Here is a 115,343-nt window from a genome sequence, read left to right on the forward strand (position 1 = left end):
CCTTCCGTTACGCGCACGTTGACGCGAACGGTGTCACCTGGGGAAAATTCTGGAAGCTTGCGCTTCGCTTCGATCTTGGCAGCCTGTTCGGCTTCCAGCTGTTCGATAATGTTGGTCATATTAACCTCTGAGTTCTTCTGAAACAGCCAGAGCGCTCAACTATCATCCCTTGAAACCTGTGTCTCGGGACTATGCCTTGCGGCAGGAGCGGGTTCACCATTCTTTGCTTGCGGTTAAAGGGGCAAACCCCAGTTCCACGCGGGCCATTACAGCAAGACGACGCATTTGTCATCCCTCTTGTGACATTATTTTGTCGGTCGCGGCCTGATTGTCGGCAAGCCAACCAACGGATATGGAGGATAAAAGCGCCGCAAGACGCACCGGGAGGGGTCATGTCTTTGTTCATCATTCTGCTGCTGCTGGCCAGCGGTTTTCTGTCCGGTGCGGTCAATGCCATCGCAGGCGGCGGCACATTTCTGACCTTCGGGGCCATGACGATTGCCGGTATCGCGCCGATTTCGGCCAACGCCACCTCCTCCATCGTGCAATTTCCCGGCTATGTCACCTCTGTCATCGCCTACTGGCCGGAAATTCGTGCCCACTGGAAAGGCGCTGTTTTCCTCGCCGTCCTCTCCATTGCCGGATCGACCGCCGGTGCGCTCCTGCTTCTGTCGCTGGACAATCCCGCCTTCCGCCAGCTCGTGCCCTGGCTGCTGCTGGCCGCCACGCTTCTCTTTGCCGTGGGACCATGGCTGCGTCCGCGCTCGAATGCACAGCGCTCGCCCGGCAATGCCGCAAGCCTCATCGGTCAGTTCTTCACGTCGATTTATGGCGGGTTCTTCGGTGCTGGCATGGGCATCATGATGCTGGCCGTACTGGGCCTGACGGCTGGCGGCAGCTACCACCACCTCAATGCGCTGAAAAACCTGCTGGCCGTCGTCATCGCGGCGGTCGCCATCGTCGTCTTCGTCGGCGGTGGCGTGGTGGCTTGGCCTGCCGCGCTGATCATGATCCCTGCGTCGGCCATTGGCGGCTATAGCGGCGTTTATATCGCGCGGCGCGTGCCGCAATGGATCATCCGCGCCCTGGTGATCTCGGTCGGACTGCTGCTATCGGTCTACTACTTCGTCTCGACCTGAGGCGCTTTTCCCAGAAGATCGGGACGGCGCTCTTTGGTCAGCGCCAGCGCCTGCTCGTGGCGCCACTTTTCGATGGCCTTGTGGTTGCCGGAGGTCAGCACGGCTGGAATATCGCGCTCTTCCCACACTTGCGGGCGGGTATAATGCGGATGTTCCAGCAGCCCACCCTCGAAGCTCTCATGCACGCCGGAGAGGTCGTTGCCCATCACGCCCGGCAGAATGCGGACCACCGCATCCAGCAGCGTCAGCGCCGCCGGTTCGCCGCCGGAAAGAATATAGTCGCCGATGCAGACCTCTTCGAGATCACGCGCATTGATCACCCGCTGGTCGACACCCTCGAAGCGACCACAGATGATGATGACACCATCGCCAGCGGCAATCTCGCGAACGCGGTCCTGCGTCAAAGGCTTCCCGCGCGGGCTCATCAGCAGTCGCGGGCGCATATCGTCTGTGGATACCGCGTCGATGGCGGCCGCCAGCACATCCGGCTTCAGCACCATGCCTGCGCCACCGCCAGCAGGTGTATCGTCCACGCTGCGGTGCTTGTCGGTGGCGAAGTCGCGGATCTGCACCGGCTCGATCTGCCACTGCCCACGCTCCAACGCCTTGCCTGCCAGCGAATGACCGAGATGCCCCGGAAACATGTCCGGGTAGAGCGTCAGCACGGTTGCCTTGAATGTCATGTTATTTTTTCTTGCCGAAAATCGGATGATCCGGGTCATCCTTGCCGTCGTCAGGATTGTCGATCAGCCCGGCAGCGAGCGGATCGATCAGGATTTTCCCGCCTTCGAGGTCGATTTCCAGAACCGCAGCCTCGGAAAACGGAATGAGTGTCGGGCGACGGCCAGCGCCTTTCAGCTCCAGCAGATCGCCCGCGCCGAAATCATGGACAGCGGCGACCGAGCCATAGCTCTTGCCCTCGGCATCGACGGCCTCCAGACCTTCCAGATCGGTATAGTAGAATTCGTCTTCGTCCAGATCATCATCCGGTAGATTGTCACGCTCGATGAACAGTTCCAGCCCGTTCAGAGCTTCCGCCGCATTGCGGTCGTTGACACCGCGAAAGCGCACGATGACGACTGTTTTGGCTTCGCGTATCTCGAGAATTTCGAACACTCGGCCATCGCCAGCGATCAGGTTGCCGTAATCGCCCAGCGCCGTTGGATCATCCGTAAACGAGCTGACCCGCACTTCGCCGCGCAAGCCCTGCGCCGCGCCAATCTTGGCCATGAGAATGGGGTTTTCCAGCTTTGCCATCGGTTGTCCGTTTCGGTGTTCGTCTTTGAAAATCTATGTACGGCATGTTGCCATCAAAATAAACACAAACGGGTGGCGCGGAAATCCGCACCACCCGTTCAAATCGTGCAAACCGGACTTATTCGGCTGCAGTTGCTTCTGCGGCAGCAGCAGCGGCGTCATCGGCCTTCTGCTTCTTCTCGGCAATGCGCTCGACGGCCTTCTTGCCTGGCTTTGCCTTTTCAGGGTTGCTGCGGGCGTCGCGTGTTGCAATGCCAGCTTCTGCGAGGAAGCGCAAAACGCGGTCCGTTGGCTGAGCGCCCTTGGCAATCCATTCCTTGACGAGGTCAGCGTTGATCTGGATGCGATCAGCGTTGTCCTTGGCCAGCATTGGGTTCCAGGAACCGACCTTCTCGAGGAAACGACCGTCGCGTGGCGAACGGGCGTCAGCAACGACGATCTGGTAGTACGGGCGCTTCTTGGAACCACCGCGTGCGAGACGAATTTTCAGTGCCATGTTGTTTCTCCTTAAGAATGGCTTGCCCGCCGGTCAGGCGGTCTTGTCGGTGCCGTTGTGTTCAGCGGCAATTGCTTCATGATGCCGGATGACTTCCTTGATGATGAAGTTCAAGAACTTCTCGGCGAAATCCGGGTCCAGATCGGCGTCCTTTGCTAAGCGGCGCAGGCGTTCGATCTGGTATTCCTCGCGCGCCGGGTCTGCCGGCGGCAATTCGTGGGTTGCTTTCAAAACGCCAACCGCCTTGGTGCGTTGGAACCGTTCTGCCAGCATATGCACCAGTGCCGCATCGATATTGTCGATGGACTGGCGGTATTGCGAAAGTTGAGCTTTTACATCTGCGTCGGTCATCACAGTCTCACTTCTTCTTGCCAAAACCGGGTAGGCCGGGAAGACCGCCCAGCCCCGGAAGCTTGGGTCCACCGAGACCCGGAAGACCGGGCATGCCGCCCATGCCACCAAGACCCGGAGGCATCGCGCCCGGCTTGCCGAGACCGGCAGCTTCAGCCTGCTTTTGAAGCGCTTCCAGCTGCTTGGGGTCCATATTGGCCAGATCAGGCATGCCGCCCATTCCACCGCCAAGGCCCATCTTGCCCGCAAGGCCACCCATCATCTGTTTCATGATGCCGCCCTTGCCCTTGCCGCCCATGGCTTTCATCATGTCGGCCATGCCGCGGTGCATTTTCAGCAGCTTGTTGATTTCGGCGGCATCCGTGCCGGAACCGGCAGCGATGCGCTTCTTGCGGCTGTGCTTGAGCATGTCGGGATTGGCACGCTCGGCCTTGGTCATCGAAGAGATGATGGCGATCTGGCGGTCGAACATCTTGTCGTTCAGACCCGATGCGGCCATCTTGTCCTTCATGCCGGACATGCCGGGCATCAGACCCATAATGCCGCCCATGCCGCCCATTTTCTTCATCTGGCCCAGCTGGTCGGCCAGATCGTTCAGATCGAACTTGCCCGACTGCATCTTCTTGGCCATCGCGGCGGCTTTTTCCGCATCGATGTTTTCGGCAGCCTTTTCGACCAGCGAAACAATATCGCCCATGCCAAGGATACGGTCGGCAATACGGCGCGGGTGGAACTCGTCCAGCTCGCCCATGCGCTCGCCGGTACCGATCAGCTTGATCGGCTTGCCGGTCACGGCACGCATCGAAAGCGCAGCACCGCCACGGCCATCGCCGTCCATACGGGTCAGCACGAGGCCGGTAATGCCGACACGCTCATCGAAGTTGCGCGCCAGATTGACGGCGTCCTGACCAGTCAGGCTATCGGCTACCAGCAGGATTTCATGCGGCTTGGCGTTTTTCTTGATCTCCGCCATTTCCATCATCAACGGCTCGTCGATGTGGGTACGACCGGCAGTATCGAGGATCACGACATCATGGCCACCGAGCTTGGCCGCCTGTACGGCGCGCGAAGCGATATCGGTCGGCGATTGTCCAGCGATGATGGGCAGCGTATCGACACCGGTCTGTACGCCCAGCTGGCGCAACTGCTCCTGGGCTGCCGGACGACGCGTGTCGAGAGATGCCATCAGCACCTTCTTCTTGTCGCGGTCGGTCAGGCGCTTGGCGATCTTGCCGGTGGTCGTCGTCTTACCGGAACCCTGCAGACCCACCATCATGATGACGACGGGGGCAGCGGCATGAAGATCGATTGCCACGCCCTCGGAGCCCAGCATCTCGACCAGCTCGTCATGGACGATCTTGACGACCATCTGGCCGGGCTTGATGGCTTTGAGAACAGAAGCGCCAACGGCCTTTTCACGCACCTTGTCGGTAAAGGACCGCACGACTTCCAGCGCCACGTCCGCTTCCAAAAGCGCACGGCGAACCTCGCGCAGGGCCGCCGTCACATCGGCTTCCGAAAGCGCGCCACGGCCCGTCAGTCCATTCAAAATGGAGCCAAGTCGGTCCTGGAGGTTCTCAAACATCGCGTCATCCTTCTTCGTTTCGGGGTACCCGAAACGTCGGTTCTTTTGCTGTCAAAAACAAGACGCCCGATAAAGGGCATAGCCAAAAAGCACCCGAGGGCGCATCGCGCTGTCGGATGTTTGCCTCCGGGATCATCTATACCTTGCGGGTCCCGGTCGGCGGCTGCGGTCATGAAACTGCCAGCTGATGGGCGCGGGTTAACAGCAAATGCGCGAGAGAGTCAAGGCAACGCGCCATTTTTCACGGAAGCGTAACGGCTGACGTCTTCGTGAAAACAGCTCGACCCTGCATCTGGCCGCTTGAAGAGGCTGCGGCGCACTCCTATAGATTCGTCATGAAAAGACGCAGCCTCTTCAAACTCTCGTTCCTCGGTGCCCTCATAGCAGGAGGCGGCCTTTACGCGCGCCAGTCCAGCGCCAGCGCCTATTATAAAGGCCCGATGTCGGATCATTTCGACGGTACGCGCTTCTTCAATCCCGGCGGCGAAGCGCCCAACGGCTTCCTCGACCTGATGAAGTGGCGGTTCGATGGCGACAAGGCGACCTGGCCGGACGCCTATCCCAGCCCCTTTCCTTTCGTCAAACCGGACGAGCGCGTCAACGGCACCGATCTGCGCGTCACCTTCGTCGGCCACGCCTCCTTTCTCATCCAGACGGCTGGCTTGAATATTCTGGTCGATCCCGTCTGGTCGGAGCGCACCAGCCCCTTCAGCTTCGCCGGTCCCAAGCGCGTCAACCCGCCCGGCATCCAGTTCAAGGACTTGCCGCCTATCGATCTCGTGCTGGTCACGCACAATCACTATGATCATCTTGATACGGAAACGCTGCACCAGCTCCACATCCACCACAAACCGCATTTCATCACGCCACTGGGTAATGACGCCGTCATTCGCACCCGTGTCGAAGCTGCCAATATTTCCGTGGGTGATTGGGGCGACGTGCTGACGGTCGCGCCCGACGTGAAAATCCATTTCGAGCCCTGCCATCACTGGTCGGCACGCGGCCTCAATGATCGCCGGATGGCGCTGTGGGCCGCCTTCGTCATCGAAACGCCAGGCGGCAAGATCTACCACATCGGCGATACCGGCTTCCACAGCGGCCTCAACTACCACGCCGCCCGCAAAAAACACGGCAGCTTCCGTCTCGCCAACCTGCCGTTTGGCGCTTACGAACCCCGGTGGTTCATGAAAGGCCAGCACCAGAACCCGTCCGAAGCCGTGGAAGGCATGAAGATCTGCGGCGCAGCCTATGCCTGCGGCCACCACTGGGGCACGGTGCAACTCACCGACGAAGCCATCGATGCGCCCATCATCGCGCTGAAGGCAGCACTGAGCGAACACGGCGTCCCAGAATACCGCTTCCGCCCGATGCGCCCCAGTGAGGTTTTCGACGTACCGATGGTCTGAGTTTGGCGGGTGGGGCGGCGGCTTGCATTTTCTAGCACTTAGCTAAGGCTAAGATGCTGGAATTGCGTTTTCGATCAATGACAGAGCCAGCCGCTCACCCCCCTCTGCCTTGCGAGGCATCTCCCCCTCAAGGGGGGAGATCGGCAAGAGGCACGATCATCGCTCCAATCGCAGCCGTCAGGAGGTTGGCCGGCAATACACGTCGTACCCAGTGCAGCAGCGCAACGCTCAAGATGACCGGCAAGCGAGCCCGCAGCCAATCTCCCCCCCTTGAGGGGGAGATGTCCGGCAGGGCAGAGCGACTGTCTTGGCAGTCAAGCGTTTTGCCATGGTTTATTCTCCCGGATGATGGCGTTGAGGATGGTGAGTAGCTTGCGCATGGTGGCCACGATGGCGACGATCTTGGGCTTGCCGGATGCCACGAGACGATCGCGGAATTCCTTGAGCAACGGGTTGTGGCGAGATGCGACCAGTGCTGCCATGAACAGCACCGCCCGCACCTTGGAGCGCCCGCCACCGATGAAGCTCTTGCCTTTCCACTTGCCCGATTGCCGCGTCCATGGTGCCAGTCCCGCAAGGGATGCGATCTGTCGGCGGTTGAGGCTGCCAAGTTCCGGCATTTCGGCCAGAAGCGTGCGTGCCGTGGCCCGCCCGACACCTGGAACCGAGGTCAGCAGTGCTTCGCGCACACGCCACAAGGGGGACTTGCGGATATGCTCATCCATATCCGTGTCAATGCTGTCCTTCTCGCGGTTGAGCGCAGCCAACAACCGTTTGATGCTTTTGTGGGTGGTCTTGTCCAACGCCATCCGCAACCGGTTCTCTTCGGCCACGATCATCTGAACGATCTGCCGTCTGCGATCGACAAGGGCCGATAACGCCTGGGTTTGCGCATCGGGCAGCGACCGGATCTGCGGTTTCGTCGCCACGACGAAAGCGGCAATCAGGGCTGCATCGATCGCATCGGTCTTGGCACGCCGACCGATGGCGTTGGCATAGGCCCGGACCTGCGCCGGGTTGACGACGATCACGCAGATGTCGCACGCCGCAAGCTTTGCCACCGCCAGCGTTTCGAAGCCGCCCGTCGCCTCCACGGCCACGAGATCAACCTTTTCCGCCTTGAGGCGCTTCACCAGCTCTTCGATGCCGTCATGGTCGTTCCCGACGAAAAAGCTTGTACCTGAGGGTGAAACCGCAACGTCGAGGCTATCCTTGGAGACATCTATACCAACGATTATATCCATCTTATCCCATCCTTGCCTAAGCGGGCTTTGCGTGCGCAAGCGGCCCTGGCGACTGTTCGGGTTCGATGGAACGGCGGATGCACGACCGGGCTCTGCCACGGGCTTAGTGTCCCTAAGGGGCTTCGGTCTCACATCCGCCACCGCACCGGGCAGTACACACCCAAATGACGGTGAAGGGAAGTTACAAGGGGGTAGGCCAAGCCCACCACCATCCAATGCGCTCGTGCCCTCACACTTCAAACTATGTCATTTTACCGCAAGACCAGAGTGCGGGTGACGGTAGTAGAGGAATTGCCAGCTAGGGTTTGAAGTCTCACTTCGCCTGCGTCAGGAAAATCTTGACGGCGAATAGGGAGAAGACACCGGCGATGGTGTAATCAAGCCCGCGCAGGACCTTGCGATTGCGCTGGAGCCAGCCGGAAAGGCCATCTGCCGCAAACACGATGCCGATGCCGATGGGCAGGGCGACGATGATGGACCAGAGGCCGAGGAAGATCAGTTTGCCGGTGACGTGCGGGTCCGAGGCGCTGACGAATTGCGGCAGGAAGGTCATGAAGAAAATGATGACTTTCGGGTTCAGAAGATTGACCCAGATGCCGTTCAGAAGAGCGGACATCAAAGACGCCTGTGGCTTTTGATCCTTCGGACGCTCCATGACGAAATTCGAGCCCTTTCTGATAGCCTGAATGGCCAGCCAAACGAGATAGGCGGCGCCGCCTGTTTTGAGCACCAGAAAGGCTGTGGGGGACGCGACGATGAGGGCCGCCACGCCGAAGGCGACAAGCATGGTGTGGACGGTGATGCCCAGATTGGTGCCCACCAGCGTCATGAAACCCGCGGTACGGCCTTCACGCAGCGAGCGGCTGATCCAGAGCGTCATATCCGGGCCGGGCGTGACCGCCAGAAGCAGAATGGCGATGGTGAAGGCAATCAGGGTCGGCAGGCTCGGTATGAATTCCACGGCGGCACCACACTTGCAAAGGGTTGATGCCTGTTCATAACGCCGTTTCGAGAAGCTGCCAACTGCCCGACAAAAGAATGCCGCGCCCGCAGGCGCCGCAGGCAAGTCAGCTGTTCAGGAAAGACTTGAAATCATCGCTGTAATCTTCGTGCCAACGTGACAAGGGCGGGCGGTTTTGCACGAGATCGTTGGCGGCCCAGAGGATACGTTTCTCATCCGTTTTGCGGTTCACTTCACCATCAGGGCAAAGAATGTAGAAGTCGCCATTGCCGATGCCGTCGATCATGAAATCGACCGTCTGTTCCGGCGTCCATGCGCCGGATGGTTTTTCCGTCCGGCCATTGGCGGTGAGGCCGGTAAAGACGAAGCCGGGAATGAGAAGATGGGCCGAGATATTGCCGTTCGGTGCGTTTCTCAGCTCATATTCCAAGGCCTCGGTAAAGGCCTTTACGCCCGCCTTGGACACATTGTAGGCCGGGTCGCCCGGCGGTGTGGTGATGCCCTGCTTGGAGCCGGTGTTGATGATGAGACCCGCCTCTCCATGGGCCAGCATGCCCGAACCGAAGACGCGGCTTCCATTGACCACGCCCATCAGATTGACGCTGAAAACCTTATCCCAGTTCGCCTGTGGTCCGAAGATGGCGCTGCCGGGCTGTACGCCCGCATTGTTCATCAGCACATGAACGCGCCCGAAGCGCTGGATGACGGCGCGTTCCAGCGCTTCCAGTTCATCGAGTTTGGAAACATCGGTTGGAATGGAAACGATCTGCTCGTCGCCATTTTCGGCAAGCGCAGCGATTTCGCTTTGGGCAGCGGCGAGCTTTTCACCGTCGAGGTCAACAAGCACGACACTCATGCCGAAACCGGCGAATTTGCGGGCGGCTGCAAGGCCGATACCGGATGCAGCACCGGTGACGACGGCGACATTGTCTGGTGCGAATGCGTTGTGAAGGATCGTCATTGGTTTCTCCTTTTCGCTACCGCTTCAAATCTCCGGCAGCGATGTCCCATGGAACCATGCGTTCTACTGACGCGCTGTACAGTCTAGTCTTTTCGGCCCTTCAAGTCACATGAAGATGAAAGCGTTCCATCCGCGTGCCGTTTTGCATTTTTGTTGCACGCGCCGATAAACTCGCTAAAAGTGCCGAAATCCCAAGGAAATGGCGATATCCTGATGTCGCCGATACGCAAATGGATTTCACCAATGGCCCTTCCCAAAGACGTTAAGAAAGTCGTTCTCGCCTATTCAGGCGGGCTTGATACCTCGATTATTCTGAAATGGTTGCAGACCGAGCTGAACGCGGACGTCGTGACTTTCACCGCCGATCTCGGCCAGGGCGAAGAGCTGGAGCCTGCGCGCAAGAAGGCCGAGATGCTGGGCATCAAGGAAATCTTCGTGGAAGATGTGCGCGAAGAATTCGTGCGCGATTTCGTCTTCCCGATGTTCCGCGCCAATGCCGTCTATGAAGGCGTCTATCTGCTGGGCACCTCGATTGCCCGGCCGCTGATTTCCAAGCATCTGATCGACATCGCCAAGAAGACCGGCGCCGATGCCATCGCCCACGGCGCGACCGGCAAGGGCAACGACCAGGTTCGTTTCGAGCTTTCGGCCTATGCGCTGAACCCCGACATCAAGATCATCGCGCCATGGCGCGACTGGACGTTCAAGAGCCGGACCGATCTCCTGAACTTCGCCGAACAGCATCAGATACCGGTTGCCAAGGACAAGAAGGGCGAAGCGCCGTTCTCCGTCGATGCCAACCTTCTGCACTCCTCATCCGAGGGCAAGGTTCTGGAAGACCCGGCAGTCGAGGCTCCGGAATACGTGCATATGCGCACCATTTCCCCGGAAGCAGCCCCTGACAAGGCGACCATCATCAAGGTGGGTTTCCGCAACGGTGATGCCTGCTCCATCAACGGCGTCGAAATGTCGCCTGCGACGCTTCTGGCAGCGCTCAACGATTACGGTCGTGACAACGGCATCGGTCGCCTCGATCTGGTCGAAAACCGTTATGTCGGTATGAAGTCTCGTGGCGTGTACGAAACGCCCGGCGGTACCATTCTGCTGGCGGCTCACCGCGCCATCGAGAGCATTACGCTCGACCGGGGTGCAGCCCACCTCAAGGACGAGATCATGCCGCGCTACGCCGAGCTGATCTACTACGGCTTCTGGTTCTCGCCAGAGCGCGAAATGCTGCAGGCGCTGATCGACAAGAGCCAGGAGCATGTGGAAGGTGAAGTGACGCTGAAGCTCTACAAGGGCAACGTCATGGTTACCGGTCGCGAATCGGCCAAGTCGCTCTATTCCGACAAGCTGGTGACCTTCGAGGACGACCAGGGCGCTTACGACCAGAAGGATGCAGCGGGCTTCATCAAGCTCAACGCCCTGCGCCTGCGCACACTCGCCAAGCGCAACCTCGGCAAGTAAGCTTTGATATGACATGACTCTAAAAGCCTCGGTTCTCCGGGGCTTTTTTATGCCCGCCTGCGCGATAGCAAGGCAAAGACGACATAGCTCGCCACGGCGCTCAACTCCATCAGCGGGATGATGGTGCCGAAACTCGTGAGTGGCGAGCCGAGCAGGGCGGCGATGACACCGGCTGAAAAACCCGCGCTCATCTGGATGAACCCCATCATCGCCGACGCAGAGCCTGCGATGTGCGGAAAGGGTGCCATGCCCATCGTGATGACATGCGGCGTGAGCAGCGCCAGCCCGAAGGTCGCAACCGCCACGGGCCCCATGATCGACAGAAAGGAGGGCGGGATAAGATGCACCGACAAAAAGATCAGCACACCACCCGTCGCCGACAGGCACAGCCCCATGACCGCAGACCGACGGTCGCCAATTCTGCGGGCGAGGAAGCGCAGGGCAATCGACCCGAGAAAATAAGCGCCGGATTGCATCAGCATGCCCACGCCGAATGCCGTGGGCGACAGACCGACGTCGTTGATCAGCACGAAAGGCAGCATGGTCGATTGTGCGTAGAGCGCACCGACCGTACCGCCCAGCACCAGCGCCGATAGCAGAAAGCGTGGCGACGCCAGAAGCTCACCATAGGCGCTGAGCAGACGGGATGGGCGAAGACGGCTGCGGTCCGGAACCGTCGTTTCGCGCAGGCAGAAAACGATGGCCGTGATCGAAATCAGCCCGAAGCCGAGCATCAGCACGAAAACCGACTGCCAGCCGAAGGCCAGCAGCGACAACCCGCCGATCGTCGGCCCCGCCGCCGGGCCGACCGCCAGCATGATGCCAATAAGGTTGAGAATGCCGATGGCCTGATGGCCACTGAACTGATCGCGCACCACCGCCCGCGCCACGGTGACACCAACCGACGCCCCGATGCCCTGAATGAGACGGGCCGCCAGTAACACCTCGACACTGGGTGCGAAAGCGGCAAGCGCTCCGCCCGCCAGATAGATCAGCAGGAATAGAATGGTAGCCTTGCGACGGCCAAACGCATCCGACATGGCACCGGACACGAGCTGGGCGATGGCAAAACCGCCAAAATAGAGCGTCAGGCTCATCTTAATCGCCGATTCCGTCGTTGAAAAGGCGCGGACGAGTTCCGGCATCGCAGGCGTATAAATCGCCATCGACACCGGCCCAAGCGAGGTCAGCATTGCGCCCAGAATAGCCGTGCGCCGCACCGTCATCGGCGTTGTCAAACTGCTCACGTCGGGGCCTGCTTGCTCTTGTCGCTCACTGCCATCTGAAGGTTTTTCTGGACGGTCGCCAGGAGATCATGAAATTTGGACAGATCGCTCTCGCTGAAACCCTCCGTCGCCTGACCGATCAGGCTATCGACCTCGAGGCGCACGGCAACCAGCAACAGCTCTGACGTCTGCGTCAGATAAATGCATTTGGAACGGCGATCATCCGGGTTGGGACGCCGCTCCACCAGATCGAGCGATTGCAACCTGTCGAGATAGGTGCACACCGTCATGGGCTCGAGACCGATACGGCTGGCAATATCGGCCTGCTTGCTGCCGTCGATGGCCGCAACCGTCAAAAGGGCACGCGCCTCACCTGGTGTCAGCCCAAGGCCCGCCTCACTGATGCGTCGCTCGAAGGCGCTGTTGAGAAAACGCGCACTGCTGTTGAGCAGGAAGGCCAGTGATTCTTTTTCAAGGGAAGTGTTCATGGCGCGCCTGTTTGGTAAGCCTTCCTTATAAAAAACTTCGCGGCCCAAAGGCAAGGCGCGCTCTTTGTCTAGAGCCCTGTCCCAGAGAATAGTTTTCCTCGGCACCCGAAGCCACATATTGAAACGCAGCCTCAGCCATGCCCATATGCATACAAATCGCATCTGCATGAGGACGAACCGATGACTTCCACCGCCGCACACTATCCCGCCTTGACCGAATGGAACGGGAAAAACGGTTTGCCTCGGTTCGATGCGGTCAAAGACGAGGACTTTGCCGGCGCTTTCGATGCCGCACTCACCGCTCATGATGCCGAGATCGACGACATCGCAAACAATGCGGACGCGCCGAGCTTCGCCAACACCATCATCGCCCTAGAAACCGCAGGCGACGCGCTGTCGCGCGTTTCCGCCCTGTTCTGGAACAAGGCGGGCGCCCACACCAATTCGGCAATTCAGGCGCTGGAGCGCGAGATTGCGCCGAAAATGTCGCGGCATTACTCGAAGATCAGCATGAACGAGGCGCTGTTTGCGCGGGTCGATACGCTGTGGGAACAGCGCGAAATGCTCGGCCTGACCGGCGAAGAACTGCGCGTGCTGGAACGCCACTGGAAAGGTTTTGTCCGCTCCGGGGCGAAGCTGGCAAAGGATCATCAGGAACGCCTCGCCGCCATCAACGAAGAACTCGCGGGTTTGGGCGCAAAATTCGGCCAGAATGTTCTGGCCGATGAGAAAAGCTGGAAGCTGCTTCTGTCTTCGGACGAAGAACTCGCAGGCCTTCCCGGCTTTTTGCGCGATTCCATGGAAAGTGCGGCGCGCGAGCACGGCGAAGACGGCAAGTTCGCCGTCACCCTATCCCGCTCGATCATCGAGCCGTTCCTGACCTTTTCCGAGCGGCGCGATCTGCGCGAGCAGGCGTTCAAGGCCTGGGTCGCCCGTGGCGAAAACGGTGGTGAGAGCGACAATCGCGACACCGTCAAACGCACGCTGGAACTGCGCGACGAAAAGGCAAAGCTGCTCGGCTACGACAATTTCGCCGCCTACAAGCTCGACAACACCATGGCCAAGACACCTGATGCGGTGAACACGCTGCTGATGCAGGTGTGGGACAAGGCCGTTGCCCGCGCGGGCGAGGAAGAGGCGGAGCTGGCCGAGGTCATCGCTGACGAAGGCAAGAACCACGAGGTGATGCCGTGGGACTGGCGCCACTACGCCGAAAAACTGCGGTCCAAAAAATTCAGCTTCTCGGAAACGGAGCTCAAGCCCTATCTTCAACTGGAAAAAATCGTCGAAGCCTGCTTCGACGTTGCGCACAGACTGTTCGGCATCAAAGCCATCGAACTGAAAGACGCAACCGCCTATCACCCTGACGTGCGGACCTTCGAAATTCGCAATGACAAGGGCGACCTCGTTGCCATGTTCCTCGCCGATTTCTTTGCCCGGCCTTCTAAACGCTCCGGCGCATGGATGAGTTCGTTTCAGTCGCAGCACAAGCTGCCCCTGAAGAACGGCACGACGGGCGAATTGCCAATCATCTACAATGTCTGCAATTTCGCCAAGCCATCGGCTGGAAAACCGGCCCTTCTGTCTTTGGATGATGCCCGCACGCTGTTCCACGAATTCGGCCACGCGCTGCACGGCATGCTTTCCAACGTCACCTGCCCCTCGGTATCCGGCACCGGCGTCTCGCGCGATTTCGTGGAGCTGCCCTCCCAGCTTTACGAACACTGGCTGACCGTGCCGGAAATCCTCGAAAAATACGCCCTTCACTACGAGACGGGCGCACCGATGCCCAAGTCACTGCTGGACAAAGTGCTGGCCGCCCAGACCTTCAATGCCGGTTTCAACACGGTGGAATTCACCTCCTCTGCCCTCGTGGACATGGCATTTCACACGCAAGGCGCAGTCAGCGACCCCATGGCGGTGCAGAGCGAGGTTCTGGGCAAACTCAACATGCCCAAATCCATCGTCATGCGCCACGCCACCCCACACTTCCAGCACGTGTTCTCCGGCGATGGCTATTCGGCGGGCTACTATTCCTACATGTGGTCGGAAGTTCTGGACGCCGATGCCTTCGAAGCGTTCGAAGAAACCGGCAACGCCTTCGACCCCGAAACGGCACGCAAGCTGAAAGACAACATCTATTCGGTTGGCGGTTCCATCGACGCGGAGGAAACCTACAAGGCGTTCCGCGGCAAGATGCCAAGCCCCGATGCGATGCTGAAGAAGCGCGGGCTGGTTTAAGTTTAGGGTGCCGCCAGACACCCGAAAACTGTCATAAAACTCTGATACGGCGTTTCTGCAAGGGGCTTATGTCGTAGCCCCCCCTTTCGCATTTGTAAAAAAAAGGTTATGAGCCCGCCAGACTAAATTGGCGCATCTTTAGTTATGACGCCCCAACCTCAGAGATATTGAACAATGGCACTTCGCAACATCGCGATTATCGCGCACGTTGACCATGGCAAAACGACGCTCGTTGACGAGCTTCTGAAACAGTCCGGTTCGTTCCGCGAAAACCAGCGCGTTGCAGAGCGCGTTATGGATTCGAACGACCTCGAAAAAGAACGCGGCATCACCATTCTCGCCAAGGCGACGTCTGTCGAGTGGAAGGGTGTTCGTATCAACATCGTTGACACCCCCGGCCACGCCGACTTCGGTGGCGAAGTCGAGCGTATCCTGTCGATGGTGGACGGCGCGATCGTTCTGGTCGACTCATCCGAGGGACCAATGCCGCAGACGAAGTTCGTCGTCTCCAAGGCTCTCAAGGTTGGCCTCAAGCCTATCGTTGCGATCAACAAGATCGACCGTCCCGATGGCCGCCACGAAGAAGTCATCAACGAAGTGTTCGACCTTTTCGCGAACCTCGATGCGACCGATGAGCAGCTCGACTTCCCGATCCTTTACGGTTCCGGTCGTGATGGCTGGATGAACGTCAATCCTGAGGGTCCAAAGGACGAAGGTCTTGCACCTTTGCTCGATCTGGTTCTCAAGCACGTTCCTGAGCCTACGGTTGAAGAAGGCCCGTTCCGTCTGATCGGCACGATCCTTGAAGCCAACCCCTTCCTCGGCCGTATCATCACCGGTCGTATCGCTTCCGGTACGCTGAAGTCCAACCAGCCTGTCAAGGTCTTGGGTCAGGACGGAAAGCTGATCGAAACCGGTCGTATTTCCAAGATTCTCGCATTCCGCGGCATCGAGCGCACAGCCATCGATGAAGCCCATGCAGGCGACATCGTTGCTATCGCTGGTCTTTCCAAGGGCACCGTTGCCGACACGTTCTGTGACCCTTCCGTTACCGAAGCGATGACCGCACAGCCAATCGACCCACCAACGGTGACCATGTCCTTCATCGTCAACGACAGCCCGTTGGCTGGCACCGAAGGCGACAAGGTCACATCGCGCGTTATCCGCGATCGCCTGTACAAGGAAGCCGAAGGCAACGTTGCGCTGAAGATCGAAGAAGCCGAAGGCAAGGATTCGTTCTTCGTATCAGGCCGTGGCGAATTGCAGCTTGCAGTTCTGATCGAAACCATGCGTCGCGAAGGCTTCGAGCTTGCCGTTTCGCGCCCTCGCGTCGTCATGCAGAAGGACGAGAACGGCCAGACCATCGAGCCGATCGAAGAAGTCGTCATCGACGTGGATGAAGAGCATTCCGGTATCGTCGTTCAGAAGATGTCCGAACGTAAGGCAGAAATGACCGAGCTTCGTCCATCCGGCGGCAACCGCGTTCGCCTGAAGTTCCTGGCACCGACCCGTGGCCTCATCGGCTACCAGTCCGAACTTCTGACAGACACACGCGGCACCGCGATCATGAACCGTCTGTTCCACTCCTACCAGCCGTTCAAGGGCGCTATCGCTGGTCGCGTCCAGGGTGTTCTGCTGTCGAACGGTTCCGGTGAAGCTGTTGCCTACGCCATGTTCAACCTGGAAGATCGCGGCCCGATGATGATCGAGCCCGGCGAAAAGGTTTATGCTGGCATGATCATCGGCATTCACACACGCGACAACGACCTTGAAGTCAACGTGCTCAAGGGCAAGCAGCTCACCAACATCCGCGCCGCTGGCAAGGATGAAGCCGTGAAGTTGACACCACCCATCCGCATGACGCTTGACCGCGCGCTCTCCTGGATTCAGGACGACGAGCTGATGGAAGTGACGCCAAAGTCCATCCGTCTTCGCAAGATGTTCCTGGATGCCAACGACCGCAAGCGTTTCGACAAGGCAAAGCTTGCCGGCTGATATTCGGCTTCATCTATGAATTTGAAAAACCCGGCCATCGCGTCGGGTTTTTTATTTGTCGCCTGCGTTAACCGTTTGACCGTTTTTAATTGGGGGCTGAGTCGCATGCGGCTTGCCTCAATGGTAAATATAGCGTTAATTTTTACCCTTCATCCACATGAATAGGCTGTGGGTAAGCTTCGAGCCGTTAACCTTTATGGCTGGTAAGTTTTCTCCGCCGGGGTCAGAATCGCGTTATGAAAACGTTATCCATAGATATTCGCCGAGCAGAGCCGGACGATGCGCGCGCCATTTCGGACACGCACAGATCGTCCTGGCAGCAGGCCTATGCGGGTCTTATTCCCCATAAGCCGCTTCGGCAGATGCTGGATCGACGCAATGAAACGTGGTGGCGCAAGGCCACCCGAGGCTCTGCAACCATGCTGGTGGTGGAAATTTCCGGTGTGATTGCAGGCTACGCAACGATGGGCCTCAGCCGCGCACGTGGACTGCCCTATGATGGTGAAATCTACGAGATTTACCTGCTTCCCGAATATCAGGGCATGGGGCTCGGCTCCGTGCTGTTTACCGAGGCACGTCGTCTTCTGAAATCTCTGGGATGCAAGGGCACAGTGGTCTGGTGCCTTGAGGACAGTGACGTTGCCAGCCGCTTTTTCCGCTCCCATGGCGGTGAAGACGTGGCGGAAGGCATGGAAGACTTCGCGGGCACGCAATTGCGCAAGCTGGGCTTTGTCTGGCACTGATGTTTCGGTGAGACGCGTACCGGGTTTGCGCGCTTTGGCCTTCAATTGCCCGCGATTTTGCGCTATTGCGATGGAGAGGGGGCGCTTCTGGCGCCGCCGATAGCAGCATGATTTCGGAGTGAGAGATGGATAAGTTCACCAAGCTGACGGGTGTCGCCGCCCCTATGCCGGTCGTCAATATCGACACCGACATGATCATTCCCAAGGATTATCTCAAAACCATCAAGCGCACCGGCCTTGGCACCGGCCTGTTTGCGGAATCGCGCTATCTGGATGACGGCTCTCTGAACCCGGACTTCGTGCTGAACAAACCAGCCTACCAGAACGCACAAATTCTGGTCGCGGGCGATAATTTCGGCTGCGGTTCGTCCCGCGAACATGCACCATGGGCGCTGCTGGATTTCGGCATTCGCTGCATCATCTCCACCAGCTTCGCCGATATTTTCTACAACAACTGTTTCAAGAACGGCGTTCTCCCGATCATCGTCAGCCCCGAAAATCTGGAAAAGCTGATGGACGATGCCTCGCGCGGGTCCAACGCTGTTTTGAGCATCGATCTGGAGACGCAGGAAATCAGCGGCCCTGACGGTGGCACTATCAGCTTCGAGATCGACGCTTTCAAGCGTCACTGCATGCTGAACGGGCTCGATGACATCGGCCTGACACTGGAGCATGCCGGTGCCATCGAAGGGTTCGAAAAAACCAACGCCTCTGCCCGCCCCTGGGCTTGATCCTTTCTGCGAGACGGTTTGGTGCTGCCGTACCGAATCGTCCCTAGCCTTCCTTGAAATAGGCCACCTCCAGGGTTAAGAAGCCGCAACCCCGCAACGAACGCCGTTGCCGGATGTGGATTTTTGATACGCCCGTCCCTGTGGCCCCCTTGGGTTTTCAGCCGGGCCAAGGAGGGTTTTCATGACAGTGCGCACGCTTTTCCTGCTGCCCGGTGACGGCATCGGCCCTGAGGCCATGGCGGAAGTCCGCAAGCTGATCGATTATCTCAATAGCGAGAAGGCTGCTGGCTTCAAGACGGATGAAGGCCTCGTCGGCGGCAGCGCCTATGATGCGCACGGCGTAGCGATTTCCGATGCGGATATGGAAAAGGCGCTCGCCGCAGACGCCATTCTGTTTGGAGCCGTCGGGGGTCCCAAGTGGGATAGCGTTCCTTACGAGGTGCGGCCCGAATCCGGTCTGTTGCGCCTGCGCAAGGATCTGGAGCTGTTTGCCAATCTGCGTCCGGCCATCTGCTACCCGGCACTGGCTGCCGCATCCTCGCTGAAGCAGGAACTGGTCGAAGGCCTCGATATCCTCATCGTTCGCGAATTGACGGGTGGCGTTTATTTCGGTGAGCCGAAGCAGATCATCGACCTTGGCAACGGCCAGAAGCGCGGCATCGATACCCAGATTTACGATACGTTCGAAATCGAGCGCATCGCCAGCGTCGCCTTCGAGCTTGCCCGCACCCGTGGCAATCGCGTCTGCTCCATGGAAAAGCGCAACGTCATGAAGTCGGGCGTGTTGTGGAACCAGGTCGTGACCGAAACCCATGCGGCGAAGTACAAGGACGTGCAGCTGGAGCATATGCTGGCTGATGCCGGTGGCATGCAGCTGGTGCGCAAGCCCAAGCAGTTCGACGTGATCGTCACTGACAACCTGTTCGGCGATATGCTGTCCGACGTGGCCGCGATGCTGACGGGTTCTCTCGGCATGCTGCCATCCGCTTCGCTGGGCGCACCGGATGCCAAGACGGGCAAGCGCAAGGCGATGTACGAGCCTGTGCATGGCTCGGCCCCTGACATTGCTGGCAAGGGTATTGCCAACCCGATCGCCATGATCGCGTCCTTTGCCATGTGCCTGCGCTATTCCTTCAACATGGTGGATGAAGCCACCAAGCTGGAAACGGCCATCGCCAACGTGCTGGACAAGGGCATCCGCACCGCAGACATTGTCTCGGACGGCAGCCGTCAGGTCAGCACGTCTGAAATGGGCGACGCAGTTCTGGAAGAGTTCAAGGCGCTGTCGGCTTGATCGAAACATTCTGGGCAGGGGGCGTTGCGTCCTGCCCGGCATTGCCTATCGGCAAGAGATGCTCATATCGCTTGTCGGTCAGCGTTTTCAAAAACGCGACAATGGCATCCACCCGCTTGTCATCCAGTGCAGGCGCTGCCGTCAGCTCCGTCATGGCGATATTCTCAGGCACCTCGGGTGCATCCCATGCCTGACCCGTTTCCGGGTTGATCTGACGGCTGGGCTTCTTGCTTTTGTATTTTACGTAAAACAGCACGACCGTGCGCAAATCCTTGAACACGCCATTGTGCATGTAGGGACCGGTCACCGCGACGTTGCGCAGGGTCGGGACCTTGAACTTGCCGCGCTGTGCGGGATCGCCTGCAACAGCGGGGTTCTGCGCCAAACCGAGATCGACGGCATCCGGCTTCGATCCATTCGCCGCCCGGGCTGCCTTGTTGGCGGGAACGCCGATGTTGAAATATTTGTGGTTGGTGAAAAGCCCGTTGGACAGGCCGTTCGGGCCTTTGAGTTCATGACAGGTGTTGCAGTTGGTAAACTGTGTCGAGGACATCAGCACCCGGCCCAGCTCTTCCTGATCGGTCAGCTTCTCTTCGCCCCGCAGGAAGCGGTCATATTTGGAATCGAATGTCGAGAAGGTGTCCGTCCGCTCGAAAGCGGCAAGCGCCTTCGTCATAGCGGCGAAGGCGGCGTCATCAGTCTTGAACACATCGCCGCCGAACTGGGTGCCGAAGGCGGCAGCGTAATCCGGGTTTTCCTGCAGCCGCTTGGCGATGGTCGTTTTGTCCGGCATGCCCATTTCGATGGGGTTCAAAGGCGGGCCAGCGGCCTGATCTTCCAGAGACGATGCGCGGCCATCCCAGAACTGCCCGCCGACATATTCGCCCAGCGCGTTCTTGCCGAACGGCGGTGAAAAGCTAGCATAGGCGGCGCTGGGCGTGTTTCGATCACCCAGCGACGTGCCGTCATCTCCCAGCGAGACATCGTGCCCAATCGGGCCACCAGTATCACGTCCATCGGTAAAGCCCGCCCCCGGCATGTGACAGGTGGAGCAGGACATGGTGCGGTTCATGGAGAGATTGGGATCATCGAACAGGGCAGCGCCGAGCTTTTCCAGCGTGGCATAATCCTCGCCGCCATGGGCAAGCGTTCCCGTGCCAAGCCCAGCGGGCACGAAGGCGAACACACATGCAGAGATAACGCAGATGAGATGTCTGATCATGGCAGAACGCCGGAATAGATGAACTGGCGTGCTCTATAGCACCTCAAAACAACTAAGCACAGAAACTTTCTGTGCCCGCTCCACTTTGCCGCAGCAGATGTTTTAGTCGATCTGGAAGTAATTCTCGAAGGATTCCGGGAAATTCTGCCGTGCCACCCGCTCATCGATAACAAGCATGGACTGATACGACAATGGATCGAAATCCTTGTCGGCAGGCAGCACCTCACGCCCGAACAGAAGGCTCAAGCGGGCCGCATCGAGGTTACCGCGCTCGAACGGCTCGTTGCCGAACTGGTGCCACAGCGCATGCATGAAAGCGGCATCCACCTTGTGTTCCGCCGAATCATTACGCGCACGGCGCGGAATGTGTTTGACGGGCGTGACGCCGCGCGGATTGGCGCGGCGTATGGTGAACTGAATGCCCGTGCTTGGCATGCCGGATGGAAAGCCGCGGTGTTTCGTCATTTCAGGCAGCTTTGCCATGGTGTTTCCTTATGCTTTGCCGATCTTGTCCTGTGTCTTCGTATCGAAGTCGGACGCATCGTGGCGTTCGTGTAACTGTTCCGACGGGTCGCCATTGACCTTGTTGACCATGCGACCGCGTTTGACCGCAGGGCGCTCTGCAATCTCGTTTGCCCAGCGCTGAAGGTGCTTATAGCCCTTCACATCCAGAAAGACATCGGCCTTTGCATAGGACTGGCCCCGCGCCAGATTGCCATACCATGGCCAGACGGCAATATCCGCAATCGAATAGTCCGAACCGGCCAGATACTGGTTCTCTGCCAGATGACGGTCCAGCACGTCAAGCTGACGCTTGGCCTCCATGGCAAAACGGTCGACCGCATATTTGATGTGAATGGGCGCATAGGCATAAAAATGACCGAAACCACCACCCAGATAGGGCGCAGATGCCATTTGCCAGAACAGCCAGTTCATGGCTTCCGTGCGTGCCTTGTGCTCCCCAGGAAGAAACGCGCCAAACTTTTCCGCCAGATAAAGCAGGATAGAGCCGCTTTCGAAAACGCGGGTCGGCTCCGGGGTGGAATGGTCGACCAATGCCGGAATTTTCGAATTCGGATTGGCCTTGACGAAGTCCGAGCCGAACTGGTCGCCATCACCGATCTTGATCAGCCATGCATCATATTCGGCACCCGTGTGGCCTGCGGCCAAAAGCTCTTCCAGCATGATACCGACCTTCTGGCCGTTGGGCGTCGCCAGCGAGTAAAGCTGAAGCGGATGTTTGCCGACCGGCAATTCCTTGTCGTGGGTCGCGCCTGCAATCGGGCGATTGATGTTGGCGAACTGACCACCATTGCCCTTTTCCCACTCCCAGACGTCGGCTGGTTCGTAACCGGCGGGAAAGTTATTTTCGGGGGATTTCTCGGTCATGAAAATCTGTCCTTGTTCAACGGATCAAGCGCCAGCGTTCAGCACTCCAAAGCAATATAGGGATCAACAAAGATTTCCTCCACCACATCATCGATGAGAAAAATTCAACCTTTGGCGATGGCGTGAAAAAACGTGCCCGTGACATGCCCGCGCCTGCCACCGGATGCTCCGAGCGGTTTTCCCTGCCCATCGGCAATCTGCGCAAAGGCTTCGTCGTGACCTTGATCGATCACCCGCGCATAGTGGAACTCATGGCCACGCAGCACATCGCCAGCGCACCCGATGGGGCTATCGGCTGATATCGTCGCCTGCCGATAGCCGAGGTTCATCTTGCGTTTGGCAAAGCTGGTGGCATGCGACAACAGCCCCGTCATCTGGTGGGTCACGCCATCCGCATCCTCGATTGCGGCACCCAGCACCATGTAGCCCCCGCATTCGCCATGGACAGGCTTCGCTTCCGCAAAGCGTGCCAGACCCGACCTGAAAGTATCAGCAGCGGCAAGTTGCCCCGCAAAAAGCTCGGGATATCCCCCAGGCAGCCAGCAGACATCGCAGGAAAGGTCCGGGCCCTCATCGGCCAGCGGCGAAAAGGGCAGGATCTCGGCACCGGCTTCGCGCCAGTGACGGGCCAGATGCGGATAGAGGAACGTGAAGGCGGCATCCTGCGCCAGCGCAATCCGCTGGCCCGGTGGGGCAATGGCTGAAACGGTCGAGCCATGCGGCACGGTGACGGGTTGCGCCAAAGATAGAAGCGCATCGAGATCGATAGCCGCCTCCATGGCATCTGCCAGACGGTCAATATGCGCATCGATTTCCGGGTGCTCGCTGGCCTGCACCAGTCCCAGATGCCGTTCCGGCAGCACCAGCGACGGATCGCGCATGACGCAGCCCGCGACGGGCAAGCCGATCTTTTCGATGGCTTGCGAGCAAAGCGTGCGGTGCCGTTCACTGCCTGCGCGGTTTAGCACCACGGCGGACATCTTCACCGCAGGATCGTAATGGGCAAAGCCATGGGCGACGGCAGCGGCGGTTTGCGACTGGCCGGAAACATCCAGCACCAGAAGTACGGGGATGCCGAACAGGCGCGCCAGATCGGCGGCAGAGCCTGTTCTGTTATCCGGCACGACGATACCATCGAACAGGCCCATGGCGCTTTCGATCAACACCAGTTCCGCATCCCCTGCCTGCTGGGCAAACAGATGCCGCAGCAGATCGGGCTGCATGGCCCAGCTATCGAGATTGAGCCCCGGCGTTTTTGCCGCAAAGGCATGAAAACCCGGATCGATATAGTCAGGCCCGGTCTTGATGCCGCGCACTTTGACGCCACGCCGTGCAAAGGCCCGCAACAGCCCGATGGTGACGCTGGTCTTGCCGGAGCCGGAGCGCGGCGCACCGATGATGAGTGCGCGTGCCGTCATACCCGTCTTCCCTCATTCCTGTGCTCGTCACAGGAATCCCGCCAGCCCAAGTCCTTGGGCTGAAAAGATTCTTTCCGCCGCGCAGACGCGCGACTACTGGATTCCTGTGACAGGCACAGGAATGAGGGTGGTGGAGCGTTTCTAACGGTCTTCAAAATAAGGGCCTTAACATTTTGTCGCTGTTGTTTCCCGATGACGGCCCAACCCGTAACCGCTATAGAAACACGATGGAAACGGATGGAAAAAATCTGCGTCGCGGCTGGACGACCGGCGCTTGCGCGACGGCTGCGGCGAAAGCCGCCTGCACCGCGTTGCTGACCGGAGAGTTTCCATACCTTGTCGAGATCGAACTTCCAAGCGGCAAGCGTGTCGGCTTTTCGCTAGCCAACAGCCATCGCGGCGATGGCTTTGCCCGCGCAGGCGTCATCAAAGATGCAGGCGACGACCCTGACGTGACCCATGGCGCGCTGTTGGAAAGCACCGTGCGGCCCGGCAGACCGGGCACGGGCATTACCTTCAAGGCGGGCACGGGTGTAGGCACGGTGACCCGGCCCGGCCTTCCGCTGGCAGTCGGCGAGCCTGCCATCAACCCGGTGCCGCGCAAGATGATCGAAAAGGCCATCCACGAGGTCGCCGGAGACAATGCCGATTTCGAGGTGGAGATATCGGTGGAGGATGGCGAGAAGATCGCAGAGAAGACGCTAAATGGCAGATTGGGCATTCTCGGTGGCATTTCGATCCTCGGCACCACCGGCATCGTCATTCCCTTTTCCTGTTCCGCCTGGATTCACTCCATCTGGCGCGGCATAGACGTGGCCCGCGCCGAAAGCCTGACCCATATTCTCGGTGCCACCGGCAATGCCTCTGAAAAGGCAGGACAGGCCCTGCATGGCCTACCGGAAACGGCGCTGATCGACATGGGCGATTTCATCGGCGGCATGCTGAAATATCTGCGAACTCATCCGGTCGAAAAACTGACCATTGCCGGTGGTGTGGCCAAGATGACCAAGCTTGCCCAGGGTATGCTGGATGTTCACTCCAAGCGGGGCTTGGCGGATTTGGATGCGCTGGCGAAACTTGCGACGGAAGCGGGTGGCGATGAGGCTTTGGCCGACATCATTCGGCACGCCAACACGGTGGCGCATGCCTTCACCATGGCAGGCAGCGCAGGCATAGACCTCGGCAGCGTTGTAGCCGAGAAGGCGTGGGAAACAGCTGCCGACGCGCTCAACACGCCCGAAACGTCACTCGAAATTCTGGTCTTCGACCGGGATGGCGTGCTGAAGGGCCGCTCAGGCTTTGCGCCATCCCATCACGTCTCGGCTTTTCCTTCCGGCGAACGAAACCGCCGGACGTAATCCGTGCTGTAAAGCGCGCTTTCGCGGAAATCCTCTGAAGCCAAGCCTTTGCCGACGAAAATCAGCGCCGTGCGTTCCACAGGCTCTTCCGCGAGCTTGGCCTCGATATCGCCAAGCGTGCCGGTGATCACGCGCTCTTCCGGCCATGAGGCACGGACGACGATGACGACAGGGCAGTCAGCGCCATAAAGCGGCGTCAGTTCTTCGACCACCTGCGCAATGGCATGAATGGCAAGGTGGATGGCAAGCGTGGCGCCGGTGGCACCGAAAGCTCTCAAATTTTCACCCTCGGGCATTTTTGATGCTCGACCGGAAATACGGGTTAGGATGAGGCTTTGCGCCACTTCAGGCACCGTCAGTTCTTTTCTCAAACTGGCGGCGGCGGCGGCGAAGGAGGGAACGCCGGGGGTGACAGTGTAGTCGAGCCCGAGCCGCTCCAGTCTGCGGATTTGCTCACCCATAGCGCTCCATACAGAAAGATCGCCGGAATGCAGCCGCGCCACATCCTTGCCTTCACGCGCAGCAGCGACGAATTCAGCCTCGATCTCATCCAGCGAAAGGGCTGCGGTATCGATGATGCGTGCACCGGGTGGGCAATAGTCGATCAGGGCTTTCGGCACCAGAGAGCCCGCATAGAGGCAGACGGGGCAGGCGGCGATGAGATCGCGCCCGCGCACGGTGATCAGGTCTGCGGCACCGGGGCCAGCACCGATAAAATGAACCGTCATGGTTGGTCTCCTGACACGGCAATCGCAATGGTAATATCGCCCAGCACCGAACGCGGCGCGATGAGCTTTGAATTCGGGCCACAGGCGGCAAGCGCCGACGCTTCGCTGAGACTTGGGGAGCCGGAATGCTTCAGGCTGGTTTCAGAGCGCGTGACCGTGCGTTCGCCCGCAGCTTCGAAATCCGCCTGCGCTACCACGACGAAGGCCATGCCCAAACGTGTCGCTGCCTCCAGCAAACCCGGTTCATCGTCCTTGATCGGCGCTGTCGCGATGAAGTCGATCTTCACGTGATGGGCGAGGGCGACCTCGTGCAACGCGGCCATGATGGCATCTGCGCCAACGCCCTTGCGACATCCGATACCGGCAACGATCATGGCTTGACCCACGACCATTGCGTCACCGGCATCGATGGCCGCCAGCCCTGCATGGTGCCAACAGGCGACGCACGCGCCACCTCGAGCCGGATCAACGAACCACCAAGCCGGGCTTGTGCGGCAAGCAGAACCGCTTCCATTTCGAGCGTCACCGCATTTGCGACCAGCCGGCCACCGGATTTGAGCGCGGCAATGGCACCGTCCAGCACGCCGTCTTCACTGCCCCCACCACCGATGAAAATCGCATCCGGTGCTGGCAGGCCTTCGAAAGCATCCGGCGCTGTCCCGATCACCACCTCGAGACCCGGCACGCCGAAGGTCTCGGCGTTGCGACTGGCCCGTTCGGCACGCTCCGGGTGTTGCTCGATGGCGATGGCGCGGAGGGAAGGGTGCGCCAGCATCCATTCGATGCCGATCGAACCCGACCCGGCACCGATATCCCACAGCAATTCGCCATGACGTGGCGACAGGGATGAGAGCGTAACCGCGCGGATTTCCCGCTTGGTGATCTGGCCGTCATGTTCGAAAAGCGCGTCGTCCAGCCCCTGCGCATAGCTGAGCACGCGTGATGTCTCGTCGGCGATGACCTCGATGGCCAAAACATTGAGCGGGTCGATATCTTCGAAGGAAAAACGCTTTGCCTCTGCGCTGCGCACCCGCTGATGCGGTCCACCCAAGGCTTCTAGCAGCGTGAAACAGGAGCGCCCAAAACCTGCCTCCGACACGAGCGCTGCCAGCAGGGCAGGGGCGCTTTCATCCGACGTCAGCGCGATGAGCTTTGCGCCGGGGTGAAGATGCGGGCGAATGAGATCGATGGAGCGGCCATGCAACGACACGCAGGTCACATCCTGCAAGGCCCAGCCCAGCCGCGATGCGGCGAGCGAAAAGGCAGACGGGGCCGGGTAGGAGATAGTCTCCTCCGCTGCAATATGCCTCAACAGCGTTACACCGACGCCGTAATGGAAGGGATCGCCGGAGGCGAGCACGCAGACCTTGCGTCCCCGCAGCGCCACGACGTCGGTCATTGCGCTATCGAAGGGCGCAGGCCATGGCCGCGCGTCTCCACGAATAGCGTCTTTTGCCAGCGCCATATGCCGCTTGCCGCCGAAGACGAACTCGGCATTCTCGATGGCTGCGCGCGCAGCACTGCCCAGCCCCGATAGTCCGTCTTCGCCGATACCGACGATAGAAAGCCAGGGCGTTACCGTCTTTTCGGTGGATGAAGCGGGCAATCCCGCATATTCAGAGACCATGACACGCTCCATACTCATTCTTGGCGGCACGGCGGATGCCCGTATCCTGGCTGGCAAACTGGCTGATGAATCCGGCTACCGTATTTTGCTGTCCATGGCGGGCCGCACCCGTGATCCCGTGGCTCAGCCGGTGCCGATGCGCAGCGGTGGCTTTGGTGGCGCGAGGGGGCTGGCGCGTTTCATCGAGGACAATGCCTTCGATATGCTGGTCGATGCCACTCATCCATATGCCGCGCGCATTTCCGCCAATGCGGTCAAAGCCGCAGGTATGGCCAGGGTGCCGCTGGTTGCATTGGAGCGTCCGGCGTGGGTGAGGATGGCGGGAGACGATTGGCGCGAGGTGCCCGATGTCGACAGTGCCGTGACCGCTCTCGGACAGAAAAGGTGCAAGGCGTTTCTGGCCCTTGGTCGTCAGGAACTTCTGCCTTTCGAGGCGGCACCACAGCACCACTATCTCATTCGCAGCGTCGATCCCGTCGAGCCGCCGCTTATCGTGCCCGATGCGCGTTACATCACGGCCCGTGGCCCCTTTGCTCTCATTGATGAAATCGCCATGTTGCGCGACAATGGCATTGAGGCGGTGGTTTGCAAGAACTCCGGCGGGGCGGCGGCGTACGGCAAGATCGAGGCGGCACGGCAGTTGGGCATTCCCGTCATCATGATCGCACGTCCCGCGCATCCGTATGGTGATACGGTCGCCGATATCGACACTGCGCTCAGCGCCATCCGTCATCAGCTTTCCCTTTTGGACGAGCGTGGCGAATAGACGATCGGTGCTTGGCCATCGCGCTCGATCAACCGTGTCTCCACAGAACCGACGATGATACAGGTCGCCATATCGGCCATATCGCTCGCGGCTTGTCCCAGCGGCACCACGCGCATGCGCTCGTCGGCACGGCCTGCTGCGCGCCCGAAAATAACGGGCACGGTTTCAGGCAGATGGGCGCGCAGCACATCAAACGCCGTCGCCAGTTGGTGAGGCCGAGCCTTGCTGACGGGATTGTAGAAGGCCATGACAAATCCGGCCTCAGCCGCAGCAATCAATCTTTTTTCGATTAGGGACCATGGCTTGAGATTGTCAGACAGAGAAATAGCGCAGAAATCATGCCCCAGAGGCGCACCCGCACGTGCCGCCACCGCCAGCATGGCCGTGACGCCGGGAACGACGTGGAAGTCGATATCGCGCCATTCGACGGGGCCGTTCTCGATGGCCTCGCAGACGGCAGCGGCCATGGCGAACACACCGGGATCACCGCCAGAGACGACGCAGACCTTGCCACCGGAAGCCGCGATGGTCAGCGCAGCCTGCGCGCGGGAAAGCTCTTCGCGGTTGTCCGAGGCGTGACGGCGTTGATGGGCCCCAAGCGCCAGACGGTCGAGATAGGGAATATAGCCGAAGAAATCTTCCGCCTCACGCACTGCGGCGTGTGCTTCCGGCGTGATCTGGTCCGGGCTACCCGGCCCAAGCCCGACAACCGTCAACCGCCCGCTCATGCCGTTTCACCGACGGGTCGATCTTTCCAGCCGGGAACGAGGACCAGCGAGAAATAGGGCGCGGGCGATGCATCGCGTTCAATGAGCCTGATGGCATGGCCGTTTTCCATCGTACCGCGTTCGACGTAAAGCGCACTGTGCAACTTGCCCGCTCTTTCCAGAGCCCGGCAAATTTTCGGCAGGTTCCGCCCGACCTTCATGATGACGGCGCCATCGGTGCCGGACAGACGTTCGGTCAATGTTTCCTCGCCCAGCGTCCCCGGCAATACACTCAAGATGTCGTCGCCCTGCACGAGCGGCAGACCCGCCATGGACCAGCAACCGGACATGGCGGTGATACCGGCGACAACTTCTGCAGGGTAGGCAGGGGCCAGCCGCAGATGGAGGTGCATATAGGAGCCGTAAAACAGCGGATCCCCCTCCGATAGCACCGCGACGCTGCGCCCGGCATCCAGATGGACGGCGATATCACGAGCCGATTGATCAAAGAAGGCGGCGATGGCGCCTCTGTAATCGTCTCCATTCTTGTCGCTTTCGACGGTAACGGGGTAGACCAGCGGCATTTCCAGCGTGCCGGGGCGGATGAAGCTTTCGACGATGCCGCGCCCGTTGCCCTTGCTGCCCTTCTTGCAAAAGAAGGCAACGACATCAGCATTTTCAATGGCGCGCACCGCTTTCAGCGTGAGAAGCTCAGGATCGCCGGGACCTGTGCCGACGCCGATCAGCTTGCCCTTCAGCACCGGCTGCGCTGCTGGATCGAACAAGGCCGCACTCATAGTCCGGCCCTCGCAATGGCATTGATGGCAGCCGCAGTCATGGCAGAACCACCCAGGCGGCCCTTGACGATGGCATAGGGAATGCCGAGCGGACTTTCCTCCAGCGCATCCTTGGATTCCGCCGCGCCGACGAAACCAACCGGCATGCCGATAATGGCGGCGGGGCGGGGAGCGCCTCGCTCCAGCATTTCCAAGAGATAAAACAGCGCTGTCGGCGCATTGCCGATGGCAACGAGCGCGCCGTCCATCTGATCGACCCAGAGATCGAGTGCAGCGGCAGACCGGGTATTGCCGATCTGCTTTGCAAGGTCCGGCGTGCGCAGATCGCGCAGCGTGCAGATCACCGGATTGCCAGCGGGCAACCGCGCATGCGTGACCCCATGCGCCACCATATTGGCATCGCACAGGATCGGCTTGCCAGCCAGAAGCGCGCCACGTGCGGCATCCACGAAGTCAGGCGAAAAGCGGAAGTGCTGCGCGGCTTCCACCTGTCCACAGGCATGGATCATCCTGATAGCGATATCGGCCTGATCCGGCGTGAAAGCCGACAGGTCCGCCTCTTCGCGGATCATCGCAAAGGAGCGCTCATAGATCGCGTTGCCATCGCGGATATAGTCGTATTCAGTCATCTCGTATCCTGTCGGAGCGCCGCGACGATCCGCTCCTTGCCGAGACGGGCAAGCAGGGTGCGGGCATTTTCTCCGGGCTTATGTTCTTTTTCATATAATCGGGCAAGCCGCGAAAGCACCGCCTTGCGGTCGGCAAGCGGCAAAACCGCCTGCGGTGTGTCGGAAACGCGACCTGAATGGGTAAAGGCCAGCCCTTCAGACGAGCCCGCAAAGGCCAGCGTGGCAGGCGATGGATGCGCACAGCCCTTGCAGCAGCCTGAAAGATGCAGCGTGAACGAGCCATCCAGCAAGGACGCACAGTCTGTCGCTGCATGTTCCGCCAGGTCTCGCGTGGAGATAAACCCCGAAGCGCAGGCCGGTTTTCCAGCGCAGACGGCGATGGAAGAGCGCGGATCGTCGGCACCGGTCACAAAACCGGCGTCACGCGCATGATCGAGAAGAGCCCGGCATGCATCATCACTGCCGGTGAAAAACAGGGCATGTGCTGGCCCGGGCCGCAAACGCTGTAGTCCCAATATCGAAGCATGGCGGCAAAGGGCAGAGAGCACGTCTGCGCCGATTTGCCCGAAGGCGGGCGCAAGAACTGCTGCAAACACATCGTCCGAGAGGCGCATCAAACCATAGGGACGTGCGTCGTTATGAACGGTGGGGGTGCGGTTTTCCGCCTTCTCCCCGCCGGGGAGAAGGTCGCGGCAGCGGGATGAGGGGGCGAGGGTAAATGGATACGGAGAGTCGAGCAATCTACCCGCACACACGGCCCGTACCTGTTCAATATCCAGGTCACGACCGCGCGTACCAGAACCCCTTTCAGCAAGGCGCATCAGAAGATCGATCACACTATCAGCAGCATCTTCGGTCCGCAGCAACCCCGCCCGCAACGCCTTGTCTTCGGAACCACCCAACATGAGTTGCCAAAACACGTCATCGCCGACACGAGTGGCCTTCAACCGGATATCCGCAAGCAGATCACCCATGTCCACAAGACCACCGCCATCGACAATGACGGACATCTTTGCAGCCAACTTCTCATGCAGCTGAAGCGCATCCGCTCGCCCGCATATCCGGCTGACGATGTCGCGTGTATCGGCAAGTTCCGTTTGGTCGATCCCTGTCAGCGGCGATGTTTCCACCGTCAGCCCTTGCCGCAACGGCAGATGAAGAGCGAGAACATCGCGTTCCAGAGCCTTTGCACTTTCAGCCGTCAGGCCGCGAAATTGGAGCCCGCCGCGCGCGGTGATGTCGATCAGCCCGTTGCCGTACTCAATTGCGAGGGCGCACAGCGCCTCCAGATCAGAGGGCGAGATAGGATTCGTGAAGGCGATGCGCGATAAAAGCCCGTCACCCGTCTGCATCGGAGCCGACAGGGCAGGGCAAACGCCGCGGCGCGTGAAAGGCTGGACATCCACAGGGCCGAAAGCACTCATGCCTCTACCCTCGCGGATTTCGGCGCAATGAGCATTTCCAGCTCTGCATCCACGGCATTGCGGCGGCTGTGCCAGAGGCCGCGGCGGCGGGCAGAGAGAAAACGCTGCGCCATCACCTCTGCTGCCTGCGGGTTTTCTCGCAGAATGAAATCGCGGACGTTTTCATCGCCGAAATAGGCATCATACAGTGCTTCGATCAGGGAGGACGATACGGCGTGTGTGGTCTCTGCAAAGCCAATCAGCCTGTCCACCGTCTCGGCAAATTCCGCAGCGCCGCGCGGCCCATGCCGCATCTGCCCGGCAATGAAGCGCGGATTGATGGCGCGGGCGCGCACCACGCGGTTAACGGCCTGTGCAATGGAACGGGCGCGGGGACGCGCGGGATCTGTCGTATCGAGCGCCACGACATCGGCGGATTGCCCAAGGGCTGCCTTGGCTGCCGCAAAGCCGCCGATAAAGGCGACGTCTGACGAGCCGTCCAGCAGGTCGCGCCCGGGATCGTCCCCCGTGTGAACCAGAAGATCGGCCTTTTCCACCTGGCCTGAAAAGCTGGCATCAGCGGAAACACCAAGCCCATCCGCCCCGCCAAAAGCATGGCTTGCGGCATCCAGATAGATCTGGCCCAGCTCTTCGCGCTCATCCCAGCGCCCGTTCGCCAGCTTTTCCTCGATGCCAGCGCCATAGGTGCCGGGTGCCGAACCGAAAATGCGGGCGGGGATATGGCCGAGGCAGGCAGCCTCTTCGCCCAAGGGGTTATCGCCCGGTGATTCTTCACGGCGCGCAATGGCTTTTGCGGCAGCGTCGAGCAGAGCAATCAGCGCCGGAAACATATCGCGGAACAGGCCGGAAATGCGGAATGTCACATCCACGCGGGGCCGTCCCAAAGCCGCAGGCGGCAGCACTTCGATGCCGGTTACGCGGCCCGTGCCTTGATCATAGATCGGGCGAGCGCCCATCAAATGCAGCGCCTGGCCGACATCTTCGCCGCCATTGCGCAAAGATGCCGAACCCCAGAGGTCGAACACAATATTCTTCGGCCAATCGCCGTGGCTTTGCAGATGGTGCCGTAGGACTTCTTCACCCGCCATGCGGCCCAGCTCGAAAGCGGTCGGGGTCGGCATGGTGCGCGGGTCGGCAGCGTAAAGATTACGCCCCGTCGGCAACACGTCCAGCCGCCCGCGCGCTGGCGCACCAGATGGGCCGGGCGAAATATGCTGCCCATTGAGAGCAGCCAGCAAAGACGCTTTTTCCGCTAGCGCGCTGTCGCGCCTGAGGACATCAGGCTCATCGTCAGCGCAGCGGCCAAACACATGCTGGCCATCCTTGATCGCGAAATCCTTGAGATCGCAGAGAAACGCATCGATGCGTGACAGCGCCGTATCGGCATCGTCCTGCGTGTCGATACCGGCATCGGCTGCTAATCCCGTTTCCTGTGCCTTTTCGACGATCAGTTTGGCCAGACGGTCGCGGCGGCGACGGTCCAGCCCATCGGCCTGCGCATATTCATCGACAAGCTGTTCCAGCGCCATCTGCTCTGGCGAAAGCCCGGCATCGACCAACACAGGCGGAATGTGCCCGATGGTCACAGCCGCGATGCGCCGCTTCGCAACTGCGGCCTCCCCGGGATTGGAGACGATGAAGGGATAGATCACGGGCAGTGAGCCGGTGACGATTTCGGGGAAACAGGCTTGCGACAGCGCAACCGTCTTGCCGGGCAGCCATTCCAGCGTGCCATGAGCGCCGACGTGGATGATGGCATGCGCCCCGAGGCTCTGCCGCATCCAGGCCCCGAACGCGACCAGCGCATGCCGAGGCGGCAAGGCCGGGTCGTGATAATCCACCCGCCGATCTTCGTTCCGACCACGATCCGGCGCAAGAGCGACTGTTACGGAACCGAATCGAGCGGCGCGGAAATGGAAGACGCCCCCTGTCACAGCATCATCTGCCTCGGCATCACCCCATGTTTCACCCAAAGCCAGATTGGCGGCTTGGGGCAGGGCGCTGCGAAACGCTGAATACTCCGCCAGCCCGAAAGCAGCCGTCTCGCTTTCAACGCGGTCGAGCAAAGCCCGAGGCGTTTCGGGAATATCGCCCACCGCATAACCGGCATCGCGCAGATCGTGCAGCATCTCCAGAACACTCTGCGGCACATCGAGACCCACCGCATAACCGGTGCGACCCGGTGCGGCGCCCGGATAATCCGGCATAAGAATAACAAGCTGCCGCTCAGATGGATCTGCGTTTTTCAGCCGCAGAAAAGCAGAGATGCGTTCAGCGACCTGTTCGACGCGATCAGGTTCCGGACAATGCACCAGCCCGCGCCCACCTTCAGGGTCAGGCTGTTTGAAGGAGATCGCCCCGGCGAGAATACGACCGTCCAGCTCCGGCAACACCACATGCATGGCAAGATCGGACGGGTTGAGGCCGCGCATATTGTCCGCCCAGCCATCGCGGCGGGTGGTGGCCATGATCACCTGAAAGGTCGCGACACCCAACCGGTCGAACAGGCTCTTGCCATCGTCGTCCGAATGGCTGGCAAAGGCCGTGGCTGCAATCATCGCGGCTGGCTTCAAAGTGACAAGCGTGTCTTCCAGAAACCGGATAGCGTCTGCGTCTTTCAAACCGCTGACGAAGATCGGCAGCGGCGAAAATCCGCGTAAGTGCAAGGCGTCGTAAAGCGCATCGATGGGGGCGACGTCAGCCGCCATCATCATGGAACGGTAAAACAGTATAGGAACAAAGGGCATGCAGCCTTCACGGCCATCCAGCGCTGCCGGAAGGTCAACAACGCCTTCGCCAGGCTGATAAAACCCGCATTTGGGCAAAGGTTCAGCGACGACATCCGGCCAGGCGTCTTCCCGCGCAAACGCAGCAAGCAATCTCGCAACCCGCTCCATATTCTCCGGCCCGCCTTCGCGGAAGAAAGAGAGAATCGTGGACTGTGTCGGCAGATCGACAGTGGACGCGATTTCTAATTTTTCATCGCGTTCGCTGCATTCGCCGGGCAGAAGCACGAGCTTGATACCACGCCGACGCGCCATTCTCGACAACTCGTCCACGCCATAACGCCAACGATCGGCGCCGCCGAGAATCCGGATAAGGATCAGCTTGGCGTATTCCGCCGTCTTTTCGATCCACAGATCGACCGACATGGGATGGCGAAGTTCGGAGAGGTTGGCGGACACAAAGGACACTGAACCATCCGTGCTGCGTTGCCATCCGCGCTCCAGCCCGCCCAGATCGCTGGCCGAAAAAGACAGCACTACCACATCCGCCTGACCCTGATTGAGATCAACCGGCTCGATCAGGTCGTCCAGAGACGAGGATGTGGTGGCGAGGATGTGCATGGATCAGGCAGCCAGCATCCGCTCGATTTTCGCGCGGTCGAGACCTTTCTCACCGATAACGACCAAACGGCTGCGGCGCACCTCGCCTGCGGCCCAGGGACGGTCGAAGTAATGATTGACGCGCGAGCCGACCGCCTGCACCTGCAATCGCATCGGCTTCGCCGACACTTCGACAAAACCCTTGATGCGGAGCACGTTTTCCGACGCTGCCGTTTCCGAGATACGCGCGGCCAAGGCCTCGGCATCGGTGACGGCGTCCAGTTCCACCACGAAGCTATCGAACTCGTCGTGATCGTGATCTTCTTCTTCATCATGATGGGTGTGGCGGTTTTCAATATCCTCTTCCACCGCAAGGCCAAGACCGATCAGCACGGCAGGATCGACCACGCCATTGGACGCCACGACAATCTTGGCCGCCTTCGGCAGATGCGCATTGATATGCGCCTTGGCGCGCTCAAGACCCGCCGCATCCAGCAAATCGCCCTTGGTCAGAACGATGAGGTCTGCGCAGGCAATCTGGTCTTCAAAGACCTCTTCGACCGGATCATCGTGATCAAGCGCCTCGTCGTTTTGGCGCTGAGCGGCCAGCGCTTCCAGATCATGCGACACCATGCCTTCGGCAAGCGCGACACCATCGGCCACGGCCACCACCGCATCCACCGTCACCCGGCTTTTGATTGCGGGCCACTGGAAGGCCTGTACGAGTGGCTTCGGCAGAGCGAGACCCGAGGTCTCGATCAGAATATGCTCGACGCGTGGCTCGCGGCTCAGAATCTGCTCGATGGCGGGCTGGAAATCATCCGCCACCGTGCAGCAGATGCAGCCATTGGCTAGTTCAACGATGTTTTCTTCCGGGCAGCTTTCAATGCCGCAACCTTTGAGGATATCGCCATCAATGCCGACATCGCCAAACTCGTTGACGATGATGGCCAGCCGCTTGCCCTCGAGCTTTTCCAGAAGGCCGCGCAGAAGCGTGGTTTTGCCCGCGCCCAGAAAGCCGGTGATGATGGTGCAGGGAACGCGGTTGAGCGTGGTCATTATGTCTCCTCGGTAAAATTCAAAGGGGGAATGCGGGCAACAAGGCCACGCTTTAAACTGTCGGGCCGTCCGCGCCATGGCATCAGGCCATCGGGTGCTGAAGACAACAGGCGCGCGCCGACCAGCAAGTCGGCAGCGTCGTCTTCGCTCAACGATCCGAACATGTAGGACCAGCCATCGGCGCTGCGCACCGCGGCACTCAAGCCACGCTTGCAATTGGCAAGGCAGTTGACGCTGCGTACATCGACACCTTCAGCCTGACCGAGTGCAACAGCAGCCTGCGCAAGGGTCGCACCGGGGCGAGGGTCCGCGTTCGGATCGGCTTCCGACCGGCAACTGCGGCAAACGTAAACCACGACGCCGGGCGCGGTGTCACGGTCCGTCTTTTCATTCAGGCTTGATGATGTCGATGTCATATCCAAGGGTATGGTTTCCGCGCCTTTGCAATGGTCTCGGGGTGCGGATATCGAAAACGGCATGCGGATCAACGCAACGCCATCGTTCGAACAACCGACTGACCGGAGCACCCCGCCCGGCAGACGTTTTTCCTGAAACGGCAGGTCTCCTGGCTTGCGGCTTCGACACCCTTGCGCCGCCTTCCCGGACTCATTCGTCCAGTGGCTTTCGGCGCGGGCTCACCGCTTACAGTTGCGGGGGCAGCCACGGGTTGGTTCGCACACGCGAATGGCACCGTGTTCCCTCTTAGCTTTTCCCGTTGCCGGAAAAAGACCGTCAGTCCTTAACCCTTATGCCCTGCGGTGCTTTTGTGTCAATGCCGCCGTGTCATTGCCGTGGAACACGTTTTGGCTATAGTCGCCGCTTTGAAAAAGCATGACACCCGGAAGGATGAGCCACAATGACCCGTGACATCAGCGACAGCGAGGCCGAGCGTCACCGCGCCAAAATGGTCAACCGCAAGGCGGTGCAGGATGCCGAAGTCTCGGAAAAGACCATCGAAAAAGGTCTGCTGATGATCAACACCGGCCCGGGCAAGGGTAAATCCACCGCAGCTTTCGGTCTGGCCCTGCGCATGCTCGGCACCGGCAGACGCGTCGGCATCGTCCAGTTTATCAAGGGCGCATGGTCCACCGGCGAGCAGGGGGCGTTGGCCCTGTTCGGAGATCGCGTCGAATGGCGTACCATGGGCGAAGGTTTCACGTGGGACACTCAGGATCTGAAACGCGATGTCGCTGCTGCGACCAAGGCGTGGGAAGAGGCAAAGACGCTGATGGCCGATGAAACCATTGGTCTTGTAGTGCTGGATGAGCTCAACATCGCACTGCGTTATGATTATTTGCCGCTGGAAGAGGTGGTCGAAACCCTGCAGAACCGCCGCGATGGCTTGCACGTCATCGTCACCGGTCGCAACGCCAAACAGCTGCTGATCGACGCCGCCGATATGGTGACGGAGATGACGCTTGTGAAACACCACTTCAAGGCGGGCGTCAAAGCGCAGTCCGGCATCGAGTATTAATCCATGACAGCGCGCGTTTTGATGTTTCAAGGCACCGGCTCCGATGTCGGCAAGTCGCTGATGGTGGCGGGGATGGCGCGCGCTTTTGTTCGTCGCGGTCTGTCCGTCATGCCGTTCAAGCCACAAAACATGTCCAACAATGCCGCCGTCACCGCCGATGGTGGTGAGATCGGCAGGGCGCAAGCGTTGCAAGCGCGGGCGGCGGGCGTACCGCTTTCCGTCCACATGAACCCGGTGTTGCTCAAACCCCAGAGCGAAACGGGCGCGCAGGTGGTGGTGCAGGGCAAGGTCATCGGCAATGCCAAAGCCGCTGATTACCAGCACATGAAAGCCGGGCTGATGCCACGCGTGCTGGAAAGCTTCGAGCATCTGAAAACCATGGCCAATCTCGTTCTGGTGGAGGGCGCGGGCAGTGCTTCAGAAGTCAATCTCCGTGCCAATGACATCGCGAATATGGGCTTTGCCCGCGCAGCCAATGCGCCTGTGATCCTGATCGGCGATATCGACCGGGGCGGCGTGATCGCCAGCCTTGTCGGCACGAAGACGGTTCTGGATACGTACGATGCGGCGATGATCGAAGGCTTCATCGTCAATCGCTTCAGAGGCGATCCAAACCTGTTCGATGACGGCATGCGGATTATTTCGGACAAGACTGGCTGGAACCCGATTGGCCTCTTGCCGCATTTTGCCGATGCAAGCCGCCTGCCGGCTGAGGATGCTTTAGGGTTGAGTGGAGCTGGCGAAAGAAAGCGCGACGCGAAAATTCGGATCGCTGTACCGATCCTGCCGCATATCTCCAACTTCGATGATCTCGACCCGTTGGATGCCGAGCCGGATGTCGAGCTTATCCGCGTGCGCCAGGGAGACGTCATCCCGGCAGATTGTGCGCTGGTGCTGCTGTGCGGTTCCAAGTCCACCATTGCTGATCTGACGGCGCTCAAAAATGCCGGGCTCGACGTGGATATCAAAGCACATGTGCGGCGTGGAGGCTATGTGCTTGGCCTGTGCGGCGGCTATCAGATGCTCGGGAAAAGCGTGGCTGATCCGGACGGCATCGAAGGTGCTCCCACCGCGATTGAAGGGCTTGGCTTGCTCGACGTGGATACCGTGCTGACGGGTGACAAACGGCTCGTCTCCGTGACCGGGCAGAGCTTTGATCAAATCCCCTTCTCCGGCTATGAAATGCATGTGGGCGTCACTTGTGGACTGGATGATAAGCGACCGTTTTCCACAATCGGCAACCACACAGAAGGCGCGATGTCACCGAATGGCCGCGTGTTTGGCACTTATATCCATGGCTTGTTTGCCGATGACCACCAACGCAGCGGATGGCTAAAACGGCTGGGTGGGGAAAACTCGACACTCAATTACGAGGAACAGGTGGATGCGGTTCTCGACCGCCTGGCCGACCATATGGAGCGCCATCTCGATCTCGATGCCCTCTTGGCTATAGCGCGATAGCTAAGGCCAATATGCCGAACAGTGCAATCAACATGGCATCTGCAATGCGTGCGAGCTTCAGTGCCCGGTGAATATCGGCAGCGGTCAAATCCCGACGTCCGCCTTCACCCATGAACCGTGCTTCGATCATCTGCCCGCCATAGGAGCGTGGACCGGCCAGCGCAAAACCCAGCGCACCCGCCATCGCCGCTTCCGGCCACCCGGCATTGGGCGAACGGTGATGGCGCGCATCGCGGAAAATCGCCTGCAAGCCCTGACGAGGCGAGGCACCTTTTACAAAAAACGCAGCCAGAACGAACAAGAGGGCGGTGAGACGGGAGGCGGGAAGATTGACCAGATCATCTAGCCTTGCGGAGGCCCAGCCGAAGGCTTCATGGCGAGGAGAACGATGGCCGATCATGCTGTCCGCCGTGTTGATCGCCTTGTAACCGGCACCACCGGGCAGCCCAAGAAGCCCGAGCCAAAGCGAGGGTGCGACAATGCCATCGGAGAAATTTTCTGCCAGACTTTCAATCGCCGCCCGACAGACAGCGGCTTCATCCAGCGTTTCGGGATCACGGCCGACGATCATCGACACCGCCTTTCGACCACCCTCAATACCGTCACGTTTCAAAGCCTCCGCCACCGCCTGGACATGCTGCTCTAGGCTTTTCTGCGCTGGAAGCGATGCGCCAAGCACTGCAACTATCAGCAATCCGAGAGGAAGCCATAAAAGTGACGACTGCAATACAAAGGCAATCAACACCGTCAAGCCCAGAAAAACGGACAGAGCCGACACACCCAGGCCCTTGCGACGCGAAAATGAGTCGCCCTCCCGGTTCCATTTTCTGTCCAAGAGCGCGATAAGCGAACCCATCCAGGTTACGGGGTGGCCGATGCGTTTGAACAGCCAGTCGGGATAGCCAACAAGGCGTTCGATCAGCAGGGACAGGAAAGCGAGAGCGAAGAACATGGGCGAGAGGGTACCAGACAAAGCGCAACCGGCGATCCGCCATGGTGGCAATCTGGGACGGGCGCGCCAGCTTTTTCCTAGGGCACCCGAACCGTGGATCGACCTTTCCACCGGGATCAACCCGCACTCCTACCCGCATTCGCCCATTCCCGCCAGCGCCTTTGCCCGTTTGCCGGAACCGGGTGCCTTGGAAACGCTGAAAGAGGTCGCAGCAGCAGCTTTCGGCGCACCTTCGGAGGCGCACATCGTGGCGGCGCCGGGAACGCAAATGCTGATGCCGCTGCTTGCGGAGATTGCTGTCAGGCGAGGCGTCACAAGCTGCGGCGTTCTCTCCCCTGCCTATGCCGAACACGCCCGCACCGCCCGCATGGCAGGGCTTCCCGTAACGGAGGTATCACATATCGAGGCCTTAACCGTTTTCGATTATGCCGTCGTCATCAACCCCAATAATCCCGATGGACAGGTGCTGGAACGCTTGGAACTGCTGGCCTCAGCTGATGCCATGCGCAAAAAAGGCGGGCTGCTTGTGGTGGATGAGGCCTTCATCGAAACGGGCGATGCGGAAAGCATTGCCGACGCGACGACCTCACACAACCTTGTTGTCCTGCGCTCCTTCGGCAAGTTCTATGGCATGGCAGGCGTGCGCCTCGGCTTCGCCGTGGCCCATCCCGATACCGCCGGAGACCTCGAATCAAGGCTGGGACCGTGGGCGGTCTCGGGTCCTGCGCTGCATATCGCAACCGAAGCGCTGACAGATACGGCCTGGAGCGTGGCGATGCGACTCCGGCTAAAAGAAGATTCAAGGCGGCTGAATGATCTCTTGGGCGCAGCCGGTCTTTCGATTGTCGGGGGAACGTCCCTGTTCACTTTGGTCAGAGATGAACGAGTGCCGACCTTATTCACCCATTTAATGGACAACGGCATTCTCACGCGCAGTTTCGATGAAAGGCCAGCCGATCTCCGCTTTGGCCTGCCGGGCAACGAAGCGGAGTGGACAAGATTGGAAGCGGCCTTAGCTAGCTTTTAAGACCCGATCACCACCCTCTCCGTCATGCTCGGGCCTGTCCCAAGCATCTACGAACGTCTCATCCGCAGGAGCGTGATGAGATCCTTGGGTCAAGCCCAAGGATGACGGTTTGGAGGCGACTGGTTCGCGAGCATCTCACCCCTTGAACGTATAGGCCTCGATAGACTCCGGATTCATTTCAATCGAGAAACCCGGCATGGTCGGCGGCATATAGGCGGCATCCCTGATGTCGCAGGGCTCGATGAAGTGCTCATGCAGGTGATCGACGTATTCGATCACGCGGCCTTCCTTTGTGCCAGAAACCACCAGATAATCGATCATCGACAGGTGCTGCACATATTCGCACAGCCCGACGCCACCCGCATGCGGCCAGACTGGCAGGTCGTATTTCGCCGCGATGAGCAGCACGGCCAAAACTTCGTTCAATCCACCCATGCGGCAGCTATCGATCTGCACGACATCAATGGCGCCTTCCGCGATGAACTGTTTGAACATGATGCGGTTCTGGCACATTTCGCCGGTGGCCACCTTCACCGAACCGATGGCCTCGCGGATTTTGCGGTGGCCTGCGATATCGTCGGGGCTCGTCGGCTCTTCGATGAAGAAGGGTTTGGCGAAAGCGAGCTTGTTGACCCATTCGACTGCCTGATCGACCTCCCAGACCTGGTTGGCATCGATCATTAGATAGCGATCGGGGCCGATGACCTCGCGGGCAATGGTCAGGCGGCGGATGTCGTCTTCCAGATCGCGCCCCACCTTCATCTTCACGTGATTGAAACCCGCATCAATCGCTTCCTGGCAGAGACGACGCAGCTTCTCGTCACTGTAACCCAGCCAACCGGCTGACGTCGTATAGCAGGCGTAGCCTTCGCTCTTGAGGATCTCGATCCGTTCCGCCTTGCCGCTCTCAGCCTTTTTCAGGATTGCAAGCGCATCATCGCGGGTCAGCACATCGGTCAGGTATCGGTAATCGACGATATCGGCGATCTGCTCCGGGCTCATATCGGCCACCAGTTGCCAGACCGGTTTGCCCGCCTTTTTGGCCAGCAAATCCCACACGGCATTAACGACGGCACCGGTTGCCAGATGCATGGCGCCTTTATCCGGGCCAATCCAGCGCAACTGGCTGTCGCTGGTGAGGTGACGCCAGTATTTGCCGGGATTTTCCAGCACTGTCGAAAGCTCGGTACCAACAACAAGATGGCGCATGGCCTTGATGGCCATGCAGCAAATGTCGTTGCCGCGCCCAATGGTGAAGGTCAGGCCGTGTCCCTTGAGATCGTCATCATCCGTATCCAGAATGACGTAGGCTGCCGAATAATCCGGGTCCGGGTTCATCGCATCGGAGCCATCGAGACTCTGGGAGGTGGGAAAACGCAGATCGAAAACGCGCAGGTCGGTAATTTTTGTCATGGCCGGTACTCGTGGTCAGAGATCATGGAAATGGGTGACAGGCAGGGTCAGGCAATCTCGACCATGCCTTTGATGACACCCGCTTTCGGGTTGGTCAGGTCTGCAAAACGCGAGGGCACTTCGGCAAGCGTCATGCGGTGGGTGATCAGCGCCTCCGGCACCCGCCCGGCGCGCTGCGCCTCCAGAACTGCCTCAAAATCCTCAAGGGTCGCGTTGCGACTGCCCAGAAGTGTGGTCTCGCGCTTGTGAAATTCCGGGTCGTTGAAACTGATGTCGCTGGCGACGATGGAAACCAGCACATAGGTCCCGCCGTGGCCGACGAAGGAAAAGCCACGTTCCATGGCTTTCGGGTTGCCAGTGGCATCAAAGACGGCATCGAAGAAATCGCCATCAGTCAGTTCGCTGAGACGATCCTTATCACCTTCTCCCAGCGGCACGGTGTGGGAGACACCGAGTTCGTTGCGGCAGAAATCGAGACGGTCCTGTCGGCTGTCGATCATGGTGACGATGCCACCGTTGAGAACAGCAAAGACGGCGACGGCCATGCCGATGGGCCCTGCGCCTACGATCAGCACGCTCTGCCCCGCTTCGACGGCAGCGCGTCGGACCGCGTGGGCGCCGATGGCAAGAAACTCGGTCATTGCAGCCTGATCGAGGCTCAGACCTTCCGCCTTCAACACGAATTGCTGTGGAATGCTCAGATACTCCACCATACCGCCATCGCGGTGTACGCCGAGGACGCCGATATTGCGGCAGCAATTGCTCTTGCCTTTCAGGCAGGCGTTGCATTTTCCGCAGGACATATAGGGAATGACGGTGACGATATCGCCCTTGGACAGCGCGCTGCCATCAGGCGCATCTTCTACCGTACCGGAGAGTTCGTGGCCCATGATACGAGGGTAGGAGAGATAGGGCTGGTTGCCGGTGAAAATATGCAGGTCCGTGCCGCACACACCAATGCGACGAATGCGGACCAGGACTTCGCCTTCGGCCCAATGCGGTTTCGGCAGGTCCTTGGCGCTAAGAAGCCCCGGTTTATCGCAGAAAATCGCCAGCATGGTTCACCTGTTTATAAGAGAGTAGAAACGCACGGCATTGTCCCCAAACACCGCATCATGATCGGCGGCGGGCACGATATCGCGGCAGACATCCAGCCATTCCTGATAATCGCCCGCTAGCCGTAAAACCGGCCAGTCGCTGCCGAACAACACACGTTCCGGCCCGAAAAGCTCCAATATGGTCTCGGCATAGGGCCGCACGGCTTGCGGCTTTTGCTCACCGCGTTCGGTCAGCAGACCGGAAAGCTTGCAGTGAAGGTTCGGCAGCGCGGCAAGCTCCGCCATATCGCGTCGCCAGGCGCTGTAACGGCCCGTCGCGATCAACGGCTTGGCACCGTGGTCGATCACGATGGGTAGGGCTGAATGGCGCTTGGCGAAATTCAGGAGATACGGCAGGTTGGGCGGTAAAACCAGCGCATCGAAGACCAACCCCAGTTCGACCAATGTATCGACCGCAGGCGTGAGCGCTGGATCATCGATCCATGCGACATCCTCCATACCTTGCAACATCGGCCTGACGCCCTTGAAACGCGGATGCGCTGCACGGCGTCTTATCTCATCGGGCGCATTGGCTGCCTTCATGTCCACCCAGCCGACGACGCCCTTGATGAAGTCGTTATCATCTGCCAGCCCCAGCATGAAATCGGTATCACCGGCGTTTTCCATGGTCTGGACCAGCACGGTACCGTAAATCCCGGCTTTTTGCAGGAGCGGTATCAGATCATCCGGCAGAAAATCACGGTAGATGGGCTCCAGCGATGGTGGTGGCCAGTCTCCCGCGTGATCTTTCAAAAGCCAGAAATGCTGATGGGCGTCGATCCGCATGATCAGGCCTGAGCCCCCGGCACCGGCACGCCTTCAGCCAGCAGGCCTCGTCGTTCCAGCTCGTGCCAGAACTCGACGGGAATATCCTGCTCGAACCACTCGATGTTGGCTGAGAGCTGTTGTGCATTGCGCGCGCCGGATACCACCGTCACCGATGCCGGATGCGCTAACGGAAACTGCAAGGCTGCGGCCTGCAAGGACACGCCCAACTCCTCACAAACCTCATGCAAAGCACCGACCTTCGCGATGATATCGGCAGGCGCGTCCGCATAATTGAACTTGCGATTGCCAGCCAGAATGCCGGAGTTGAAGGCACCAGCGACGACAATGCCGACGCCGCGTTTCGTGCAATTGTCCATGAAGTCGAGACTGCTCTGTTCCAGAAGCGTGTAGCGTCCGGCCAGCATGGCGATGTCGATATCGAAGACCTCCATCGCGTCACGAACGACTTCCCATTCGTTGACGCCAAGGCCGATGGCTCCGGTAGAGCCTTCGTCGCGCAATCTGGCCAGCGCCTTGAAGCCGCCGCCCTCCGTCAGCTGCTGCCAATAATGCTGATGCTTGTAGCCGTGCGTGACGGAACCAATGTCATGGATGTAGAGAATATCGGGCTTCAGGATACCGAGTCGCTGCTGGCTGGCCTCGAAGGAGCGCAAAATGCCGTCATGGGAGTAATCATAGACCGGACGGAAGGGGAGGGGCGCAATATAGGCGTCCTCTTCCGGCCCTACGGTTTCGTCCGGCACCATGACGCGGCCGACCTTGGTGCTCAGCGTATAGTCCGCCCGCTCATGCTCCGTCACCATCGTGCCAAGCCGCCGCTCGGAGCGGGTGTAACCATAAAACGGTGCGGTATCGAAATAACGTATGCCGTGCTTCCAGGCCGTGTCAAAGGCACCCTTCGATTCCTCGTAAGGCGTGACGCGATAGAGGTTGCCCATCTGGGCACAGCCGAGACCGATCAGGGTTACATCGACGTCGCGACGGGGCAATTTGCGTTTATCGGAGACTTTCATGGCGCAGGCTTTCTCAAATTCACATCTCTCAAGGTCAACGCAGCATCCCCCGTTCAAATTGGTGGAACGGTCGCTTTCCCCTATTCGTCATCCTCGGGCTTGTCCCGAGGATCCAACCACGTTGAACAAAATGCAACGGTGGTAGATGCTCGGGACAAGCCCGAGCATGACGACGGAAGCGTTAGTACAGAACGTTCTTGGCTTCCGGCTTGTCGATATTGTCCTTGGTCACGACAACGACGCCTGTATCGACGAACTTCTCGACCTTTTCCTTGGCGATCAACTTCGAAACCGTCTGAACGCCAAGCTCGCCCATCTGGTAGGAACCCTGAACGACGATACCGGCCAGCGTGCCATCCTTGACGAAGCCCTGAAGGTCCTGATTACCATCGAAGCCGATGGCGACGACCTTGCCTGCCTTGCCGGATTGCGCCAATGCGCGGCCAACGCCGATGGCTGTCGGCTCATTCGCGCCAAAAATGCCCTTCAGATCGGAATTGGCAGCGAGAACGTCGGTCGTCTGGTTCAACGCGGTCGCCATCTGCGACTGCGAGTAATAGGGGCCGACGATCTGAAGCTTGGAATTGGCCTTGATGTAATCGGTGAAACCACCGACGCGGCCAATTTCAGAACCGGCGCCCGCAACGTAGGACATCACGGCAATCTTGCCTTCCTTGCCAACCTTGTCGATCAGCGCCTGAGCCGCAAGCTCACCGGCCTTTTTATTGTCGGTTGCGAGGAAGGACTGGTAATATTGCTCCGCACCCTTGGCCAGCTGCGAGTCCACGATCACCACGGGAATACGGGCTTCCCATGCCTTCTTGACGGCGGGGACCAGCGCGTCCGGGTCGGAAGGCGCCAGAACGATGCCTGAGACCTTACGGTTGACGGCGTTTTCTACCATGTTGACCTGATCGGCGATGGCCGATTCCGAGGCAGGACCCTGGAAGGTCATGGTGTTGCCGGTCGAAGTCTTGATAGCCGCATCAGCGCCCTTCTGCACGTTCTGCCAGAAGGTCGAATTGACGGTCTTGACGATCACGGCGATTTCACCGGCCTGAACCGTGGATACGCTCCACAAGGCGATGACCGAGGTTAAAAGAACAGTGGTCAGTTTCTTCATGTTGTCCTCCATTAGTCCGGCCAAGCGATATCTCCTCGTCGTCTCGCCGGTATCCCGCGGAAAGGGTCCGCACCCCATGTGAACCTGTTTGTTCGATCAGCGGCGGTTGCGCAGCTGGTCGATCCACACCGTGCCCAGAATGACCAGACCGATGATGATTTGCTGGGTAAAGGCAGACACGCCGTTCATGTTGAGACCGTTGCGCAAAATGCCGATGACGAATGCGCCAATCGCGGTGCCGGAGATCGTGCCGACACCACCGATCAGCGACGTGCCGCCGATCACCGCACTGGCAATCGCATCCAGCTCATACATGACGCCTTCATTCGGCTGCGCCGTGACCAGTCGCGACATCAGCACGCAGCCGGTCAGCCCAGCCAATGTGCCGGACAGGATATAGGTGAAATTGGTGACTCTGGAGACGTTGACCCCGGAAAGACGGGCGGCTTCAGCATTGGAGCCCACCGCGTAGATATGCCGCCCAAGAACGGAACGGTTCAGCATGAAGGACACGGCAATCGCGATCACGATCATCAGAATGACCGGGTAAGGGATGCCCGGAAAAACGACATTGGGGAAACCATCATCGCCGATGGTCACGATGCGGAACAAGGCGCCATTGCCAAGCTCGCCGAAGGATTCCCCAAGGCCCGATACGGCGCGGGCGCCGGTGATCTGCAAGGCAACGCCGCGGGCAATCAGCATCATGCCAAGGGTGGCGATGAAGGGCGGAAGCCGGAAGCGCGTGACCAGCAATCCGTTGATGAGGCCGCACAGCGAGCCGGTCAGAATGCCGAAGAACATGCCCACCGGCACCGGCATGCCAAGCTCTTTTACGGCGAGTGCCGCGACCACGCCAGCCAATGCCAGGACGGAACCGACCGAAAGATCGATACCGCCGGTTATGATGACGCAGGTCGCACCGATGCCCAAAAGCGCAATCGAGGTCACCTGAAGCGCAATCGTCATGGCATTGTTGACGGTGAAAAATGCACTGCTGGTGGCCGAAAACACCATGGTCAGCACGACGAGACTGCCGAGTGCTGCGAATTTCTGGATGATGTCCTTCTGCCGGTCGCTGAAGGCGAAGCTCTTGGGTGGCGGTGCACTATCTGACATGTCTATCCCCACTGCTATAGCCGGAGGCATAGCGCATGATTTCTTCCTGGGTGGTCTTGGCCGTCTCGACGATGCCGGTAATCGTGCCCTCATGGAACACGGCGATGCGGTCCGTTAGGCCCAGAACTTCCGGCAGTTCCGAACTGATGAGAATGACGCCGATGCCCTTTGCCGCAAGCTCGTCCATAATCTTGTAGATCGCAAACTTTGCGCCGACATCGATGCCGCGCGTCGGCTCGTCGAAGAACAACACGCGCGACTGCCGAAACAGCCACTTTCCGATGATGATCTTCTGCTGGTTGCCGCCGGACAGAAGCCGAACGGTCTGCTTGATGGACGGCGTGCGGACGTTCAAAAGATCGACATAGCGGCGCGCCACGTCGTCATGCTTCTTGAAATCGATCAGGCCGAAACGGTTGGACACCGCATCCATATTCGCAAGGGACGTATTGGCCGCCACCGACATCTTGATCGCGAGGCCATCGCTTTTGCGATCCTCGGACAGATAGGCGATGCCTTCGGCAATGGCATCCTGGGGTGACTTTATCGATAGTTCTCGGCCCTCGAACGTGATCGTCCCGGCATCGAAAGCGTCAGCCCCGAAGATGGCGCGCGCCACTTCCGTGCGGCCTGCGCCCATGAGCCCGGCAAAGCCGAGTATTTCACCGCGCCGCAGTTCGAAGCTCACATCGTGAAACACGCCGGTCCGCGTCAGCCCCTTGACCGAAAATATCACCTCATCGGTCGGCTTCGATGTTCTCTCGGGAAACTTGTCTTCCAGCGAACGACCGACCATTCGGGTCACGATGTCGTCCACGGTAACATCGGCGAAGTCATCGGTGGAAATATAGCGCCCGTCGCGCAACACCGTCACGCGATCCACGATCTCGGCCATTTCATCAAGCCGGTGCGAGATATAGACAATGCCGACACCCGACGCTTTGAGATCGCGGATGACCTTGAACAGAAGACGCGTCTCCTGCTCCGTCAGCGAAGACGTAGGCTCGTCCATGATAAGAACTTCCGCATCGAGCGAAAGCGCCTTGGCGATTTCCACCATCTGACATTGCGCCACGGATAGCCCGCGCACCAGTTGATCCGGGTTGAGATCGACACCGAGACGGTCGAGGCAGCGCTTTGCATTGCTGCGCAAGGTCTTGCGATCGACGAGAAAGCCCTTTCGCGGCTCGCGCGCCAGATAAATGTTCTCGGCCACGCTGAGATGCGGCACGAGGTTGAGTTCCTGATGGATGATAGCAATACCGGCAGCTTCGGATTCGAGCGGCGAAGCGTATTGAACGGTTCGGCCCTTGTGCAGGATGGTGCCGCTGGTTGGCTGATAGACGCCGCTGACGATTTTCATCAGCGTGGACTTGCCCGCGCCATTCTCACCGCAGACGGCGTGAACTTCGCCGGAACGCAGATCGAATTGCACATCGCTCAGCGCTTTGACGCCGGGAAATTCCTTGCTAATGTGGTCGAGGCGCAGCAAAATGCGACCATGCACGCGTGCCGTTTCACCGGCTGCGGCGGCATTCTCAACAGTCGATGCGCCCTTCGACATCTCGTTCCTCCCGGTAGCGCCCTGACTCCACTCAAGGTGCTGCGATGGGCGGAATGGTTAGGCCGCATTTTTTCTATGGTCAAGCCAATTGTCCGATGAGAGATGAAAAAGAGATTGATGATATACAGATCAGTAATCGGGAAATGTGATATTATCATTAAATTTCAATTTAATAAACAATATCTTGCTTCATGCTCACGATGTCGATACGGTAAGGCCAAAGTTACGAAGCACCGAACGCCGTCAGAAAAATCGCATGAATGGTCAGGCCAAAAACATCGAACCGCGCAGATTGTATCAGCAGATCGCAGACCAGATCCGCGAGCTGATCGAGAATGGCGAGTTTCAAGCGGGCGCGCGCCTGCCTGCCGAGCGTGAACTGGCGCAAAAGCTGGGCGTGTCACGGCCGTCCTTGCGCGAGGCCCTGATCGCGCTCGAAATCGATGGTAGCGTGGAAATCCGCATGGGATCGGGCGTCTATGTGTCTGCCGAGCCCGTCCAGTCGCAAGGTCGTACGAAGTCTTTGGGAGAAAGCCCTTCGGAGCTGATGCAGGCGCGTGCGGCGCTTGAGGGGAGCACAGTGCTGCTGGCAACCAGCCGCATCGATGCGCAGGCTCTCGAAACGCTGCGCGCAACGCTTGATGCGATGCGCATCGAGATCGACGCCGGGCGCAAGCCGCTGGACCAGGACCGTCAGTTCCATGTTCTTATTGCCGAGCAATCGGGTAACAGCGTGCTAGCCCGTCTGGTCGGAGACCTTTTCGATGAGCGACACAGCCCAATTTCGGCGCAGTTTCGCGTAAAATTCGAAGACCGCGACACCTGGGTTTACGCCTTGCAGGAGCATGAGGCCATTTTGGCCGCACTGGAGGCAAAGGACTCATTGCTGGCGCAAGCCACGATGCACAGCCATCTGGACAGCTCCAGACGGCGATGGGTCGAGAACTGATCTCGACAAAAGACAATCGCGAGGAGGAGACCGCGTGACAGACAATAGCGAAGCCACCATTCAGCTGAACGCGCGTGACAACGTCGCCGTCGCGCGGCGATCCATCCAGCCCGGAGGTGCCACCGGTCGCGGCGACCTCAAGGCCGTGGAACTGATCGGGCGTGGGCACAAGGTCGCTCTCAGCACCATCAGAATCGGTGATGAGGTGCTGAAATACGGGCAGGTCATCGGCGTCGCCACGCAGGATATCGAGCCTGGTCGCCATGTTCACCTGCATAACCTCGCCATGGTACCATCGGAACATTCCCATCAGTTCAGCGTGGATATCGAAGAAAAGGGCATGTTGCCGCTCAGCGAGCGACGCACCTTCATGGGCTTTGATCGCGGAGTTGGCGGCGTCGGCACGCGCAACTACATCGGCGTCATCGCATCCGTAAACTGTTCCGCCACGGTCTCACGCTACATCGCGGATTACTTCAATAAGCAGGGTGGTCTCGAGGGCTTCGACAACGTCGATGGCGTCGTCGCGCTGACCCACGGCACCGGCTGCGCGCTGAACACCAAGTCCGAAGGCTATCGCCTGTTGATACGGACGATCCAGGGCTATGCCCGCCATCCCAATTTCGGAGGTATTCTTCTGATCGGGCTGGGCTGCGAAACCAACCAGATCGCGCCCATTCTCGAACATTACAGGATGGAAGAGGGCGAGCGTCTGCGCACCATGACGATCCAGCAGCACGGCGGCACGCGCAAGACGATCGAAGCGGCGATCGCCAACATCAAGGAGATGTTGCCAGGCGTGAATGCCGCAATAAGAACAGAGCAACCGCTATCGGCGCTGAAAGTAGCCTTGGAATGCGGTGGGTCGGACGGCTATTCCGGCATCTCGGCCAATCCTGCGCTGGGCTATGCGTCGGACCTTATCGTGCGCAACGGCGGGACGACGGTTCTTTCGGAAACGCCTGAAATATACGGCGCCGAACATCTGTTGACGCGCAGAGCCGTGACGCCTGCGGTGGCGGAAAAACTATTGCAACGCATCGACTGGTGGCGGGATTACACGGCCCGCAACGGTGATGAGCTGAATAACAATCCGTCCCACGGCAACAAGCTGGGCGGCCTCACGACCATCCTCGAAAAATCACTCGGTGCTGTCGCCAAGGGCGGATCAATGCCGTTGAAAGCCGTCTATGAGTTCGCTGAAACCGTAACAGAACCCGGTTTGGTGTTCATGGACACACCCGGCTACGACCCGGTTGCTGTCACGGGGCAGGTGGCAGGTGGCTGCAACGTTATCTGTTTCACCACAGGGCGAGGCTCGGTCTCCGGCTTCAAGCCATCTCCCTGCATCAAGATTGCCACGAATTCCGAAATGTACGAACACATGAAAGAGGACATGGACATCAACTGCGGCGAGATCGTCACCGGTAACGAGACCATCGAAGAATCCGGCGAACGGATTTTCGAGCACATCATCGCTGTTGCCTCGGGCGACAAGACGGTCAGTGAAATCTACGACTACGGCGACAACGAGTTCGTGCCGTGGCAGGTCGGCGCTGTGACGTGATGGTCTGTCTCACGTGAAACACCGGGCGCACGCCGGGTGTTCAAAAAGGGGTGGCGTGCCGTTTCCGGCTTCGCCACCCTTATTTCATCAATGCTTGAAGTGACGCATGCCTGTGAAGACCATGGCAACGTTATGGGCGTTGGCCGCGTCTATTACATCCTGATCCCGCATGGAGCCACCCGGCTGAATAACTGCGGTGGCACCGGCAGCGATCGCAGCCAGAAGTCCATCTGCGAAGGGATAGAATGCTTCCGAAGCAACCGCTGAGCCCTTTGTCAGGGGTTCCGCAAGGCCCATGGCCTTGGCGGCATCCTCTGCCTTTTGGGCTGCAATGCGTGCAGAATCAATGCGGCTCATCTGGCCCGCACCGATACCAGCGGTCTGGCCGTCCTTGGCATAAATCACAGCATTGGATTTGACATGCTTGGCAATCTTGAAGGCAAATTTCATGTCTTCGAGTTCCTGCGGCGTCGGCGCACGGTTGGTGACGACCTTGAGATCGAGGTCTTCCACCATGCCGTTATCGCGGCTTTGCACGAGAAGGCCACCAGAGACTGTCTTTGCGGTGATACCGGGCGCACGCGCATCCGGCAGGCCACCGGCTGACAGCAGACGCAGGTTTGGCTTGCGGGCAACGATCAGCCTTGCTTCCTCGGTCACATCAGGTGCGATAATGACCTCGGTGAAGAGCTGGATGATCTCTTCAGCCGTCTCTGCATCCAGTGTGCGGTTGAGCGCGATAACGCCGCCGAAGGCCGAGACTGGATCGCATGCCAACGCCCGCTTGTAAGCGTCGAGCAGGGTCTCACCCGTCGCCACGCCGCAGGGATTTGCATGCTTGATGATGGCAACCGCAGGCGCTTTCTCCGGCAGAAACTCTGCAACCAGTTCGTAAGCGGCATCCGTGTCGTTGATGTTGTTGTAGGAAAGCTGTTTGCCCTGCAAAAGGGTCGCTGTTGCAACGCCGGGACGTTTATCGCCTGTCAGGTAGAAACCCGCGCTCTGATGCGGGTTTTCACCGTAACGCATCTTTTCCTTCAGCACGCCGCCGACAGCGCGGTAATGCGGTGTTTCGATGGACAGCGCTTCGGCAAACCAGTTGGAAATGACAGCGTCATAGGCAGCAGTACGTGCGTAGGCCTTTGCTGCAAATTTCTGACGCAGCGCGTAGCTCGTTTCGCCATCATTCGCCTGCAAAGCTTCCAGCAGTTCCGGGTAGTCGCTAGGATCGGTGATGACGGTGACATAAGCGTGGTTCTTGGCCGAAGCTCGGATCATGGCGGGTCCGCCGATGTCGATGTTTTCTACCGTCGTCGGATAATCGCCACCCTTAGCCCTGACCTCTTCAAACGGATAGAGATTGATGATGGCCAAATCGATGGCTTCAATGCCATGCGCACGCATGGCTTCCACATGCTCTTCATCGTCGCGGATGGCCAGCAACCCACCATGGACGTTGGGGTGCAGCGTCTTGACGCGGCCATCCATGATCTCGGGAAACTTGGTCACATCGGACACATCCGTCACCGGCAGTCCGGCATCTGCGATCGCCTTGGACGTTCCGCCTGTCGACAGCAGCTTGACGCCGAGTTTGACCAACGTACCGGCGAGTTCGATAATATCGGTCTTGTCGGACACCGACAGCAGCGCGGTACGGATTTTGACCTTGTCAGGCGCAGGGATTTTCTTGGAAACGACAGCCATGGGACTACTCCGTGGAACATGGAGGAAGGGCCGGAGATCAATCGTTCCGGCGGTTGCCGCCGCGTTAGCACAGCTTTGCGCATTAATAAACACAGCCACGACGTACAGCTTGCGATTCGGCAGGGGTTTTTCTGATGGGGAAGCGCTGCCTAAAGCTTTCTTTCGATCAGCCAGCGCACTTCACTGGTGTCTAATACCTGAAAATGGATTTCCAACTGCTGGGAGGGACGGATGCCGGAGGCATCCGCCATGAAGACATCTTCAGCAATGGCAACCATCTGCCCCGGTGCCGAAAATACCCAGCTTGTGCCATCGCTTGCCCGCATCATCACCGACTCTTCGTCCTGCCTCACCAGTTCGATAGATGGGTGAATGTGGAAGCGGGAGACGGTATCGACCGTCCCTTCAGGTTGTTTTTTATCCTGCTGAGCCAGATAAATGAAATCACGACCTTTGATCTTGCTTCCTGCTGCACTCAGTTCCAGCTCGCGTTGATGGATGTAACCGTAGTCTTTGACATAGCCGTCATGGGAGGCAATCAACACGTCTGCACCCTTTTGATCGGTCTCCCGCTGAACGCTGACCTCGCTGATACCGGCAACCATGATAGGCCCCAGCAGGCGTGACCGTGACAGCCGGCAAGACGAAGTATCGTTGATCGTTACCGTCGAATGCGCCGCTGTTGAGCGGCTCGCGCGTTTGAAATCCGGTGCGGCATAGGAGGGAAAGCCGGAATTGACGATGAAACGGTTGCGAACAGAGGAGAGCTCGAAAGACAGGCAGCCGCAATGGGCACCTCTGGAAAGCTCCATGGACTGCGGAATGCCGGTATCGACGATGATGACCGTATCATCCGCTGAAAGCCGCTGATAGGCCACATCAGGCAAGGCGCGAGATGGTCGCCCGGATGTTTCGTCATAACGCAGCACGGAGGCCAGTTCATTCGCTAGCGTTGCCGTCGAGCCATTGAAAAGCGCAAGGTCACCATCCTGATGGCGAAAAAAGCGAATGGCGGGAAACATGCGGTCGATCGCCGGAACGAGACCGGGCGGCACGTCGTGACCGAGATTGATGTAGCTTTGCCGCAACGGCAGCAGATCCAGCAGCAGCTCCAGCATAACACGTGGATTGCGCGACATGTGGCCGCCGTCGGGCAGAACCTGGCGCTCCAGCTCCCGGTCCAGCTTCATACCGAAGCGCGCAATTTTCGAAGAGCGGTTCGGAAGTGAAATGGACGCCACCGCCAGCGCAATACGGATTTTAAGGCGGGTCTCTCCATCGGGCGCATATCTGGCGATAAGGCTGAGATAGGCGACGTGAAAGCCCAGGCTTTTGAGAAAACGCCGATAGAAGCCCGCATCGGCATTGTGCAGAACGACCGGGGAATGGGACAGCCAGGCGATCAACCGTTGAGCCGCTGTATCAGGCGCCCAGGCAACCCCAACGAAAGTGCGGCCGTGCAGCGCGATCCAGTCAGACACGAGAACACGCGACCGGTGGCAGGCTTCGTCCGACTTACTGGCCCGAACATGGCGCAGCCAGCTGAACGCATGCAGTCTTTCTTCGAAAGCCACCGATGGCATTTCAAGCGAGAAAGGCGACACGCCACCGGTTTCCAGAATGCGCCCGGCAAGCGCGATGCGGCCATAAACGAGTTCTTGAGCCACATAGGGATCGACCGCCCGTAAATCCGTTGGCGCTGCCACCAGCCCGCTGGGAGCGCGTTTTGCCAGCTTGGATAATTTCAGGCGCAGAGGTGCGATGCCAATCATCAGATGGTTTCGGAGCGTGCGTAGAAATAGCCCCGCCGCGCTGAAGCTGCTGTTCAGGGATCTTACCAAACGTGTCTTTCCCGCCTGCGCAACGATAGTGGATGGATCGCAGAATGATGGATGCTGGCTAGCAATGGACAAGTCACTCAATGTTTCATGAAAAACTTCATATTCTGTAAACAATCCACCATGCGGCAAAGAAAGACGCGTGAGCAGCTCCCGGTCAGGAGCGCTCTACAGAAACCGGGTGGTGCGAAAAGAGATGGACACATGGATGGATGGCGCTGCGACCAGTCGTTCATCGCAGCGACATCCAGAAAAGGACAAGCAATGGACTATCGTTTACGCAACACCGCTGCGTAAAAACCATCGACTCCGCCGAACATATCCGGCGTGGTGCGCAGGTCACCATCCGCATTGACAGCATGCTCCATGCCGGGAAAGTCCTGTGCAGATACGGGTACGCGTTCCAGATCAGCCGAGCTAGCCAATACCTTCGCCACCATCTCTTCACCCTCGGAGGGATCGAGCGAGCAATTCGAGAACACGACAATCCCGCCGGGCTTTACGAATGTGGAGGCATGGCGCAGCATCTGCTCCTGAAGACCGGCAAGCTTGGCAATATCACGCTCGTCCTTGGTCCAGCAAACGTCGGGATGCTTGCGCAATGTGCCGGTGGATGAGCATGGTGCGTCCAGAAGCACCGCGTCGAACAGCTCCTCCGGCTGAAACTTCAGCATGTTGCTCTCGATCGTCTCGGCCTCCAGCTTCAGACGCCCGAGATTTTCGCGAAGCCGTTTCAGGCGATTGCCAGACTGATCGAGCGCCGTGACCTGCGCGCCGCTCAAAATCAGCTGTGCCGTCTTGCCGCCGGGAGCCGCACAGGCGTCCACCACACGTTTTCCCGTCAAATCACCCATGAGTCGGACAGGCATGCTGGCGGAGAAGTCCTGGACCCACCACTCGCCCTCATCAAACCCTTCCAGTCCCGAAACCGAGCCTTCGAATGAGCCGAGCCGGACACTGCCATTGGGCATAACCGTGCCAGCGAGCTTCTCGGCCCAATGTTCGGGATTGGACTTTACGGTGATATCGATGACGGATGGTATAAGCTGCGCTTGCGCCATACGTTCGGCAGCATCCGCGCCATAGACTTTCGACAGACGTCTATAAAACCATTCAGGCAAGACGGGTATCGCACTAACAGCCTGTAGAACCTCGTCTTTTTCGCGCCCCAACCGCCGCAGGACGGCATTGACCAGCTTTACGAAACGTCTGTTGCGTGGATCGCGATGCGCTTGCTCGACAGCAAGATCGACAGCCGAGTGATCTGGCACATCCAGATACAACATCTGCGTCGCACCCACGACCAGAACATGATGGAGCGAGCGGGCGCCTTGCGGAAGCGGTCCATCCAGCAACATGCCAAGCGCTGCATCGATACGCGGCAAGTGGCGTAGCGCTGTATTGACGATGGCACGCACCAAGGCTCGGTCTGCAACATTGAGAGCCCGGTAGGTAGGGTTGCCGTTTTCGGCGTCCATCATGCCATCGAGGGATGTCTTCTTTTCGAGAACAGCGGACAAAATCTTGACCGCCGCCATCCGCGAGCCGAGCCCGGGCTTCCAGGCGTCACCCGACGTGGATGCTTCATCGTTTCCACCAGACGGCTTACGTTTGAAATGTTTTACCGGTTTGGCGGAAGAATTCGATGTCAAGACCAAGGCCCTTTGCGCTCATTATTATCGCTTCGACCCGAACCCGTGTTGGGAACGGAACGTGATTTGCGGACCGGCTTAGCACTTGTGGACTGGTAGGTCGATGGCTGCGCAAACTCACCGGACATAGCATGCAGTGCCGCGATGCGATTATCCGTGTTGGGGTGCGTGGAAAACAGATTGTCCATTCGTTCGCCAGAGAGCGGATTGATGATGAACATATGTGCCGTAGCAGGGTTGCGCTCCGCATCATCATTATGAATTTGGCGAGCAGCACCGGAAATCTTCTGCAACGCGGACGCCAGCCAGATCGGGTTACCGCAAATTTCCGCACCACGTCTGTCGGCAGAATATTCACGTGTTCGGCTGATCGCCATCTGCACCAGCATGGCGGCGAAAGGCGCGACAATCATGGCGAACAGAACGCCGATGAAGCCCAGAGGATTGTTGTTTTCGCGGTTGCCTCCCATGAACAGCGCGAAGTTGCCGAGCATAGAGATGGCACCGGCCAAGGTCGCCGTGATGGTCATCGTCAACGTGTCACGGTTTTGAATATGGGCGAGCTCATGCGCCATGACGCCAGCGACCTCCTCGGGCGTCAACTGCTCCATCAATCCGGTGGAGGCGGCCACTGCGGCATTCTGTGGATTGCGACCCGTGGCAAAGGCGTTTGGCTGCGCACTGTCGTACACATAAACTTTTGGCATCGGCAAACCAGCATTGTGAGCCAGATCGCGAATCATAGCAAAGAACTCCGGTGCATTGCGCTCATCCACTTCTTGCGCGTGATAGGCCTTCAGCACCATCTTGTCGGAATTCCAGTAGGAAAACAGGTTCATGCCTGCGGCAACAACGAGCGCGATCATCATGCCGCCGCGACCGCCGAGCATAAAACCGATGCCCATGAACAAAGCGGTCATGAACGCCAACAACATGGCCGTACGCATCATGTTCATCCGATAATCTCCGTAATTGAGTGGAATGGCTTACCAAGCCATCTCGACTTCTATAATCTGGTTACGAAGAAACGCTTTTCAATATCCTGTCATAAGGCCTTGGAACAATGGAAAACGCAGACAACGACAATAGTGGTGAAAACCGCAAGCCGATTTCGCCAGCCGCAGCACGCGCGCTGAAGGAAGCCGAAGAACGCCGCAAGCATGCGGAAGCACTGGAGCTGCCACCGGAAACGGGCGGACGGGGAGGGGTCGAACCCGTCCGATTCGGCGATTACGAAATCAAAGGCCGAGCCATCGATTTTTGATCGACGCCAGTCCTTAAAAATTTCTTATTTAAAAACAATACCTTAAATTACTTCTGCTCTAGCAAACGGCACACGGCTTCCAACTGTTCCAATGAACGGTAGTTGATGCGAATATGACCGCCATTGCCCTTATGGGCGATTTTGACGTCGAGACCGAGTGCATCGGTCAATGTCCGCTCCAAAGCGATAGTGTCGGAATCTTTTTCATTTTCCGGCTTGCGGGAATGACCAGGATCAAGCTGGGCCTTGATATCAGCCTGAGCCATACGCTCGGCATCACGGACAGACAGGCCACGAGATACGATGGCGCGGGCGAAATGAAGTGGATCCGACGTCGTGACAAGCGCGCGCGCGTGGCCAGCCGATAGAGTACCCTCGGCAAGCATATCACGCACGGGATCGGGCAGCTTTAGAAGTCGCAGACTGTTGGCGACGTGACTACGGCTTTTGCCGATAATCTCACCGAGATCATTCTGGGTATAGCCATGTTCGGCAATCAACTGATCGTAACCCAGCGCCTCTTCCAACGGATTGAGATCGGAGCGTTGGACATTCTCGACAATGGCCAGTTCGAGAGCGGTGCGATCATCCACATCGCGAACGATAACGGGAATCTCTGTGAAGCCAGCGAGTTGTGCTGCACGCCACCGACGTTCACCGGCGATGATTTCATAGCGATTCTGCTCGACCGTTCTGACGACGACAGGTTGGACGATACCATGCTGGCGAATGGAGGATGCGAGATCCTGCAATTCATTTTCATCGAAATGGCGACGTGGATTGCGCGGGCTGCGGGCGATGAACTCAATCGGGATCGTGCGATCGGGGCTGACAGCACGTTGAGGCTCGCCAACGGGGAGAGGCTGGTCCATCTCGCCAATCAAGGCTGCAAGTCCGCGACCGAGACGGCGCTTCGATAAATCATCGCTCATAAATCAAACTCCAAAAATCCGAATAGGTCGCGAGTCCTCGCTCGTCATCCCCTCAGTTGACGCAATCACGGCTTAAGCGGCCTTTCGCAGCCGTTCGCGCTGTATGACCTCAGACGCCAACTGCAAATATGCCTGGCTTCCCGCGCATTTCAAATCGTAAAGAATAGCGGGCTTACCATAGGAAGGCGCCTCGGAAACGCGAACGTTTCTCGGTATCAACGTGTGATAGACCTTCTCACCGAGATGCGTTCTGACGTCATTGACAACCTGCTGAGCAAGATTGTTTCGCGAGTCGAACATGGTGAGCACGATGCCCTGAATATCGAGAGCCGGGTTTACCGTTCCGCGAATTTGATTGACCGTATCAAGCAATTGGCTGAGGCCTTCCAACGCAAAAAACTCGCATTGAAGAGGAACTAACACCGAATGCGCTGCCGCCATCGCGTTCATCGTCAAAAGATTAAACGATGGGGGGCAATCAACCAGAATATAGGAGTAAGCTCGTGCATCAGCAGCCTGTAGCGCATTTCTCAGCAAAAATACGCGATTGGAAGCATTGGCCACCTCCATTTCAAATCCCAGGAGATCCATGGTCGACGCGACGATATCAAGGTTTGGTACGGCTGTGGGAACGGCAACCTCGGCAACCGAATTGGCGCCAACCAGAAGATCATAGGATGATAGCTTACGTTCACGGCGGTCGATACCCAGCCCGGTGCTCGCATTACCCTGGGGGTCTAGGTCCACAACCAGCACACGCTCGCCAATTGCGGCGAGAGCCGTGGCAAGGTTGATGGCGGTCGTCGTCTTACCAACGCCACCCTTTTGGTTTGCGATCGTTATAATCCGATTTTTCTCAAACATGATGCCGCACCTGACCTGGTCAATCAGCTTTCCGACGTAGGTGACTGATTTCGAGCACAACAGAGCTCGCTTCTACACTGCTTTGATGTCTTACCAGATCGAAATCCCATCCACCACGCGCTTTATTCACTTCGACTTCATAATCCCGACCTTTGTTGAGATAAGAAGTGAGATTATAGTTTTTATGCGCCCATGGTTCGATATAACCGAACAGTGTATCGAGGTCAGCGAGTGCCCGAGCGGATATCGCGTCGCATTGTTGGACCAAACTTGGTGCCTTCTCAATCCGAACAGGGTGGACAGAACCGCGAGCACCTGTCTCCGTTAGGGCGACACGTAGAAAACCAGCTTTTTTGTTATTACTTTCGACGAAGTCTACCCAGCCGTCGCCGATTTCTGTAAGAAATATAGCGGTAATGATTCCAGGAAAGCCACCGCCACTTCCCAGATCGACCCAGTGTTGGGGTTTTGGCGCAAGCTGGAATATCTGAGCACTATCGGCAACGTGGCGGGACCAAAGGTCCGTAAGCGTTGAAGGCGCTACAAGATTTGTTGTCGCGTTCCACTTTTTGAAAAGTTCGACGAAATGCTCAAGTTTTTCCTGTGTTTCACGTGAAACACTTTGGCCGTTTATATTCATAAGAGACTCGTTATAACTGTGCACGCAACGTCTGACGTCGCGTATAGACGCCTTTCTTGAGCAGAGCAAGAATAAGCGAAATGGCGGCAGGCGTCATGCCATCGACCCGAGAAGCCTGAGCAATGTTCGCGGGGCGCGCCTTTTGAAGCTTTTGCTTCAACTCGTTGGAAAGGCCGGAAAGCGTAGAGAAATCGAAATCGTCAGGAATGGACCTGTCTTCATCTCGCTTTATATCGATGATATCCGCGTTTTGTCGCTGCAAATAAACGGCGTAGCCTGTTTCGATTTCAAGGACTTCAGCGATCTTGGGCGCCAGTGCTAACAGCTCAGGCCAATGGTCTGTGATTGTCGCGAACGTGATGTCTGGATAGGAAAGCAACTCATAGGCAGATCGTCTTTGGCCGTCCTGATTTAATTTGAGACCCTGTTTAGCTGCCTCAGATGGACTAATTGTCAGCTCTTTCAGTTTCGCCCGAGCCACATCCAACGTATCGACAAAGTTGGCAAACCGCTTCGACCGCTCTGTGCCGACAACTCCAGCAGTTGCACCGAACGGCGTGAGCCGCAGATCGGCATTGTCGACACGCAGCGATAGACGGTATTCCGCGCGTGAGGTGAACATTCGATATGGCTCGGTGACACCCTTCGATGTCAGGTCGTCTATCATCACGCCGATATAGGATTCTGTCCGGCTGAAGTGGACTGGAGCGCCACCACTTGCAAAAACTGACGCATTGAGCCCTGCAACAAGCCCCTGTGCCGCCGCCTCTTCATAACCAGTCGTTCCGTTAATCTGACCAGCCAAAAACAAACCTTGAATTTTCTTGCATTCGAGAGATGGCCGCAGCTCTCTTGGATCGACATAGTCGTATTCAATGGCATAACCCGCCTGCAGGATTTTTACCTGCTCAAGGCCAGGGATGGTGTGGATGAAGAGTTCCTGGACCGATAGGGGCAGAGATGTCGAAATGCCGTTTGGATAGATAGTATCATCATCCAGCCCTTCGGGTTCCAAAAATATCTGATGGCCATCGCGTTCACCAAATCGCACAATCTTGTCTTCGATTGAAGGACAATAACGCGGGCCTACACCTTCAATCTGACCCGAATACATGGCAGAGAGATGGATATTATCCTGAATGATCTTGTGGCCAGCAGGCGTCGTTCTCGTGACACCACATTCGATCTGGGGATTGCGAATGTGGTCCGTCATGAAGGAGAAGGGAACGGGATCCGCGTCCGCGCCCTGACGCTCGACTGACGCCCAATCAATGGTCTTGCCATCCAGTCTCGCTGGTGTTCCCGTTTTCAGGCGGCCCATAGAAAGCCCAGCACGAGCCAATGTATCTGAGAGACCAACGGATGGCCTTTCACCAACGCGACCCGCGGGAATCTTTTCGGATCCGATATGAATGAGGCCGCGTAAAAATGTGCCACTCGTCAGAACGATCGATCGGCAAGCGATTTTAGTGCCATCGGCTAGGATGACAGCTGTTATGACGTTGTCTGCAAATTCAATGTCGTACGCATCACCTTCAAGGACAGTGAGATTCGAAATTGCCGAGATTTCCGCCTGCATCGCTTCTCTATAAAGCCGTCTATCCGCCTGCGTGCGTGGACCTCTGACTGCGGGACCTTTCTTGCGGTTGAGCATTCGGAACTGGATTCCGCCCGCATCGGCAACGCGCCCCATCAGTCCATCTAGAGCATCGATCTCCCTGACAAGATGGCCTTTTCCCAGCCCACCGATCGCCGGATTGCAGGACATGACGCCGATGGTGTCTTTATTATGCGTGAGCAGGGCGGTTTTTGCCCCGTGGCGCGCAGCGGCAGCGGCAGCTTCGCTACCGGCATGACCACCACCAATGACAACAACATCGTACTTCATGACGAGACCCGTCCTTTCGGTCTGCCCGCGCCCTATCGGCTCAGTGTTTCACGTGAATCATTTTCCAATGCAGAATTCGGAGAATATCACACCGAGCAACTCTTCTACATCAACCCGACCAGTGATTCGTCCCAACGACGTCGCAGCCAGTCGCAAATATTCTGATCGGACCGCAAGGTCCATGCCTTCAGAATTGAGCGCATCACTAACATAGTTCAACGTCTCTTCAAGTCGTTTCTTATGTCTGGCTCGCACAGGCACCAATGAATGCGTCACGCCAACACGCGTTTCGATATGCGATCTGATCAGGGACTTGAGTTCTACCAAGCCTTCCCCGGTCTTCGCCGAGATGACCAGATCGTAGGGAGCAGTACAACGCTCAGGATAAAGATCAGTTTTCGTAGCGACAGTTACTATCGAGACGTTAGATGCCAAATCAATTTGTTGCGCATCCGAATCGGTCTCGAATAGCGATAGAACGAGGTCAGCTTCCGCTGCGCTCGCACGGGCACGTCTTACACCTTCGCGCTCAACCACGTCGTCGGTGTCTCTCAATCCGGCGGTATCATAGATCGTCACCAGGTATCCGCCGATATCCAAGTCGGTGCTGATCACGTCGCGTGTGGTGCCCGCAATGTCCGTCACGATAGCAATATCACGTCCGCTCATGGCGTTCAGTAGGCTGGATTTACCAACGTTCGGCGAACCGATAAGTGCGACCTTGAACCCGTTGCGAATGATTTCGCTGGAGCCGCCTGCATTTAGATGATCCGATATTTCCGTTTTTAGCCTCGAGACGGTAACCCAGACTTGGTCTGCTACCGAATCGGGAACGTCTTCCTCATCAGAGAAATCAAGCTCCGCTTCAATCAATGCACGGCAACGGGTGAGTTGGTACGCCCAGTCATCGTATAGTGCAGAGAGCTGGCCACATGTCTGCTCAACGGCCAAGCGCCTCTGCATTTCCGTTTCTGCTTTCAAAAGGTCGGCCAAGCCCTCTACTTCCAGCAAATCCATCTTGCCATTGTCATAGGCGCGCTTGGAGAACTCTCCGGCTTCCGCGGGCCGGATGTGATCGATAGCATCCAGTTCTGTGAAAACAGCGTCAACGACGGCCTTGCTGCCGTGCAGATGGATTTCGACGCAATCTTCGCCCGTGAAAGAATGAGGGGCTGGAAATTGAATCACCAAAGCCTGATCGATTGTTTCTTTGTTTCGGTTACGAATCGTTCGGAGTGCGGCAACGCGGGGTGCTGGAAGACGACCCCCTGTCAGCATAGACATCGCGACCATGGCCTGACTTCCGCTCAATCTCAGCACAGCGACTCCCGCAGGCAGAGTGCCGCTGGAAAGGGCGTAGATTGTGTCCGTAGAAGAAACCAAGGTCTTTAACTCCAATGGGTATGCCACGCCTGAACGATACAACGACAAACCGCGCCCTTGTGAGGCGCGGTCAGGCAAACTCTGATTGTAAACCCAGCGATCAGGTGTTCATCGAATCGAAGAAATCACCGTTGGTCTTGGTCTGCTTCAACTTGTCGATCAGGAACTCGATAGCATCGGTCGTGCCCATCGGCGCAAGGATACGACGCAACACGAAGATTTTCTGAAGATCCTGACGGGGTACGAGGAGGTCTTCCTTACGCGTACCGGACTTGAGAATGTCCATGGACGGGAAGATACGCTTATCGGCGACCTTGCGATCCAGAACGATTTCCGAGTTACCAGTGCCCTTGAATTCTTCGAAGATGACTTCGTCCATGCGGCTTCCCGTATCGATCAGGGCGGTCGCGATGATCGTCAGCGATCCACCTTCCTCAATGTTACGGGCTGCACCGAAGAAACGCTTCGGGCGCTGCAAGGCATTGGCGTCCACACCACCGGTTAGAACCTTACCAGAAGAAGGAACAACGGTGTTGTAGGCGCGCCCGAGACGCGTGATCGAATCAAGCAGAATAACGACGTCACGGCCATGTTCGACAAGACGCTTGGCCTTTTCGATCACCATTTCGGCGACCTGAACGTGGCGCACGGCAGGCTCATCGAATGTGGATGAAACGACTTCACCCTTCACCGAACGCTGCATGTCCGTCACTTCCTCAGGACGCTCGTCGATGAGGAGCACGATGAGGTAGCATTCCGGGTGATTGGCGGTAATGGAATGGGCAATGTTCTGCAGGAGAACGGTTTTACCCGTACGCGGCGGCGCAACGATCAATCCGCGCTGGCCTTTGCCGAGCGGCGCGACGAGGTCCATCACACGCGCAGACAAATCCTTGGATGTCGGTATTTCGAGTTCAAGCTTGAAGCGCTCATTCGGATAGAGCGGTGTCAGATTGTCGAAATGAACCTTATGGCGAATCTTCTCAGGGTCATCGAAGTTGATCGTGTTGACCTTCAGCAGCGCGAAGTAGCGCTCGCCTTCCTTTGGTCCACGGATCGGGCCCTCGACGGTATCACCGGTCTTGAGCGAAAAGCGGCGGATTTGCGAAGGCGAGATGTAGATATCATCCGGGCCGGGCAGGTAGTTTGCGTTGGCAGAGCGCAGAAAGCCGAAGCCATCCTGAAGAACTTCAACAACGCCTTCACCGATAATCTCGATGTCCTGACTTGCCAATACCTTGAGGATTGCAAACATGAGCTCCTGCTTGCGCATCGTGCTCGCATTTTCGACTTCCAGGGATTCTGCAAAAGTCAGCAAATCGGTTGGGGATTTGCTCTTAAGTTCCTGAAGCTTCATTTCAGCCATGAAGAGAAAGACCGTCTTTAAAATATGTGTGTGGGGAAAGGCTTGTTCGCGAATCAGGTACTGTGGGTGGCCCGCAGACGTCTGAATAATTCACATGCCATTGAGATGAGTTACCGGAAAATAGCGGTTCAACCTGAAAGCCGCAAGAGGAAAGCACCAATTCCGAGAAAATTATCGTGATGACCCCTCAAGCGAAGGGTTTCACAACCACAAGTATGACTATGAGGATCATCAAAAGGGTTGGGACCTCATTCATCAACCGCCAGTGACGGGCGGTCCGTGTGTTTTCGTCGCGCGCAAACCGGCGCACGCTTCTGCTGAAATAGACGTGGGTGACCGTCATCAGTGTGACAAGCCAGATCTTCGCATGCAGCCAGCCGCCGGAAAAACCATAAACGGACCACGCCAGATAAAGGCCGAGAACCCATGAGATCATCATTGCGGGGTTCATGATCACCTTGAGCAACCGCTGCTCCATGATCTTGAAGGTCTCAGACTTGTCGGAACCGGGCGCTGCGTCGGTGTGATAGATGAAAAGCCGGGGCAGGTAGAACAAGCCAGCCATCCACGAGATGACGGCAATGATGTGCAAAGCCTTGATCCAGAGGTAGGCATCCGTAGGATCGACATGCAGTACCACGGCAACCAACCCGATAAAAACAGCAAGCGCTGCTGCAGCTCGGAAGCGCGCCTTACGGCCTGCTGTGGTTGAAGTCTGCTTTTCCCCGCTCATAGCGCATAGCCATGTGAACGGACGCGGGACACCAATCTGGCGACATTCTCCGGGTCGGCCTGTGGCGTGATCCCGTGCCCGAGATTAAAAATCAGCGGGCCGTTAGCAAGACAGTTCAGGATCGCATCGATCCCGTCTTCCAAAGCCCGGCCACCGGCCACCATCCGCATCGGGTCGAGGTTACCCTGTACCGGTCCATCCTTCTGGAGCTCACGGGCGAAAGACAGCGGCACGCTCCAATCGAGACCAATGGCGTCAGCACCGGTCTTCTGTCGGTAATCCTTCAAAAGGATACCGGCACCCTTCGCGAAGGCTATTATTTTTGCGCCAGGGCGACGTGCCCGAACGGATTCAATGATACGGGCCACGGGCTTCACCGCGAAATCCTCGAATTCTTTTTCGCCGAGAACACCGGCCCAGGAATCGAATATCTGAACGGCATCCGCGCCAGCATCGAGTTGCGCCACGAGATAATCGGCAGAAACTTCAGCGAGAAAAGCAAGAAGCGTTTCCATGGCGTGTGGGTGTTGATAGCCGAACAGACGGGCAGGGGCCTGATCCGGCGTTCCATGCCCCGCAATCATGTAGGTCGCAACCGTCCAGGGTGCACCGCAAAAACCCAGCAGCGTTGTTTCACTGGGCAATTCCTGCCTCAACCGCTTCACCGTTTCGAAAACAGGAGCCAGATGCGGGAGGATGTTGTCACCCCTCAAGGCCGCGATACCAGCGGGATCGATCGGATCCATCGCAGGGCCCTTGCCCTCGGTGAAGGAGACGTTGCGTTTCAGCGCGTCGGGTATCACTAGGATGTCGGAAAACAGGATCGCAGCGTCCAGACCGAAACGTCGGATCGGCTGCAACGTAACCTCTGTGGCAAGTTCAGGATTGTAACAGAGATCAAGGAAACTTCCTGCTGCCTTCCGCGTTTCCCGGTACTCCGGCAGATAACGTCCTGCCTGTCTCATAAGCCAGATCGGAGGAGGGCCCAACGTCTCCCCGTTCAAAACCTTGATAACACGACGCTCTGACATGGGCTCATCTTTTCTAAAAAATAAAATCTAAGAGATCTAAATGATTTTCTATTTCTTAGAGTCTGTGAGTAGCAAGGATTAAAATCTATCAGGCGGAAATGCCGCATCGGGCTGAAACACAGATTTCAGCTTTGATAAAATCCGAGGTTTTGGAAAACTTCGGTCATATCCCAATATCTCCTTAAAGATTCAGAGGCTTGAGATGCATTCGCATTCGCTCCGGCCTGTGGACAACGTGCTGATCGTTTTTAATGGAGTCTATTTCTCCACAGAATTCACAGGGACGTGTTTGCTTGCTACACCGGATCGCCGATTGTGGATAAAACGGCAGTTATGCAGGCCGTGACCCGGTGCCGAACCCGAGTGCGAGGTTTGTGCACCTTTATCAACAGGGAGCCGAAAACAACGTGGAGAACCAAAAAAGCTTCTTCCATCTTCATCTGATTTCTGACTCCACCGGTGAGACTCTGATGTCTGCGGGCAGGGCGGTGTCGGCACAATTTCATGCGGCGATGCCGCTTGAGCACGTCTATCCGATGATCCGAAACCAGAAGCAGCTTCAAAAGGTGATTGACAGCATCGATGAAGAGCCGGGAATCGTCCTCTATACGATCGTTGACGAGCAATTGGCAGAGTTCCTCGATCTGCGATGTCATGCCATGGGCGTTCCCTGCGTCAATGTTCTGGAACCTGTCATCGGCATCTTTCAAACCTATCTCGGCACGGCATCACGACGCCGCGTTGGTGCGCAGCACGCGTTGAACGCAGACTATTTTGCGCGGATCGAAGCGCTGAATTTCGCCATGGACCACGACGACGGGCAGATGCCGGAAAATTACGATGACGCTGACGTCGTCATCATAGGCATCAGCCGCACTTCAAAGACGCCGACGAGCATCTATCTCGCCAACAGGGGAATCAAGACAGCCAATATTCCAGTGGTTCCCGACGTGCTGTTACCGGATAGCCTCTATAGGGCCACGAAGCCGCTGATCGTTGGTCTGGTGGCAACTTCGGATCGGATATCGCAGGTCCGCGAAAATCGTGAACTGGGCGTCACCGGCGGTTTTGACCGCGGACAATATATTGACCGGGCAACGATCATGGAGGAGCTGAAATATGCGCGCTCCCTCTGCGCCCGCAATAACTGGCCCGTGATCGATGTCACCCGTCGCTCGATTGAAGAGACGGCCGCTGCCATTCTTGCTCTTCGCCAAAGGACGCGTTAATTCCTTCGCATTCTTGTTCGGAGACCGTGGTTGATGAGACCAGAGCTGATCCTTGCCTCTTCCAGCGCATCACGCCAGATGCTGATGCGCAATGCTGGGCTGACATTCACGGCAATGCCCGCCGCTGTCGATGAGCGAGCCATCGATGCTCGTCTTGAAGCAGAAGGCGCTACGCCGGACCGGATTGCGGTAGAATTGGCAAAAGCAAAAGCGCTTGCTGTCAGCGCCATCATGCCCGGCGCGATTGTTCTGGGCTGTGATCAGACAATGTCTCTGGGAACGAAGATTTTTCACAAGCCAAAAGACATGGCTGAAGCCCATGCGAACCTTCTGTCTTTGTCGGGAAAGACGCATCGCTTGAACTGCGGCGCTGCACTGGCTCAGAACGGTGAAATCCTCTGGGACGTCGTGACGATTGCCGACATGACAATGCGGCACTTTGATGCAGGATTTGTGGAGCGTCACCTCCAGCGCGTCGGAAAAGGCGTGCTGTCGAGTGTTGGGGCGTACCAGTTGGAAGGCGAGGGAATCCAGTTATTCAGTCAGATAGACGGTGATTATTTCACTATTCTGGGATTGCCGCTGTTGCCTTTATTAACGAAACTTCGCGAACTCGGAATGATCGATGGTTGATTCACGTGAAACATTAACCATCAAAGCGTTTGTTACCGGCTACCCGATCAAGCATTCCCGCTCACCATTGATCCATGGTCACTGGCTGAAGAGTTTCGGAATTGCGGGCTCTTACGAAGCACTGGAAGTGGCGCCTGAAAACTTCGGCACATTCATTGCTGATCTGAAAGCTGGAGAGAATGGTGGTTTCGTCGGTGGAAACGTAACAATTCCTCACAAGGAATCCGCCTATCGGTGGTCCGACCAGCCTGACGATATCGCGCAGGAACTGGGGGCGGCGAACACGATCTGGCTGGAAGATGGCCTGCTCTATGCGACCAACAGTGATGGCTACGGCTTCCTATCGAATCTCGACGTACAGCAGCCGGGATGGGATCAAACCGATAGAGCCGTTGTTTTCGGTGCCGGCGGGGCAAGTCGGGCGATTGTCCAGGCTTTGCGCAATCGTGGCATTTCCGAAATCAATGTCGTCAACAGGACCGTCGGGCGCGCGAAGGAATTGCGCGACAGGTTTGGCGATAAAATTTTCGCCCACCCGATGCCTGCACTCCACGAGGTGATGGAAGGTGCAGGCCTTTTCGTCAACACGACGTCTTTGGGAATGGAGGGGAGCGATACCCCCTACCTCGATTTCTCACCCCTTCAAACCGGCGCCGTCGTCACCGATCTTGTTTATGTACCGCTCAAAACCCCCATTCTTGCGATGGCGGAAGAGCAAGGGTTCGCGACTGTCGATGGGTTGGGCATGTTGCTTCATCAGGCAAAGCCAGGCTTTGAGCGATGGTTCGGTCAATCTCCCTTCGTGAATGACGAACTCAGAGGGCTCATCATAGCCGATATTGGGAAACACGGATGATCATCATGGGGCTGACGGGATCGATCGGTATGGGCAAGTCGACGACAGCAGAGCTGTTCGTTGCTGAGGGCATCGCCGTATGCGATTCAGACGCGGTTGTTCATCAACTTTATCAGAGCGAAGCCGTGCCTTTGATTGAGGATGCCTTCAACGGCACCACGCGCGACGGGACCGTAGACCGTGAAAAGCTCGGTGAAGCGCTTCGGCGGAATCCGGCTAATTTTGCACGTCTCGAAAAAATCGTTCACCCGTTGGTTCGGAGGAAACAGGAAGAGTTTCTGGAACATCAGCGGAGTGAAGGCGCTTCACTCGCTCTCCTCGATATCCCGCTGCTTTTCGAAACGGGGGCGGAAAGCCGTGTTGACACCATTGTTGTCGTAAGTTGCCCTGCTGATATACAAAGGCAGAGAGTGTTAGCCCGACCGGGCATGACGGAAGAGAAATTTCAGATGATCCTTGCGCGGCAGATGCCGGATGAGGAAAAGAGACAGCTGGCAGATTTTGTCATCGACACGAGCCGTGGAATTGCCGATGCACACGAGCAGGTGAAGTCTGTGCTTGCTGCTTTGAGCGCCGAGCGAGAAGGAAAAGACAATGCGTGAGATCATATTCGATACGGAAACAACAGGTCTGGAATCGAAGGTCGATCGCATCATCGAGATCGGTGGCATCGAGCTCTTCAATCATTTTCCGACCGGACGCACTATTCATCTGTTCATCAATCCCGAGGACAGAAAAGTTCACCCTGACGCTTTGGCGGTCCATGGGATCACAGATGACTTTTTGAAAGACAAGCCGAAGTTCGGTGAAGTCGTCCAAGAGATCAGGGATTTCTTCGAGGGCGCTCGCTGGGTCGCACATAACGCGACTTTTGATATGGGTTTCATCAACGCAGAATTCAGCCGTCTTGGAATAGAAGCGGTTCCGCCAGAGTTGGTGACCGATACGCTGTCCATGGCGCGGCGCAAACATCCGATGGGACCGAATTCCCTCGATGCGCTCTGCCGCCGTTATGGGATAGATAATTCCCATCGCACCAAGCATGGAGCATTGCTCGACTCCGAACTTCTGGCCGAAGTCTATATCGAGATGATCGGAGGACGTCAGACCGCGCTTGGTTTTGGTGCCGTCGCGAAAACTCAGGTCAATGAAGTCGTTGATGAAGGGCCGATCGAAGTTGTCGCTCGTCCTCGCGCTCTGCCGCCGCGGCTCGATGCGGATACGGCAGCAGCGCATGGAAAACTCGTCCTCGCCATGGGTGACAAGGCGATCTGGAACAAATACGCGCATTAAAAAACCCGGGCCTTGACCCGGGTTCATATTTCGTCGTCGGTAAAGAACCTTAGTTCGGAACAGCCTGAACTTTCGCGCGGGCCTGTTCTTCAGCAACACGCTGTGCAAACATCTGCGAAAAATCGATCGGGTCGATCATCAGTGGCGGGAAGCCGCCATTGCGGGTCACGTCTGCAATGATCTGCCGTGCAAACGGGAACAGCAGGCGCGGGCACTCGATGAAGAGAACCGGCAGCATATGTTCCTGCGGGAAACCGGTGATGCGGAAAACGCCGCCGTAAACCAGCTCGGCCACGAACAGGACCTTGTCGCCATCCTTGGCTTCTGCATTCAATGTCAGAACCACGTCGAAGTCGGACCCCGAAATCGGGTTCGCATTGACGTTGACGTTGATATTGATGGCAGGCGCGCCATCACGGGCCTGAAGCGAACGCGGTGCGCCAGGATTTTCGAACGACAAATCCTTGGTGTACTGGGTTAGAATGTTAAGGGAAGGGTTTGTTCCTTCCTGCGCACCGTTTTCAGTGGTCATACTATGTCCTCGCGGATTGAATTCTTGGAAGCCCGTCTATCATTTCAAATTATGGCTTACAACCCTTTGATCTCAAGGGAAGGTCAGGGTTTTGGCAGATCGTGACCGTCCTTGCCGGGGGACCATGGCGAGTTCTTTGGACCATCGCGGTGAAAGTCGTCCTCGTCCAGGTCCACCACTTTGGAGGAGCCGTTCGACTGCGGCCCCGGGCGAAAACCTGTGCCCTTGAAAGAGCCAGCGACGACGATACGCGGGCCTATGGCCTTCCATATGAAAGCCCTGAACGCCGGAACCAGCAACAGAAGCCCTATTACGTCAGTGATGAAGCCAGGCACGAATAGCAGGATGCCTGCAATCACCCGCATGCCACCACTTATCATGGCCTTTGCGGGTTCAGCGCCGGTCCGGCTGGCATTTTGCAAATCGCGCACCATGCTCAGACCCCCGGTCCGCAAAATGATCAGGCCCAGGAACGAGGTCAGAAAAATAAGGCCCATCGTCAGCCAGAGGCCAAGCGCCTTTCCGACAATGATAAATCCGGCGATCTCGAGGATCGGCATTGCGAGGACGATGATGGGCAGGAATGAGAAACGCATATTGTTAGCCTTGCGTGGTGTTGAAGCGCTGCACGTCCTTGACGGTGATCGAGACGTATTCACGGACAGAAATCAGATGCTGGACACTAACGCAGAGGCGTTGTTTGGGTTGATCCAAATGCTCAATGACGAAGCATATCGTCAATTTGCCTGCCTTTAGAGACCAGCGATTGCATCTGCCTGTTTGAATGATGAGCAGATGCAGACTATATGATGTGTAGAAAATTAGATTTAAATGGTGGTTTCGGTAAAAGATGGGCTCAAGCGACTTTATAACATTGTTTTTCCTGGTGGCTGCCGTGCTGATTTTTCTTCAGTTGCGAAGCGTGCTTGGCCGCCGTACTGGCAATGAAAAGCCTCCTGTGGACCCCTATAGCCCACGCGATGTGGCTAAAACCCCGGTAGCCGACGATAACAAGGTCGTTACCTTGCCCCGCCGTGGCGACGGTGAAGAAGAAAATCCGTTTGCCGAAATCGATGCCGTTGCGCCTGTGGGTTCCGCGGTCAATGATTCGCTGCGCGAACTGACGAAGAGCGATCCGACTTTCCGTCCGAAGGAGTTTATCAACGGTGCGCGCATGGCCTACGAGATGATCGTCACGGCCTTTGCAGATGGTGATCGCAAGACGCTCAAAAATCTTCTGTCTAAGGACGTTTATGACGGTTTCGATGCGGCGATCACCGAGCGTGAGACGCGTGGTGAGGTCGTCAAGTCGACATTCGTCGGCACGGAGAAGATCGACATCACCCATGCCAGCATTCGCGATTCCGAAGAGCAGATCACGTTGCGCATCATCAGCCAGCTTATTTCCGCGACCTTCGACAAGGATGGCAAGCTGATTGACGGCGACCCGGAGGCCGTGTCGGAAGTTGACGATATCTGGACGTTCTCCCGCGACATCCGCTCGCGCGATCCGAACTGGAAACTGATTGCGACCGAATCCGAGCAATGACCGGCAAGGGCAGGGACTTCGAACTCAAACAGGTGTCGTTTGCGCAACTGCCCGGTTGGCAGGCAGACGACCCGACGCCGTTGTTACCTGCCATGCGGTCCATTCTAACGCATCTTAGACATGGAAAGCCCTATCGCACCGGTGCGCTGGGGCTGAGTGCCGATGAACTTGCGGAGTTTTTGCAAAAGGCGGAAACCGCTGATTTTGCCGACGCCATCACGGCACGCCGGTTTTTCGAAGATCACTGCATTCCGTTTCTGATCGAGCCGTCGACAGGCAAAGGCGGCTTCGTCACGGCTTTCTATGAGCCGGAAATCGCAGTGTCCGATACGCCCGACGAGATCTGGAAATATCCCATTTATCGCCGCCCCGACGATCTCATCGATCTCGATGACAGTAACCGGCCGGAAGAAATCGACCCCTATTATGCCTTTGCGCTGAACCGCGATGGTACGATTACGCACTATCCCGACAGGGGGGAAATCGACCGCGGATATCTGGCCGGGCGCAGGCTAGAAATTTCCTGGGCAAAATCCAAAATCGATCTGTTCTTCGTTCATGTGCAGGGTGCAGCAAGGCTCCGCTATGCCGATGGCGCCATCAAGCGCATCACCTATGCGGCAAAAGCCGGGCATCCGTTTTCACCGATTGGGCGGCTCCTTCTGGACAGAGGAGAGTTGGACCCGGCGACCATATCCATGCAGACAATCCGTGCGTGGCTTGAAGCGCACCCCGATCAGGTTGACGAGGTTCTCTGGCACAACAGGTCCTACATCTTCTTTCGCGAGGCGGATGTGGAGCAACTGGACCTGGGACCGATTGCTGCGGCCAAGGTTCCATTGATTGCGGGCCGCTCGCTCGCGGTCGACAGGCTGATCCATACATTTGGATTTCCGTTCTACATCAGCGCGCCCAGTCTTACGCATCTCGATGACGGCCAGCCCTTTGGCCGGTTGATGCTGGCGCTCGATACCGGATCTGCGATCGTTGGACCTGCAAGGGGTGACATTTTTACCGGCTCTGGGGATGAGGCCGGAGAACGTGCAGGAACCGTGCGCAACGCCGCCGATTTTTATATACTGATACCCCGTGGAGCAGCGGAAAGGTATCGGTGATGAAAGGTGGCCGCAAACTCGGCAGGGACGAGCGGGTTCTCTGGGGAAAGGTCGCCCGAACGACACGCGTGATATCGGGCAAGATCGAGGATCTGGACGATCTGGAAGAGGTCGAGCCGCCGCCCGTGCCTGATGTCAAGACGCCGAAACCACCGCCACCCTTTCCAAGGATGATCATCGAACCCGTTGTCGATACCTTGCTGCCGACGCCGAAAAAGGATCGCATCCACCATCCGCTTGAAAAGCCGGTCAAGCGCAAGCTGACACGGGGACGGCTGGCGCTGGAAGCGCGCATCGACCTTCATGGCATGTTCCAGAGCGAGGCCCACGCTGTGCTTCTGGACTTTCTGATCCGCGCGCATGAGCGGGGTCTGCGCCACGTTCTGGTCATCACCGGCAAGGGACGGTCAATGGGAAGTGAAGGCGCGTTGAAGCGGGCCGTGCCGATGTGGTTTTCCAAACCGGAATATCGGTATCTCATTTCGTCCTACGAAGATGCCTCCATGAACCATGGAGGGGACGGCGCTCTCTACGTGCGTCTGGCGCGTCGTGGTGGAGATCGGTCATGACACCCTTCGCACAGGCGGTGCGGATGCTTCGCGAGAAAAAGGGCGTGACGCAAAAAGAGATGGCGCTGGCAATCGGTGTGTCGCCTGCCTATCTCTCGGCGCTGGAACACGGCAAACGTGGCAAGCCGAGCTTCAATCTTCTTCAGCGCATTGCAGGCTATTTCAACATCATCTGGGATGAGGCGGAGGAATTGTTCTCCCTCGCAGGCGTTTCCGATCCAAGGGTGGTGATCGATACCAGCGGTTTGCCGCAGGAATATACCGCTTTGGCCAATGGTTTGGCGCGGAATATTCGCAAGCTGCCGCCAACTGTGATAGACGAATTGACAGAGGTGCTGCAAAAAAGCCGTTCTTACGATTGAAACCCGCGCTATCCCCCGCTTTATGCAGGGTTTTGACGCTCGTGGACTTTGGATATCGAGGCGGAATTTCTATAGTCACACGTCAGATTTAAAGTGATTCGCTGTCGCGCCGTCCGCAAACAGATGCGCTGCGACAGATACATTTGGAAAGAGTGCTTATGACTGAAACTCCGTCGAGCGAAAACGCCGCCAGTGCAGCCTATGGAGCCGACTCGATCAAGGTCTTGAAGGGCCTTGACGCGGTGCGCAAACGTCCCGGCATGTATATCGGTGACACCGACGATGGTTCCGGTCTGCACCACATGGTCTACGAAGTCGTTGACAACGCCATCGATGAAGCCTTGGCCGGTCATGCCGACCTGGTGACGGTGACGCTGAATGCCGATGGTTCGGTATCGGTGACAGACAATGGTCGCGGCATCCCGACCGATATCCACACCGGTGAAGGCGTCTCGGCTGCCGAAGTTATCATGACGCAGCTGCACGCGGGCGGTAAGTTCGACCAGAACTCCTACAAGGTCTCCGGCGGTCTGCACGGCGTGGGTGTTTCCGTTGTGAACGCTCTGTCTGTCTGGCTGAAGCTGCGCATTCGCCGCAACGGCAAAATCCACGAGATTTCCTTCACGCACGGCGTGGCCGACGGCCCTTTGAAGATCGTGGGCGAGTATGAAGGTCGCTCCGGCACGGAAGTCACCTTCCTCGCCAGCACCGAAACCTTCACCATGACGGAATACACCTACGCGACGCTGGAACACCGGCTGCGCGAACTTGCCTTCCTGAATTCGGGTGTGCGCATTCTTCTGACCGACAAGCGCCACTCCGACATCAAGCAGGAAGAGATGCTCTATGATGGCGGTCTGGCGGCCTTCGTTCGGTACCTTGATCGCTCCAAGAAGCCGCTGGTCGACAAGCCTGTTTACATCATTGGCGAAAAAGACGGAATTACCGTTGAAGTCGCTATGTGGTGGAACGACACCTACCACGAAAACATGCTCTGCTTTACCAACAACATCCCTCAGCGCGATGGCGGCACGCATATGGCCGGTTTCCGTGGTGCGTTGACGCGCCAGGTGACCTCCTATGCCGATAGCTCCGGTATTACCAAGCGCGAAAAGGTTTCCCTTCAGGGCGAAGATTGCCGCGAAGGTCTGACCGCTGTTCTCTCGGTCAAGGTTCCCGACCCGAAATTCTCGTCCCAGACCAAAGACAAGCTGGTGTCGTCCGAAGTGCGGCCCGTTGTCGAAAATCTCGTCAACGAAGCGCTCAGCACCTGGTTCGAAGAACATCCGACCGAAGCCAAAATCCTCGTCGGCAAGGTCGTTGAAGCCGCGATTGCGCGTGAAGCCGCCCGCAAGGCCCGTGAACTGACCCGCCGTAAGGGCGCACTCGATATCTCCTCCTTGCCCGGCAAGCTTGCCGATTGCTCGGAGCGTGATCCGGCCAAATCCGAAGTCTTCCTCGTCGAGGGTGACTCTGCCGGTGGTTCTGCAAAGCAGGGCCGTTCGCGTGAAACGCAGGCCATTTTGCCATTGCGGGGTAAGATCCTGAACGTCGAACGCGCGCGTTTCGACAAGATGCTGTCGAGCCAGGAAATCGGCACGCTGATTACGGCGCTCGGCACTTCCATCGGCAAGGACGAGTTCAACGCCGACAAGCTGCGTTACCACAAGATCATCATCATGACCGACGCTGACGTCGACGGCGCGCATATTCGCACGCTGCTGTTGACGTTCTTCTTCCGCCAGATGCCGGAACTGATCGAGCGCGGCCATCTCTATATCGCCCAGCCACCGCTCTACAAAGTGACGCGCGGCAAGTCCGTTCAGTATCTGAAGGACGAAAAGGCGCTGGAAGATTATCTGATTTCAATGGGCATCGAGGAAGCCTCGCTGACATTGGGTTCCGGCGAAGTCCGTGTCGGCCAGGATTTGCGTGAGGTCATTCTCGATGCGGTACGCATGCGCACGCTGATCGACAATCTGCATTCACGCTACAGCCGCTCGATTGTCGAGCAGGCAGCCATCGCCGGTGCGATGAACCCTGAACTGTCGGCTGATGCCAGCAAGGCTGAAGCCACCGTTGCCGAGGTTGCGCGTCGTCTGGACATGATCGCCGAAGAGACCGAGCGCGGCTGGACCGGCGAAGTTCTTGATGATGGCGGCCTGCGCTTCTGGCGAATGGTGCGCGGCGTGAAAGAAGTCTCCACGCTGGATATGGGCCTGATGGGTTCGGCAGATGCGCGACACATCGACCAGCTGGCCACCCGCATGGGTGACATCTACAAGACGCCGCCGGTGCTGCAACGCAAGGACGGTACGCTGACGATTTCAGGCCCCCGCTCGCTTCTCGATGCCATCTTTGCAGCAGGCCGCAAGGGCTTGTCGATGCAGCGTTACAAGGGCCTTGGTGAAATGAACGCCGAGCAGCTGTGGGAAACCACGCTCGACGCAAACGTGCGCTCGCTGCTTCAGGTGAAAATTCCTGACGCAACCGATGCCGACAGCCTGTTTGCCCGCCTGATGGGCGACGAGGTCGAGCCTCGCCGCGACTTCATCCAGGAAAACGCGCTGAACGTCGCCAATCTCGACATCTGATTTTTAGGTGGATTGTCTGATGAGACGATTCACGTGAAACGCAATCTTAAGAAAAGGCCCGAGGGATATTCTTCCTCGGGCCTTTTGTTTGAGCTCGTGCTGATGAAACAGGGTCTATTCGGCCTTGCCGGTAAATTTGCCTTCGAAGGCGACGTCGGAGAGTGGCAATCTGTCGCTGGGGATTTCCCGCTCTGCAAGCTCTGGCGATAGGGTGGATTTGTCGGCCATTGTTCCGATCGCGACGGCGGCCTCGACGACGAAACCGGCTGGGATGTCCAGTGTCTCGACAATCTTGTCCTTGAAGATGCCCGCCATGCCATGGGCGTGGTAGCCGAGCATATGGGATTGCAAGGCAAGCGACAGCCAGGCAGCACCGGCATCGAAAGAATGGGTCGTTGCAGGCTTCTTCTCGCCGTCGCGGGAAATCGTAAAGTCGCGGGAGATGACGAAAAGCAGCACGGCGGCGTTTTTTGCCCAGACCTGATTGCCTTCCATCAGCAGGCTGACGAACGTATCCCATTGCTCGGTGCCCTTATGGGCAAAGACGAAACGCCATGGCTGCTGGTTGGACGAAGACGGCGCCCAATGCGCAGCGTCGAGGATCGTCAGCAGATGCTCTCTCGGCATTCCTGTCCCGTCAAACGCCCGTGGCGACCAGCGATCCAGAAATATGGGATCGACCGGATACTCGGATTGGCGTGAATTGGCGTAGGTCATATCATCTCCTCGACACTGTTTGACGTCATGATGCAGAGGCGCACCGTGAGGCCCTCAAGAAATGTCATACACCCCGCTGAGAAAAATGCCTCCTACAATCCGAACGGAGACGTTTTTTGAATTTCAGCAGGGGTGACACGGATAAATAGTTCGTTCATATATGCATGAACATGTCGGACAATGGGAGAAATGTCATGAAATTGTTACGCGTCGGCCAACCGGGTCACGAAAAGCCAGCCATCCTCGATGCTGAAGGAAAGGTGCGCGATTTGTCTGCGCATGTGAAAGACATCGGCGGTGATGCCATTTCTCCAGAAGGTCTCAAAAAGATCGCAGCCATCGATCTGGCTTCGCTTCCGGTTCTGAGCGACGACCGTATCGGCGCTTGCGTCTCCGGCACCGGCAAATTCATTTGTATCGGTCTCAATTTCTCCGATCACGCAGCTGAAACAGGCGCCACCGTGCCGCCGGAGCCTGTGATTTTCATGAAGGCCACATCTGCCATCGTCGGTCCCAACGACAATGTCGTTATCCCGCGCGGTTCGGAAAAGACGGACTGGGAAGTCGAACTCGGCGTCGTCATCGGCAAAACGGCGAAATATGTCTCCGAAGCCGATGCTCTGGATTACGTCGCCGGTTACTGTGTTTCGCATGATGTGTCGGAGCGCGCCTTCCAGTCCGAGCGCCAGGGGCAGTGGACCAAGGGCAAGTCCTGCGATACCTTCGGCCCGGTTGGCCCGTGGCTTGTGACTAAGGACGAAGTCGCCGATCCGCAAAACCTCGGCATGTGGCTGAAGGTCAATGGCGAGACGATGCAGAACGGCTCCAGCAAGACCATGGTCTATGGCGTTGCCCATGTCGTCTCATACCTCAGCCAGTTCATGTCCCTGCATCCCGGCGACATCATCTCCACCGGCACCCCTCCCGGCGTCGGTCTCGGCATGAAGCCGCAACGCTTCCTTAAAGCTGGCGACGTGGTCGAGCTCGGCATCGAAGGTCTCGGCACGCAGAAGCAGACATTCGTGGCCGACGTCTGAGTCTGTTATTGAACAGTGCGGAATGAAAAAGGGCAGGCCTTGGCTTGCCCTTTCGCGTCTGCGTGTGACAAGCTGCTACCTTGCTGCGGGAGTAGTCGTGAGAACAATAAAGATAGTATTGGCAGTCCTCTGCATCGCAGGCGCTTGTATCATCTTAGGGTATTGGCTGGCTTTTCAGGCAGGTTTAAACGGCCTTTATAAATGCGAGGACGTCGCTTGTCCTTGGATTGTGCTCCTCATCACGGGCCCGATGTTTTCTTTAGCTTTGGCAATGATCGCTTCCTTGATCTTCATCGGGCTCAGAATCCGTAAATCCTTTAAAACTAAGCGTCGAGACAGCGGCCAACTCCCAAAATAACGGCCCGATTTTGTGCATGTGCGAAAAGATGCTATCATGACGAAAAGAAGTAGATAAACGACGGGAGGCGTTCATCCATGTTCTATCAGTTTTATGAAATGAACCACGCGGCCATGATGCCGCTGCGGGCCAGCGCCGATATGATGCGGCAGGCCTTCAACAATCCTGTCAATCCCCTCTCCAATACGGCATTTGGACGAAGCCTCGACGCTGGTTTTGAAGTGTTTGAACGTCTGACACGTCGCTACGGCAAGCCGCAATTCGAGCTCTCGGAGACAGTAATCGACGGACGATCCGTTGGTGTCAGCGAAGAGATTGTCTGGTCGCTGCCGTTCTGCAATCTCATCCATTTCAAACGCGATCTCCCTGTCGGCCAAACACCAGATCCAAAAGTCTTGCTGGTCGCGCCCATGTCCGGCCACTACGCGACCTTGCTGCGCGGCACGGTCGAGGCGCTTCTGCCGTCTGCCGATCTCTACATCACGGATTGGCTGGATGCGCGCACCGTGGCGCTGACGGATGGCCGTTTCGATCTCGATGATTACATCGATTACCTCATCGATATGATCCACCACATTGGTGAGGGCGTCCATGTCGTGGCCGTTTGTCAGCCATCCGTGCCGGTGCTGGCTGCCGTTTCGCTGATGGAGGCCGACGATGACACGTGCGCACCGGCCTCCATGACCCTGATGGGTGGGCCGATCGACACACGGATCAACCCCACGGCGGTCAACGAAATGGCCAAGGGCAAGCCCATCGAGTGGTTCCGTGATAATGTCATCATGCATGTGCCGTGGCCGCAGCCCGGTTTTGGCCGCGCCGTCTATCCCGGCTTCCTGCAACTCACCGGCTTCATGTCGATGAACCTCGACAAGCACATGACGGCACACAAGGATTTCTACATGAACCTTGTGAAGAACGACGGTGAGACGGCAGAGAAGCACCGCGAGTTCTACGATGAGTATCTGGCGGTGATGGATCTGACGGCGGAATTTTATCTCCAGACGGTCGAAACCGTGTTCATCGAACATGCGCTTCCCAAGGGAACGATGCTGCATCGGGGCAGGGCGGTGGATCCGTCCTCCGTCAAGCGGACAGCACTGTTCACCGTCGAGGGTGAGAATGACGACATTTCCGGCGTCGGCCAGACCAGGGCCGCGCATGATCTTTGCTCGAATATCCCGCCCGAGAAGCGCGAGCACTACATGCAGCCGGATGTCGGCCACTACGGTGTCTTCAACGGTTCTCGCTTCCGCCGCGATATCGTCCCACGCATGCTGGACTTCATCCGCAAAAACGAGCGTGCCGCATAGAGGCGACCGGATAGCTTTTTGCGGCGCGAATCGCTATGAAAGGCGATGTTTTCGCTCCTCCGAAAGTCCCTGAAATCCACTTCGCGCGCCAAGGCCGTGCTGTCCCAGCGCGTGGTGGATGTCGGTGGACGCAGCGTTCCCATCACCATTACAGAAAATCAGCGCGCTACCCGCATCACTCTCCGCATCGAGCCGGGCGGTAAGGCGCTGAAAATGACCATTCCCTATGGTCTTCACCATCGCGACGTGGATGATTTTCTCGACCGCCACAATGGCTGGCTGAAAAGCAGGCTGTTGAAATTTTCGGAAGGCGGCAGCGTTGCCGATGGCGGCAGCATTTCCATCCGCGGCGTGCCACATCGCATCGAACACACCGGCACATTGCGCGGCGTAACGCATCTCGCGACGAATGAAGAGGGCGAAGCGGTGCTGCGGGTCAGCGGTCTGCCGGAACATCTTGGCCGTCGCATCTCGACCTTTCTGAAGAAAGAGGCGAGGGCCGATCTTGAGAGGCTGGTGGCCCATCACGCCAAGTCAGTTGGCAGGCCTGCACGGTCCATCTCCATGAAGGACACACGCAGCCGCTGGGGTTCTTGTTCGCATGAGGGTAACTTGAGCTTTTCCTGGCGCATCGTCATGGCGCCGGAAAGCGTCATCGATTATCTCGCCGCCCACGAGGTCGCCCATCTGCGCGAGATGAACCATGGCCCGAAATTCTGGGCGCTGTGCGAAAAACTCTGCCCGACAACGGAAGCGTCGAAAGCCTGGCTCAAACGCAACGGCTCGCAACTCCACGCCATCGATTTCGAGTGAATCCTTAAAAAACCATTTTGGATTCACGTGAAACATCTGCCTGTATTAGGGTTACATTCGATTTGGCTCGACTCATCAGCTATTTCATGGCACCTCCCAAGTCATGAAACCGGATATCAAGATTTGCGGATTAAAGTCTGCTGACGCCATCGAGCGAGCTGTTCGACGCGGCGCGAGCCATATCGGCTTTATCTTTTTCGAAAAGAGCCCGCGCAATATCGAACCCGATATTGCTGGCAAGCTGGTGGATGCCGTGCGTGGCAGCGTCAAGATCGTGGCTGTTACCGTCGATGCCGACAATGACGAGCTGGACGAGATCATCGATCTGCTGAAACCCGACATGCTTCAGCTCCATGGCAGCGAAAGCCCCGAGCGGGTTCTGAACGTCAAGGCCGTCTACGGATTGCCCGTCATAAAAGCGTTTTCCATTCGCGATGGCGGTGATCTCGCCAAAATTGGTGCCTATATAGGGATTGCCGATAAATTTCTGTTCGATGCCAAGCCACCAAAGGGCTCTGATCTGCCCGGCGGCAATGGCGTCTCCTTCGACTGGACCTTGCTGCGCTCTCTTGACGAGGGTGTGGATTACATGCTTTCCGGGGGATTGAACAAAGACAACATTGCCGAAGCCTTGGACGTGACAGGCGCTTTGGGAATAGATGCATCTTCCGGTGTGGAAAGCGCACCGGGTGTCAAGGATCTGGCCATGATCGACGCATTCTTCGATGCGATACGGTCTGCCAGAACGCAGGGAGTTTGAGAGTGAACGAAACGGTGAAACCCAACTCTTTCCGCGCCGGTCCCGATGAGGACGGCCGCTTCGGTATCTACGGAGGCCGCTTCGTGGCCGAAACGTTGATGCCGCTGATCCTTGACCTTCAGGACGAGTGGAACAAAGCCAAGACCGATCCCGAGTTTCAGGCAGAGCTGACCCACCTCAACACCCATTATACAGGCCGCCCAAGCCCGCTCTATTTCGCAGAGCGATTGACGCAGGAGCTGGGCGGCGCAAAGATTTATTTCAAGCGCGATGAGCTGAACCACACGGGTTCGCACAAGATCAACAATTGCCTCGGCCAAATTCTTCTTGCAAAGCGCATGGGCAAGACCCGTATTATCGCGGAAACCGGTGCCGGTCAGCACGGCGTTGCCTCGGCAACGGTCGCTGCCCGTTTCGGCATCCCCTGCGTCGTCTATATGGGCGCAACCGATGTGGAGCGTCAGGCGCCGAACGTCTTCCGCATGAAGCTTCTGGGCGCAGAAGTCATTCCGGTAACCTCCGGCCACGGCACACTGAAAGATGCCATGAACGAGGCATTGCGCGATTGGGTCACCAATGTCGATGACACCTATTATATGATCGGCACGGCAGCCGGTCCGCATCCCTACCCGGAAATGGTCCGCGACTTCCAGTCGGTCATCGGCCACGAAGTGCGCGAGCAGATGATGGCGGCAGAAGGCCGTCTTCCAGATTTGCTGGTGGCAGCAGTCGGCGGCGGTTCCAACGCCATCGGCCTGTTCCACCCCTTCCTGGATGACGCCAGCGTCAAGATCGTCGGCGTGGAAGCGGGCGGCAAGGGCCTTGAGGGCGAAGAACATTGTGCGTCGCTCACGGCGGGTGCGCCGGGCGTTCTCCATGGCAACCGTACCTATCTGTTGCAGGACAGCGATGGCCAGATCAAGGAAGGCCACTCTGTCTCAGCCGGTCTCGATTATCCCGGCATCGGCCCCGAGCACTCCTGGCTGAAGGATGCCGGTCGCGTCGAATATGTCCCCATCATGGACACTGAAGCGCTGGATGCCTTCCAGTTGCTGACGCGCACCGAGGGCATCATCCCCGCTCTTGAGCCTGCCCATGCGCTGGCCGAAGTCGTCAAGCGTGCACCGAAGATGGACAAGGATCAGATCATCGTCATGAACCTGTGCGGTCGTGGTGACAAGGACATCTTTACCGTAGCGAAACTTCTGGAAATGGGTGCGTAATCATGACTGCACGTATGGACAAGCGCTTTGCTGATCTGCGCGCTGAAAACCGCCCCGCACTGATCACCTATTTCATGGGTGGCGATCCGGATTTCGACACGTCGCTCGGCATCATGAAGTCGCTGCCGGAAGCCGGTGCCGATGTCATCGAACTCGGCATGCCGTTTTCCGACCCGATGGCCGATGGCCCGGCGATCCAGATGGCGGCGCAGCGTGCCCTAAAGGGCGGGCAGACGCTAAAGACGACGCTCGCTCTTTCTCGCGAATTCCGCAAGGGCGACGACACCACCCCGATCGTGTTGATGGGCTATTACAATCCCATCTATATCTACGGCGTCGAAAAGTTTCTGGATGATGCGCTCGAAGCTGGCATCGATGGATTGATAGTCGTCGATCTTCCGCCCGAGATGGATGATGAACTTTGCGTTCCTGCGCTGGCCCGCGGCATCAATTTCATTCGTTTGGCAACGCCGACCACGGATGAAAAGCGTCTGCCTGCGGTTCTTAGAAATACATCCGGTTTCGTCTATTACGTATCGATGAACGGTATCACCGGTTCGGCTTTGCCCGATCCGTCGACGATCTCCGGCGCAGTCGGTCGTATCAAGTCGCATACCGGTCTCCCGGTCTGTGTCGGCTTCGGCGTCAAGACGGCGGATCATGCCCGTGCAATCGGCGCTGTTGCCGATGGCGTCGTGGTGGGCTCTGCCATCGTCAACCAGATTGCCGGAAGTCTGACCAAGGATGGAAAGGCCACCAACGACACTGTTCCCTCAGTGACAACACTGGTAAAGGGACTTTCAACAGGTGTGCGCGCATCGCGCCTTGCCGCTGCCGAGTAAGACTTCGGTTCAGCGCAGCTAGTCAGGAGTATTAGACGTGAATTGGATCACCAACTACGTACGGCCTCGGATCAACTCCATGCTTGGCCGCCGCGAGACCCCGGAAAACCTCTGGATCAAGTGCCCCGAGACGGGCGAGATGGTCTTCCACAAGGACCTTGAGGAAAACAAGTGGGTCATTCCTGCTTCCGGTTTTCACATGAAGATGCCCGCCAAGGCACGCCTTGAAGACCTGTTCGACGGCGGCGTCTACGAAGCGCTGGTCCAGCCAAAAGTGGCTCAGGACCCCCTGAAGTTTCGCGACTCCAAGAAATATTCAGACCGTCTGCGCGACAGCCGCGTGAAGACCGAGCAGGAAGACACGATCCTGGCCGGCGTCGGCAAGCTTCAGGGCTTGAAGATCGTCGCCATCGTGCACGAATTTCAGTTCATGGGTGGTTCGCTCGGCATCGCCGCTGGCGAAGCCATCGTCAAGGCCTTCGAGCGCGCCATTTCCGAGCGTTGCCCGGTCGTGATGTTCCCGGCCTCCGGTGGTGCACGTATGCAGGAAGGCATCCTGTCGCTGATGCAGCTGCCGCGCACCACGGTTGCGGTCAATATGCTGAAGGAAGCGGGGATGCCTTACATCGTCGTCCTCACCAACCCGACGACGGGCGGTGTTACGGCTTCTTATGCGATGCTAGGCGATGTGCACATTGCCGAGCCAGGTGCAGAGATTTGCTTTGCGGGCAAGCGCGTGATCGAACAGACGATCCGCGAAAAGCTGCCTGAGGGCTTCCAGACATCGGAATATCTGCTGGATCACGGCATGGTCGACATGGTCGTGGATCGTCGCGAAATTCCCGATACACTGGCCAGCTTGCTGAAGATCATGACCAAGGCGCCCGCCAACACGTCGAAAGACGTTATGCCGTTGGCTGCGTCCGCCTGATAGAAACGGGTTCAGGAGGCGCGGATGACGGATATGACGACGCCCGCTTCCAGCGAGGCCGAACAGATTATCGAGAGGCTCTTGGGGCTCCACCCCAAGGGCTTCGATCTCTCACTCGACAGAATAATCCGCCTTCTGGAGAAGCTGGGCAATCCCCATAAAAGGATGCCACCGGTCATCCATGTGGCCGGTACAAACGGCAAGGGATCGGTAACGGCGTTCAGCCGCGCGATCCTTGAGGCGGCAGGCCTTGCCGTCCATGTCCATACCTCTCCGCATCTCGTGAACTGGTACGAGCGCTATCGTATCGGTGTCAGGGGCGAAAAAGGGCGTTATGTCGAGGACGCGGTTCTGGCCAACGCGCTTGAGCGTGTAGCAGAGGCAAATGACGGCCAAATGATCACCGTTTTCGAAATCCTGACTGCCGTGACCTTCGTGCTGTTTGCTGAGCATCCAGCAGATGTCACGATCCTTGAGGTCGGGCTGGGTGGTCGTTTCGATGCGACCAATGTCATCGCCAATCCCGCTGTGTCCATCATCATGCCCATTTCGCTCGATCACCAGGCCTATCTTGGCGACAGTGTCGAGCTGATCGCTGCCGAGAAAGCCGGGATCATGAAATCGGGATCACCTGTCGTGATCGGCCATCAGGAATATGACGCCGCGCTGGATGTGCTGGTGCACACAGCAGAGCGCCTGAAATGCCCAACGGCGGTTTACGGTCAAGATTATTCCGCCCATGAAGAATTTGGCCGTATGGTCTATCAGGATGAATTCAGCCTCGTAGACGCGCCACTGCCGCGTCTTCCGGGTCGCCATCAACTCGCTAACGCCGCTGCCGCCATTCGCGCCGTCAAGGCCGCTGGCTTCGAAGTGACGGACAAGATGATCGAGACGGCCATGGCATCGGTCGAATGGCCGGGCCGCCTGCAACGCATCAAGACCGGCCACATCGTCGATCTCGCGCCTGCGGGATCGGAGATTTGGATCGATGGTGGCCACAATCCCGGCGCGGGTGAGGTGATTGCCGAGGCCATGGCGGGTTTTGAGGAAAAGCAGGCGAGACCACTCGTTCTCATCGCTGGCATGATCAATACGAAAGACCAGGTCGGCTACTTCAAGGCTTTCGCCGATATCGCCGAATATGTGTTTACCGTGCCGATCCATGGCACGGACGCTGCAATCGATCCGGTCGTGCTGGCGCATGCGGTGTTTGATGCGGGTCTGGTCGCGGCCCCCACGTCATCTATCGAAGAAGCGTTGGAAGAGCTGAAAAAGCGGATCGTGCCGGGCAAGCCAGCGCCGCGCATTCTGATCGGTGGATCGCTATATTTGGCGGGTAATGCGCTGGCGTTCAACGGAACGGTTCCGAAGTAATTTCCCACCGTCATCCCGAACCTGATTCCGGCTCAAGGCCGGAATGGCGGACAAACAAAAAAGCCTCGGATCGCTCCGAGGCCTTACTCATTCACTATATGCCTTCACTCAAGCGGCGCTGGAAATCCAGGCCGAAAGAGCTGTCTTGGGAGCCGCGCCAACCTTGATGTCAGCGACTTCACCGCCCTTGAACATGGCAAGCGTCGGGATCGAGCGAACGCCGAACTGTGCTGCAAGCTCTGGATTTTCATCGATGTTGAGCTTGACGACCTTGACCTTGCCAGCAAGTTCGGTCGCAATTTCCTCAAGGCTTGGCGCAATCATCTTGCATGGGCCGCACCATTCCGCCCAGAAATCAACGACAACTGGCTCTGCGGAATCCAGAACTTCAGACTGAAAATTGGATGTATCGACTTTCACGGTAGCCATCGGTGGCTCTCCTTTTGTCAGAGATCTTGTTGGCAAGCATGTGATGCTGGCGGCGGGCAATTTCAATGCCCGGTATCTCACTTTGTCTCGATTGCAGCAAGGGCCGCGTGCAACGCTTCCTCGCTCAATGGCATGAAGGAGGCGTTTTCCGTATAGATCAACGCGCAGGTAAAGGTCTTGCCGGGGTAGAGCGGCTCCAAAATGCTTTTGTAGATTGCAAGCTGCGCCTTATGTGCAAAGGGGATGGCCGCGTCGTTTGGTGGCGGTACGCGGTTGGTCTTGTAATCGACGAGAATGACCCGATCATCCTCCACCGCCAGACGGTCTATCCGGCCTGACACGGCGAAGTCCTGTCTGCCCAAACGCAACGTTCCCATGATGGAGATTTCCGCCCGGCTGTTTGCCGCAAAGGCGGGTTGGATCGTGGGTTCTGATAGAACCGCCAGCGTCGAGGCAATAAGCTTTTCCCGTTCCCAATCCGGCCAGAAGCGCGCGGCACGCTCTGCATATCGTCGGGCAGCGGTCGGACGCTCTTCCTGCGGATAATCCGGCAGTGTTTGCAACATGCGATGGACCAGACGACCCCGTTGGAGTGCCAGGCCAGAGGACACTTCGGGCTTTGTAAACAGCGGAGAGCTGACCAGCAGATCTTCGGAGCCATCATCGATGATCGTCCCGGCGCCCGATGGGCTGAGTGGGCGTGGCAGCGAAGGCGGCGGCGGCAATGGTGTCATCAAGGATGCAGGCAGGGCGTCACGCACCGGCAGTTCAGGTGGCGCGATCCTGCCGACCTGCTTTGTCTCCCGGCTGGTGGAGTGCCAGAGAAGGCCATCCCATTCTTCTCCGCCTGCTGCAAACGCTTGCCGCTTGCAGCGTGTCTCATCGGCAGCGAGAGAACGAGCGATCATGGCGTGCCAGCAATCGGGATTTTCGCGAGGACCGCGATAACCGCAGACGATCAGGTGGTCGGCAGCGCGCGTCATCGCAACATAGAGCAGGCGTCGATATTCCTGTTCCGCCGAAAGCTTTAGACGGTCCTCGTCTTTGGAAACCAGCGCATTATCGAAACCCTTGCCGGGTAGCCAGATGGGTAGGGAGGCATTGGTTGTCTCAACGAACCGCAGCTTGGGCAGATGGCTGTGAATAAAGGCCTTAGAGCCGCCGTCCACCAGAAACACGACAGGTGCCTCCAGACCCTTGGACGCATGAACGGTCATGATGCGGACTTCGCCGCGCTCCTTGTCCTGCTCGCGTTTGATCTCTGGTGCATCGGTCTCAATGACCGAGATGAAGGATTGCAGACCGGGTAGGCCGGTCTTCTCATGGTCCAGTGCAAAGGACAAGAACTCGTCCAGCACATCGCTCGCCTCATTGCCGAGCCGTGCCAGAAACCGCGCTCGCCCCTCATGCAGTGTCAGCACGGCGGCGAAGAAATCATGGATGGTCTGTATTTTCGACAGGTTTATGAAATGGGTCAGCAGAGAAACGGACGTCTTGAATCGGTTGGCTTCTCCGGTCGAGATGGCCTGCAAATGCTGCCACACACTAGTGTCGGCTGCGCGCAGTGCCGCCAATTCGAAAATGTCGTCTTCAGTGTGGTTGAAAAGCGGGCTCTTGAGCAGGGCAGAAAGTGATAGATCATCTTCCGGCAACAGCACGAAACGACCCAGCGCCAGCAGGTCCTGAATGGCAATGTGATCGGTCAGCCGCAGCCGGTCGGCACCGGCGACGGGAATGTTTTTGCGCTGCTTCAACTCGCGGGTCAGCGCGTTGACAAAGGCGTGGCGCTTTCTGACCAGAACGAGAATATCGCCTGCCTCGATGACGCGCTCCACGCCTTTTTCCACAATCGTTTCCGTACCGATCATTTCGGCGATCCGCGCCGCAATCCGGCGGGCGACGATGGCGGGGGGTGCGCTTTCCCGTAGCGCATCGAAGGGAGCCGTCCAGTCCTCTTCGTTTTCCACCGGCTCGGCTGCGACCATATCCCAGAGCTCGACGGTACCCGCCTGTCCCTGGCGGTTGGAGCGGTGCTCGACGGGTTCGTTCTCTGCGCTCAAACCCTCGGCATGTTCGGGAACGGAGAAAACCTGATCGACGGCGGCCAGCACATCGTCGGTGGAACGAAATGAAAGGGGCAGACGCACGGAATGGAATGTCTGTTCCACGGCTCTGACGCGTTGCTGGGTCTCCCGGCTTTCTTGCGAGAAGCGTTCGGGTCTGGCGCCCTGAAACGAATAGATCGACTGCTTCTCGTCACCCACGGCAAACACAGTGCGACGACCTTCACGCGCGGTATCGCCATGGAAGAAGTCGGCCGCCAGAGACTGGATGATCGTCCATTGCACCGGGCTCGTGTCCTGTGCTTCGTCCACCAGAATGTGGTCGATGCCCTGATCTAGCTTGTAATGAACCCAGGCGCCCGCTGTATCGCGGTTGAGAAGCGTGGCGGCGCGCTCGATCAGGTCTTCGAAATCGAGCTGGCTGCGCTGCTTTTTCAAATCCTCGAAATCGCCGATCAGGCGTTCGGCAAGGGTCAATGCGTGTTTCGTCGCTTCCAGCATGCGAAGGGTGCGGTAACGATCACGACAGGCGACGACATGCGCGCGTGCAAGCGTCAGATCGTCCAGCAAACCGGGCGCGGATTTCTGCATGGCCTTGTTGATGACATAGGTGTCGGATTTCGGCGCACCCTGCGAGGTCAGCAGCGCTGCTTCGATAAAGTCGACGCGTTTGAAGACATCCGTGGTACGGCTTGCCTCGCGAAGCGCGTAGGCGACATCGATCACGCGTGATCCGCCAATTTCGTCAGCAAGGGTCAGATAGGTGTCGAGTGACAGGCCGGAAAGACCGGGAAGTGGCCAGAAGGCCGCCGCAGCCGTCTGTTCGGTTTCATCCGCGCTCACACCAGCGCGAGAGCGAAGTGCCGCGTCTATGCCGCCATGGCTACGGGTCATATCGAGAAAGCCACGAATGGCATTCCGGTTGGCGACGATGGCGCTCAATAAAGATTCGAGCCCTGTCTCGTCGGCGGCATCGAGAACATAGGCCAACGCCTGGGCGAGTGGCTGATCCACTTCCAGGGAAACTGCGGTCAAAAGCGTCCGCCGGGCCTCGGCCAAAAGAGTGCTGGCCGCGCGATCATCCAGCACCGAAAAATGTCCAGCGACATTCGCTTCCAGTGGAAACTGGTGCAGAAGCGCTTCGCAAAAGGCGTGGATGGTCTGAATTTTCAATCCGCCGGGCGTCTCCAGCGCCTTGGCAAACAGGCGTCTGGCTTCCTTTAGCTTGATGAGATCGGGAACACGGCCCTCAATGGCGGTGATGCGATCGCTGAGATCAGCATTCGAGAGCGTTGCCCAGTCTGCGAGACGGTCGAACACGCGGCTCGACATTTCCGACGCTGCCGCCTTGGTGTAGGTCAGACAGAGAATGGCGGATGGCCGACATCCGGCCAACAGAAGGCGGATGACGCGCTGCGTCAGGACGTGCGTCTTGCCGGAGCCGGCATTGGCCGACACCCAGGCAGAGCTAGTCGGATCGGATGCCCTCGTCTGTTGTCTGGTCGTCCAGTCGATCCAGCTCGTCGGATCATCGCGCTCAGGACCGTGATCTATGATGTCATTCAGCATCACCATCTCCCGGTTCTGCGGTGGACCATTCGGAGACACGGGCGAGGTGATCATACTCGCCGCCATAGCTTTGCTGCTCCTCGGGTATCAGCCGAGAGACGAAGCCGTTTTTGCCTTCTCGCAGCGAGATGACGAATTTGGAAAGCTGGTCGATGGCGTCCGTCGCCAGTTCCGCCGCCGATTTCGGCGCGGTCTTGGCGGTCGATTTGGCATGTTCATTGTTGATCGTATCGGTTCCGAATCGTTCACCCGGGCGCAGGCGAACGTAGATCAGGTCCTCGGGCACCGGCGATCCGGTATCGCGGAAGGCGCCGCGCATTAGGGCCGCTGCCTCCAGCGCCAGTTGCGGGTCGAGCAGGGAACGGGCCTGTTTAACCGAGGGTGAAAGACCGGTTTTGTAGTCGATAATATCAGCCTTGCCGGATGTCTTGATGTCGATACGGTCGGCAACGCCGGTGAGGCGAATGCCCGCCTCGGCAATCTCCTGCCCGGCGCGCGCTTCGATGTGGCTGCGCTTGATCAGGTGGCGTCTTTCCGTTTCCCACTTCAGAAACTCACGGGCAACCGCCTCGAACCGTTGTCTCCATACCACGTCGATATGCGGGGGCAGCTTTTCCGCGTCGAAGCAGGCATGCAGCACGCGAGACATCGCGGCCTCGGCAGCGGGCGTACCGGGTACGTGCTCTTCGCGCGCATAATTTTCCATGATGCGGTGATACAGCGTGCCGCGATCGGCGGCGCCGGGATCGCGATTGAACTCATCCAGCGGATCGAGTTTGAGAATGCGACGCGCATAGATGGAATAGGGATCGCGGCGAAGCCTGCCGACTTCGCTGAAAGAATAGGATTTCGGCTGCAAATCCGCGGTCGGCGTCGGGGCAGGGCGCTTGGCTGGAGGTTGGCCCTCGCGCTCGTCCAGCATCACGGCCCAGTGGCGGTAGGTCGCGCCGCGTGCCTTCAAGGTTTCTCCAAATGTTTCGCCACCGAGGGCCAGAAGGCGTTGGAGCCATCGTGAGGCAACGGCGGGCGTCGATCCCTGACGCAGCGCGCGGCTGTAGAATATCTGTCGCGTGCCGTTTGCCATCTCGAAGTCATGCGCCAGTTGCCCGATCCGCCGCTCAGGCGGCTCCAGACCGATTGCGGTTTTCATATTGCGCGACAGGAACGGATTGTTGGCGGTCTGGCCGGGCCAGATACCTTCATTCAGGCCGCCGATGATGACCGTATCGACAGCCTGAAGACGGGCTTCGAGAGCACCGAAAATAAACACACGCGGGTGACGCATGGCGCGCGGCTTGATCGATTCGCCTGCAATCAGGGCCGTCATGATATCGATCCACTGCGGGCCATCGGCTTCCAGAACGCCGCCGCAGTCCATCAATTCCGTCAGCAGGCCGGACAGTTTTTCACCCGCTTCGCCGGACCAGAGGCTTGCGAGATCACCGCGCTCATCCATGCAGAAGGCTTCAAGCACGCGGCCCGTTCGCTCTGCCCATTCCGACAGCGTCAGACGCTCGGTCAGACGTCCGCTGACCGGGTCCTTGCGAATGAGTGCAGAGTCCAGCGGATCGATTGCCAGCTTGATGCGCCCAGCCAGATCGGCGGCAGCCAGCTCGACATCCGGTGACAGAGCCTTACGCCATTGCGGCGCGTGCCGGTCCTGGTGATGCAAGGCCAGTTGCTGCTGCAACAGCACGTCCAGCGTATCGAGCGTAGTTTCGGTTCTGCCACCCCGCAATGCCAGAAGCTCCAGACCCGCAACGGCGTTGGGGACGGCATCGACCGCCAGTCCGAAACGCGAGAGCGGGTGTTTCAGCAGGGACATGACCGCCACCGGATCGCCCGGGCGTAAAATCGCTTCGAGGGCAAGCTGGAGAAGACCTGCCTGCGGCGTGGCAGACAGTGGAGTACCGGCAGAATCATCAGCCTCGATACCGAACCGGGCAAGTTCTGTCGCGACACGGCGCGCTAGTCCGCGATCGGGCGTTATCAGAGCAGCCTGCGACTGGAGGCCGCTGCCGGGTTTTTCCAGCGCCAGCCGAAGCGCAATGGCAATCGCTGTCGCTTCCTCCCGCTCATTGGCGGCCTCGATGATGGCTGCGGAAGAAAACGCGTCGTTGAAGAAGGCCTCGCACTTGTCGCCCCGCCATTCATTCCACTCGCTGGTCGCCTTGGCAGGGGCAAGTGCTGTGGAAAAGATCGCCGCGCGGTTTTGCAGATCGATATCCACCGTGCCGATCTGTTCGACATCGTCGCGCAAGACACCTAGTTTTTGCAGAAGGACGAAGAGACCATATTGCGAATGGGTGCGGGTGGACGGGTCATCAGGGCTTTCGTTGATGTCCTGCCATTGCTCCTCCGGCATTTCGGTATCGAGGCCGGGAAGAACCACGAGGCCCTGCGGCAGGGCAGCGACAGCGGCAATGAGATCGGCGGCTGCCGGAATGGAGCCGGTGGACCCTGCAACGATGATGGGATCGCTAGACCCGATCTTTGCGAGACGCCCGGCCTCCGCGCGCAAAATCGCGTTGCGGTGTCGTCCGGCAGACGATTTGTTCAGTTCCCCAAGGCGGGCGGGCCAGAAGACGCTGGCGATCTTGAGAAAGTCTGCCGTCAGTTGCCACCACTGTGCATGGTCTGCGGTATCGAGTTTTGCCAGCGCATCCCAGTCCCGGTCCTCGGTGTCCATGGCGTCGATGACTTCGCCAAGCGCGCGCGCCAGCCAGATGGCATCAGCAGGGCTGGCGGGGGCAACCAGAGGCGAATCGGAGTGGACAGCGCGGATGGCGTCCGGCAGGCTGTTTCGCCAGGCGAGAATGAGACGCGCAAGCTCCACAAGCCGTGCCGTGCTCGAAATCGGTGGCGCGAGATCGATTGTCGCTGGCGTTTCAATATCGAAATATCCGCTGTCGTCGTCCGTCTCGCCAAGCGGTCTTATGATCGGCAGGATGGCGGAACGACCACCCAAGAGATCGACGAATTCCGAGCGCAGGACACGGGCCGAGCGGCGGGTCGGGACGTAGATCGTGACCTTTGCCAGCGAAAGCGGATCGGCAGCATCATAACGAAAGGCGGTCGTCAGACGTCCATCACACAGGCTTTCCGCCAGCGTTTTCAAAAATGGCGTTCCGGGGGCGATGGTCAGGATTCGCTTGGCATGCGCCAATGGGTGGTCTCACTTGTCGATTTCGGTGGCCGCGATGGTGCGCTCTGCATCCTCTATAGCATCCGGCGTGCCGACGGTAATCCATTGACCGTCAAGCGACAGACCAAAAAGCCTGTTATCTGAGATAGCACGGTCAAAATAGATGTTGAGATTGAACGCATCGGCGGGTGCATCATCAAGCAGACGCGTCTCCATGGCGATGGCCCCGGCATAGACGACAGGGTGCGGTTCACCCTCATTGTAGCGGGTCAGGCGACCATCCTCGGCGAGATTGAAGTCCTTCTTGCCATTGTGCCCGGTCGTGCGATCCATATCGACACAGAGCATGGCCATATCCATGACCGCGGGGTCGAAAAACGTCGAAAGTCTGTGCAGATTGGTGGGTTGACCGGCGATTTCACCAACCCAGAACAGGTCCGCATTCATGACGAGCACAGGGCCGGGCTCCAGAAGCTTCAGCCCTTTGGCAAGTCCACCACCGGAATTCATCAGCTGGGCAGTTTCGTCCGAAATCCTGATCTCGACGTCCTTACGGGTCGCAAGATGCGCAACCATCTGCTCGGCATGGTGATGGATGTTGACGACGATGGTCTCGACACCAGCTTCAACCAGCGCATCGAGCACGTAGTCGATCATCGGTCTTCCGGCAATCTGCACCAGAGGCTTCGGGATCGTATCGGTAATCGGGCGCATTCTGGTGCCGAGGCCAGCGGCGAGCACCATCGCTTGTTTGATCGTCATGGAAACACTTCGCTGTTAGTGAAGATCGATGCCTGCATCGGTGAACCAGCCGCGCAGAGGTGCCAGCTCTGGATGCTCAAGCGCGGAACGCAGGTAGGAAAAGGTGCGCGGCATGTGCTGCATGTAATGCGGCTTGCCATCACGCTTCATCAGCCGCACCCAGATGCCGACCAGTTTGCAATTGCGCTGGGCCGCCATGATGGCAAAGGCCTTCAGGAAAGACTTTTCATCGAAACCGGAATTTTGGCGACGAATGCCAAGATATCGCTCCATCATCCTGGCCTGCAAATCAGGTGAAATAGTAACGCGTGCATCCTGTATGATCGAGGCCAGATCATAGGCCGTTGGTCCGATCATCGCATCCTGAAAATCAATCAGGCCGACCCGGCGTATTCCCGATTGATCAGGTTGCCAGATAATGTTGGGCGAGTGGAAATCGCGCAGGAGAAGCCCGGTTTCGGCGCCCGAGAGCTTTTCGATCAATTGATCCCAAGCCTTAAAAAACCTTTGTCTTTCGTGCTCGTCAATCGCCTCGTTGCGGATATGTGGCACATACCAGTCCAGCAACAAAGACGTCTCGATCTTCATGGCGGCAGGGTCGAATGGCGGCACAGTGTAGGTAGCGCCGTTGCTCATTGTAATCTGGCCGGGCGCCGTGGCCTCGTGTAGTTTGGCCAGACAGGCGACGCTTTCGAGGTAACGGTCCTCGATAGGGTTTCCGGCGCCGTCCAGCACGCCGTCGCGGCCCATGTCCTCAAGGAGCAATAAGCCACTCTCCAGATCCTGTGCGAGGATAGCCGGTGCCGAAAACCCGTTCTCCGTGAGATAATGATCGAGCGCGACGAAGGGCATCACCTCACGCGCGAGATGCACGATTTCGGCATAGGTCTTGCCATCCTGAATAATCGGCCCCCTTGGCGGCGGTTGCCAGTCCATCAGCAGATACTGATCATCGCCGTTGCGGACGGATTCGTAGGTCCGGTATGCAGCATCGCCACTGAAATATCTTCGTGTCGCGTCCGTTTGACCTGCAGCTTCCAGAAACGTGCGGATGGCAAAAACCCTACCCAATCGGGCTTTTTGGTGAGGCGGCGCTTCGATTGTCGCGACACGTCCTTCGCCCTGATGCGTGAGGCGCAGAATGATGGTGCTGTCGCTGGGCAGTTCGCTGGAAGCGATTTCCGGCCATTCGATCAGGCAGACGCCATCCGACAGCATCTCATCGATACCCAGTTCATCCAGTTCGGAAACATCCGACAGCCTATAGAGGTCGAGATGAGCGACGGGAAAACGCAGCGCGTAGCTTTGGACGATAGTGAAGGTCGGGCTTGGCACCTCCATCTGGTCGTCATCGGCGATGGCACGAATGAGCGCGCGCGCCAAAGTGGACTTTCCAGCGCCCAGGTCCCCGACAAGCGCGATGCAATCGCCGGGACGCACTGTCAGCGCCAGCTCTTCGCCAAGCCTGATCGTGTCTGCCTCACCGGCGAGAAAAATGGACAGGGGAGAAGCCGTGTCGTTCATTCTGCGGCGATGGCATGCGGGTGCGCGCCGGATGGAATACGGCAGCTGACGACTGTTCCCTCACCGGGTCGGCTGTCGATTGTGACCTGACCGCTGTGCAGGCTGACGAAGCTTTCCACGATGGAAAGGCCAAGACCTGCACCGGTGCGACGACCGCCATTGCCATGGGTCGAGAAGCGGTCGAACACCGTCTTCAGCATCTCCTCGGGAATACCCGGACCCTGATCGGCGACCGAGAACACGAAATCACCTTCCGTGCGCTTGCAGGTCAGGGTCACCACGGAGCCTTCGGGGGCGAAATTCGACGCATTGGTCAGCAGCTTGAGAAGAATCTGCTTGAGACGCTGATGATCCGCGACAATGGCGCCCAGATGCGCCGGGGCCACGATTTCAAGCAACACGCCACTTTCTTGCAGGCGGTCGGTGATCTGTACCGACACGTCTTCGAGAAGCTCGTTCAGATCGTTTTCGGTGTAGTTGAGATGCATGATACCGGCATCCACAGTCGCAAGGTCGAGAATGTCGTTGACGATGGTTAGAAGAACCGAGGACGATGTGGAAATATGGTCGAGATATTCCGCCTGCCGCTCGGACAGATCACCCATGCCGGGCGTCTTGAGAAGGTCGGTGAAGCCGATGATATTGGTCAGCGGCGAACGCAGCTCATAGGACACATGCTGGACGAAATCGTTCTTGAGCTCGTCGGCCTTGCGCAGTGCCTCGTTCTTTTCCTTAAGCGCCCGCTCGGCCCGCACGCTGTCAGTCATATTGACGAAGGTCAGCATGGTCTGCGAATCCGGCAAAGGAATGATCGCGTAATCCAGCACGAGGCCGGATAGAAGCTCGAGCGTTCCCTGCTTGGACAGACGCTCGTCATTGAAACTGGTGATAAACTGGCTGAAGGCGCGCCAGCCATCTGGCTTGTCGTAGGACTGTGCGCAGACGTCTTCGATGGAGCGAATGTGTTTGCCTGCCGCAGCCTCATCGGCGGTAATCGCCCACAACGCACGGAAGGCCGGGTTGGACAGACGGATTCGACCATCGGCACCGAACACGGCAACGCCCTCGGCCAAATGGTCGATGGTTTCGCCCTGAACCTTGACGAGCGTGTTGTAGCGCATCTGCAGATCGACCTGCTCTGTCAGGTTTTCGAACACCCATGTCGCACCACCCTGTGGGTGCGCAGTGGCGATGACGCGCAAAGTCTGTCCATTGGGCAGGTGCCACAGATCGGTCTTGGTATCGAGGGAGCGATAGACGGAGAGGGCGGTTTCCTTCCAGCTCTTCCAGCTCAATTGTTCCGGCAACTTGCCGAGGGACCGCAGGCGATCCAGAAGCTCCGAATTATCAGGCTTGGATTCCAGAAGAACCAGATCCAGTCCCCAGAGGCTGACAAAAGCCTGATTATAGAATTGCAGCCGCTGCCGACCATCGAAGATGGCGACGGGTGTTGCCAGATGATCCAGCGTTTCGGCATGGCTTTTCAGCGTGCGTTTCAGCTCTTCGCGAACCGTCTCTGCTTCCGTCGTATCGATGGCGATACCGGCGGAACCGCCAGAGGTCTTGATGTCAACGACATCGAAGAATGTTCTGTTGCCGGAAACCACCGTGGAAATGCGGTCGTGATAGGGAGACTCCGGCGTCGCACTTGCGTGGATTTTCTGACGCGTGACCGTATTGAGCAGTTCACGCTGTTCGGTGATGGTCTGCTCTGGACTGCGGGCATCCACACCCTGCGCATAGGCATGGTTGACCCATATGAGTTGTCCATCGGAATTGCGCCGCCAGACGGGCTGCTCGATGGAATCGAGAAGATCCTGGAACGTCGATATCGAGGAGACAAGCCGCTCGCGCTCCACCTGAAGTTCGGCAAGTTCTGCGCGTAGATTGTTGAGCGCGACGAAACGGGCAAAGGCTTTTCCACCCGAAACGCGGCCCTGAACCTCGATGACCTCTCCGCGCTGTGTTTCAACCGTCAGGTCGAAGCTCTGCGCGTGGCTGCGAAGTTTCTCGATCGCCTTTTCCAAGGGGGAGGCTGAGGTTGGTCGAAGCCAGCGCCCGAAAGCGAGGAAGTCCTGATCAGCCTGCGGCATGCCTGTTTCAGGCGGCAACTGGCCGATGAACTCAGGCCGGTCACTGGCGCTTTCCCAGATGACGATCCGTCTGGACTTGTCGGAAATCAGAGCTTCGTATTTGGAAATCTTGGCGTTCGCTTCCGCAAGTGCGGCGCGATACTCGCTGGTTTCCGCCTCGATGTTCCCGCGCTGGCGAACGAGCCAGACAATGGAAAACAACGTCGCAGAGACGATGCCGATGAACAGGGAATAGGTGATGGTTTCCGACGAGGAGAAAAGCCGCTCTCCCGTGCGCAGAACCAGATTTTGCTGGGCGTGCGCCACAGCCGCAAAACCGCTGAGGATCGTGCCCGCCATCAGAGCGGAAAACGCGACAGCCTTCCTGCGAACAAAGCCCGCAGTGCCGATCAGCGTTGTCGTCAAACGTCCTGGCACAGGCGCATCATTGCTGCCCGACCGCACGTTGTCTTTTGCCCGCTTTTGCGAGCTTGAATCGTCTACCGTCATCCCCGGTCTGTCTCCGTCCTATGTGCCGCATCTTCGACAAGACATCCCATTTCCGCACGCATGCCCGCGCACGAATCAAGTCTTGTGACAATACCGCCTTAGGAAACCACCGGGAAGGGAGGGCGCTAAAAAGAAATCGCGGACTTTGTCAAGTCCGCGATGTCCATATCTAGTGCATTATGTGTGGATATTAACCATACAATCAATATCTGTAGTGTTCAGCCTTAAACGGACCGGTCTTGGACACGCCGATATAATCAGCCTGAACTTCAGAAAGTTCTGTCAGCTTCACGCCCAGCTTCTCAAGATGCAGGCGTGCGACCTTCTCGTCGAGGTGCTTTGGCAGCACGTAAACGTCGTTTTTGTATTCGCCCTGCTTCGTGAACAGCTCGATCTGACCCAGCACCTGGTTGGTGAAGGATGCAGACATGACGAAGGATGGGTGACCCGTCGCGTTGCCGAGGTTCAGCAGACGTCCCTCAGACAGAAGGATCATGCGGTTGCCCTTGGCGAACTCGATCATGTCGACCTGCGGCTTGATGTTCGTCCACTTGAGGTTCTTGAGCGCAGCAACCTGAATTTCATTGTCGAAGTGGCCGATGTTGCCGACAATGGCCATGTCCTTCATCTCGCGCATGTGCTCGATGCGGATGACGTCCTTGTTGCCGGTCGTGGTGATGAAGATGTCGGCAGAGGCAACGACGTCTTCCAGACGAACGACTTCAAAGCCGTCCATGGCAGCCTGAAGCGCGCAGATCGGGTCGATCTCGGTGACCTTGACGCGAGCGCCAGCGCCCTGAAGCGAAGCGGCGGAACCCTTGCCCACATCGCCGTAACCGCAGACGACGGCAACCTTGCCGGCCATCATGACGTCGGTGGCGCGGCGAATGCCGTCGACCAACGATTCCTTGCAGCCGTACTTGTTGTCGAACTTCGACTTGGTGACGCTGTCATTGACGTTGATGGCAGGGAAGGGCAGCAGGCCCTTCTTGCTGAGGTCGTAAAGGCGGTGAACGCCTGTCGTGGTTTCTTCGGTTACGCCCTTGATCGCATCGCGCTGCTTGGTGAACCAGCCCGGAGAAGCGGCGAGGCGCTTCTTGATCTGGGCGATGAGGATTTCTTCTTCTTCCGAACCTGGATTGGACAGAACGTCCTCACCGGCTTCCGCGCGTGCGCCAAGAAGGATGTACATGGTGGCATCGCCACCGTCGTCGAGGATCATGTTGGAAACGCCGCCATCGGCCCACTGGAAAATCTTGTCGGTGTATTCCCAGTATTCCGTCAGGCTTTCACCCTTGACGGCGAAAACTGGAATGCCGGTTGCAGCGATGGCAGCGGCGGCGTGGTCCTGCGTGGAGAAAATGTTGCAGGATGCCCAGCGAATGTCGGCACCCAATTCCTTAAGGGTCTCGATCAGAACGGCTGTCTGGATGGTCATGTGAAGCGAACCGGAGATCCGTGCACCCTTCAAAGGCTTGGTCTGGCCGAATTCTTCGCGGCAGGACATCAGTCCCGGCATTTCCGTTTCAGCAATGTCCAGTTCCTTGCGGCCATAGTCTGCAAGGTTGATGTCGGCGACGATGTAATCTTTTTCAGCGCTCATAGATGTCTCCTGCTCAAAGATGGCAGGGGCCAGCCGCTGCCTCGAAAATATAGGCTGCGGTGTAGCAGGCTGAGGCTAATCTGGCAATAAGGATATAAAGAAGTCTTTATGTCTTTATATGGCGTGGTTATCAAACTTCTTCGCCGAAGCGGTCTGCCACCAGTGCTTCGAGTGCGGCCAGCGCTTCGGCTGCCTGATTTCCGCTGGCCTCGACCACCACAGTACAGCCGGGGCTGGCTGCCAGCATCATGAGACCCATGATGGATGTGCCGCCAACGGTCATGCCATCCTTGGACACGGTGATAGCGGCATCGTAACTGTCGACCATCTGAACGAATTTCGCAGATGCGCGGGCGTGGAGGCCACGCTTGTTAACGATCAGCAATTCCCGCGAAAGAGGCGACATTCCAGCGATCTTCTTTATTTGCCGCTGAGAACGCGGCTGGCGACGTTGATATATTTTCTGCCAGCATCCGAGGCCTCCTGCAAGGCCTTCTCCATGTTATCTTCCATGCGAATGCCCGCAAGTTTGATCAGCATGGGAAGATTGACACCTGCGATGACTTCGACGCTGCCACCATTCATGACAGAGATGGCGAGATTGGAGGGCGTTCCACCGAACATGTCGGTCAAAATGATCACGCCGTTGCCGTCATTTGCGCGCGTGACGGCGTCCAGAATATCCTGGCGACGTTGGTCCATGTCATCTTCGGGACCGATACAGACCGTCTCGATCAATTTCTGAGGGCCGACGACATGCTCTACAGCGTGACGAAACTCCTCGGCCAGCTTGCCATGGGTGACAAGCACTAGTCCGATCATGAAATGCTCCCTTGCACACGCACCTTGATTGCCGACTATCGCAATGCCGCAATCATGTCCATCGGTGGGGCCACATCTTGATGAGGAAAATCCGAAGCGCAAGCCCCAAATTGCTGGATTTTCGTTCACATTCCCTTGGTTATGAAAAGATTCTGAGCAAGTGCAGCAAATTTTCCATAGGGCATGATGCTGTCGCGTGGAATGCGCAGCAACGGCAGGGAGGCGTCAAGACTCAGTTGAAAACGCTCACGTGCCGGCGGCAAGCGGGGCGTTTCGTGGTTTGGTTCGGTGGTTACTGCATAGTCCATCACGGCGGATGCGACGCTTTTCATGGTGATGATGCCGCTGCTGCGCAGTTCGAGAAGACCCGCGATGGTCTCAGGTCGCTCCACCATCACGCGCCCATCACGGCACGTCATGAAAACCTGATCGTCTGCAACAAGCGCAGTTTCGAGGCCGCATCGCTGCGCCTCGGTCATGAAACTGAAGGCGAGCTCGCTTTTCCCGCTGCCGGATGGACCGACGAACAACAGGCCCGTCTTGCCGATGACGATAGCGGTGGCGTGGATATTGGTTCGCTCAGCGCTCATGACTATGCGCGGCGGGAAGCGACAGGCTGAAGCGCGCACCGGAAATCACGCCATATTTGTCGATGATGTTGTCTGCCTTCAACGTGCCGCCATGGGCTTCGGCAATCTGGCGGCTGATGGAGAGGCCAAGGCCGGAATTCTGCCCGAAGCCTTCGCTTGCAGGACGGTCGGTGTAGAAGCGCTCGAAAATACGATCGATATCTTCTGCCTGAATGCCGGGGCCGTTATCCTCGACCCGCACGATGCAGCGGTCTTTCTGGCGCAGGAGATGCACGACAATCCGTCCGCCATCCTGCGAGACGAAAGAACGTGCATTCTCGATAAGGTTGGTAATTATCTGGCCGATCCGCAGATCATGTCCGTTGACGACATAGCTGACCTTGGTGCCGGGTTTATGGTCCACGAGGTAATCGATAGTCACGCTTTTTTTCTTCGCACTGATCTGGCGAGAAATCTCCACCAGATTGCTCAGCAATACCTCCAGATCGACCGGTGACGCATCGACGCGGGCAAGCTCGGCATCCAGCCGCGACGCGTCGGAGATGTCGCTGATCAGACGATCCAGACGGCGAACGTCGTGGAAAATGATCTCGGTCAGGCGCTGCTTTGATTCTTCGGTCTTGGCGCGCGGCAGGGTTTCCACGGCGCTACGCAGCGATGTCAGCGGGTTCTTCAGCTCATGGCTGACATCGGCGGCAAAGCTTTCAATGGCGTCGATGCGGTCGTAGAGCGCATTGGTCATCTCGCGAAGGGCGATGGACAGGTTGCCGATTTCATCCTGACGCGCTGAAAAGTCCGGGATTTCCTCACGTGCCTTGGCGCCCCGACGCACACGGATCGCTGCCGCTGACAGGCGACGCAGAGGTGTGGCGATCGTGGACGACAAAAGCAAGGACAGAACGATGTTGACCAGCGTCGCGATGCCGAACACACGCATGATGGCAAGACGTTCGGCGTGGACGATCTTGTCGATGTCGCCCGCCTGCGTGGAGAGCAGCAACACGCCAAGCACAGCACGGAAACGCTGGACGGGGACGGCGACTGAAACGATCAATTCGCCTTTTTCGGTCACACGCACCACGGCGCCACGCACGCCGGTCAAAGCGTTCATCACTTCCGGGTAGATCGAGCCATCACCGCCGGGCGTTTCCTTGTAGAGCGGCAGACTGCTCGGTTGGAGCATGCGATTGAAGACGCTGGCAAACCACTCGCTCCAAGTCTGGGTCTCAGGCGTGACGGGTGGCAGATCGTAACGCAGCACCTGACCGCGCGAATAAAGATGTCGCGAATCGAGCAGGATATTGGCGTCCGCATCGAAAAGCCGGGCGCGGGTACGGGTCGGCGAAATCAACCGTCGCAACACGGGTGCTACGCGCTCCGGGTTGATCGGAAAACTCAGATCCTCGTCATTTGGGACCGGCGTGATGCTCTGGCCCGCCTGCAACTCCAGCAGCTTTTCGGGATTGATGGTGATCGAGTTGGTATCGACAGACGCAGACGCGGATATCGCGCCAGCAATGATTTCGCCCTGGGTCAGAAGGCTTTCGACGCGCGCATCGATCAGTCCTTCGCGGAACTGATTGAGGTAGAGAATACCACCGACCAGAACCACGGTTGCCGCAACGTTGAAGAACAGGATGCGCCGCGTCAGGCTGGAGAAGACGGCATTGCCGAAGATGCGGCGGATAATCGTCAACGGATGAATACGATACCGGCGACCGCTCTCACGATCGTCGGCATCGGTTTGATCCGATACGCTTTCCTGCGTCTTGTTCAGCAACGTTGTCCCTCGGCGCCGCTGATGGTCGCGGCGTTATCTCGTCCTTGCCTGATATCAGGCTGCTTCGCGGAAGCGATATCCTACACCGTAGAGCGTTTCAATCATATCGAAGTCGTTATCGACCAGCTTGAACTTCTTGCGCAGGCGCTTGATGTGGCTGTCGATGGTGCGGTCGTCCACATAGACCTGCTCGTCATAGGCGGCATCCATCAGCGCATCGCGGCTTTTGACGACGCCGGGGCGTTGCGCCAGTGAATGAAGAATGAGGAACTCCGTGACCGTCAAAGTCACAGGCTCGCCTTTCCAGGTGCAGGTATGCCGTTCCTGATCCATGGCAAGCTGTCCGCGCTCCAGCGTACGCGCCTGCTGGTCTGCCGTTGGCTTGAGGGGGCTTGCACCGGGAACCGCGGCATCGCGACTGCTGGCACGGCGAAGGATCGCCTTGACCCGCTCGACGAGAAGGCGCTGCGAGAAAGGCTTGGTGATGAAATCATCGGCGCCCATCTTGAGGCCGAACAACTCGTCGATCTCTTCATCCTTCGACGTCAGAAAGATAACGGGCAGATCGGATTTCTGGCGCAGGCGGCGCAGAAGTTCCATGCCATCCATGCGCGGCATCTTGATATCGAAAATTGCCAGCTGCGGTGGACGTGCGACCAGCCCATCCAGAGCAGATGCTCCGTCCGTATACGTTTCGACCTTATAACCTTCTGCTTCCAGCGCGATCGACACCGAAGTCAAAATATTTCGGTCATCGTCCACAAGCGCAATTGTTTGCATAAAATTGGTCTCCATCGTCATTTAATCTATACTCCCGCCATCCACCCCAGCCAAGGTTGCGCGCCGTGAGCCTTTCTCTTGAGTATAAAGGTGGAACAAATTGTGGCAAAGGGCAAATGCGGATATTCCGGCGGCAATCCTTTGGCAGTAAATTTCCTGAACCGGCGCATTGTCGGTTTAGAACGCCGACTAAACCGATTTAAAATGAAATAAAATCTTTTAAATCGATTAATATATTGAAATTGTTGAATTATTCCATGTTATCGGCTTGTGTTTTTCAAAAACGCGGATTAATTTCCGGGAAAATTTGGATCATTTCGTCTTTAAAAAGGAACGTGCCCGTGAAAGAACTTGGAGTACATAATCCAGAAAATGGAGTGTCGGCACTCGGTTTGACCGGCGTTTCTGTCGTGCACTACAACCTCATCGAGAGCGAATTGTACGAAGAGGCGATCCGCAACGGCGAAGCGGATGTCACCGCAGACGGCGCTTTGCGTGCAGTAACCGGCCAGCATACGGGCCGTTCGCCCAAGGACAAGTTCGTCGTTCGCGACGCCTCCACGGAAGACAGCATCTGGTGGGACAACAACAAGCCCCTGTCGCCAGAACACTTCGACATCCTCCACAAGGACATGCTGGCACATGCTGCCGGCAAGACGCTTTACGTGCAGGACCTGATCGGTGGCGCGGATGAAGACAATGCGCTTCCAACACGCGTCGTGACCGAACTTGCCTGGCACGGCCTGTTCATTCGTAACCTTCTGATCCGCCCGGCGCGTGAAAAACTCGGCACCTTCAAGCAGAAGCTGACGATCATCAACCTGCCGAGCTTCAAGGCCGATCCGGCCCGCCACGGTGTGCGCACCGAGACCGTGATCGCCTGCGACCTCACCAAGGGTCTGGTTCTCATCGGCGGCACGTCCTATGCCGGTGAAAACAAGAAGTCGGTCTTCACGGTTCTGAATTACCTGCTGCCTGCTAAGGGCGTCATGCCTATGCACTGCTCTGCCAATGTCGGCCCGGATGGTGATGCTGCCGTGTTCTTCGGTCTTTCCGGCACCGGTAAGACGACGCTGTCTGCCGATCCATCGCGCACGTTGATCGGCGATGATGAGCATGGCTGGGGCGAAGATGGCATCTTCAACTTCGAAGGCGGCTGTTACGCCAAGGCCATCAAGCTGTCGGCGGAAGCCGAGCCGGAGATTTATGCGGCTACCCGCCGCTTCGGCACGGTGCTGGAAAACGTCGTTCTCGATGAAAACCGCGTTCCTGATTTCAACGACAACTCGCTGACTGAAAACACCCGCAGTGCCTATCCGCTGCACTTCATTCCGAATGCGTCGGAAACCGGCATTGCGGGTCACCCGAAGACAATCATCATGCTGACGGCGGATGCTTTCGGCGTGTTGCCGCCAATCGCCCGATTGACGCCTGAGCAGGCCATGTACCACTTCCTCTCTGGTTATACGGCGAAGGTTGCTGGCACTGAAAAAGGCGTTACCGAACCGGAAGCGACATTCTCGACCTGCTTCGGCGCCCCCTTCATGCCGCGCCACCCTGCAGAATACGGCAACCTGCTGCGCGACCTGATCGGCAAGCACGGCGTCGATTGCTGGCTCGTCAACACCGGTTGGACCGGCGGCGCCTACGGCATCGGCAAACGTATGCCCATCAAGGCGACGCGCGCCCTGCTGACCGCAGCGCTGACAGGCGAGTTGAAGAACGCTCAGTTCCGCACCGATGCGAATTTTGGTGTCGCAGTTCCAACTGCACTGGAAGGTGTCGACAGCGCAATTCTCGATCCGCGTTCGACATGGGCAGACGGTGCCGCCTACGATGCGCAGGCCAAGAAGCTCGTTTCCATGTTCGTCACGAACTTCACCAAGTTCGAAGACCATGTGGACAGCAAGGTTCGCGATGCGGCTCCCGGCCTGCTGATCGCCGCAGAATAATCGATCCGACTGATGAATTGACAAACCCGGCCTAGTGCCGGGTTTTTCGTTTGACGGGCATGGTTTTCATTCGTGGAAATCTGTGGCATCACCGCTGCCGGAGAAAAGACATGGCCAGCGCCGCACTATTGATCAGCAACAGAATTACGATTGCCGGATGGGAACTGACGGAGCAATTCGTGCTGGCTGGCGGGCCCGGCGGGCAGAATGTCAACAAGGTCTCCACCGCCGTTCAGCTATTCTTCGACGTGGCCGGGTCGCCGTCGCTGCCGGATCGCATCAAGGAGAACGTGATCAAACTCGGCGGCAGACGCCTATCGAAAGAAGGCGTCCTGATGATCGAAGCCAATCGGTTTCGCACGCAGGAGCGCAACCGGGAAGATGCACGAGAGCGACTGAAAGAACTGGTTCTGAAAGCTGCCGAACCACCGCCACCGACGCGGCGGGCGACCAAGCCGACCAAAGGCTCGGTCGAAAGACGGCTTAAAGCCAAATCCGGGCGATCCGATGTGAAGAAAATGCGCGGCAGGCCCGATAACGATTAGAGCTTGCGCAATGCTACCGTGTCGATCAGGTGGTTCTGGCCCTTGCGCAAAATGAGATCAGCCCTTGGCCGTGTCGGAACGATATTGCGCCGCAGGTTTTTCAGGTTGATGTTTTCCCAAAGACCCTCGGCAATCGCCAGCGCCGCTTCCTCGGAAATCGAGGCGTAGCGGTTGAAGTAGGAAGAGGGATCGCGAAACGCGGTTTGACGCAGGTTCATGAAGCGTTTGACGTACCAGTTGTGAATGAGCGCCTCATCCGCATCGATATAGATCGAGAAGTCGAAGAAATCTGAAACGATCGGCACGATGCGCCCGCCCTCCGGCAAATCGCGCGATTGCAGCACGTTGATGCCTTCGAAAATCAGGATGTCCGGCCTGTCTATGGTCGTATATTCGTTGGGTATGACGTCGTAGGTCAGGTGGGAATAGCTGGGGGCTTTGACATCCGGTTGTCCGGCCTTGATGGCTGACAGGAAACGCAGCAGCGAGCCGATGTCGTAGCTTTCGGGAAAGCCCTTCCGCTCCATCAGATTGTCGCGCCGCAACACCTCGTTGGGGTAGAGGAAGCCATCCGTGGTGATGAGATCGACTTTCGGGCTGGAAGGCCAGCGCGCCAGCAGCTCTTTCAGGATACGGGCAGTCGTTGATTTTCCAACCGCGACAGACCCGGCGATGCCGATCACGAAGGGCGTCTTGGCGACGCCTTCCATGTTGAGAAACTGATTGCGTTGGTCGAACAGAAGCTGCGATGCCTCCACATGGGTGGAGAGCAGGCGTGATAGCGAGAGATAGATACGCCGGACTTCATCGATGTCGATGGGGTCGTTGAGCGAACGCAGGCGTTTCAGCTCATCCGTCGTCAGCGTCAGTGGCGTGTCGGCGCGGAACTTCGACCATTCGTCGGAGCTGAAGAAGTGGTAGGGTGAATATTCATCGGGTCGGAAATGATCGAGCGTGTTTGGCATGCCTTGTCCTCCCATGCGTGCCAACGTCGTCATTGTGCGGGCCTCGATTCTTTCTCCTGAAGGCCTGATTGTCCGGTACGCCGCTCCAGTTCGGACAACACGTCGGAGAGCGGTATATCGGCGATCTTCAGCACCACCAGCAGGTGGTACAAAAGGTCCGCAGCCTCATCGGTCAGGTTTTTGCGGTCGTTGGAAATGGCGGCAATCACCGTTTCCACCGCCTCTTCGCCAAGCTTTTTCGCCGCACGCGTCTGGCCAGCAGCATAAAGCTTGGCCGTCCAGGACTGGTCGGGCGAGGCGCTGGCGCGCTCCGCAACGATGCGCTCGAGATCGGAAAGGGAAAAATTCGTCATGGGTCGTTTCCCCGATCAATCGAGACGCATGGCAATGCCATGGTCTGCCATATAGGCTTTCGCTTCGCCGATGGAATATGTCCCGAAATGGAAGATGGAGGCTGCCAGCACAGCGGTAGCATGGCCTTCTTTCACACCGGCAACGAGATCATCCAGCGTGCCGACGCCGCCAGATGCGATGACGGGCACACGCACCTGATCGGCAATGGTGCGCGTCAGCGCGATGTCATAACCGCTTTTTGTGCCATCCCGGTCCATAGAGGTGATGAGCAACTCACCTGCGCCGCGCTCGACCATGCTGATCGCAAACTCCACCGCATTGATGCCTGTCGGCTGGCGACCACCATGGGTGAATATTTCCCACCTGTCAGCCTCGCCGCTGGTGGAAACCTGTTTCGCGTCGATCGACACCACGATGCACTGGTTGCCGAATTTATCCGCAGCGCGGGCAACGAAATCAGGGTCGTTGACGGCAGCAGAGTTGATCGAAACCTTGTCTGCACCACACAGCAGAAGTTTGCGGATATCGCCAACCGCGCGTACGCCGCCGCCAACCGTCACCGGCATGAAGCAGTGGTCGGCTGTGCGCGAGACAACGTCGAAAATCGTATCGCGATTGTCGGAAGAAGCCGTGATGTCGAGAAAGCAGAGCTCGTCGGCACCGGCGGCATCGTAAGCTTTAGCGGCTTCCACCGGATCACCTGCGTCGATGAGATCGACAAAATTAACGCCTTTCACGACGCGTCCGTCCTTAACATCGAGACAGGGAATGATACGGGCTTTCAGCGTCATGCGCGTGCCTCCTTGATCATGGCGAGCGCTTCGACCGGGTCGATACGACCGTCATAGAGGGCGCGACCCGAGATGGCACCTTCCAGCTTGACCGCATCGGGTTCCAGCATGCGCTTGATGTCGCCCATGGAGGCAAGACCGCCAGAGGCGATGACCGGAATCGAAACGGCATCCGCCAGTTCAAGCGTGGAGGCCCAGTTGATACCAGCCAAAATGCCATCGCGATCGATATCGGTGTAGATGATGGCCGCGACGCCCGCACCTTCGAATCGCTGGGCAAGCTCGATCACGCCAAGCTCCGAGGCTTCCGCCCAGCCCTCCACCGCAACCTTGCCGCCCTTTGCATCGATGCCGACGGCGACCTGACTGGGAAAACGCTTGCAGGCCTCGATGACCAGAACAGGATCACGCACGGCAATCGTGCCGAGAATAACGCGGGCAAGACCGCGCGACAGCCACGCCTCGATATGATCAAGCGTGCGAATACCGCCGCCAAGCTGAACCGGATTTTTCGTGGACTTCAAAATGGCATCCACGGCATCGCCATTGACGGTCTGGCCCGCGAAAGCGCCGTTCAAATCCACGACATGCAGCCATTCGAACCCTTGGTCTTCAAAGGCCTTTGCCTGAGCTCCGGGGTCGGTGTTGTAAACAGTGGCCTGCTCCATATCGCCAAGCTTGAGGCGAACGCACTGGCCGTCTTTGAGGTCGATTGCGGGAAAAAGGATCATATCAGGGCTTCCAGCGCAGGAAATTCGAAATAAGGGCAAGGCCGAGTGTCTGGCTTTTTTCCGGGTGGAACTGCGCCCCGACCTTGTTGTCACGACCCACGAATGCCGTCATCGCGCCACCATAGCTAGTGGTGGCGATTACATCGTCCGCATGTGTGGCGGCAAGGTGATAGGAGTGCACGAAATAGGCGTGCAGGCCATCCGACCCGGTCTTTATGCCATCAAACAGCGGGTGAGGGCGGTGCAGGTCCAGCGTATTCCAGCCGATCTGCGGGATTTTCAAGTCTGGATCGGCAGGGGTCATTTCGACCACGTCGCCCTCGATCCAGCCAAGGCCCTCGCTCGTCGTCTTCTCCAGCCCGCGAGACGACATCAACTGCATGCCGACGCAGATACCCATGAACGGATGCCCGTGTGTTTCTACCGCTTCGATCATTGCCTCATGCATGCCGGTGACGGCATCCAGACCTGCGCGGCAATCGGCGTAAGCGCCAACGCCTGGTAGAACGATACGGTCTGCGGAGGCGACACGGTCCGGCTTGTCGCTCAACTCGATGGTCGCGTTTATGCCAGCTTCGGCTGCTGCGCGCTCAAAGGCCTTGGTCGCCGAGCGAAGGTTGCCGGAGCCATAATCGATAATTACCACACGCATATCAGCGCCTTCCATTCAGATCGAATTGAAACGACCCGGCGGGATCGTTCATCGAAAAACCTGTGCCGACTTTGCGATCCTTCTTCCACTCGGGCTGCGGAATCGTGCTGGCGTTTGTGGCTTCGCTTTCGAGCAGGTTGGAGAAATAAATGTCTTCCGCCGTCGCCAGATCATGCGCGGTGACGATCGTCTTGATTGCCCATCCCTTGGACACGAGATATCGGACGAGAATGTTGTGGCCCTCTAAGCCGGCTATCAATCCCGCAGTCACGGCAAACAATGCGCCTAATATGCCGTATCCCTCTATCCCCGAAATCTGAATTGCCGCCACCTGAAGCACGACGATGGAAGCGGCCACCCACCACAGACGATGAACGGCAAACCAGATCCACGGGAAAAACAGGGCAAGCCACGAAAAACGGTCAGCGATGAACCGTGTCGACCGGTGATCTCTGTCCGGTCCGCCGGGGGCTTCAAGAACCAGATAGGATGTCATTGGCTTTCCTGACAACGTTGAGAGCGGCTGTAGAGGGCATGTCCTCGATGCTGCTCTTACGATTTCATCTGTCTCAGGCCAGCATGCCCTTTGTCGAGGGAACGCGATCGGCCTGCCGTGGATCGATCTCTGTTGCGGTGCGCAACACGCGAGCGACTGCCTTGAAGCACGTTTCGGCGATATGGTGGTTGTTGGCGCCGTAATGATTAAGAATATGCAGTGTTATTCCGGCATTCTGTGCCAGCGCCTGAAAGAACTCGCGCACCAGTTCGGTATCGAATGTGCCAATCTTCGGCGCAGAAAATGAGACGTTCCAAACCAGGAATGGCCGCCCGGAAATGTCGACCGCCGCCTTCGTCATGGTCTCATCCATGGCAAGATCGAGCGATGCGTAACGGGTAATCCCACGACGGTCACCGAGTGCCCTAGAGATTGCCTGGCCGATGGCGATGCCGGTATCTTCGACCGTATGATGGTCATCGATGTGCAGGTCGCCTGCAACGTCGATGTCCATGTCGATCAGCGAATGGCGGCTGAGCTGGTCCAGCATATGATCGAAGAAACCCACGCCTGTGGAAATTTTCGACTTGCCGCTGCCATCGATGTTCACGCGAACGGAAACACTCGTTTCGTTCGTCTTGCGGGAAATCTCAGCTTTACGCTCTGCCATCTGGCTGCTCCGTACGAATATCGGGGTTCCTTATCAGCAAGAACCACAAATATCCAGCCATTACATTGCGTTGCGGTATGCCGTCTTGTTCGTTTCCGTGGCTGGAATTTGTAATCGCAAAATCGAGGCCTACATAGATTGCGAACGGGTCAGCATTTGCGACCCAGCGCAACGCCCTGATGGGGCAAACAGGTGTTTGATGACAACGATTATTACTGTGAGAAAGGGCGGCAAAGTCGTGATGGCTGGCGATGGTCAGGTCAGCCTCGGACAGACCGTGATGAAAGGCAATGCCCGCAAAGTCCGCCGGATCGGCAAGGGCGACGTCATCGCCGGATTTGCCGGTGCCACCGCCGACGCGTTCACATTGCTGGACCGTCTGGAAAAGAAGCTTGAGCAATATCCCGGGCAATTGATGCGGGCCGCCGTCGAGCTTGCCAAAGACTGGCGCACCGACAAATATCTGCGCAATCTCGAAGCGATGATGCTGGTGGCAGACAAGTCCATCACCCTGGCCATCACCGGTAATGGCGATGTGCTCGAGCCGGAACATGGCGCAATCGCTATCGGTTCGGGCGGAAATTACGCTTTTGCTGCTGCCCGCGCACTGATGGATTCTGAAAAATCAGCGGAAGAGGTGGCGCGCCAGGCTTTGGATATCGCAGCCGATATTTGCGTCTATACCAACCATAATCTCGTGATTGAAACGCTCGACGCAGAGTAGACTGCGCCTCACCAAGCGATGGGTCCTGCGGGCCGGGCCGAAACGGCTGGCCGGTAAGGGATGCCGAAAGGAATGAAATGACGACTTTTTCTCCCCGCGAGATCGTTTCCGAACTCGACCGTCACATCATCGGCCAGCACGATGCCAAGCGCGCCGTGGCGATTGCGCTGCGCAATCGCTGGCGCCGCCAGCAACTGGACGACAGTCTGCGCGACGAGGTCATGCCGAAGAACATTCTGATGATCGGGCCGACCGGCGTTGGCAAGACCGAAATCTCCCGCCGTCTGGCCAAGCTGGCAGGCGCTCCCTTCATCAAAGTCGAAGCCACCAAATTCACCGAAGTCGGTTACGTAGGACGCGATGTCGAGCAGATCATCCGCGATCTCGTGGAAATCGGCATCGGCCTCGTGAAGGAAAAGAAGCGGCTCGAAGTTCAGGCAAAGGCCCATGCCAGCGCCGAAGAACGCGTGTTAGACGCATTGGTTGGCTCGACCGCGTCGCCCGGAACCCGTGAGAGCTTCCGCAAGAAGCTGCGCGATGGCGAGCTTGACACCAAGGAAATCGATATCGAAATTGCCGATACCAGTAGTGGCATGCCCGGTTTCGACATCCCTGGCATGCCCGGCGCCAACATCGGTGTTCTCAATCTTTCGGATATGTTCGGCAAGGCCATGGGCGGTCGCAGCAAGAAAGTGCGGACCACGGTCGAGAAATCCTATGCTGATCTTATTCGCGACGAATCCGACAAATTGCTGGATAACGAACTGATCCAGCGCGAGGCGGTGAAATCCGTCGAGAATGACGGCATCGTGTTTCTGGACGAGATCGACAAGATCGCAGCCCGCGACGGTGGCATGGGCGCAGGCGTCTCACGCGAAGGCGTTCAGCGCGACCTTCTTCCGCTGGTGGAAGGGACGACGGTGTCCACGAAATACGGTCCCGTTAAAACGGACCATATCTTGTTCATCGCTTCAGGCGCATTCCACGTGTCGAAGCCCTCAGATCTCCTGCCGGAGCTTCAGGGTCGTCTGCCCATTCGCGTCGAGCTGAAACCCCTGACCAAGGAGGATTTCCGCCGCATCCTGACCGAAACCGAAGCCAGCCTCATCCGTCAGTATATCGCGCTGATGGCAACCGAAGAATTGAACCTCGAATTCACAGATGACGCCATCGACGCCTTGGCCGACGTTGCGGTTCATCTGAATTCGTCGGTTGAGAATATCGGCGCCCGTCGCTTGCAGACGGTCATGGAGCGTGTGCTGGATGACATCTCGTTCAATGCGCCGGATCGTGGCGGCTCTGCCGTCAAGATCGATCAGGACTACGTGAAGGAGCATGTTGGCGATATCGCCGCCGACACGGACCTGTCGCGATACATTTTGTAAATTGAACAACGAGTGCGGCAATTGTTGCCGCACTCTTATTTTACTTGCCTTCTCTCGACATATGGTCACGCTTTTCGCTAATGAAAGCGTTGATGGCGCTCAACGGAATGGTCCGGTTACAGTGCCGACCAAGGAAAAGGCATTCGCTCGTGCGTAAAACTCTTCTGGCATTGGCCTCCGTCATGGCCTTGTGCGCGGTCTCACAGTCATTCGCGCAAGCGGCATCGGTCGTTCCGCCGGGCAACCGGAATGCCGAGCAGCCCGGCGTGCCCGGCGCATCGGCACGGCGGACCAAAAGCTCCAACTCCACCTATGACCGCAAGTATCAGAAAGTGTTCGATCTGCTGTCGGGTGACAAGCAGTTGATTGCGAAAATCAAATCGACCGCCAGTCGTTACGGGATCGACCCGATCCATATGATCGGCGCCATCGTGGGTGAGCACACCTACAATGTGGATGCCTATGACCGATTGCAGTCCTACTACGTCAAGGCTGCTTCCTATGCGGGAAACAGCTTCCGCTTCGGCTACAAGGATGAAAGCATTGCGCAGTTTTTGACGCATTCGCAGTTTTCCAAATGCCAGGCGAAGCGCGATTCCGCCAGCCTCTGGACCTGTCGTGAAGACGTCTGGGACGCCAGTTTCCGCGGCAAGAAGGTAGATGGTGTCAGCTATCCCGACAATCGCTTCAGCTCCGTCTTCTTCCAGCCTTTCTATGCCGGGCAGACATTTGGTCTGGGTCAGATCAATCCGCTGACGGCGCTGATGCTGTCGGATGCCGTCGCGCGCGTGTCCGGCTATGAAAAGCTGGACGAGAATGACGCCGCTGCGGTCTATAACGCCATCATGGATCCGGACCATTCTCTGGCCTACATGGCCGCTGCCATTCGCAAATCCATCGATGATTACAAATCGATTGCCGATATGGATATTTCGAAAAATCCAGGCCTGACCTCCACGCTCTATAATCTCGGCGGATCACAACAGCGTGCGGCTGCTCTTGCCCAAAAGAACCGCCAGAGCGGCGGGTCGCCTGTGTGGCCGGAAGAAAATTATTACGGCTGGCTGGTGAATGAAAAGCTGCCGGAACTTCAGAAACTTCTCTGATTTTAGAACAGACTGCTGGATTGTTTTTAAAAAGAAAACATCTTTAGCCCCGGCTTGTGATTGACGAGCCGGGGTTTCAGCGTCCACTCTTGGCGAAAGCATAACCGACAAGGGAGATATCCGGTGAGCCGCATTGAAGAGCATGGTCTGTCGCTTGATGAAACACTCTATCGTTTTTTGAAGGACGACGTTCTGCCGGAAACCGGCCTTGAGCCCGATGCTTTCTTCGCAGGCTTCTCCAGCATCGTGCACGATCTTTCGCCAAGAAATCGCGAGCTTCTTCACAAGCGCGATGTCTTTCAGGAGAAACTGGATAGCTGGTACCGCACCCATGGTGCGCCG

At 57.9% G+C, this 115,343-nt stretch carries 107 protein-coding genes and 1 riboswitch (2 of these 108 only partly in view); of the genes, 40 read left to right on the top strand and 67 right to left on the bottom strand.

Annotation, left to right across the window (positions count from 1 at the left end):
* Positions 1-119: the 5' portion of a 50S ribosomal protein L19 gene (gene rplS, locus HRR99_RS14185; protein WP_045230967.1), read on the bottom strand. Its footprint begins 448 nt before the window's first position; only the first 119 of its 567 coding nucleotides appear in the window; it begins with the start codon at positions 117-119; its stop codon lies beyond the left edge, outside the window.
* A gap of 273 nt (positions 120-392) precedes the next feature.
* On the opposite strand from rplS, the gene HRR99_RS14190 reads away from it, so the two are divergent.
* Complete coding sequence (locus tag HRR99_RS14190; RefSeq protein WP_233122184.1) at positions 393-1,139, top strand: sulfite exporter TauE/SafE family protein; 747 nt, start codon at positions 393-395, stop codon at positions 1,137-1,139.
* Here HRR99_RS14190 and trmD read toward each other — a convergent pair.
* The 5 genes from trmD to ffh all read right to left on the bottom strand — a co-directional run bounded on the left by trmD (position 1,121) and on the right by ffh (position 4,828).
* Positions 1,121-1,822, bottom strand: coding sequence for a tRNA (guanosine(37)-N1)-methyltransferase TrmD (gene trmD / locus HRR99_RS14195; RefSeq protein ID WP_233122185.1), 702 nt, complete (start codon positions 1,820-1,822; stop codon positions 1,121-1,123). The genes HRR99_RS14190 and trmD overlap by 19 nt on opposite strands.
* 1 nt (position 1,823) lies before the next feature.
* On the bottom strand, positions 1,824-2,396 hold the full coding sequence (gene rimM, locus HRR99_RS14200) for a ribosome maturation factor RimM (RefSeq protein ID WP_065700636.1): 573 nt from the start codon (positions 2,394-2,396) through the stop codon (positions 1,824-1,826).
* Between the two features lie 118 nt (positions 2,397-2,514).
* The gene (gene rpsP, locus HRR99_RS14205) at positions 2,515-2,892 is read right to left on the bottom strand and encodes a 30S ribosomal protein S16 (RefSeq protein WP_233122186.1); all 378 of its coding nucleotides are present in this window, start codon (positions 2,890-2,892) and stop codon (positions 2,515-2,517) included.
* A 33-nt stretch (positions 2,893-2,925) separates the two neighbouring features.
* Complete coding sequence (locus HRR99_RS14210; RefSeq protein WP_045230972.1) at positions 2,926-3,243, bottom strand: chorismate mutase; 318 nt, start codon at positions 3,241-3,243, stop codon at positions 2,926-2,928.
* A 7-nt stretch (positions 3,244-3,250) separates the two neighbouring features.
* Positions 3,251-4,828 (bottom strand): signal recognition particle protein, encoded by a 1,578-nt coding sequence (ffh, locus tag HRR99_RS14215; protein WP_045230973.1) that lies wholly within the window; start codon positions 4,826-4,828, stop codon positions 3,251-3,253.
* A gap of 335 nt (positions 4,829-5,163) precedes the next feature.
* Here ffh and HRR99_RS14220 point away from each other — a divergent pair, with 335 nt between their 5' ends.
* Complete coding sequence (locus HRR99_RS14220) at positions 5,164-6,234, top strand: MBL fold metallo-hydrolase (protein WP_233122187.1); 1,071 nt, start codon at positions 5,164-5,166, stop codon at positions 6,232-6,234.
* 314 nt (positions 6,235-6,548) lie between these two features.
* Here HRR99_RS14220 and HRR99_RS14225 read toward each other — a convergent pair whose 3' ends face one another.
* The 3 genes from HRR99_RS14225 to HRR99_RS14235 form a co-directional block, all read right to left on the bottom strand.
* Positions 6,549-7,478, bottom strand: coding sequence for an IS110 family RNA-guided transposase (locus tag HRR99_RS14225; RefSeq protein ID WP_233122183.1), 930 nt, complete (start codon positions 7,476-7,478; stop codon positions 6,549-6,551).
* A gap of 313 nt (positions 7,479-7,791) precedes the next feature.
* Positions 7,792-8,439 (bottom strand): LysE family translocator, encoded by a 648-nt coding sequence (locus HRR99_RS14230; RefSeq protein ID WP_233122188.1) that lies wholly within the window; start codon positions 8,437-8,439, stop codon positions 7,792-7,794.
* 106 nt (positions 8,440-8,545) lie between these two features.
* The gene (locus HRR99_RS14235; RefSeq protein WP_233122189.1) at positions 8,546-9,400 is read right to left on the bottom strand and encodes an SDR family NAD(P)-dependent oxidoreductase; all 855 of its coding nucleotides are present in this window, start codon (positions 9,398-9,400) and stop codon (positions 8,546-8,548) included.
* Positions 9,401-9,643: 243 nt separating this feature from the next.
* On the opposite strand from HRR99_RS14235, the gene HRR99_RS14240 reads away from it, so the two are divergent.
* A complete protein-coding gene (locus HRR99_RS14240) occupies positions 9,644-10,867 on the top strand; it encodes an argininosuccinate synthase (RefSeq protein WP_233122190.1) in 1,224 nt (407 codons plus the stop codon).
* 47 nt (positions 10,868-10,914) lie between these two features.
* On the opposite strand, the gene HRR99_RS14245 is transcribed toward HRR99_RS14240, so the two are convergent.
* Together HRR99_RS14245 and HRR99_RS14250 are read right to left on the bottom strand one after the other, a co-directional pair.
* Positions 10,915-12,093, bottom strand: a complete 1,179-nt coding sequence (locus HRR99_RS14245; RefSeq protein WP_233123516.1) for a multidrug effflux MFS transporter — start codon at positions 12,091-12,093, stop codon at positions 10,915-10,917.
* A 17-nt stretch (positions 12,094-12,110) separates the two neighbouring features.
* Positions 12,111-12,581, bottom strand: coding sequence for a MarR family winged helix-turn-helix transcriptional regulator (locus HRR99_RS14250; protein WP_233122191.1), 471 nt, complete (start codon positions 12,579-12,581; stop codon positions 12,111-12,113).
* A 180-nt stretch (positions 12,582-12,761) separates the two neighbouring features.
* Here HRR99_RS14250 and HRR99_RS14255 point away from each other — a divergent pair, with 180 nt between their 5' ends.
* The 5 genes from HRR99_RS14255 to leuB all read left to right on the top strand — a co-directional run bounded on the left by HRR99_RS14255 (position 12,762) and on the right by leuB (position 19,585).
* Positions 12,762-14,822 carry a M3 family metallopeptidase gene (locus HRR99_RS14255; protein ID WP_233122192.1) on the top strand — a complete coding sequence of 687 codons (2,061 nt, stop codon included), beginning with the start codon at positions 12,762-12,764 and terminating at the stop codon, positions 14,820-14,822.
* Between the two features lie 174 nt (positions 14,823-14,996).
* Positions 14,997-16,817 (top strand): translational GTPase TypA, encoded by a 1,821-nt coding sequence (gene typA, locus HRR99_RS14260; RefSeq protein ID WP_111841330.1) that lies wholly within the window; start codon positions 14,997-14,999, stop codon positions 16,815-16,817.
* A gap of 236 nt (positions 16,818-17,053) precedes the next feature.
* On the top strand, positions 17,054-17,560 hold the full coding sequence (locus HRR99_RS14265) for a GNAT family N-acetyltransferase (protein ID WP_112501075.1): 507 nt from the start codon (positions 17,054-17,056) through the stop codon (positions 17,558-17,560).
* 125 nt (positions 17,561-17,685) lie between these two features.
* Positions 17,686-18,291, top strand: coding sequence for a 3-isopropylmalate dehydratase small subunit (gene leuD, locus HRR99_RS14270; protein ID WP_111841328.1), 606 nt, complete (start codon positions 17,686-17,688; stop codon positions 18,289-18,291).
* Positions 18,292-18,472: 181 nt separating this feature from the next.
* Complete coding sequence (gene leuB, locus HRR99_RS14275) at positions 18,473-19,585, top strand: 3-isopropylmalate dehydrogenase (protein ID WP_233122193.1); 1,113 nt, start codon at positions 18,473-18,475, stop codon at positions 19,583-19,585.
* Here leuB and HRR99_RS14280 read toward each other — a convergent pair.
* From HRR99_RS14280 to HRR99_RS14295, 4 genes are all read right to left on the bottom strand, one after another.
* Complete coding sequence (locus tag HRR99_RS14280; RefSeq protein ID WP_233122194.1) at positions 19,566-20,807, bottom strand: cytochrome-c peroxidase; 1,242 nt, start codon at positions 20,805-20,807, stop codon at positions 19,566-19,568. The genes leuB and HRR99_RS14280 overlap by 20 nt on opposite strands.
* 102 nt (positions 20,808-20,909) lie before the next feature.
* The gene (locus tag HRR99_RS14285; RefSeq protein ID WP_111841325.1) at positions 20,910-21,290 is read right to left on the bottom strand and encodes a hypothetical protein; all 381 of its coding nucleotides are present in this window, start codon (positions 21,288-21,290) and stop codon (positions 20,910-20,912) included.
* A 9-nt stretch (positions 21,291-21,299) separates the two neighbouring features.
* Positions 21,300-22,196 carry a glutathione-dependent disulfide-bond oxidoreductase gene (yghU, locus tag HRR99_RS14290; RefSeq protein WP_233122195.1) on the bottom strand — a complete coding sequence of 299 codons (897 nt, stop codon included), beginning with the start codon at positions 22,194-22,196 and terminating at the stop codon, positions 21,300-21,302.
* 104 nt (positions 22,197-22,300) lie between these two features.
* Entirely contained in the window at positions 22,301-23,614 is a 1,314-nt protein-coding gene (locus HRR99_RS14295) for a cobyrinic acid a,c-diamide synthase CobB (RefSeq protein ID WP_233122196.1), read from the bottom strand.
* Between the two features lie 227 nt (positions 23,615-23,841).
* On the opposite strand from HRR99_RS14295, the gene HRR99_RS14300 reads away from it, so the two are divergent.
* Positions 23,842-24,972, top strand: coding sequence for a cobalt-precorrin-5B (C(1))-methyltransferase (locus HRR99_RS14300; RefSeq protein ID WP_233122197.1), 1,131 nt, complete (start codon positions 23,842-23,844; stop codon positions 24,970-24,972).
* Here the strand turns inward: HRR99_RS14300 and cobM are convergent.
* The 3 genes from cobM to cbiE are packed head-to-tail and all read right to left on the bottom strand — an operon-like array spanning position 24,927 to position 27,327.
* Entirely contained in the window at positions 24,927-25,700 is a 774-nt protein-coding gene (gene cobM / locus HRR99_RS14305) for a precorrin-4 C(11)-methyltransferase (RefSeq protein ID WP_233122198.1), read from the bottom strand. The genes HRR99_RS14300 and cobM overlap by 46 nt on opposite strands.
* Entirely contained in the window at positions 25,697-26,092 is a 396-nt protein-coding gene (locus tag HRR99_RS14310; RefSeq protein WP_233122199.1) for a cobalamin biosynthesis protein, read from the bottom strand. The genes cobM and HRR99_RS14310 overlap by 4 nt, the downstream gene beginning before the upstream one ends.
* Positions 26,071-27,327: a precorrin-6y C5,15-methyltransferase (decarboxylating) subunit CbiE gene (cbiE, locus tag HRR99_RS14315; RefSeq protein ID WP_233122200.1), complete on the bottom strand. Its 1,257-nt coding sequence runs from the start codon at positions 27,325-27,327 to the stop codon at positions 26,071-26,073. Before cbiE ends, HRR99_RS14310 begins: the two co-directional genes overlap by 22 nt.
* Between cbiE and HRR99_RS14320 the strand changes: the two genes are divergently transcribed.
* Positions 27,326-28,093 (top strand): cobalt-precorrin-6A reductase, encoded by a 768-nt coding sequence (locus HRR99_RS14320; RefSeq protein ID WP_233122201.1) that lies wholly within the window; start codon positions 27,326-27,328, stop codon positions 28,091-28,093. The two genes, cbiE and HRR99_RS14320, sit on opposite strands and share 2 nt — an antisense overlap.
* On the opposite strand, the gene HRR99_RS14325 is transcribed toward HRR99_RS14320, so the two are convergent.
* The 7 genes from HRR99_RS14325 to HRR99_RS14355 are packed head-to-tail and all read right to left on the bottom strand — an operon-like array spanning position 28,060 to position 36,451.
* On the bottom strand, positions 28,060-28,821 hold the full coding sequence (locus tag HRR99_RS14325) for a precorrin-3B C(17)-methyltransferase (RefSeq protein ID WP_233122202.1): 762 nt from the start codon (positions 28,819-28,821) through the stop codon (positions 28,060-28,062). The genes HRR99_RS14320 and HRR99_RS14325 overlap by 34 nt on opposite strands.
* Complete coding sequence (locus tag HRR99_RS14330) at positions 28,818-29,597, bottom strand: precorrin-2 C(20)-methyltransferase (RefSeq protein WP_233122203.1); 780 nt, start codon at positions 29,595-29,597, stop codon at positions 28,818-28,820. The genes HRR99_RS14325 and HRR99_RS14330 overlap by 4 nt, the downstream gene beginning before the upstream one ends.
* On the bottom strand, positions 29,594-30,226 hold the full coding sequence (locus HRR99_RS14335; protein WP_233122204.1) for a precorrin-8X methylmutase: 633 nt from the start codon (positions 30,224-30,226) through the stop codon (positions 29,594-29,596). Before HRR99_RS14335 ends, HRR99_RS14330 begins: the two co-directional genes overlap by 4 nt.
* A complete protein-coding gene (cobG, locus tag HRR99_RS14340) occupies positions 30,223-31,650 on the bottom strand; it encodes a precorrin-3B synthase (RefSeq protein WP_233122205.1) in 1,428 nt (475 codons plus the stop codon). Before cobG ends, HRR99_RS14335 begins: the two co-directional genes overlap by 4 nt.
* Positions 31,647-34,997 (bottom strand): cobaltochelatase subunit CobN, encoded by a 3,351-nt coding sequence (cobN, locus tag HRR99_RS14345; RefSeq protein WP_233122206.1) that lies wholly within the window; start codon positions 34,995-34,997, stop codon positions 31,647-31,649. The genes cobG and cobN overlap by 4 nt, the downstream gene beginning before the upstream one ends.
* Before the next feature lie 3 nt (positions 34,998-35,000).
* The gene (gene cobW, locus HRR99_RS14350) at positions 35,001-36,038 is read right to left on the bottom strand and encodes a cobalamin biosynthesis protein CobW (RefSeq protein WP_112501153.1); all 1,038 of its coding nucleotides are present in this window, start codon (positions 36,036-36,038) and stop codon (positions 35,001-35,003) included.
* Positions 36,035-36,451, bottom strand: a complete 417-nt coding sequence (locus HRR99_RS14355; protein ID WP_233122207.1) for a DUF1636 family protein — start codon at positions 36,449-36,451, stop codon at positions 36,035-36,037. The genes cobW and HRR99_RS14355 overlap by 4 nt, the downstream gene beginning before the upstream one ends.
* 122 nt (positions 36,452-36,573) lie before the next feature.
* A riboswitch (cobalamin riboswitch) is annotated at positions 36,574-36,784 on the bottom strand.
* 107 nt (positions 36,785-36,891) lie between these two features.
* On the opposite strand from HRR99_RS14355, the gene cobO reads away from it, so the two are divergent.
* Positions 36,892-37,509, top strand: coding sequence for a cob(I)yrinic acid a,c-diamide adenosyltransferase (gene cobO, locus HRR99_RS14360; protein ID WP_233122208.1), 618 nt, complete (start codon positions 36,892-36,894; stop codon positions 37,507-37,509).
* A gap of 3 nt (positions 37,510-37,512) precedes the next feature.
* Complete coding sequence (locus HRR99_RS14365; RefSeq protein ID WP_233122209.1) at positions 37,513-38,970, top strand: cobyric acid synthase; 1,458 nt, start codon at positions 37,513-37,515, stop codon at positions 38,968-38,970.
* Here the strand turns inward: HRR99_RS14365 and cbiB are convergent.
* Complete coding sequence (cbiB, locus tag HRR99_RS14370) at positions 38,957-39,922, bottom strand: adenosylcobinamide-phosphate synthase CbiB (RefSeq protein WP_233122210.1); 966 nt, start codon at positions 39,920-39,922, stop codon at positions 38,957-38,959. The genes HRR99_RS14365 and cbiB overlap by 14 nt on opposite strands.
* Between cbiB and cobD the strand changes: the two genes are divergently transcribed.
* Positions 39,921-40,949 (top strand): threonine-phosphate decarboxylase CobD, encoded by a 1,029-nt coding sequence (gene cobD / locus HRR99_RS14375; protein ID WP_233122211.1) that lies wholly within the window; start codon positions 39,921-39,923, stop codon positions 40,947-40,949. The genes cbiB and cobD overlap by 2 nt on opposite strands.
* 135 nt (positions 40,950-41,084) lie before the next feature.
* Here cobD and HRR99_RS14380 read toward each other — a convergent pair whose 3' ends face one another.
* The 7 genes from HRR99_RS14380 to HRR99_RS14410 all read right to left on the bottom strand — a co-directional run bounded on the left by HRR99_RS14380 (position 41,085) and on the right by HRR99_RS14410 (position 49,067).
* Complete coding sequence (locus HRR99_RS14380) at positions 41,085-42,362, bottom strand: L-fuconate dehydratase (protein WP_233122212.1); 1,278 nt, start codon at positions 42,360-42,362, stop codon at positions 41,085-41,087.
* Between the two features lie 47 nt (positions 42,363-42,409).
* Complete coding sequence (locus tag HRR99_RS14385) at positions 42,410-43,420, bottom strand: zinc-binding alcohol dehydrogenase family protein (protein ID WP_233122213.1); 1,011 nt, start codon at positions 43,418-43,420, stop codon at positions 42,410-42,412.
* Between the two features lie 3 nt (positions 43,421-43,423).
* Positions 43,424-44,245, bottom strand: coding sequence for an amidohydrolase family protein (locus HRR99_RS14390; RefSeq protein ID WP_233122214.1), 822 nt, complete (start codon positions 44,243-44,245; stop codon positions 43,424-43,426).
* A 2-nt stretch (positions 44,246-44,247) separates the two neighbouring features.
* Positions 44,248-45,261 (bottom strand): aldo/keto reductase, encoded by a 1,014-nt coding sequence (locus tag HRR99_RS14395; protein ID WP_233122215.1) that lies wholly within the window; start codon positions 45,259-45,261, stop codon positions 44,248-44,250.
* A 181-nt stretch (positions 45,262-45,442) separates the two neighbouring features.
* On the bottom strand, positions 45,443-46,384 hold the full coding sequence (locus HRR99_RS14400) for an ABC transporter substrate-binding protein (RefSeq protein ID WP_111841350.1): 942 nt from the start codon (positions 46,382-46,384) through the stop codon (positions 45,443-45,445).
* 96 nt (positions 46,385-46,480) lie between these two features.
* Positions 46,481-47,503, bottom strand: coding sequence for an ABC transporter permease (locus HRR99_RS14405; protein ID WP_111841304.1), 1,023 nt, complete (start codon positions 47,501-47,503; stop codon positions 46,481-46,483).
* Positions 47,493-49,067: a sugar ABC transporter ATP-binding protein gene (locus HRR99_RS14410; protein ID WP_233122216.1), complete on the bottom strand. Its 1,575-nt coding sequence runs from the start codon at positions 49,065-49,067 to the stop codon at positions 47,493-47,495. Before HRR99_RS14410 ends, HRR99_RS14405 begins: the two co-directional genes overlap by 11 nt.
* Before the next feature lie 256 nt (positions 49,068-49,323).
* Between HRR99_RS14410 and HRR99_RS14415 the strand changes: the two genes are divergently transcribed.
* Together HRR99_RS14415 and HRR99_RS14420 are read left to right on the top strand one after the other, a co-directional pair.
* On the top strand, positions 49,324-50,016 hold the full coding sequence (locus tag HRR99_RS14415) for a FadR/GntR family transcriptional regulator (protein WP_111841303.1): 693 nt from the start codon (positions 49,324-49,326) through the stop codon (positions 50,014-50,016).
* Between the two features lie 34 nt (positions 50,017-50,050).
* A complete protein-coding gene (locus HRR99_RS14420; RefSeq protein WP_233122217.1) occupies positions 50,051-51,583 on the top strand; it encodes a UxaA family hydrolase in 1,533 nt (510 codons plus the stop codon).
* Between the two features lie 87 nt (positions 51,584-51,670).
* Here HRR99_RS14420 and purH read toward each other — a convergent pair whose 3' ends face one another.
* From purH to htpX, 4 genes are all read right to left on the bottom strand, one after another.
* On the bottom strand, positions 51,671-53,287 hold the full coding sequence (gene purH / locus HRR99_RS14425) for a bifunctional phosphoribosylaminoimidazolecarboxamide formyltransferase/IMP cyclohydrolase (RefSeq protein WP_233122218.1): 1,617 nt from the start codon (positions 53,285-53,287) through the stop codon (positions 51,671-51,673).
* Between the two features lie 149 nt (positions 53,288-53,436).
* Entirely contained in the window at positions 53,437-55,059 is a 1,623-nt protein-coding gene (locus HRR99_RS14430) for a heparinase II/III family protein (RefSeq protein WP_233122219.1), read from the bottom strand.
* A 335-nt stretch (positions 55,060-55,394) separates the two neighbouring features.
* Positions 55,395-56,777 carry an RsmB/NOP family class I SAM-dependent RNA methyltransferase gene (locus tag HRR99_RS14435; protein WP_422387275.1) on the bottom strand — a complete coding sequence of 461 codons (1,383 nt, stop codon included), beginning with the start codon at positions 56,775-56,777 and terminating at the stop codon, positions 55,395-55,397.
* The gene (gene htpX / locus HRR99_RS14440; RefSeq protein ID WP_233122221.1) at positions 56,774-57,733 is read right to left on the bottom strand and encodes a zinc metalloprotease HtpX; all 960 of its coding nucleotides are present in this window, start codon (positions 57,731-57,733) and stop codon (positions 56,774-56,776) included. Before htpX ends, HRR99_RS14435 begins: the two co-directional genes overlap by 4 nt.
* A gap of 107 nt (positions 57,734-57,840) precedes the next feature.
* Here htpX and HRR99_RS14445 point away from each other — a divergent pair, with 107 nt between their 5' ends.
* Positions 57,841-58,041 carry a DUF1674 domain-containing protein gene (locus HRR99_RS14445; RefSeq protein ID WP_111841298.1) on the top strand — a complete coding sequence of 67 codons (201 nt, stop codon included), beginning with the start codon at positions 57,841-57,843 and terminating at the stop codon, positions 58,039-58,041.
* A 47-nt stretch (positions 58,042-58,088) separates the two neighbouring features.
* Here the strand turns inward: HRR99_RS14445 and HRR99_RS14450 are convergent, their stop codons facing one another.
* The 8 genes from HRR99_RS14450 to hemE form a co-directional block, all read right to left on the bottom strand.
* Entirely contained in the window at positions 58,089-58,973 is an 885-nt protein-coding gene (locus tag HRR99_RS14450) for a ParB/RepB/Spo0J family partition protein (protein ID WP_112501103.1), read from the bottom strand.
* 72 nt (positions 58,974-59,045) lie between these two features.
* Complete coding sequence (locus tag HRR99_RS14455; RefSeq protein WP_277877903.1) at positions 59,046-59,840, bottom strand: ParA family protein; 795 nt, start codon at positions 59,838-59,840, stop codon at positions 59,046-59,048.
* A gap of 16 nt (positions 59,841-59,856) precedes the next feature.
* Positions 59,857-60,477 carry a 16S rRNA (guanine(527)-N(7))-methyltransferase RsmG gene (rsmG, locus tag HRR99_RS14460; RefSeq protein ID WP_233122222.1) on the bottom strand — a complete coding sequence of 207 codons (621 nt, stop codon included), beginning with the start codon at positions 60,475-60,477 and terminating at the stop codon, positions 59,857-59,859.
* A gap of 10 nt (positions 60,478-60,487) precedes the next feature.
* Positions 60,488-62,365, bottom strand: a complete 1,878-nt coding sequence (gene mnmG, locus HRR99_RS14465; protein WP_233122223.1) for a tRNA uridine-5-carboxymethylaminomethyl(34) synthesis enzyme MnmG — start codon at positions 62,363-62,365, stop codon at positions 60,488-60,490.
* A gap of 57 nt (positions 62,366-62,422) precedes the next feature.
* On the bottom strand, positions 62,423-63,748 hold the full coding sequence (gene mnmE, locus HRR99_RS14470) for a tRNA uridine-5-carboxymethylaminomethyl(34) synthesis GTPase MnmE (protein ID WP_233122224.1): 1,326 nt from the start codon (positions 63,746-63,748) through the stop codon (positions 62,423-62,425).
* A gap of 100 nt (positions 63,749-63,848) precedes the next feature.
* The gene (rho, locus tag HRR99_RS14475) at positions 63,849-65,114 is read right to left on the bottom strand and encodes a transcription termination factor Rho (RefSeq protein WP_112501108.1); all 1,266 of its coding nucleotides are present in this window, start codon (positions 65,112-65,114) and stop codon (positions 63,849-63,851) included.
* Between the two features lie 187 nt (positions 65,115-65,301).
* A complete protein-coding gene (hemJ, locus tag HRR99_RS14480) occupies positions 65,302-65,847 on the bottom strand; it encodes a protoporphyrinogen oxidase HemJ (protein ID WP_233122225.1) in 546 nt (181 codons plus the stop codon).
* Entirely contained in the window at positions 65,844-66,878 is a 1,035-nt protein-coding gene (gene hemE, locus HRR99_RS14485; RefSeq protein WP_233122226.1) for a uroporphyrinogen decarboxylase, read from the bottom strand. The genes hemJ and hemE overlap by 4 nt, the downstream gene beginning before the upstream one ends.
* A 407-nt stretch (positions 66,879-67,285) precedes the next feature.
* Between hemE and HRR99_RS14490 the strand changes: the two genes are divergently transcribed.
* From HRR99_RS14490 to dnaQ, 5 genes are read left to right on the top strand one after another with little or no spacing between them, the layout of a single operon-like run.
* A complete protein-coding gene (locus tag HRR99_RS14490; RefSeq protein WP_233122227.1) occupies positions 67,286-68,107 on the top strand; it encodes a pyruvate, water dikinase regulatory protein in 822 nt (273 codons plus the stop codon).
* Positions 68,108-68,140: 33 nt separating this feature from the next.
* Positions 68,141-68,740: a Maf-like protein gene (locus HRR99_RS14495; RefSeq protein ID WP_111841291.1), complete on the top strand. Its 600-nt coding sequence runs from the start codon at positions 68,141-68,143 to the stop codon at positions 68,738-68,740.
* Entirely contained in the window at positions 68,733-69,596 is an 864-nt protein-coding gene (locus HRR99_RS14500) for a shikimate dehydrogenase (RefSeq protein ID WP_233122228.1), read from the top strand. The genes HRR99_RS14495 and HRR99_RS14500 overlap by 8 nt, the downstream gene beginning before the upstream one ends.
* Positions 69,593-70,198 carry a dephospho-CoA kinase gene (gene coaE / locus HRR99_RS14505; protein ID WP_233122229.1) on the top strand — a complete coding sequence of 202 codons (606 nt, stop codon included), beginning with the start codon at positions 69,593-69,595 and terminating at the stop codon, positions 70,196-70,198. Before HRR99_RS14500 ends, coaE begins: the two co-directional genes overlap by 4 nt.
* Positions 70,191-70,889, top strand: coding sequence for a DNA polymerase III subunit epsilon (gene dnaQ / locus HRR99_RS14510; RefSeq protein WP_233122230.1), 699 nt, complete (start codon positions 70,191-70,193; stop codon positions 70,887-70,889). The genes coaE and dnaQ overlap by 8 nt, the downstream gene beginning before the upstream one ends.
* 49 nt (positions 70,890-70,938) lie before the next feature.
* On the opposite strand, the gene secB is transcribed toward dnaQ, so the two are convergent.
* Complete coding sequence (secB, locus tag HRR99_RS14515; protein ID WP_233122231.1) at positions 70,939-71,421, bottom strand: protein-export chaperone SecB; 483 nt, start codon at positions 71,419-71,421, stop codon at positions 70,939-70,941.
* Between the two features lie 83 nt (positions 71,422-71,504).
* Positions 71,505-72,017, bottom strand: a complete 513-nt coding sequence (locus HRR99_RS14520; RefSeq protein WP_112501116.1) for an FxsA family protein — start codon at positions 72,015-72,017, stop codon at positions 71,505-71,507.
* Positions 72,018-72,271: 254 nt separating this feature from the next.
* Between HRR99_RS14520 and HRR99_RS14525 the strand changes: the two genes are divergently transcribed.
* From HRR99_RS14525 to gyrB, 5 genes are all read left to right on the top strand, one after another.
* Positions 72,272-72,970 (top strand): Tim44/TimA family putative adaptor protein, encoded by a 699-nt coding sequence (locus HRR99_RS14525; protein WP_162694720.1) that lies wholly within the window; start codon positions 72,272-72,274, stop codon positions 72,968-72,970.
* Positions 72,967-74,085 (top strand): murein transglycosylase A, encoded by a 1,119-nt coding sequence (gene mltA, locus HRR99_RS14530; protein ID WP_233122232.1) that lies wholly within the window; start codon positions 72,967-72,969, stop codon positions 74,083-74,085. The genes HRR99_RS14525 and mltA overlap by 4 nt, the downstream gene beginning before the upstream one ends.
* Entirely contained in the window at positions 74,085-74,654 is a 570-nt protein-coding gene (locus HRR99_RS14535; RefSeq protein WP_233123517.1) for a Smr/MutS family protein, read from the top strand. The genes mltA and HRR99_RS14535 overlap by 1 nt, the downstream gene beginning before the upstream one ends.
* On the top strand, positions 74,651-75,016 hold the full coding sequence (locus HRR99_RS14540) for a helix-turn-helix domain-containing protein (protein ID WP_233122233.1): 366 nt from the start codon (positions 74,651-74,653) through the stop codon (positions 75,014-75,016). The genes HRR99_RS14535 and HRR99_RS14540 overlap by 4 nt, the downstream gene beginning before the upstream one ends.
* A 158-nt stretch (positions 75,017-75,174) precedes the next feature.
* The gene (gene gyrB / locus HRR99_RS14545) at positions 75,175-77,610 is read left to right on the top strand and encodes a DNA topoisomerase (ATP-hydrolyzing) subunit B (protein WP_112501119.1); all 2,436 of its coding nucleotides are present in this window, start codon (positions 75,175-75,177) and stop codon (positions 77,608-77,610) included.
* Positions 77,611-77,724: 114 nt separating this feature from the next.
* Here gyrB and HRR99_RS14550 read toward each other — a convergent pair whose 3' ends face one another.
* Entirely contained in the window at positions 77,725-78,327 is a 603-nt protein-coding gene (locus HRR99_RS14550) for a nitroreductase family protein (protein WP_233122234.1), read from the bottom strand.
* A 194-nt stretch (positions 78,328-78,521) separates the two neighbouring features.
* Between HRR99_RS14550 and HRR99_RS14555 the strand changes: the two genes are divergently transcribed.
* From HRR99_RS14555 to HRR99_RS14590, 8 genes are all read left to right on the top strand, one after another.
* Positions 78,522-79,364, top strand: a complete 843-nt coding sequence (locus HRR99_RS14555; protein ID WP_233122235.1) for a fumarylacetoacetate hydrolase family protein — start codon at positions 78,522-78,524, stop codon at positions 79,362-79,364.
* A 435-nt stretch (positions 79,365-79,799) separates the two neighbouring features.
* Positions 79,800-81,035 (top strand): polyhydroxyalkanoate depolymerase, encoded by a 1,236-nt coding sequence (locus tag HRR99_RS14560; protein WP_233122236.1) that lies wholly within the window; start codon positions 79,800-79,802, stop codon positions 81,033-81,035.
* A gap of 45 nt (positions 81,036-81,080) precedes the next feature.
* The gene (locus HRR99_RS14565; protein ID WP_233122237.1) at positions 81,081-81,848 is read left to right on the top strand and encodes a M48 family metallopeptidase; all 768 of its coding nucleotides are present in this window, start codon (positions 81,081-81,083) and stop codon (positions 81,846-81,848) included.
* Positions 81,849-81,951: 103 nt separating this feature from the next.
* The gene (locus tag HRR99_RS14570) at positions 81,952-82,608 is read left to right on the top strand and encodes a phosphoribosylanthranilate isomerase (RefSeq protein WP_233122238.1); all 657 of its coding nucleotides are present in this window, start codon (positions 81,952-81,954) and stop codon (positions 82,606-82,608) included.
* 2 nt (positions 82,609-82,610) lie between these two features.
* The gene (gene trpB / locus HRR99_RS14575) at positions 82,611-83,831 is read left to right on the top strand and encodes a tryptophan synthase subunit beta (protein ID WP_233122239.1); all 1,221 of its coding nucleotides are present in this window, start codon (positions 82,611-82,613) and stop codon (positions 83,829-83,831) included.
* 2 nt (positions 83,832-83,833) lie between these two features.
* Positions 83,834-84,673 carry a tryptophan synthase subunit alpha gene (gene trpA / locus HRR99_RS14580; RefSeq protein WP_233122240.1) on the top strand — a complete coding sequence of 280 codons (840 nt, stop codon included), beginning with the start codon at positions 83,834-83,836 and terminating at the stop codon, positions 84,671-84,673.
* 37 nt (positions 84,674-84,710) lie between these two features.
* Positions 84,711-85,604, top strand: coding sequence for an acetyl-CoA carboxylase, carboxyltransferase subunit beta (gene accD / locus HRR99_RS14585; RefSeq protein ID WP_233122241.1), 894 nt, complete (start codon positions 84,711-84,713; stop codon positions 85,602-85,604).
* Positions 85,605-85,637: 33 nt separating this feature from the next.
* The gene (locus HRR99_RS14590; protein WP_233123518.1) at positions 85,638-86,981 is read left to right on the top strand and encodes a bifunctional folylpolyglutamate synthase/dihydrofolate synthase; all 1,344 of its coding nucleotides are present in this window, start codon (positions 85,638-85,640) and stop codon (positions 86,979-86,981) included.
* Positions 86,982-87,089: 108 nt separating this feature from the next.
* On the opposite strand, the gene trxA is transcribed toward HRR99_RS14590, so the two are convergent.
* From trxA to chvI, 12 genes are all read right to left on the bottom strand, one after another.
* On the bottom strand, positions 87,090-87,410 hold the full coding sequence (gene trxA, locus HRR99_RS14595; protein ID WP_111841273.1) for a thioredoxin: 321 nt from the start codon (positions 87,408-87,410) through the stop codon (positions 87,090-87,092).
* 77 nt (positions 87,411-87,487) lie between these two features.
* Positions 87,488-91,042 (bottom strand): double-strand break repair helicase AddA, encoded by a 3,555-nt coding sequence (gene addA, locus HRR99_RS14600; protein ID WP_233123519.1) that lies wholly within the window; start codon positions 91,040-91,042, stop codon positions 87,488-87,490.
* Complete coding sequence (addB, locus tag HRR99_RS14605; RefSeq protein WP_233122242.1) at positions 91,032-94,208, bottom strand: double-strand break repair protein AddB; 3,177 nt, start codon at positions 94,206-94,208, stop codon at positions 91,032-91,034. Before addB ends, addA begins: the two co-directional genes overlap by 11 nt.
* A gap of 9 nt (positions 94,209-94,217) precedes the next feature.
* The gene (locus tag HRR99_RS14610) at positions 94,218-94,949 is read right to left on the bottom strand and encodes a nucleotidyltransferase family protein (RefSeq protein WP_233122243.1); all 732 of its coding nucleotides are present in this window, start codon (positions 94,947-94,949) and stop codon (positions 94,218-94,220) included.
* Between the two features lie 15 nt (positions 94,950-94,964).
* Positions 94,965-96,473, bottom strand: a complete 1,509-nt coding sequence (gene tsaE / locus HRR99_RS14615) for a tRNA (adenosine(37)-N6)-threonylcarbamoyltransferase complex ATPase subunit type 1 TsaE (RefSeq protein ID WP_233122244.1) — start codon at positions 96,471-96,473, stop codon at positions 94,965-94,967.
* Positions 96,470-98,905, bottom strand: coding sequence for a sensor histidine kinase (locus HRR99_RS14620; RefSeq protein WP_233123520.1), 2,436 nt, complete (start codon positions 98,903-98,905; stop codon positions 96,470-96,472). Before HRR99_RS14620 ends, tsaE begins: the two co-directional genes overlap by 4 nt.
* Positions 98,906-99,257: 352 nt before the next feature.
* Positions 99,258-100,658 carry an adenosylhomocysteinase gene (ahcY, locus tag HRR99_RS14625; RefSeq protein ID WP_111841267.1) on the bottom strand — a complete coding sequence of 467 codons (1,401 nt, stop codon included), beginning with the start codon at positions 100,656-100,658 and terminating at the stop codon, positions 99,258-99,260.
* Between the two features lie 130 nt (positions 100,659-100,788).
* Positions 100,789-101,064: an HPr family phosphocarrier protein gene (locus HRR99_RS14630; protein WP_111841266.1), complete on the bottom strand. Its 276-nt coding sequence runs from the start codon at positions 101,062-101,064 to the stop codon at positions 100,789-100,791.
* A 14-nt stretch (positions 101,065-101,078) separates the two neighbouring features.
* On the bottom strand, positions 101,079-101,480 hold the full coding sequence (locus HRR99_RS14635) for a PTS sugar transporter subunit IIA (protein ID WP_112501134.1): 402 nt from the start codon (positions 101,478-101,480) through the stop codon (positions 101,079-101,081).
* 125 nt (positions 101,481-101,605) lie between these two features.
* On the bottom strand, positions 101,606-102,070 hold the full coding sequence (locus HRR99_RS14640; RefSeq protein ID WP_233122245.1) for an HPr kinase/phosphorylase: 465 nt from the start codon (positions 102,068-102,070) through the stop codon (positions 101,606-101,608).
* Positions 102,060-103,850 (bottom strand): sensor histidine kinase, encoded by a 1,791-nt coding sequence (locus HRR99_RS14645; protein WP_111841264.1) that lies wholly within the window; start codon positions 103,848-103,850, stop codon positions 102,060-102,062. Before HRR99_RS14645 ends, HRR99_RS14640 begins: the two co-directional genes overlap by 11 nt.
* Positions 103,851-103,904: 54 nt before the next feature.
* Positions 103,905-104,630, bottom strand: a complete 726-nt coding sequence (gene chvI / locus HRR99_RS14650) for a two-component system response regulator ChvI (RefSeq protein ID WP_103587306.1) — start codon at positions 104,628-104,630, stop codon at positions 103,905-103,907.
* A 341-nt stretch (positions 104,631-104,971) separates the two neighbouring features.
* Here chvI and HRR99_RS14655 point away from each other — a divergent pair, with 341 nt between their 5' ends.
* Both HRR99_RS14655 and arfB read left to right on the top strand, forming a co-directional pair.
* Positions 104,972-106,582 carry a phosphoenolpyruvate carboxykinase gene (locus tag HRR99_RS14655; protein ID WP_233122246.1) on the top strand — a complete coding sequence of 537 codons (1,611 nt, stop codon included), beginning with the start codon at positions 104,972-104,974 and terminating at the stop codon, positions 106,580-106,582.
* Between the two features lie 110 nt (positions 106,583-106,692).
* The gene (arfB, locus tag HRR99_RS14660; protein WP_233122247.1) at positions 106,693-107,127 is read left to right on the top strand and encodes an alternative ribosome rescue aminoacyl-tRNA hydrolase ArfB; all 435 of its coding nucleotides are present in this window, start codon (positions 106,693-106,695) and stop codon (positions 107,125-107,127) included.
* Here the strand turns inward: arfB and coaA are convergent.
* The 7 genes from coaA to hisB all read right to left on the bottom strand — a co-directional run bounded on the left by coaA (position 107,124) and on the right by hisB (position 111,786).
* Positions 107,124-108,107 (bottom strand): type I pantothenate kinase, encoded by a 984-nt coding sequence (gene coaA / locus HRR99_RS14665; RefSeq protein WP_233123521.1) that lies wholly within the window; start codon positions 108,105-108,107, stop codon positions 107,124-107,126. The two genes, arfB and coaA, sit on opposite strands and share 4 nt — an antisense overlap.
* 14 nt (positions 108,108-108,121) lie before the next feature.
* Positions 108,122-108,445 carry a phosphoribosyl-ATP diphosphatase gene (locus HRR99_RS14670; RefSeq protein WP_233122248.1) on the bottom strand — a complete coding sequence of 108 codons (324 nt, stop codon included), beginning with the start codon at positions 108,443-108,445 and terminating at the stop codon, positions 108,122-108,124.
* A 15-nt stretch (positions 108,446-108,460) separates the two neighbouring features.
* On the bottom strand, positions 108,461-109,237 hold the full coding sequence (gene hisF, locus HRR99_RS14675; RefSeq protein WP_233122249.1) for an imidazole glycerol phosphate synthase subunit HisF: 777 nt from the start codon (positions 109,235-109,237) through the stop codon (positions 108,461-108,463).
* On the bottom strand, positions 109,234-109,968 hold the full coding sequence (hisA, locus tag HRR99_RS14680; protein WP_233122250.1) for a 1-(5-phosphoribosyl)-5-[(5-phosphoribosylamino)methylideneamino]imidazole-4-carboxamide isomerase: 735 nt from the start codon (positions 109,966-109,968) through the stop codon (positions 109,234-109,236). Before hisA ends, hisF begins: the two co-directional genes overlap by 4 nt.
* Position 109,969: 1 nt before the next feature.
* On the bottom strand, positions 109,970-110,620 hold the full coding sequence (hisH, locus tag HRR99_RS14685) for an imidazole glycerol phosphate synthase subunit HisH (RefSeq protein ID WP_233122251.1): 651 nt from the start codon (positions 110,618-110,620) through the stop codon (positions 109,970-109,972).
* Position 110,621: 1 nt separating this feature from the next.
* Complete coding sequence (locus tag HRR99_RS14690; protein ID WP_233122252.1) at positions 110,622-111,116, bottom strand: DUF2628 domain-containing protein; 495 nt, start codon at positions 111,114-111,116, stop codon at positions 110,622-110,624.
* A gap of 73 nt (positions 111,117-111,189) precedes the next feature.
* Positions 111,190-111,786, bottom strand: coding sequence for an imidazoleglycerol-phosphate dehydratase HisB (gene hisB, locus HRR99_RS14695; protein ID WP_233122253.1), 597 nt, complete (start codon positions 111,784-111,786; stop codon positions 111,190-111,192).
* Positions 111,787-111,985: 199 nt separating this feature from the next.
* On the opposite strand from hisB, the gene hslV reads away from it, so the two are divergent.
* From hslV to HRR99_RS14715, 4 genes are all read left to right on the top strand, one after another.
* Positions 111,986-112,510 carry an ATP-dependent protease subunit HslV gene (gene hslV, locus HRR99_RS14700; RefSeq protein ID WP_112501142.1) on the top strand — a complete coding sequence of 175 codons (525 nt, stop codon included), beginning with the start codon at positions 111,986-111,988 and terminating at the stop codon, positions 112,508-112,510.
* 77 nt (positions 112,511-112,587) lie between these two features.
* Positions 112,588-113,895, top strand: a complete 1,308-nt coding sequence (gene hslU, locus HRR99_RS14705; protein WP_111841254.1) for an ATP-dependent protease ATPase subunit HslU — start codon at positions 112,588-112,590, stop codon at positions 113,893-113,895.
* Positions 113,896-114,044: 149 nt separating this feature from the next.
* Positions 114,045-115,001, top strand: coding sequence for a DUF1402 family protein (locus tag HRR99_RS14710; protein ID WP_233122254.1), 957 nt, complete (start codon positions 114,045-114,047; stop codon positions 114,999-115,001).
* A 123-nt stretch (positions 115,002-115,124) separates the two neighbouring features.
* On the top strand, positions 115,125-115,343 hold the 5' end (the start) of the coding sequence (locus tag HRR99_RS14715; RefSeq protein WP_233122255.1) for a malate synthase G. The gene runs 1,950 nt beyond the window's last position; 219 of the gene's 2,169 nt are visible here — the first part of the coding sequence; the start codon lies at positions 115,125-115,127; its stop codon lies beyond the right edge, outside the window.

Origin of the sequence: Agrobacterium vaccinii, from assembly GCF_021310995.1 — a bacterium.
Lineage (GTDB): Bacteria > Pseudomonadota > Alphaproteobacteria > Rhizobiales > Rhizobiaceae > Agrobacterium > Agrobacterium vaccinii.

Coding starts and splice junctions, on each gene's coding strand:
- HRR99_RS14190 (WP_233122184.1), top strand. CDS start 393: ATGTCTTTGTTCATCATTCTGCTGCTGCTGGCCAGCGGTTTTCTGTCC.
- trmD (WP_233122185.1), bottom strand. CDS start 1,822: ATGACATTCAAGGCAACCGTGCTGACGCTCTACCCGGACATGTTTCCG.
- rimM (WP_065700636.1), bottom strand. CDS start 2,396: ATGGCAAAGCTGGAAAACCCCATTCTCATGGCCAAGATTGGCGCGGCG.
- rpsP (WP_233122186.1), bottom strand. CDS start 2,892: ATGGCACTGAAAATTCGTCTCGCACGCGGTGGTTCCAAGAAGCGCCCG.
- HRR99_RS14210 (WP_045230972.1), bottom strand. CDS start 3,243: ATGACCGACGCAGATGTAAAAGCTCAACTTTCGCAATACCGCCAGTCC.
- ffh (WP_045230973.1), bottom strand. CDS start 4,828: ATGTTTGAGAACCTCCAGGACCGACTTGGCTCCATTTTGAATGGACTG.
- HRR99_RS14220 (WP_233122187.1), top strand. CDS start 5,164: ATGAAAAGACGCAGCCTCTTCAAACTCTCGTTCCTCGGTGCCCTCATA.
- HRR99_RS14225 (WP_233122183.1), bottom strand. CDS start 7,478: ATGGATATAATCGTTGGTATAGATGTCTCCAAGGATAGCCTCGACGTT.
- HRR99_RS14235 (WP_233122189.1), bottom strand. CDS start 9,400: ATGACGATCCTTCACAACGCATTCGCACCAGACAATGTCGCCGTCGTC.
- HRR99_RS14240 (WP_233122190.1), top strand. CDS start 9,644: ATGGCCCTTCCCAAAGACGTTAAGAAAGTCGTTCTCGCCTATTCAGGC.
- HRR99_RS14245 (WP_233123516.1), bottom strand. CDS start 12,093: ATGACGGTGCGGCGCACGGCTATTCTGGGCGCAATGCTGACCTCGCTT.
- HRR99_RS14250 (WP_233122191.1), bottom strand. CDS start 12,581: ATGAACACTTCCCTTGAAAAAGAATCACTGGCCTTCCTGCTCAACAGC.
- HRR99_RS14255 (WP_233122192.1), top strand. CDS start 12,762: ATGACTTCCACCGCCGCACACTATCCCGCCTTGACCGAATGGAACGGG.
- typA (WP_111841330.1), top strand. CDS start 14,997: ATGGCACTTCGCAACATCGCGATTATCGCGCACGTTGACCATGGCAAA.
- HRR99_RS14265 (WP_112501075.1), top strand. CDS start 17,054: ATGAAAACGTTATCCATAGATATTCGCCGAGCAGAGCCGGACGATGCG.
- leuD (WP_111841328.1), top strand. CDS start 17,686: ATGGATAAGTTCACCAAGCTGACGGGTGTCGCCGCCCCTATGCCGGTC.
- leuB (WP_233122193.1), top strand. CDS start 18,473: ATGACAGTGCGCACGCTTTTCCTGCTGCCCGGTGACGGCATCGGCCCT.
- HRR99_RS14280 (WP_233122194.1), bottom strand. CDS start 20,807: ATGATCAGACATCTCATCTGCGTTATCTCTGCATGTGTGTTCGCCTTC.
- HRR99_RS14285 (WP_111841325.1), bottom strand. CDS start 21,290: ATGGCAAAGCTGCCTGAAATGACGAAACACCGCGGCTTTCCATCCGGC.
- yghU (WP_233122195.1), bottom strand. CDS start 22,196: ATGACCGAGAAATCCCCCGAAAATAACTTTCCCGCCGGTTACGAACCA.
- HRR99_RS14295 (WP_233122196.1), bottom strand. CDS start 23,614: ATGACGGCACGCGCACTCATCATCGGTGCGCCGCGCTCCGGCTCCGGC.
- HRR99_RS14300 (WP_233122197.1), top strand. CDS start 23,842: ATGGAAACGGATGGAAAAAATCTGCGTCGCGGCTGGACGACCGGCGCT.
- cobM (WP_233122198.1), bottom strand. CDS start 25,700: ATGACGGTTCATTTTATCGGTGCTGGCCCCGGTGCCGCAGACCTGATC.
- HRR99_RS14310 (WP_233122199.1), bottom strand. CDS start 26,092: ATGGTCGTGGGTCAAGCCATGATCGTTGCCGGTATCGGATGTCGCAAG.
- HRR99_RS14320 (WP_233122201.1), top strand. CDS start 27,326: ATGACACGCTCCATACTCATTCTTGGCGGCACGGCGGATGCCCGTATC.
- cbiE (WP_233122200.1), bottom strand. CDS start 27,327: ATGGTCTCTGAATATGCGGGATTGCCCGCTTCATCCACCGAAAAGACG.
- HRR99_RS14325 (WP_233122202.1), bottom strand. CDS start 28,821: ATGAGCGGGCGGTTGACGGTTGTCGGGCTTGGGCCGGGTAGCCCGGAC.
- HRR99_RS14330 (WP_233122203.1), bottom strand. CDS start 29,597: ATGAGTGCGGCCTTGTTCGATCCAGCAGCGCAGCCGGTGCTGAAGGGC.
- HRR99_RS14335 (WP_233122204.1), bottom strand. CDS start 30,226: ATGACTGAATACGACTATATCCGCGATGGCAACGCGATCTATGAGCGC.
- cobG (WP_233122205.1), bottom strand. CDS start 31,650: ATGAGTGCTTTCGGCCCTGTGGATGTCCAGCCTTTCACGCGCCGCGGC.
- cobN (WP_233122206.1), bottom strand. CDS start 34,997: ATGCACATCCTCGCCACCACATCCTCGTCTCTGGACGACCTGATCGAG.
- HRR99_RS14355 (WP_233122207.1), bottom strand. CDS start 36,451: ATGACATCGACATCATCAAGCCTGAATGAAAAGACGGACCGTGACACC.
- cobO (WP_233122208.1), top strand. CDS start 36,892: ATGACCCGTGACATCAGCGACAGCGAGGCCGAGCGTCACCGCGCCAAA.
- HRR99_RS14365 (WP_233122209.1), top strand. CDS start 37,513: ATGACAGCGCGCGTTTTGATGTTTCAAGGCACCGGCTCCGATGTCGGC.
- cobD (WP_233122211.1), top strand. CDS start 39,921: ATGGGCGAGAGGGTACCAGACAAAGCGCAACCGGCGATCCGCCATGGT.
- cbiB (WP_233122210.1), bottom strand. CDS start 39,922: ATGTTCTTCGCTCTCGCTTTCCTGTCCCTGCTGATCGAACGCCTTGTT.
- HRR99_RS14380 (WP_233122212.1), bottom strand. CDS start 42,362: ATGACAAAAATTACCGACCTGCGCGTTTTCGATCTGCGTTTTCCCACC.
- HRR99_RS14385 (WP_233122213.1), bottom strand. CDS start 43,420: ATGCTGGCGATTTTCTGCGATAAACCGGGGCTTCTTAGCGCCAAGGAC.
- HRR99_RS14390 (WP_233122214.1), bottom strand. CDS start 44,245: ATGCGGATCGACGCCCATCAGCATTTCTGGCTTTTGAAAGATCACGCG.
- HRR99_RS14395 (WP_233122215.1), bottom strand. CDS start 45,261: ATGAAAGTCTCCGATAAACGCAAATTGCCCCGTCGCGACGTCGATGTA.
- HRR99_RS14400 (WP_111841350.1), bottom strand. CDS start 46,384: ATGAAGAAACTGACCACTGTTCTTTTAACCTCGGTCATCGCCTTGTGG.
- HRR99_RS14405 (WP_111841304.1), bottom strand. CDS start 47,503: ATGTCAGATAGTGCACCGCCACCCAAGAGCTTCGCCTTCAGCGACCGG.
- HRR99_RS14410 (WP_233122216.1), bottom strand. CDS start 49,067: ATGTCGAAGGGCGCATCGACTGTTGAGAATGCCGCCGCAGCCGGTGAA.
- HRR99_RS14415 (WP_111841303.1), top strand. CDS start 49,324: ATGAATGGTCAGGCCAAAAACATCGAACCGCGCAGATTGTATCAGCAG.
- purH (WP_233122218.1), bottom strand. CDS start 53,287: ATGGCTGTCGTTTCCAAGAAAATCCCTGCGCCTGACAAGGTCAAAATC.
- HRR99_RS14430 (WP_233122219.1), bottom strand. CDS start 55,059: ATGATTGGCATCGCACCTCTGCGCCTGAAATTATCCAAGCTGGCAAAA.
- htpX (WP_233122221.1), bottom strand. CDS start 57,733: ATGAACATGATGCGTACGGCCATGTTGTTGGCGTTCATGACCGCTTTG.
- HRR99_RS14445 (WP_111841298.1), top strand. CDS start 57,841: ATGGAAAACGCAGACAACGACAATAGTGGTGAAAACCGCAAGCCGATT.
- HRR99_RS14450 (WP_112501103.1), bottom strand. CDS start 58,973: ATGAGCGATGATTTATCGAAGCGCCGTCTCGGTCGCGGACTTGCAGCC.
- rsmG (WP_233122222.1), bottom strand. CDS start 60,477: ATGAATATAAACGGCCAAAGTGTTTCACGTGAAACACAGGAAAAACTT.
- mnmG (WP_233122223.1), bottom strand. CDS start 62,365: ATGAAGTACGATGTTGTTGTCATTGGTGGTGGTCATGCCGGTAGCGAA.
- rho (WP_112501108.1), bottom strand. CDS start 65,114: ATGGCTGAAATGAAGCTTCAGGAACTTAAGAGCAAATCCCCAACCGAT.
- hemJ (WP_233122225.1), bottom strand. CDS start 65,847: ATGAGCGGGGAAAAGCAGACTTCAACCACAGCAGGCCGTAAGGCGCGC.
- hemE (WP_233122226.1), bottom strand. CDS start 66,878: ATGTCAGAGCGTCGTGTTATCAAGGTTTTGAACGGGGAGACGTTGGGC.
- HRR99_RS14495 (WP_111841291.1), top strand. CDS start 68,141: ATGAGACCAGAGCTGATCCTTGCCTCTTCCAGCGCATCACGCCAGATG.
- HRR99_RS14500 (WP_233122228.1), top strand. CDS start 68,733: ATGGTTGATTCACGTGAAACATTAACCATCAAAGCGTTTGTTACCGGC.
- coaE (WP_233122229.1), top strand. CDS start 69,593: ATGATCATCATGGGGCTGACGGGATCGATCGGTATGGGCAAGTCGACG.
- dnaQ (WP_233122230.1), top strand. CDS start 70,191: ATGCGTGAGATCATATTCGATACGGAAACAACAGGTCTGGAATCGAAG.
- secB (WP_233122231.1), bottom strand. CDS start 71,421: ATGACCACTGAAAACGGTGCGCAGGAAGGAACAAACCCTTCCCTTAAC.
- HRR99_RS14520 (WP_112501116.1), bottom strand. CDS start 72,017: ATGCGTTTCTCATTCCTGCCCATCATCGTCCTCGCAATGCCGATCCTC.
- HRR99_RS14525 (WP_162694720.1), top strand. CDS start 72,272: ATGGGCTCAAGCGACTTTATAACATTGTTTTTCCTGGTGGCTGCCGTG.
- mltA (WP_233122232.1), top strand. CDS start 72,967: ATGACCGGCAAGGGCAGGGACTTCGAACTCAAACAGGTGTCGTTTGCG.
- HRR99_RS14535 (WP_233123517.1), top strand. CDS start 74,085: ATGAAAGGTGGCCGCAAACTCGGCAGGGACGAGCGGGTTCTCTGGGGA.
- HRR99_RS14540 (WP_233122233.1), top strand. CDS start 74,651: ATGACACCCTTCGCACAGGCGGTGCGGATGCTTCGCGAGAAAAAGGGC.
- gyrB (WP_112501119.1), top strand. CDS start 75,175: ATGACTGAAACTCCGTCGAGCGAAAACGCCGCCAGTGCAGCCTATGGA.
- HRR99_RS14550 (WP_233122234.1), bottom strand. CDS start 78,327: ATGACCTACGCCAATTCACGCCAATCCGAGTATCCGGTCGATCCCATA.
- HRR99_RS14555 (WP_233122235.1), top strand. CDS start 78,522: ATGAAATTGTTACGCGTCGGCCAACCGGGTCACGAAAAGCCAGCCATC.
- HRR99_RS14560 (WP_233122236.1), top strand. CDS start 79,800: ATGTTCTATCAGTTTTATGAAATGAACCACGCGGCCATGATGCCGCTG.
- HRR99_RS14565 (WP_233122237.1), top strand. CDS start 81,081: ATGTTTTCGCTCCTCCGAAAGTCCCTGAAATCCACTTCGCGCGCCAAG.
- HRR99_RS14570 (WP_233122238.1), top strand. CDS start 81,952: ATGAAACCGGATATCAAGATTTGCGGATTAAAGTCTGCTGACGCCATC.
- trpA (WP_233122240.1), top strand. CDS start 83,834: ATGACTGCACGTATGGACAAGCGCTTTGCTGATCTGCGCGCTGAAAAC.
- HRR99_RS14590 (WP_233123518.1), top strand. CDS start 85,638: ATGACGACGCCCGCTTCCAGCGAGGCCGAACAGATTATCGAGAGGCTC.
- trxA (WP_111841273.1), bottom strand. CDS start 87,410: ATGGCTACCGTGAAAGTCGATACATCCAATTTTCAGTCTGAAGTTCTG.
- addA (WP_233123519.1), bottom strand. CDS start 91,042: ATGCTGAATGACATCATAGATCACGGTCCTGAGCGCGATGATCCGACG.
- HRR99_RS14610 (WP_233122243.1), bottom strand. CDS start 94,949: ATGACGATCAAACAAGCGATGGTGCTCGCCGCTGGCCTCGGCACCAGA.
- tsaE (WP_233122244.1), bottom strand. CDS start 96,473: ATGAACGACACGGCTTCTCCCCTGTCCATTTTTCTCGCCGGTGAGGCA.
- HRR99_RS14620 (WP_233123520.1), bottom strand. CDS start 98,905: ATGGCGGGCACGATCCTCAGCGGTTTTGCGGCTGTGGCGCACGCCCAG.
- ahcY (WP_111841267.1), bottom strand. CDS start 100,658: ATGAGCGCTGAAAAAGATTACATCGTCGCCGACATCAACCTTGCAGAC.
- HRR99_RS14630 (WP_111841266.1), bottom strand. CDS start 101,064: ATGTCGCCTCTTTCGCGGGAATTGCTGATCGTTAACAAGCGTGGCCTC.
- HRR99_RS14635 (WP_112501134.1), bottom strand. CDS start 101,480: ATGATCGGACTAGTGCTTGTCACCCATGGCAAGCTGGCCGAGGAGTTT.
- HRR99_RS14640 (WP_233122245.1), bottom strand. CDS start 102,070: ATGAGCGCTGAGCGAACCAATATCCACGCCACCGCTATCGTCATCGGC.
- chvI (WP_103587306.1), bottom strand. CDS start 104,630: ATGCAAACAATTGCGCTTGTGGACGATGACCGAAATATTTTGACTTCG.
- arfB (WP_233122247.1), top strand. CDS start 106,693: ATGGCCAGCGCCGCACTATTGATCAGCAACAGAATTACGATTGCCGGA.
- coaA (WP_233123521.1), bottom strand. CDS start 108,107: ATGGGAGGACAAGGCATGCCAAACACGCTCGATCATTTCCGACCCGAT.
- HRR99_RS14670 (WP_233122248.1), bottom strand. CDS start 108,445: ATGACGAATTTTTCCCTTTCCGATCTCGAGCGCATCGTTGCGGAGCGC.
- hisF (WP_233122249.1), bottom strand. CDS start 109,237: ATGACGCTGAAAGCCCGTATCATTCCCTGTCTCGATGTTAAGGACGGA.
- hisA (WP_233122250.1), bottom strand. CDS start 109,968: ATGATCCTTTTTCCCGCAATCGACCTCAAAGACGGCCAGTGCGTTCGC.
- hisH (WP_233122251.1), bottom strand. CDS start 110,620: ATGCGTGTGGTAATTATCGATTATGGCTCCGGCAACCTTCGCTCGGCG.
- HRR99_RS14690 (WP_233122252.1), bottom strand. CDS start 111,116: ATGACATCCTATCTGGTTCTTGAAGCCCCCGGCGGACCGGACAGAGAT.
- hisB (WP_233122253.1), bottom strand. CDS start 111,786: ATGGCAGAGCGTAAAGCTGAGATTTCCCGCAAGACGAACGAAACGAGT.
- hslV (WP_112501142.1), top strand. CDS start 111,986: ATGACAACGATTATTACTGTGAGAAAGGGCGGCAAAGTCGTGATGGCT.
- hslU (WP_111841254.1), top strand. CDS start 112,588: ATGACGACTTTTTCTCCCCGCGAGATCGTTTCCGAACTCGACCGTCAC.